88 protein-coding genes, 4 tRNA genes, 1 pseudogene and 1 riboswitch are annotated in these 97,818 nt (G+C 61.2%); of the genes and pseudogenes, 58 read left to right on the forward strand and 35 right to left on the reverse strand.

The window, feature by feature from the left end; all coding sequences use genetic code 11:
• Positions 1-67: 67 nt before the first annotated feature.
• Together AD665_RS13545 and AD665_RS13550 are read right to left on the reverse strand one after the other, a co-directional pair.
• Positions 68-793, reverse strand: a complete 726-nt coding sequence (locus AD665_RS13545) for a 4'-phosphopantetheinyl transferase family protein (RefSeq protein ID WP_053192417.1) — start codon at positions 791-793, stop codon at positions 68-70.
• A gap of 124 nt (positions 794-917) precedes the next feature.
• The gene (locus AD665_RS13550; protein WP_024779762.1) at positions 918-1,709 is read right to left on the reverse strand and encodes a dienelactone hydrolase family protein; all 792 of its coding nucleotides are present in this window, start codon (positions 1,707-1,709) and stop codon (positions 918-920) included.
• Between the two features lie 155 nt (positions 1,710-1,864).
• On the opposite strand from AD665_RS13550, the gene AD665_RS13555 reads away from it, so the two are divergent.
• The 3 genes from AD665_RS13555 to AD665_RS13565 all read left to right on the forward strand — a co-directional run bounded on the left by AD665_RS13555 (position 1,865) and on the right by AD665_RS13565 (position 4,590).
• Positions 1,865-2,464, forward strand: coding sequence for an outer membrane beta-barrel protein (locus tag AD665_RS13555; protein WP_024779761.1), 600 nt, complete (start codon positions 1,865-1,867; stop codon positions 2,462-2,464).
• Between the two features lie 105 nt (positions 2,465-2,569).
• On the forward strand, positions 2,570-3,247 hold the full coding sequence (locus tag AD665_RS13560; protein ID WP_053192420.1) for a response regulator: 678 nt from the start codon (positions 2,570-2,572) through the stop codon (positions 3,245-3,247).
• Positions 3,244-4,590, forward strand: coding sequence for an ATP-binding protein (locus AD665_RS13565; RefSeq protein ID WP_053192422.1), 1,347 nt, complete (start codon positions 3,244-3,246; stop codon positions 4,588-4,590). The genes AD665_RS13560 and AD665_RS13565 overlap by 4 nt, the downstream gene beginning before the upstream one ends.
• A gap of 135 nt (positions 4,591-4,725) precedes the next feature.
• Here the strand turns inward: AD665_RS13565 and AD665_RS13570 are convergent, their stop codons facing one another.
• Positions 4,726-5,724, reverse strand: a complete 999-nt coding sequence (locus tag AD665_RS13570; RefSeq protein ID WP_053192424.1) for an AraC family transcriptional regulator — start codon at positions 5,722-5,724, stop codon at positions 4,726-4,728.
• A 335-nt stretch (positions 5,725-6,059) separates the two neighbouring features.
• Here AD665_RS13570 and AD665_RS13575 point away from each other — a divergent pair, with 335 nt between their 5' ends.
• Positions 6,060-7,412: a dicarboxylate/amino acid:cation symporter gene (locus tag AD665_RS13575; RefSeq protein WP_024779757.1), complete on the forward strand. Its 1,353-nt coding sequence runs from the start codon at positions 6,060-6,062 to the stop codon at positions 7,410-7,412.
• Between the two features lie 218 nt (positions 7,413-7,630).
• On the forward strand, positions 7,631-8,812 hold the full coding sequence (locus tag AD665_RS13580) for a CaiB/BaiF CoA transferase family protein (RefSeq protein WP_053192426.1): 1,182 nt from the start codon (positions 7,631-7,633) through the stop codon (positions 8,810-8,812).
• A 119-nt stretch (positions 8,813-8,931) separates the two neighbouring features.
• Here AD665_RS13580 and AD665_RS13585 read toward each other — a convergent pair whose 3' ends face one another.
• A complete protein-coding gene (locus tag AD665_RS13585) occupies positions 8,932-9,426 on the reverse strand; it encodes a SprT family zinc-dependent metalloprotease (protein WP_024779755.1) in 495 nt (164 codons plus the stop codon).
• 155 nt (positions 9,427-9,581) lie between these two features.
• Positions 9,582-10,184 carry a Yip1 family protein gene (locus AD665_RS13590; protein ID WP_024779754.1) on the reverse strand — a complete coding sequence of 201 codons (603 nt, stop codon included), beginning with the start codon at positions 10,182-10,184 and terminating at the stop codon, positions 9,582-9,584.
• A gap of 428 nt (positions 10,185-10,612) precedes the next feature.
• Between AD665_RS13590 and ttcA the strand changes: the two genes are divergently transcribed.
• Both ttcA and AD665_RS13600 read left to right on the forward strand, forming a co-directional pair.
• The gene (ttcA, locus tag AD665_RS13595) at positions 10,613-11,437 is read left to right on the forward strand and encodes a tRNA 2-thiocytidine(32) synthetase TtcA (RefSeq protein ID WP_024779753.1); all 825 of its coding nucleotides are present in this window, start codon (positions 10,613-10,615) and stop codon (positions 11,435-11,437) included.
• Between the two features lie 28 nt (positions 11,438-11,465).
• Entirely contained in the window at positions 11,466-12,140 is a 675-nt protein-coding gene (locus AD665_RS13600) for a DNA-3-methyladenine glycosylase I (RefSeq protein WP_024779752.1), read from the forward strand.
• 89 nt (positions 12,141-12,229) lie between these two features.
• Here AD665_RS13600 and AD665_RS13605 read toward each other — a convergent pair whose 3' ends face one another.
• The 3 genes from AD665_RS13605 to arsC are packed head-to-tail and all read right to left on the reverse strand — an operon-like array spanning position 12,230 to position 13,603.
• A complete protein-coding gene (locus AD665_RS13605; protein WP_053192428.1) occupies positions 12,230-12,655 on the reverse strand; it encodes a DUF2069 domain-containing protein in 426 nt (141 codons plus the stop codon).
• On the reverse strand, positions 12,648-13,253 hold the full coding sequence (wrbA, locus tag AD665_RS13610; protein ID WP_024779750.1) for an NAD(P)H:quinone oxidoreductase: 606 nt from the start codon (positions 13,251-13,253) through the stop codon (positions 12,648-12,650). The genes AD665_RS13605 and wrbA overlap by 8 nt, the downstream gene beginning before the upstream one ends.
• Positions 13,250-13,603, reverse strand: coding sequence for an arsenate reductase (glutaredoxin) (arsC, locus tag AD665_RS13615; protein ID WP_053192430.1), 354 nt, complete (start codon positions 13,601-13,603; stop codon positions 13,250-13,252). The genes wrbA and arsC overlap by 4 nt, the downstream gene beginning before the upstream one ends.
• A 90-nt stretch (positions 13,604-13,693) precedes the next feature.
• On the opposite strand from arsC, the gene AD665_RS13620 reads away from it, so the two are divergent.
• Positions 13,694-14,161, forward strand: coding sequence for a TlpA disulfide reductase family protein (locus AD665_RS13620; RefSeq protein WP_024779748.1), 468 nt, complete (start codon positions 13,694-13,696; stop codon positions 14,159-14,161).
• Positions 14,162-14,257: 96 nt separating this feature from the next.
• Here AD665_RS13620 and AD665_RS13625 read toward each other — a convergent pair whose 3' ends face one another.
• The 4 genes from AD665_RS13625 to AD665_RS13640 all read right to left on the reverse strand — a co-directional run bounded on the left by AD665_RS13625 (position 14,258) and on the right by AD665_RS13640 (position 19,094).
• Positions 14,258-14,662: an META domain-containing protein gene (locus AD665_RS13625; protein WP_024779747.1), complete on the reverse strand. Its 405-nt coding sequence runs from the start codon at positions 14,660-14,662 to the stop codon at positions 14,258-14,260.
• Positions 14,662-15,096, reverse strand: coding sequence for a hypothetical protein (locus tag AD665_RS13630; protein WP_024779746.1), 435 nt, complete (start codon positions 15,094-15,096; stop codon positions 14,662-14,664). Before AD665_RS13630 ends, AD665_RS13625 begins: the two co-directional genes overlap by 1 nt.
• Positions 15,097-15,286: 190 nt before the next feature.
• Positions 15,287-16,276 (reverse strand): 2-hydroxyacid dehydrogenase, encoded by a 990-nt coding sequence (locus AD665_RS13635; protein ID WP_053192432.1) that lies wholly within the window; start codon positions 16,274-16,276, stop codon positions 15,287-15,289.
• A gap of 67 nt (positions 16,277-16,343) precedes the next feature.
• Positions 16,344-19,094 (reverse strand): response regulator, encoded by a 2,751-nt coding sequence (locus tag AD665_RS13640; protein WP_024779744.1) that lies wholly within the window; start codon positions 19,092-19,094, stop codon positions 16,344-16,346.
• Between the two features lie 226 nt (positions 19,095-19,320).
• Between AD665_RS13640 and cysM the strand changes: the two genes are divergently transcribed.
• The 5 genes from cysM to AD665_RS13665 all read left to right on the forward strand — a co-directional run bounded on the left by cysM (position 19,321) and on the right by AD665_RS13665 (position 25,500).
• Entirely contained in the window at positions 19,321-20,223 is a 903-nt protein-coding gene (gene cysM, locus AD665_RS13645; RefSeq protein ID WP_024779743.1) for a cysteine synthase CysM, read from the forward strand.
• On the forward strand, positions 20,223-21,593 hold the full coding sequence (gene rlmD / locus AD665_RS13650) for a 23S rRNA (uracil(1939)-C(5))-methyltransferase RlmD (RefSeq protein ID WP_024779742.1): 1,371 nt from the start codon (positions 20,223-20,225) through the stop codon (positions 21,591-21,593). The genes cysM and rlmD overlap by 1 nt, the downstream gene beginning before the upstream one ends.
• A 101-nt stretch (positions 21,594-21,694) precedes the next feature.
• Positions 21,695-23,941 carry a GTP diphosphokinase gene (gene relA, locus AD665_RS13655; RefSeq protein ID WP_053192435.1) on the forward strand — a complete coding sequence of 749 codons (2,247 nt, stop codon included), beginning with the start codon at positions 21,695-21,697 and terminating at the stop codon, positions 23,939-23,941.
• A 159-nt stretch (positions 23,942-24,100) separates the two neighbouring features.
• On the forward strand, positions 24,101-24,934 hold the full coding sequence (mazG, locus tag AD665_RS13660; protein WP_053192437.1) for a nucleoside triphosphate pyrophosphohydrolase: 834 nt from the start codon (positions 24,101-24,103) through the stop codon (positions 24,932-24,934).
• Positions 24,935-24,960: 26 nt separating this feature from the next.
• Positions 24,961-25,500 carry a DUF2058 domain-containing protein gene (locus tag AD665_RS13665; protein WP_024779739.1) on the forward strand — a complete coding sequence of 180 codons (540 nt, stop codon included), beginning with the start codon at positions 24,961-24,963 and terminating at the stop codon, positions 25,498-25,500.
• Positions 25,501-25,641: 141 nt separating this feature from the next.
• On the opposite strand, the gene AD665_RS13670 is transcribed toward AD665_RS13665, so the two are convergent.
• From AD665_RS13670 to purM, 4 genes are all read right to left on the reverse strand, one after another.
• Complete coding sequence (locus tag AD665_RS13670) at positions 25,642-25,848, reverse strand: hypothetical protein (protein ID WP_024779738.1); 207 nt, start codon at positions 25,846-25,848, stop codon at positions 25,642-25,644.
• Between the two features lie 297 nt (positions 25,849-26,145).
• On the reverse strand, positions 26,146-26,859 hold the full coding sequence (locus tag AD665_RS13675) for a DUF3108 domain-containing protein (RefSeq protein WP_024779737.1): 714 nt from the start codon (positions 26,857-26,859) through the stop codon (positions 26,146-26,148).
• An 8-nt stretch (positions 26,860-26,867) separates the two neighbouring features.
• Positions 26,868-27,518 (reverse strand): phosphoribosylglycinamide formyltransferase, encoded by a 651-nt coding sequence (gene purN, locus AD665_RS13680; protein ID WP_053192501.1) that lies wholly within the window; start codon positions 27,516-27,518, stop codon positions 26,868-26,870.
• Positions 27,519-27,529: 11 nt separating this feature from the next.
• Positions 27,530-28,588, reverse strand: a complete 1,059-nt coding sequence (gene purM, locus AD665_RS13685) for a phosphoribosylformylglycinamidine cyclo-ligase (RefSeq protein ID WP_053192439.1) — start codon at positions 28,586-28,588, stop codon at positions 27,530-27,532.
• A 365-nt stretch (positions 28,589-28,953) separates the two neighbouring features.
• On the opposite strand from purM, the gene AD665_RS13690 reads away from it, so the two are divergent.
• From AD665_RS13690 to AD665_RS13715, 6 genes are all read left to right on the forward strand, one after another.
• Positions 28,954-30,009, forward strand: coding sequence for a DUF2066 domain-containing protein (locus AD665_RS13690; RefSeq protein WP_053192441.1), 1,056 nt, complete (start codon positions 28,954-28,956; stop codon positions 30,007-30,009).
• 32 nt (positions 30,010-30,041) lie between these two features.
• Complete coding sequence (locus AD665_RS13695) at positions 30,042-31,115, forward strand: AI-2E family transporter (protein WP_024779733.1); 1,074 nt, start codon at positions 30,042-30,044, stop codon at positions 31,113-31,115.
• A 178-nt stretch (positions 31,116-31,293) separates the two neighbouring features.
• On the forward strand, positions 31,294-31,998 hold the full coding sequence (gene hda, locus AD665_RS13700) for a DnaA regulatory inactivator Hda (RefSeq protein WP_003178999.1): 705 nt from the start codon (positions 31,294-31,296) through the stop codon (positions 31,996-31,998).
• Positions 31,999-32,286: 288 nt separating this feature from the next.
• Positions 32,287-32,913: a C40 family peptidase gene (locus tag AD665_RS13705; protein WP_024779732.1), complete on the forward strand. Its 627-nt coding sequence runs from the start codon at positions 32,287-32,289 to the stop codon at positions 32,911-32,913.
• Positions 32,914-33,078: 165 nt separating this feature from the next.
• Positions 33,079-33,612 (forward strand): C40 family peptidase, encoded by a 534-nt coding sequence (locus AD665_RS13710; RefSeq protein ID WP_024779731.1) that lies wholly within the window; start codon positions 33,079-33,081, stop codon positions 33,610-33,612.
• Between the two features lie 15 nt (positions 33,613-33,627).
• Positions 33,628-34,290, forward strand: coding sequence for a class I SAM-dependent methyltransferase (locus AD665_RS13715; protein ID WP_053192443.1), 663 nt, complete (start codon positions 33,628-33,630; stop codon positions 34,288-34,290).
• A gap of 181 nt (positions 34,291-34,471) precedes the next feature.
• Here AD665_RS13715 and AD665_RS13720 read toward each other — a convergent pair whose 3' ends face one another.
• Both AD665_RS13720 and AD665_RS13725 read right to left on the reverse strand, forming a co-directional pair.
• Complete coding sequence (locus AD665_RS13720; protein ID WP_053192445.1) at positions 34,472-35,782, reverse strand: PQQ-dependent sugar dehydrogenase; 1,311 nt, start codon at positions 35,780-35,782, stop codon at positions 34,472-34,474.
• Between the two features lie 66 nt (positions 35,783-35,848).
• Entirely contained in the window at positions 35,849-36,433 is a 585-nt protein-coding gene (locus tag AD665_RS13725; protein WP_024779728.1) for a hypothetical protein, read from the reverse strand.
• Positions 36,434-36,592: 159 nt separating this feature from the next.
• Positions 36,593-36,792, forward strand: a riboswitch (cobalamin riboswitch).
• A gap of 81 nt (positions 36,793-36,873) precedes the next feature.
• Between AD665_RS13725 and cobO the strand changes: the two genes are divergently transcribed.
• The 13 genes from cobO (at position 36,874) to AD665_RS13790 (ending at position 48,473) form a co-directional block, all read left to right on the forward strand.
• A complete protein-coding gene (cobO, locus tag AD665_RS13730; protein WP_024779727.1) occupies positions 36,874-37,500 on the forward strand; it encodes a cob(I)yrinic acid a,c-diamide adenosyltransferase in 627 nt (208 codons plus the stop codon).
• Positions 37,497-38,897, forward strand: coding sequence for a cobyrinic acid a,c-diamide synthase CobB (locus AD665_RS13735; RefSeq protein ID WP_024779726.1), 1,401 nt, complete (start codon positions 37,497-37,499; stop codon positions 38,895-38,897). Before cobO ends, AD665_RS13735 begins: the two co-directional genes overlap by 4 nt.
• On the forward strand, positions 38,894-39,544 hold the full coding sequence (gene bluB, locus AD665_RS13740; RefSeq protein ID WP_024779725.1) for a 5,6-dimethylbenzimidazole synthase: 651 nt from the start codon (positions 38,894-38,896) through the stop codon (positions 39,542-39,544). The genes AD665_RS13735 and bluB overlap by 4 nt, the downstream gene beginning before the upstream one ends.
• A complete protein-coding gene (gene cbiB / locus AD665_RS13745) occupies positions 39,541-40,449 on the forward strand; it encodes an adenosylcobinamide-phosphate synthase CbiB (RefSeq protein ID WP_024779724.1) in 909 nt (302 codons plus the stop codon). The genes bluB and cbiB overlap by 4 nt, the downstream gene beginning before the upstream one ends.
• Positions 40,442-41,434 (forward strand): threonine-phosphate decarboxylase CobD, encoded by a 993-nt coding sequence (cobD, locus tag AD665_RS13750; RefSeq protein ID WP_053192447.1) that lies wholly within the window; start codon positions 40,442-40,444, stop codon positions 41,432-41,434. The genes cbiB and cobD overlap by 8 nt, the downstream gene beginning before the upstream one ends.
• Entirely contained in the window at positions 41,431-42,882 is a 1,452-nt protein-coding gene (locus AD665_RS13755; RefSeq protein ID WP_053192449.1) for a cobyric acid synthase, read from the forward strand. Before cobD ends, AD665_RS13755 begins: the two co-directional genes overlap by 4 nt.
• Positions 42,883-43,012: 130 nt before the next feature.
• A complete protein-coding gene (gene cobU / locus AD665_RS13760) occupies positions 43,013-43,534 on the forward strand; it encodes a bifunctional adenosylcobinamide kinase/adenosylcobinamide-phosphate guanylyltransferase (RefSeq protein WP_053192451.1) in 522 nt (173 codons plus the stop codon).
• Positions 43,531-44,586 (forward strand): nicotinate-nucleotide--dimethylbenzimidazole phosphoribosyltransferase, encoded by a 1,056-nt coding sequence (gene cobT / locus AD665_RS13765; RefSeq protein ID WP_053192453.1) that lies wholly within the window; start codon positions 43,531-43,533, stop codon positions 44,584-44,586. Before cobU ends, cobT begins: the two co-directional genes overlap by 4 nt.
• Positions 44,583-45,158 (forward strand): alpha-ribazole phosphatase family protein, encoded by a 576-nt coding sequence (gene cobC, locus AD665_RS13770; RefSeq protein WP_053192455.1) that lies wholly within the window; start codon positions 44,583-44,585, stop codon positions 45,156-45,158. The genes cobT and cobC overlap by 4 nt, the downstream gene beginning before the upstream one ends.
• Positions 45,159-45,160: 2 nt before the next feature.
• A complete protein-coding gene (locus tag AD665_RS13775; protein WP_053192457.1) occupies positions 45,161-45,892 on the forward strand; it encodes an adenosylcobinamide-GDP ribazoletransferase in 732 nt (243 codons plus the stop codon).
• A 181-nt stretch (positions 45,893-46,073) separates the two neighbouring features.
• Positions 46,074-46,478 carry a MarR family winged helix-turn-helix transcriptional regulator gene (locus AD665_RS13780; RefSeq protein WP_024779717.1) on the forward strand — a complete coding sequence of 135 codons (405 nt, stop codon included), beginning with the start codon at positions 46,074-46,076 and terminating at the stop codon, positions 46,476-46,478.
• Between the two features lie 61 nt (positions 46,479-46,539).
• Positions 46,540-47,739: an MFS transporter gene (locus tag AD665_RS13785; RefSeq protein ID WP_392396964.1), complete on the forward strand. Its 1,200-nt coding sequence runs from the start codon at positions 46,540-46,542 to the stop codon at positions 47,737-47,739.
• A 182-nt stretch (positions 47,740-47,921) separates the two neighbouring features.
• A complete protein-coding gene (locus tag AD665_RS13790) occupies positions 47,922-48,473 on the forward strand; it encodes a glutathione peroxidase (protein WP_053192459.1) in 552 nt (183 codons plus the stop codon).
• 91 nt (positions 48,474-48,564) lie between these two features.
• Here AD665_RS13790 and AD665_RS13795 read toward each other — a convergent pair whose 3' ends face one another.
• The 3 genes from AD665_RS13795 to AD665_RS13805 form a co-directional block, all read right to left on the reverse strand.
• Positions 48,565-49,839 carry an OmpP1/FadL family transporter gene (locus AD665_RS13795; RefSeq protein ID WP_053192461.1) on the reverse strand — a complete coding sequence of 425 codons (1,275 nt, stop codon included), beginning with the start codon at positions 49,837-49,839 and terminating at the stop codon, positions 48,565-48,567.
• Positions 49,840-49,984: 145 nt separating this feature from the next.
• Positions 49,985-50,467 carry a hypothetical protein gene (locus tag AD665_RS13800; RefSeq protein WP_024779713.1) on the reverse strand — a complete coding sequence of 161 codons (483 nt, stop codon included), beginning with the start codon at positions 50,465-50,467 and terminating at the stop codon, positions 49,985-49,987.
• 275 nt (positions 50,468-50,742) lie between these two features.
• Positions 50,743-50,967: a hypothetical protein gene (locus AD665_RS13805; RefSeq protein ID WP_008051046.1), complete on the reverse strand. Its 225-nt coding sequence runs from the start codon at positions 50,965-50,967 to the stop codon at positions 50,743-50,745.
• Positions 50,968-51,875: 908 nt separating this feature from the next.
• Between AD665_RS13805 and AD665_RS13810 the strand changes: the two genes are divergently transcribed.
• Complete coding sequence (locus AD665_RS13810; RefSeq protein ID WP_080686261.1) at positions 51,876-52,199, forward strand: SEL1-like repeat protein; 324 nt, start codon at positions 51,876-51,878, stop codon at positions 52,197-52,199.
• 201 nt (positions 52,200-52,400) lie between these two features.
• Positions 52,401-53,789, forward strand: a complete 1,389-nt coding sequence (locus tag AD665_RS13815) for a DNA recombination protein RmuC (protein WP_162164415.1) — start codon at positions 52,401-52,403, stop codon at positions 53,787-53,789.
• Between the two features lie 195 nt (positions 53,790-53,984).
• Here AD665_RS13815 and AD665_RS13820 read toward each other — a convergent pair whose 3' ends face one another.
• Both AD665_RS13820 and AD665_RS13825 read right to left on the reverse strand, forming a co-directional pair.
• Positions 53,985-57,455, reverse strand: a complete 3,471-nt coding sequence (locus AD665_RS13820; protein ID WP_053192463.1) for a hybrid sensor histidine kinase/response regulator — start codon at positions 57,453-57,455, stop codon at positions 53,985-53,987.
• A gap of 234 nt (positions 57,456-57,689) precedes the next feature.
• Positions 57,690-58,229: a TetR/AcrR family transcriptional regulator gene (locus AD665_RS13825; RefSeq protein WP_024779709.1), complete on the reverse strand. Its 540-nt coding sequence runs from the start codon at positions 58,227-58,229 to the stop codon at positions 57,690-57,692.
• A gap of 115 nt (positions 58,230-58,344) precedes the next feature.
• Between AD665_RS13825 and AD665_RS13830 the strand changes: the two genes are divergently transcribed.
• The 4 genes from AD665_RS13830 (at position 58,345) to AD665_RS13845 (ending at position 63,146) form a co-directional block, all read left to right on the forward strand.
• Positions 58,345-59,538 carry an MFS transporter gene (locus AD665_RS13830; RefSeq protein ID WP_053192464.1) on the forward strand — a complete coding sequence of 398 codons (1,194 nt, stop codon included), beginning with the start codon at positions 58,345-58,347 and terminating at the stop codon, positions 59,536-59,538.
• Between the two features lie 68 nt (positions 59,539-59,606).
• Positions 59,607-59,918 (forward strand): cupin domain-containing protein, encoded by a 312-nt coding sequence (locus tag AD665_RS13835; RefSeq protein ID WP_024779707.1) that lies wholly within the window; start codon positions 59,607-59,609, stop codon positions 59,916-59,918.
• 104 nt (positions 59,919-60,022) lie between these two features.
• Positions 60,023-61,171, forward strand: coding sequence for a TDT family transporter (locus AD665_RS13840; RefSeq protein ID WP_024779706.1), 1,149 nt, complete (start codon positions 60,023-60,025; stop codon positions 61,169-61,171).
• Between the two features lie 100 nt (positions 61,172-61,271).
• Positions 61,272-63,146 (forward strand): MFS transporter, encoded by a 1,875-nt coding sequence (locus AD665_RS13845; RefSeq protein ID WP_053192467.1) that lies wholly within the window; start codon positions 61,272-61,274, stop codon positions 63,144-63,146.
• Between the two features lie 129 nt (positions 63,147-63,275).
• Here the strand turns inward: AD665_RS13845 and sugE are convergent, their stop codons facing one another.
• The 3 genes from sugE to rdgC form a co-directional block, all read right to left on the reverse strand.
• The gene (gene sugE / locus AD665_RS13850; RefSeq protein ID WP_024779704.1) at positions 63,276-63,590 is read right to left on the reverse strand and encodes a quaternary ammonium compound efflux SMR transporter SugE; all 315 of its coding nucleotides are present in this window, start codon (positions 63,588-63,590) and stop codon (positions 63,276-63,278) included.
• 131 nt (positions 63,591-63,721) lie between these two features.
• Positions 63,722-64,690, reverse strand: a complete 969-nt coding sequence (locus tag AD665_RS13855) for a bile acid:sodium symporter family protein (protein WP_053192469.1) — start codon at positions 64,688-64,690, stop codon at positions 63,722-63,724.
• A 149-nt stretch (positions 64,691-64,839) separates the two neighbouring features.
• Positions 64,840-65,760 carry a recombination-associated protein RdgC gene (rdgC, locus tag AD665_RS13860; RefSeq protein ID WP_024779702.1) on the reverse strand — a complete coding sequence of 307 codons (921 nt, stop codon included), beginning with the start codon at positions 65,758-65,760 and terminating at the stop codon, positions 64,840-64,842.
• A gap of 160 nt (positions 65,761-65,920) precedes the next feature.
• Here rdgC and AD665_RS13865 point away from each other — a divergent pair.
• The 4 genes from AD665_RS13865 (at position 65,921) to AD665_RS13880 (ending at position 66,436) form a co-directional block, all read left to right on the forward strand.
• Positions 65,921-65,996, forward strand: a tRNA-Val gene (locus AD665_RS13865).
• Between the two features lie 19 nt (positions 65,997-66,015).
• Positions 66,016-66,092, forward strand: a tRNA-Asp gene (locus AD665_RS13870).
• 174 nt (positions 66,093-66,266) lie between these two features.
• A tRNA-Val gene (locus tag AD665_RS13875) sits at positions 66,267-66,342 on the forward strand.
• A 17-nt stretch (positions 66,343-66,359) separates the two neighbouring features.
• Positions 66,360-66,436 (forward strand) — tRNA-Asp (locus AD665_RS13880).
• A 157-nt stretch (positions 66,437-66,593) separates the two neighbouring features.
• Here AD665_RS13880 and AD665_RS13885 read toward each other — a convergent pair.
• The gene (locus tag AD665_RS13885; RefSeq protein ID WP_053192471.1) at positions 66,594-67,730 is read right to left on the reverse strand and encodes a catalase family protein; all 1,137 of its coding nucleotides are present in this window, start codon (positions 67,728-67,730) and stop codon (positions 66,594-66,596) included.
• A gap of 31 nt (positions 67,731-67,761) precedes the next feature.
• Positions 67,762-69,570 carry a di-heme-cytochrome C peroxidase gene (locus AD665_RS13890; RefSeq protein WP_053192473.1) on the reverse strand — a complete coding sequence of 603 codons (1,809 nt, stop codon included), beginning with the start codon at positions 69,568-69,570 and terminating at the stop codon, positions 67,762-67,764.
• A gap of 377 nt (positions 69,571-69,947) precedes the next feature.
• Between AD665_RS13890 and bamJ the strand changes: the two genes are divergently transcribed.
• The 7 genes from bamJ to AD665_RS27510 all read left to right on the forward strand — a co-directional run bounded on the left by bamJ (position 69,948) and on the right by AD665_RS27510 (position 78,273).
• Positions 69,948-70,661 (forward strand): BamJ family beta-barrel-assembly machinery protein, encoded by a 714-nt coding sequence (bamJ, locus tag AD665_RS13895; RefSeq protein ID WP_024776617.1) that lies wholly within the window; start codon positions 69,948-69,950, stop codon positions 70,659-70,661.
• A gap of 293 nt (positions 70,662-70,954) precedes the next feature.
• A complete protein-coding gene (locus AD665_RS13900; RefSeq protein WP_024776616.1) occupies positions 70,955-71,410 on the forward strand; it encodes a YkvA family protein in 456 nt (151 codons plus the stop codon).
• A gap of 113 nt (positions 71,411-71,523) precedes the next feature.
• A complete protein-coding gene (locus AD665_RS13905) occupies positions 71,524-71,865 on the forward strand; it encodes a helix-turn-helix domain-containing protein (protein ID WP_053192475.1) in 342 nt (113 codons plus the stop codon).
• On the forward strand, positions 71,862-72,233 hold the full coding sequence (locus tag AD665_RS13910) for a hypothetical protein (RefSeq protein WP_003179080.1): 372 nt from the start codon (positions 71,862-71,864) through the stop codon (positions 72,231-72,233). Before AD665_RS13905 ends, AD665_RS13910 begins: the two co-directional genes overlap by 4 nt.
• Before the next feature lie 406 nt (positions 72,234-72,639).
• A complete protein-coding gene (locus AD665_RS13915) occupies positions 72,640-77,418 on the forward strand; it encodes an RHS repeat-associated core domain-containing protein (RefSeq protein ID WP_053192477.1) in 4,779 nt (1,592 codons plus the stop codon).
• The gene (locus AD665_RS13920; protein WP_053192479.1) at positions 77,418-77,768 is read left to right on the forward strand and encodes a hypothetical protein; all 351 of its coding nucleotides are present in this window, start codon (positions 77,418-77,420) and stop codon (positions 77,766-77,768) included. Before AD665_RS13915 ends, AD665_RS13920 begins: the two co-directional genes overlap by 1 nt.
• A gap of 196 nt (positions 77,769-77,964) precedes the next feature.
• Complete coding sequence (locus AD665_RS27510) at positions 77,965-78,273, forward strand: contact-dependent growth inhibition system immunity protein (RefSeq protein ID WP_080996588.1); 309 nt, start codon at positions 77,965-77,967, stop codon at positions 78,271-78,273.
• 63 nt (positions 78,274-78,336) lie between these two features.
• Here AD665_RS27510 and AD665_RS27850 read toward each other — a convergent pair.
• The 3 genes and pseudogenes from AD665_RS27850 to AD665_RS13930 all read right to left on the reverse strand — a co-directional run bounded on the left by AD665_RS27850 (position 78,337) and on the right by AD665_RS13930 (position 83,032).
• A pseudogene (locus AD665_RS27850) lies at positions 78,337-78,691 on the reverse strand (DUF6124 family protein).
• A gap of 364 nt (positions 78,692-79,055) precedes the next feature.
• Positions 79,056-80,831, reverse strand: a complete 1,776-nt coding sequence (locus AD665_RS13925) for a bifunctional diguanylate cyclase/phosphodiesterase (protein ID WP_024779617.1) — start codon at positions 80,829-80,831, stop codon at positions 79,056-79,058.
• A gap of 119 nt (positions 80,832-80,950) precedes the next feature.
• Positions 80,951-83,032, reverse strand: coding sequence for a carboxy terminal-processing peptidase (locus AD665_RS13930; protein ID WP_167355738.1), 2,082 nt, complete (start codon positions 83,030-83,032; stop codon positions 80,951-80,953).
• Between the two features lie 139 nt (positions 83,033-83,171).
• Here AD665_RS13930 and AD665_RS13935 point away from each other — a divergent pair, with 139 nt between their 5' ends.
• Positions 83,172-84,134, forward strand: a complete 963-nt coding sequence (locus AD665_RS13935; protein ID WP_024779619.1) for a zinc-binding dehydrogenase — start codon at positions 83,172-83,174, stop codon at positions 84,132-84,134.
• Between the two features lie 368 nt (positions 84,135-84,502).
• Here AD665_RS13935 and AD665_RS13940 read toward each other — a convergent pair whose 3' ends face one another.
• Together AD665_RS13940 and AD665_RS13945 are read right to left on the reverse strand one after the other, a co-directional pair.
• On the reverse strand, positions 84,503-85,531 hold the full coding sequence (locus AD665_RS13940; RefSeq protein ID WP_053191422.1) for an IS110 family RNA-guided transposase: 1,029 nt from the start codon (positions 85,529-85,531) through the stop codon (positions 84,503-84,505).
• A 100-nt stretch (positions 85,532-85,631) separates the two neighbouring features.
• Positions 85,632-85,928 carry a DUF1330 domain-containing protein gene (locus tag AD665_RS13945; RefSeq protein WP_024780835.1) on the reverse strand — a complete coding sequence of 99 codons (297 nt, stop codon included), beginning with the start codon at positions 85,926-85,928 and terminating at the stop codon, positions 85,632-85,634.
• Between the two features lie 82 nt (positions 85,929-86,010).
• Here AD665_RS13945 and ribBA point away from each other — a divergent pair, with 82 nt between their 5' ends.
• The 7 genes from ribBA to AD665_RS13985 all read left to right on the forward strand — a co-directional run bounded on the left by ribBA (position 86,011) and on the right by AD665_RS13985 (position 93,025).
• Entirely contained in the window at positions 86,011-87,120 is a 1,110-nt protein-coding gene (gene ribBA, locus AD665_RS13950; protein ID WP_053192481.1) for a bifunctional 3,4-dihydroxy-2-butanone-4-phosphate synthase/GTP cyclohydrolase II, read from the forward strand.
• 370 nt (positions 87,121-87,490) lie between these two features.
• Entirely contained in the window at positions 87,491-88,516 is a 1,026-nt protein-coding gene (locus tag AD665_RS13960) for an ABC transporter substrate-binding protein (RefSeq protein ID WP_053192485.1), read from the forward strand.
• Complete coding sequence (locus AD665_RS13965; protein WP_024780831.1) at positions 88,513-89,439, forward strand: ABC transporter permease; 927 nt, start codon at positions 88,513-88,515, stop codon at positions 89,437-89,439. The genes AD665_RS13960 and AD665_RS13965 overlap by 4 nt, the downstream gene beginning before the upstream one ends.
• 6 nt (positions 89,440-89,445) lie before the next feature.
• On the forward strand, positions 89,446-90,255 hold the full coding sequence (locus AD665_RS13970; RefSeq protein WP_024780830.1) for an ABC transporter permease: 810 nt from the start codon (positions 89,446-89,448) through the stop codon (positions 90,253-90,255).
• A 17-nt stretch (positions 90,256-90,272) separates the two neighbouring features.
• The gene (locus AD665_RS13975) at positions 90,273-91,424 is read left to right on the forward strand and encodes an ABC transporter ATP-binding protein (RefSeq protein WP_024780829.1); all 1,152 of its coding nucleotides are present in this window, start codon (positions 90,273-90,275) and stop codon (positions 91,422-91,424) included.
• Between the two features lie 41 nt (positions 91,425-91,465).
• Positions 91,466-91,951 carry a flavin reductase family protein gene (locus AD665_RS13980; protein WP_024780828.1) on the forward strand — a complete coding sequence of 162 codons (486 nt, stop codon included), beginning with the start codon at positions 91,466-91,468 and terminating at the stop codon, positions 91,949-91,951.
• 30 nt (positions 91,952-91,981) lie between these two features.
• Complete coding sequence (locus AD665_RS13985) at positions 91,982-93,025, forward strand: LLM class flavin-dependent oxidoreductase (RefSeq protein ID WP_024780827.1); 1,044 nt, start codon at positions 91,982-91,984, stop codon at positions 93,023-93,025.
• Between the two features lie 188 nt (positions 93,026-93,213).
• On the opposite strand, the gene AD665_RS13990 is transcribed toward AD665_RS13985, so the two are convergent.
• Positions 93,214-95,325 carry a TonB-dependent siderophore receptor gene (locus tag AD665_RS13990; protein WP_053192487.1) on the reverse strand — a complete coding sequence of 704 codons (2,112 nt, stop codon included), beginning with the start codon at positions 95,323-95,325 and terminating at the stop codon, positions 93,214-93,216.
• Between the two features lie 303 nt (positions 95,326-95,628).
• On the opposite strand from AD665_RS13990, the gene AD665_RS13995 reads away from it, so the two are divergent.
• Positions 95,629-97,425: a methyl-accepting chemotaxis protein gene (locus AD665_RS13995; protein ID WP_024780825.1), complete on the forward strand. Its 1,797-nt coding sequence runs from the start codon at positions 95,629-95,631 to the stop codon at positions 97,423-97,425.
• Positions 97,426-97,707: 282 nt separating this feature from the next.
• On the opposite strand, the gene AD665_RS26900 is transcribed toward AD665_RS13995, so the two are convergent.
• On the reverse strand, positions 97,708-97,818 hold a 111-nt coding region (locus tag AD665_RS26900; RefSeq protein WP_155514783.1), incomplete at its 5' end, for a CstA-like transporter-associated (seleno)protein.

The following is a 97,818-nucleotide window of genomic DNA, read 5'->3' on the forward strand; positions in this document are numbered from 1 at the left end:
GGGAACGCATTCCTTCTGTGGGAGCGAGCCTGCTCGCGATGGCGCCTTCAAAAGCGACAGGAAAGCTTCAGGCCTTGATACCCACCAGGCTCAACAACTGCCCATCCTTCACCCCGAACCGCGCCTGCAATTCACTGCCATGGCACCATTCGGCCGACAGGTCCGTCAGCAACCGCATTCGCACCTGCCCGTCGCGGGTCCATTCCAGCACCTCGGCATGTTCGAAATAGAAGCGCTGCCCGACGATCGGGTACAGGGCCTTGAACAGGCTTTCCTTCACTGAAAACGTCAACGTCACCAGCAATGCCCGGTCATCTCGCCGGGTGGTGGCCATGCGTTGCAGTTCCGCTGGGGTCAGGATTTCACTCGCCAGCCGCTCGGCGCGCTCCGGGTCGAGCAGGTTCTCCAGATCCATGCCCAGCCCCTGCCAATGGTCCTTGCTGGCGACGATGGCCGCCGCCCGGCCGGTGCTGTGGGTGATCGACCCGCTGACATGGGCCGGCCAGACGGGGGCACGGTCTTCGCCAATCGCCGGTACGCAATACTGGCCGTTCAACTGATAAAGGGCTGTCCGGGCGCAGATCCGTCCGGCAAGGAATTCGGCCTGGCGCTTGGGCACCGAACGCTGGATGCTCGCGGGCGGCTCGATAGCACTGTTCGGGAAATCTTCGCCGATCAGCAACAGCGGATCGAAGCGGGTGCTCAGCAGGATTGTATCGGGCAGGGCATCGGGCAACAGCCAATGTTCATCCAAAGGCGAGCAGCAGGCGGGCAGGGCAGGGAGTCGGTTCATGCCGGGCATTTTGCCGGGTTGGCTTGATGCTGGGTAGTGATGTGAGCGGTTGGACTGAAATTCTGCTGGGAAGAAGGGGCTTTTGTGGCGAGGGGATAAATCCCCTCGCCACAGGGGGGAGTGTTCAGCCAAAGATCTTCTTGAAGAACTTCTGCATATCCGCCCACGACTGCTCATCGGCCGCCTTGTTGTAGCCGATGTCCGGCCCGCCATGTTCGCCGTGGCTCAGGCGGTCGGCATCGGGGTTGCTGAAGCCGTGCTTGGCGCCTTTCAGGCTGACGAACTTGTAGTCGGCGCCGGCCTTGTCCATCTCGCTCTTGAACGCAGTGACATTATCCTCGGTGACCATGCTGTCCAATGCGCCGTGCTCGACCAGCATCTTCGCCTTGACGCTGCCGGGCGTAGCCGGGGTGTTGGTGACCAGGGCACCGTGGAAACTCACCACGCCGGCCAGCGGAACACCCTGGCGAGCGGCATCGAGCACCACTTTGCCGCCGAAGCAGTAGCCGATGGCGGCGAGTTTGTCAGGGTCGGTCTGGGGCTGTTTCTTCAACAGGTCGAGCCCGGCCTGGAAACGCGCGCTGGCGGCCTTGCTGTCCTTGAGTGCCGCCTGCATGAACGCCATGGCGTCCGTGGGATGCTCGGTGTTCTTGCCATCGCCGTACATGTCGATGGCCAGGGCGCTGTAGCCCAGGCCGGCGAGGTCGCGGGCGCGGCGTTTGGCGTAGTCGTTCAGCCCCCACCATTCATGCACCACCACTACGCCCGGGCGCGGCCCCTTGATCGCATCGTCGTAGGCGTAATAGCCGATCAGCTTCGTGCCGTCGGCACTGGTGTAGGGGATTTCCTGGGTCTGAATGGCGGCGTGGCCTGCGCCGCTCAAGGCCAGAAGTACAACAGCAAGCAACCTGCGCATGGGGGATCTCCTTGAAAGAATGGGTTTGCTCGAGACAGGACACTCTAGCCGATTCATTCAGCGAAGGTTCAGAGAACGTTCAAGGGGTGTTCAGGGACCGTTGGTTAACGTGACCACGACTTCACAGACCACCCACGTTTCAAAGGAACCTGAACATGACACACATGAAAAAACTGCTGCTGGCTTTCACTGTGCTGGGTGCCAGCGCCATGGCCCACGCCGATGACAACTTCGCCAGCCTGACCCTCGGCCAGACCAGTGACAAGGTCAAGAAGTCCAGTGCCCTGGACCAGGCGCTGAACAATCCGAACGCCGACGGCGTGATCGGCAAGGACACCACCTACGGCCTGCGTCTGGGCAAGCAGAACGACCAGGGCCGCTACTACGCCACCTACGACAACGTTTCTGGGACCCATAATGGCATCAAGCTGCGCCAGGAAAACCTGCTGGGCAGCTACGATCTGTTCTACCCGGTCACTGGCAGCACCAAGCTGTTCGGCGGTGCGACGGCGGGCCTGACCAAGGTGACCCAGGACTCCCCAGGCTTCAGCCGCGACAGCGACATCGGTTTCACGGCAGGTCTGCAGGGCGGCGTCCTGCAACAAATTTCGCAGAACACCTCGGTGGAACTGGGTTACCGTTACCTGCGCAGCAACGCCAGCACCGAGATGAGCCCCCACGGCGGTGGCAAGGTGGGTTCGCTGGACCTGACCAGCAGTGCCCAGACCTACCTGTCCGCCAACTACACGTTCTAAGCGGGGGAAGGTGAGCGTATTCCGCCGGATCGGCCCAAGACGATCCGGCGGCTTTCGTTGCGCTGCACAGCACCGGATTGTCTGATTTGCCTGGAGAGAGGCTCCATGAAGTTACTGGTCGTCGAAGACGAGGCGCTGTTGCGTCATCACCTGCAAACCCGTCTCACCGACAGCGGCCATGTGGTGCAGGCCGTCGCCAATGCCGAGGAGGCCCTGTACCACGTCACGGAATTCAACCATGACCTGGCGGTGATCGACCTCGGCCTGCCCGGGATCAGCGGCCTGGAACTGATCCGCCGGCTGCGTGCCCAGGACAAGACCTTCCCGATCCTGATCCTCACTGCCCGTGGCAACTGGCAGGACAAGGTCGAGGGCCTGGCCGCCGGGGCCGATGACTACGTGGTCAAGCCGTTTCAGTTCGAAGAGCTGGAGGCCCGGCTGAATGCCCTGTTACGCCGCTCCAGCGGTTTTACCCAGTCGACCATCGTCGCCGGCCCGTTGCTGTTGGACCTCAACCGCAAGCAAGCCTCCCTCGACGAGGAGCCGCTGGCGCTGACGGCCTACGAATACCGCATCCTCGAGTACCTCATGCGCCATCACCAGCAGGTGGTGGCCAAGGACCGCCTGATGGAGCAACTGTATCCCGATGACGACGAGCGCGACCCCAATGTCATTGAAGTACTGGTCGGGCGCCTGCGCCGTAAACTCGAAGCCCCCGCCGGCTTCAAACCGATCGACACCGTGCGTGGCCTGGGCTATCTGTTCAACGAGCGCTGCCAGTGATTCGTTCCCTGCGGCTGCGGTTGATGCTGGCCGCCACGACCCTTGCGGTGTTGTTCATGCTGGCGTTGCTGCCCGCCATGCAAGGTGCGTTCAGTCTGGCGCTGCAGGAATCCATCCAGCAACGCCTGGCCTCGGATGTGACCACGCTGATTTCCGCGGCCCGGGTGGAAAACAATCGTCTGAAGATGCCGGTACAGTTGCCCGACGAGCGTTTCAATCTCGCCGACGCCCGTCTGCTGGGCTACATCTATGACCGCGACGGGCGGCTGGTCTGGCGGTCGAAGGCGACCCGGGAAGAAAACATCAACTACACGCCGCGCTATGACGGCCAGGGGAACGAGTTTGCCCGCATTCGCGAGCAGAGCGGCGAGGAGTTCTTTGTCTATGACGTCGAGATCAAGTTGCTTGCTGGCCAGAACGCGGCGTTCAGTATCGTCACGTTGCAACCGGTGCGCGATTACGAAATGACCCTGCAGGGGCTGCGGGACAAACTCTACCTGGGCTTCGGAGCTGCGCTGGCGGTGTTGCTGGCACTGTTGTGGATCGGTCTGACCTGGGGGTTGCGGGCGTTGCGACGCCTGAGCCAGGAACTGGATGAAATCGAAGGCGGTACTCGGGAGAGCCTCAGTACCGAGCATCCCCGGGAACTGTTGCGCCTGACCGGCTCCCTCAACCGACTGTTGTACAGCGAGCGGGAGCAGCGCAGCCGCTATCGCGATTCCCTCGACGACCTGGCCCACAGCCTGAAGACGCCGTTGGCAGTGCTGCAGGGTGTCAGCGAAGACATGGCCCGGCGCCCAGAAGACCGTGGGCAGGCCTGGGTGCTGCAAACCCAGATCGAGCGCATGAGCCAGCAGATAGGCTACCAGTTGCAGCGGGCCAGCCTGCGCAAGAGTGGGCTGGTGCGCCATCAGGTGCGCTTGCGGCCGGTGTTGCAAAGCCTTTGCGATACCTTGGACAAGGTCTACCGCGACAAGCGGGTCAACGTCCGTTTCGACCTGCCGGAGCACTGCCAGGTGCCGATCGAGCAGGGCGCCTTGCTGGAGATGCTCGGCAACCTGTTGGAAAACGCCTATCGACTGTGCCTGGGGGAAGTGCTCGTCAGCGTGCACCAGACCCTTGGCGGTATGGAATTGTGCGTCGAAGATGACGGGCCGGGCGTGCCGCCGGACCAGCGTGCGCGGATTCTGCAGCGCGGCGAACGGCTGGACCGCCAACATCCGGGGCAAGGCATTGGCCTGGCGGTAGTCAAGGACATCATCGAGAGCTACGGCGCACGCTTGACCCTGGGGGATTCAGAGCTGGGTGGGGCGGCGTTCCGGGTGCTTTTCCCGGTGGTTTGACGGGAATGGAGGCAGACCTGTGACTCGAATGTTCATCAATCCTGTGGGAGCAAGGCTTGCCCGCGATGGCGTCCTTGAAATTGTCATCGCGGGCAAGCCTTGCTCCCACAGGGATGAAATAGACAGGGTTATTACTCAGTTCTCCTGCTCCCGATAAGCCCCCGGCGTCAGCCCCGTCCACTTCTTGAACGCCCGGTGAAACGCCGACGGCTCCGAGAACCCCAACTGTTCAGCGATCTGCTGCAACGACAGGTCCGCACGGCCCAGGTGGTAGATGGCGATATCCCGCCGCAGCTGATCCTTGAGTTCCTGGAAGCTGGTGCCTTCCTCCCGCAGATGGCGGCGCAGGGTCTGTGGACTGAGGTGCAGATGATTGGCGGCAGCCTCCAGGTCCGGCCAGCGTGCGGTATCGCGGCCGAGCAATCGACGCAGCTGGCTGCTCAGGCTGTGGCCATCGTCCGGACGCGAGAGCAGATCGGCGGGGGAGCGCTCGAGAAAACGTTTGAGGGTCCGTTCGTCCTGAAGCAACGGCATGTTCAAGTAGCGGCTGTGGAACAACAGGCTGCTGTGTTGCGCCTCGAACACCAGCGGACAGGGGAAAAGCAAATCGTACTCGGCACCATGGGCGGGCCTCGCATAGCTGAAGCTTGCCTGCTCCAGGGCGATTCGCTGGCCGATCAGCCAACTGGCCAGGCGATGCCATACCACCAGCAGGCTCTCGGCGAGGAAATGATCCGGGTCCCACAACGCCGAATCGTCCAGCACCAGGCGCACCCGTTCGCCTTCGGCCACCAGTGTCAGGTCCGGGGCGTCGGGGAACAGGCGGTAGAACAACAGGCCACGTTTAAGAGCCTTGCCCAGGGTCCGGCAATGGATCAGCGTATGGCACATCATGGCGAACGTCCCGGGTTTGCTCGGGGCGCTGCCGAATCCAAGGTATTCATCGCCCAATGCCAGCCACAGCGATTGCAACAGGCGGGCAAACTGCTCAGGCGCGATACGCGCGCGCGGCTCGTCCAACAGCTCAGGGCTGATGCCCAGCTGTTGCAGCAAGGGAAGGTAGTCGAACCCCTGCCGACGTGCGCCGCCCAAGGCTGCGCGGGCAAAGTGACTGGCGATCGTGCGTTGGCGCATGGCATCAATCCGTTTGATAAGCGGCCGATGGTAGCAGGGCGATCCATCGCGACAAGGCGGATATCCGCCAAATCCCGGAACAGAAATCAGCCTGTTGGCGGATATCCGCCATCTCGTGCGCTGTCGTTTAACCCGTGATTGATGATGGAACCTGTCTGCCATGGCGGCTGTAGGGCTTTTCCGGGAAATGGCATGGGCTTTGCGATACAGCACGTAGGTCTGCCCCTGTGCAGCCGACAAAAACAAATCCCTCCAGTACAGGAGGGTTCGCAAAGTTGAGGTGCCGTGGACGACAGATGGATGTTGTCACGCGGGACGCTTGAGGAAGGTTTGCCATGACGACTCGTCAGCCCTTGTACAAATCCCTGTATTTCCAGGTGATCGTTGCCATTGCCATCGGTATTTTGCTCGGTCACTTCTATCCGCAGACCGGTGTGGCCCTCAAGCCGTTCGGTGACGGTTTCATCAAACTGATCAAAATGGTCATTGCCCCGATCATCTTCTGTACCGTTGTCAGTGGTATCGCCGGCATGCAGAACATGAAGTCGGTCGGCAAGACCGGCGGCTACGCGCTGCTGTACTTCGAGATCGTTTCCACCATCGCCCTGTTGATCGGCCTGGTCGTGGTCAACGTCGTGCAACCGGGCAACGGCATGCACATCGACGTGACGACCCTGGACACCAGCAAGATCGCCGGTTACATCTCCGCTGGTAAAGACCAGAGCATCATCGCCTTTATCCTCAACGTGATCCCCAACACCATCGTCGGCGCGTTCGCCAACGGTGACATCCTGCAAGTGCTGATGTTCTCGGTGATCTTCGGTTTCGCCCTGCATCGCCTGGGTGCCTATGGCAAGCCGGTGCTGGACTTCATCGACCGCTTCGCCCACGTGATGTTCATCATCATCAACATGATCATGAAGCTGGCCCCCCTGGGTGCGTTCGGTGCCATGGCGTTCACCATCGGCGCCTACGGTGTCGGTTCGCTGGTGCAACTGGGTCAGTTGATGATCTGCTTCTACATCACCTGCGTCTTGTTCGTGCTGGGGGTACTGGGCGCCATCTGCCGCGCCCACGGCTTCAGCGTAGTCAAGCTGGTCCGCTACATCCGTGAAGAGCTGCTGATCGTGCTGGGTACTTCCTCGTCGGAATCGGCCCTGCCACGCATGCTGATCAAGATGGAGCGCCTGGGTGCCAAGAAGTCGGTCGTGGGCCTGGTCATTCCAACAGGCTACTCGTTCAACCTTGATGGTACTTCGATCTATCTGACCATGGCCGCGGTGTTCATCGCCCAAGCCACCGATACCCCGATGGACCTGACTCACCAGATCACCCTGCTGGCCGTGCTGTTGCTGTCCTCCAAGGGGGCTGCCGGCGTGACGGGTAGCGGTTTCATCGTACTGGCGGCCACCCTGTCGGCCGTGGGCACCCTGCCGGTCGCCGGCCTGGCACTGATCCTGGGTATCGACCGTTTCATGTCCGAAGCCCGCGCCCTGACCAACCTGGTGGGCAACGCCGTCGCCACCATCGTGGTTGCCAAGTGGGTCAAGGAGCTGGATGAAGAGCAGTTGCAGACCGAACTGGCTTCCGGCGGTCGCGGCATCTCCGACGTCCGTGAAGACGACGAGCAGATCGCGGCGGCGCAGATTGTGGCAGCTGAAACCTCTGCTCCTGGCGCTGTGAGGTAATCTTCAGGCAGCAATGAAAAACCCGCTTCGGCGGGTTTTTTCATGGCACTTTCTAGCGGTTGGGGAGGTTTTGTGGCGAGGGGATTTCGCTAAATCCCCTCGCCACAGCAGAGGCGTGCAAGTCTTGAGCGCATTGGTCATCCCGAACGACCCCTGCGGTAATTGCCTCGCCGCCAGCTGCTGCCTAGTCTTTGCGGATCCCCCTGTGGAGATTGGCCATGCAAGGCCCATTGGCATCGCTCAAGGTTCTGGATTTCTCGACCCTGCTACCCGGCCCGTTCGCCTCGCTGCTGCTGGCGGACATGGGGGCCGAGGTGCTGCGCATCGAATCACCAACCCGCCCGGACCTGTTACGCGTTCTGCCGCCCCATGATCGAGGTGTTTCCGCCAGCCATGCCTACCTCAATCGCAACAAGCGCAGCCTGGCCCTGGACCTCAAGCAACCGGAGGCGCTGGAGGTGATCAAGCGCTTGCTGGGGGGCTATGACATTCTGCTGGAACAGTTCCGTCCCGGCGTGATGGAGCGATTGGGACTCGGGTATGAGGCGTTGAAGGCAATCAATCCCCGGCTCATCTACGTGTCGATCACCGGCTACGGCCAGACCGGGCCCTACAGGGACCGCGCCGGGCACGACATCAACTACCTGGCCCTGACAGGGCTGGCCAGCCAGACCGGGCGTGCCGACAGCGGCCCGCTGCCGCTGGGCATCCAGACTGCGGACGTCGCCGGCGGCTCGCTGCATGGCGTGATCGGGTTGTTGGCGGCGGTGATTGCCCGCCAGCAGAGCGGGCAGGGCCAGTACCTGGATGTGAGCATGGCCGATTGTGTGCTTAGCCTGAACGCATTGGCGGGCGCCGGTTATCTGGCCGGCGGGGTCGAACCCGGCTGGGAAAAACACCTGCTCAATGGCGGCAGCTTCTATGACTATTACCGCACCAGGGATGGCCGCTGGATGTCGGTGGGCAGTCTGGAACCGGCCTTCATGCAAGCGTTGTGTGAGGCTTTGGGGCGGCCGGAGCTGGCAGCTCAGGGTCTGTCACCCGTGCCCGAGCAACAACACCTGCTCAAGCAAGCGCTGCAAGTCGAGTTCGAGAGGCATGACTTCGCCGAACTCTGCCGGTTGTTTGCCGGTATCGATGCTTGTGTCGAGCCGGTGCTGAGCCTGGAGGAAGCCCTCGGGCACTCGCAATTGCAGGCCAGGGAAGTGGTCACCCAGGTGCCTCGCGGAGATGGCTCGAGTCAGGCGCAGATGGCTTGCCCGTTGAAGTTCTCGGAAGGACTGCCCGAGCCTCGGCATATTGGCGCCGGGCTGGGGGCGCATACGGACCAGGTGTTGGCGGAGTTGGGGTTCAGTGCCGAGCGGATTGCTCGACTGCGGGAGGGCAGGGTGGTTGTGTAGTAGTGTTGCCGGCCTCATCGCGAGCAGGCTCGCTCCCACATTGGCTCTGTGGGCGCTGCACCCCCCCTGTGGGAGCGAGCCTGCTCGCGATGAGGCCGGCCCAGGCACCCCAAGTCCCGCTACTCCACCCGTGTTTCCCCGCTGAACACCAACGTCCCGCGACAACTGCGGCACAGATACCGCCGCCCCTGGCGCACCAGGCCATGACGCTGGGCCGAGAACGGGAAGTCGCTGCCTTCGCAGGGGCATTTGTAGATGTAGCGGGTGACGCGGCGGCGTTTGATTTCGTAGGTGTGACAGCGGTTGGGCGGCAGTTCGTACACGCCGCGCATGATCAGTTGCCACTCTTCGCCATGGGGCTGGATGCGTTCGCCAAACAACTGATGGGCGATCAGATGCGCGACTTCGTGGGCGACGGTCTGCTTGAGGAAATCCTCGGCATTTTCCTGGTACAGCTGTGGATTGAAGCGCAGCAGGTTTTCATGCAAATGCGCGACACCGGCTTTCTGGCCACGCAGTTTGAAGCTGACCACCGGGCGTTTGAAAGGACGTTTGAAAAAGGATTCGGCTTGTTGGTAACACTCTTCGACGCGGGTATTGAGTTGCTCGAGCATGCTTTACGGGTCTCCAGAAACCCGAGTATGCCGCAAGCGTCTGCCGTTGCGAATCGCTCAGGTGCCCAGCGGTCGTCTCACCGTCAGACATAGGAAGGCCGCCTTGCGGCGGCCTGTGTTGGCAGATCCTGTTTTTATAGGAGAGCCTTGGTTGTTCAGTTGGTATAGACCGGGCCGACGCCCAACCCCCAGACAATCACCGTGAACGCCATGATGGCCACCAGTACCACCAGGCCGACGGCGAGTACCGAACTGGAAAACAGGAAGCCTTCGTCCTGTGGAATATTCATGAACGTCGGCAAGCCCACATACAGCAGGTAGACCGTATAGCAGATCGCCGCCGTGCCAACGATCATCCCCAGCCACATGTGGGGATAGAGCGCCGCCAGGCCACCGATGAACAAGGGAGTGGCGGTGTAGGTGGCGAACGCCACGCAACGGGCGAGACTCGGGTTGGCGTCATAGGTGCGGGCCATCCAGTGGATAAACGCGCCCATTACCGCGACACCGCCCAGCATGGCCAGGTAGGACATGATGGTCATCCACAGCGCGCTTTCCTGGGTGAGCATCACGGGAGCACGATTGCCGATGACCCATCCCACCTGGGTGGTGCCGATAAATGCCGATACAGCGGGAATCGCCGCCAGGATCAGCGTGTGGGTGAGGTACATGTGGCTGATGCTTTCCTCCTGATCGCCACGGATGTCTTTCCATTCTTGATCAGGGTGGGTGAAGAGCCCCACGACATGATGGATCATAATCAGTCACTCCTTTGTTATTGCCATCGCCCCCCAACGGAGCGCCTACGGGCCAAATGGCCAAGTAAGTAAAGGTCTGAATATGTGTGCGACCTTATGACGCAGTATAGAAAGGACTCATCCCGAGGGGGATGGGGGGCTTAGAGCAAATCGCGCTGTAGGTTGGCGGGTTAATCGCCGATAGGTCTGTGTACACCGTCTTGAAACGGGTGAATAACCCTGTGGCGAGGGGATTTATCCCCGCTGGGGTGCGAAGCAGCCCCCTACGTTCGGCCTGACCCACCGTTGGTTGCATTGAGATATTGGGGCCGCTACGCGCCCCAGCGGGGATAAATCCCCTCGCCACAACAGGGTTGCCAGCCTCTTCGCCGCAGGCCTGTTTTTGCGTAAAATGCCGGCCCTTCGTCACACCTCACGGATTTCGCGTCATGGGCACTCTTACGGTCAACCAGAACAAACTGCAAAAGCGCCTGCGCCGCCTGGCGGGTGAGGCGGTTGCCGATTTCAACATGATTGAAGACGGCGACAAGGTCATGGTCTGCCTGTCCGGTGGCAAGGACAGCTACACCATGCTCGATGTGCTGATGCACCTGCAGAAGGTTGCGCCGATCAAGTTCGACATCGTCGCGGTGAACATGGACCAGAAGCAGCCGGGGTTCCCCGAGGATGTGCTGCCGGCGTACCTCGAATCGCTGGGCGTGGAGTACCACATCGTCGAGAAAGACACCTACTCGGTGGTCAAGGAACTGATTCCGGAAGGCAAGACTACCTGTTCGCTGTGCTCACGCCTGCGTCGCGGCACGCTCTACACCTTCGCCGACGAGATCGGCGCAACCAAGATGGCCCTGGGGCATCACCGCGACGACATCGTCGAGACGTTCTTCCTGAACATGTTCTTCAACGGCTCGCTCAAGGCCATGCCGCCCAAGCTGCGCGCCGATGATGGGCGCAACGTGGTGATCCGCCCGCTGGCCTATTGCAGCGAGAAGGACATCCAGGCCTATTCGGATCTCAAGCAATTCCCGATCATCCCCTGCAACCTTTGCGGTTCCCAGGAGAACCTGCAGCGCCAGGTGGTCAAGGAGATGCTCCAGGAGTGGGAACGCAAGACGCCAGGCCGTACCGAGAGCATCTTCCGCGGTTTGCAGAACGTCGTCCCGTCCCAGTTGGCGGATCGCAACCTGTTCGATTTCACCAACCTGCGTATCGATGAAAGCGCGGCATCGCGTTTCGTCAATGTGGTGAATATCTAGTTGTTTACACTGGACCCCAGGAGAGGGAATGCGCGATTACAAGTGGCTGCATGAGTACTGTCTGAACCGCTTCGGTTCGACGGCTGAACTGGAAGCCCACCTGCCTGTTCCCAAGACTCCGGCGCAGTTGCGCAAGATTGGTGACGATCGCTACCTCTCGACCATGGCATTGCGGGTCTTTCGCGCCGGTCTCAAGCACAGTCTGGTCGATGCCAAGTGGCCGGCGTTCGAAGAGGTGTTCTACAAATTCGATCCGGAAAAAGTCGTGCTGATGAGTGCCGAGCACCTGGAGCGGTTGATGCAGGATGCGCGGATCATCCGGCATCTGGGCAAGCTCAAGAGCGTGCCCCGCAACGCGCAGTTGATATTGGACGTGGCCCATGAAAAAGGCAGCTTCGGCGCGTTGATCGCCGACTGGCCGGTGACCGACATCGTTGGCTTGTGGACCTACCTGAAAAAGCATGGCCATCAACTGGGCGGCCTGTCGGCTCCGCGTTTTTTACGGATGACGGGCAAGGACACCTTCGTGCCCAGCTATGACGTGGTGGCGGCGCTCAATGCCCAGGACATCATCGACAAAGTCCCCACCAGCCTGCGGGACCTGGCGACGGTGCAGAATGCTTTCAATCAGTGGCATGAAGAGAGTGGCGGGCGGCCGATGTCGCAGCTTTCGATGATGCTGGCTTACACAGTGAATCATTGAGACCGGGTCGCATCCACCGCCAGCAGGCTCGCTCCCACATTCGCAATGCATTTCCCTGTGGGAGCGAGCCTGCTCGCGATAGCGGTCTATCAGGCGACGGAGATGTCACCCTCGTCAGCCAACCGCCGGTTCAACTGAAACCGCCAGCGCACATACAGCAACGCCGAGCAGAACACCGTCACGCTCGCGAGCATTTCCATCACGCCGAACAGTTGCCGGTTCGGGTCATAGGCCGCCAGTGCGCCCTTGATGAAATACAGGTTCACCACGAAGCACATCCAGGAATGGCCGCGAGCGCTGCCGGTGAGCATGCCGGGGGCCAGTATCAATAACGGGACCAACTCGATCAGCAGGATCACCCAGGGACGCGCGCCGTGCAGATCGGCGATCAGCAGGTAATACACACTGAGTACCCCCACCAGGCCGAAAAAGCACAGCAGGCTGAGGACGCGGGCGATGCGCACGCGCGGCTCCAGCCACTGGATCGAGGGGAGGATCTTCGGCTTCTTAGCCACGGCCGCTCTCCAGCAATTGTGCGGTTTTCGCCAGGCGCGAACCCAAGGCACGGCAAAGGACGACTTCATGTTCGTTCAAGCCGCTTTTACCGTCACTCCCGGCATGATGGCTCGGCCCGTAAGGCGTACCGCCGCCCTCGGTATCGATCAGAGCCGATTCGCTGTAGGGCAGGCCAGTGATCAGCATGCCGTGGTGCAGCAGCGGCAGCATCATCGACAGCAGGGTGGTTTCCTGGCCGCCGTGCAGGCTCGCGGTGGAGGTGAACACCCCTGCCGGCTTGCCCACCAGGGCACCGGTCAGCCAAAGGTTGCTGGTACCGTCGAGAAAGTATTTGAGCGGCGCCGCCATATTGCCGAAACGGGTCGGGCTGCCCAGGGCCAGGCCGGCACAGTTCTTCAAATCATCGAGGGTGGCATACAGCGGGCCTTGCTCGGGTATCTCCGGGGCCACCGCTTCGCACTCGGTTGAAATTGCCGGCACCGTGCGCAGCCGTGCTTCCATCCCGGCCTGTTCGATACCGCGAGCGATCTGCCGGGCCATTTCGTTGGTGGAGCCACTACGGCTGTAATACAACACCAGGATGTAAGGTGTGCTCACGGCAGGATCTCCAGGATCTTCTCCGGCGGACGGCCGATCACGGCTTTGTCGGCGGTTTCAAGAATCGGCCGTTCCATGAGTTTCGGGTGGGCGGCAATGGCTGCGATCAATTGCGCCTGGCTCAGGCTTTCGTCGGCCAGGTTCAGACTTGTGTATTCGTCCTCGCCGGTGCGCAGCAGTTGCCGGGCCGTGATGCCGAGCTTGCCCAGCAGCCGTTCGAGCTGTGCCGCATCGGGTGGGGTTTCCAGGTGGCGGACCACGGTGGGCGTCAGGCCCCGGGCCTCCAACAGTTCCAGCGCACCGCGGGATTTAGAGCAGCGCGGGTTGTGATAAAGCGTCAGATCGGTCATGAGCGGGTCGCATCTTGCGTAAGGTGGCGGCTATTCTACTGTGCCACGATGGGTCGTGGCAGCGTTCACATTCAGACAAGGATTGGGCACATGGCAAGGCGATTGACGGCGGCATTGGCATTGATGGGCATCCTGTTGCTCGCTGGTTGCGGAAACGACTACGGAGTCGACCAGAACGGCCAGGCGATTGCCTCGCAACGGCTGGACAAACAGTGGGTAGTCATCAACTACTGGGCCGAATGGTGTGCACCGTGCCGCACCGAGATCCCGGAATTCAACGCCCTGGCCGAACAGCTCAAGGGACGCAACGTTGGTGTGTTCGGAGTCAATTTCGATCAGGTGCAGGGCGAAGAGCTCAAAAGCGCCAGCGACAAGATGGGCATCCGGTTCACTGTGCTGGCCCGGGACCCGGCCGAGATCTTCGACCTGCCTCGCAGCGAAGGATTGCCAGTGACCTACATCATCGACAACCAGGGCAAGGTGCGCGAGCAATTGCTGGGTGAGCAGACGGCGGCGGGGGTGATGGCGAAGCTTGAGGGGTTGCAGGCGTTTAAATAGTACTTCGTGGCGGGGAGGTTGTGAGGGCTGTTGTGGCGAGGGGATTTATCCCCTCGCCACAGGGCCCAGCCAGGCTCAAGAGCTCAGCTTGGAGGCTCAACCCTCTTCCAGCCACCACCGCAACGGCTTGCCTTGGGCCGGCCAGAAGCGTACCTGCTCGATGGGCGAGATGTCCCAGCGTTCGACCTTCTCCAGCGTCTGCAGAAAACGCGACTCCTGCTCCATCACGGCCGGGCCGCAGAGCTTGCGGGTGCTGCCGATTTTGCCGAAGCTCAAGCGGTGGCCTTCCAGGGTATAGGGGGCGAACCAGTGATTGCAGCCGGCATTGCCATAGGCTCGGCCATCCTCCCCCAGAGTGATGGTCAGGTGGCTGTAGTCCATCAATGGCCGTTCACCGATCCATTCCAGGATGTAGCTGCGGTTCTGTTGCAACTGTACAGGTTCGGCGGCACAGCCCATCAGACTCATGCCGATCAACATGGACAGGGCCAGAGGTTTCATCAGGCGGCTTCCCGGCAGGTCGGGCACAGGTGCTTTTCACCCACGCTGGTCCAGCCCAGCTCGGCGATGCGTGCGCTGGCGGCTGGTTTCTGGGCCTTGACGCCGAGCTTGGCGTCGACGGCAAATTCGAAGCTCAGCTCCTTGGCGCAACTGTCGCAGTTGACCTGCCAGGTGTGGATCGCCAACTCGCCGAACACCGGGCCGGTGGTCATGGCGGTCCATTGGCCCATGGGCTTGAGCAGGTGGCGAACGGTGTCCACGGTCAGGCGCATGGACAGGTCCTTGCTGCCCTTGAGGGTGACCAGCAGTACATCGTTGGCCTGGATCGAACCGCCGTTGCCGGTGACCTGATAGCGGCCCGGCGCCAGTGCGCGGACTTCGGTCAGGGTGTGCTGCGGGTTCATCAGGGTGTAGCGGAAATCGTGCTCGGCCATGGGTCCTCCAAAATAGGCGCCACATGCTAGCACGGGGCATGGGTGGGATGGCCCGGATGCGACGAACTCCTCCTTCCCCTATGGGAGCGAGCCTGCTCGCGATGACGACAGATCAGTCGGCATTGATGTCAGCTGACAGACCGCAATCGCGAGCAGGCTCGTTCCCACAGGGATTGGCGTCGGGTTGGCTTTAGTCGTTCACCAGGTTTTGCGGGGTGCCGCTCGCCCAGGCTGCGATGTTGTCCAGGGTGGTCGCGGCGATTGCGTCCAGCGCTTCATGGGTCAGGAACGCCTGGTGCGCGGTGACCACCACGTTGGGGAAAGTCAGAAGCCGGGCCAGCACGTCGTCCTGCAAAGGTTGGTCGGAGCGGTCCTTGAAAAACAACTGGGCCTCTTCTTCATAGACATCCAGCCCCAGGTAGCCCAACTGACCGCTTTTCAGCGCTTCGATCAGGGCCGGTGTATCCACCAGACCGCCGCGTCCGGTATTGATCAGCATGGCGCCTGGTTGCATCGTCGCCAGCGAGTCGGCGTTGATCAGGTGTCGGCTCTGTTCGTTCAGCGGGCAATGCAGGCTGATGATCTGTGCTTGCGCCAGCAGATCGGCCAGGGGCAAATAGCGAGCGCCCAGGGCTTCGACTTGAGGGTTGGGGTAGGGGTCGTAAGCCAGCAACCGGCAGCCGAAGCCGGCCATGATCCGTGCAAACGTTGCGCCGATCTGTCCGGTGCCGACCACCCCCACAGTCTTGCCCACCAGGTCGAATCCGGTCAGGCCATGGAGGCTGAAGTTGCCATCGCGGGTACGGTTATAGGCGCGATGCAGGCAGCGATTAAGTGCCATGATCAACGCTACTGCATGTTCGGCCACGGCATGGGGCGAGTAGGCCGGCACCCGGACGATACTCAACCCCAGGCGCCTGGCTGCGGGCAGGTCGACATGGTTGTAGCCAGCTGAGCGCAGGGCGATCAACCGGGTCCCGCCGTGCGCCAGCCGTTCCAGCACAGGGGCGCTCAGGTCATCGTTGATGAATGCACACACCACCTCGTGCCGCTCGGCCAAGGCCACGGTGTCCAGGTTCAAGCGGGCTGGCTGGAATTGCAGTTCAAGGCCGGCGGGCAGCGGGGCTTTGGTGAAACTGTCTCGGTCGTAGGTCTGGCTGCTGAATAGAATCACGCGCATGGCGGCCTCCTGGCACTTTGAAGGGTGTCAGTTTAGCCGCCATCGCACCTGTGCTTATTGCCCTGGATCAGGCGCTGATGCGTGCCTCGCTGGCCAGCCTGTCAATGGCCCGATCCAGGTCTTCCAGGGCGACCGCGGCCTTGGGATCCTGTTGCTTGAGCAGGGTTTCGCTGCGCTGGCAGGCGGCACGCAATTGCGGGACGCCGCAGTAGCGTGTGGCGCCATGCAGGCGATGGACCCGCTCGATCAGGGCGTTTTGATCGTTGGCCTCGCTGGCCTGGCGAATCGCTTCGCGGTCGGCTTCCAGGGATGCCAGCAGCATCGCCAGCATGTCTGCCGCCAGATCGGCCTTGCCGGCGGCCAGGCGCAGGCCTTCTTCATGATCAAGCACCAGCAGTTCACTGCCGCCCTGGGCATCGAAGCCTCGCTCCGGGGATTGATTACGCAGGGCCAGGCCGGTCCATTTGAGCACCACCTGGGCCAGTTGCCGCTCGCTGATGGGTTTGGTCAGGTAGTCGTCCATGCCGCTTTGCAGCAGGGCGCGCTTTTCGTTGGCCATGGCGTGGGCGGTGAGGGCGACGATCGGCAGCGGCGTGCAATGTCGCTCGCTCTCCCACTGGCGGATGGCCTCGGTACTCTGGCGGCCATCCATGCCGGGCATCTGCACGTCCATCAGGACCAGGTCGAAGGTTTCCTTTTGCACGGCCTGGACCGCGGCATAGCCGCTTTCCACCGCCAGCACCTTGGCGCCCATGTCTTCGAGCAGGGTTTGCACGAGCAACAGGTTGGCCGGGTTGTCGTCCACGCACAGCACCTTGGGCGCGCGGCTGGACACCGGTTCGTTGGGTTCGTTGCGCGGCGGGCGCGGGTTGACCAGGTCGGACAGCGAGCGGCGCAACTTGCGGGTACAGGCCGGCTTGGCCTGCAACTGACTGTGTGGGTTGGGCACCGAGAGGTGGTACAGGGTCTGTTCGGTGGTCGGACACAGCACCAGAACCTTGCAGCCCAGGTGCTCAAGGTCCCAGATATGCTGGTTGAGACGCTCCGGTGGCATATCGTTGCTGGTGATGCCCAGCACGGCCAGGTCGATGGCCTGGTCGGTCTGGTGGGCGATGGTCACGCCGTTGGTCAGGCTTTCCAGGGTATTGAATGGCGTTACCTGCAAACCGCAGTCTTCGAGTTGATGCTGCAAGGCCTGGCGGGCCAGTTCATGGTTTTCCAGCAGGGCCACGTGGCGACCCAGCAACGGCGGGCCGGGCAAGTCCTCGGCGTCGTCACGGGTCTTGGGCAGGCGCAGGCTGATCCAGAACTCCGAACCTTCGCCCGGTGTGCTGTCGACCCCGATCTCGCCGCCCATCTGTTCTACCAGGCGCTTGGAAATCACCAGGCCCAGCCCGGTGCCACCCGGTTGCCGCGACAGCGAGTTGTCGGCCTGGCTGAACGCCTGGAACAGTGCCCGCACATCCTGGTTCGACAGGCCGATACCGGTGTCCTGGATGCTGATGCGCAGTTGCACGCTGTCTTCATGTTCGTCTTCGAGCATGGCCCGGGCAACGATGGTGCCTTCGCGGGTGAACTTGATGGCGTTGCTCACCAGGTTGGTGAGGATCTGCTTGAGTCGCAGCGGATCGCCCACCAGCGACAACGGGGTATCGCGGTAGACCAGGCTCACCAGCTCCAGCTGTTTGGCGTGGGCGGCGGGAGCGAGGATGGTCAGGGTGTCCTGCAACAGATCCCGAAGGTTGAACGGAATGCTGTCGAGCACCAGTTTGCCGGCCTCGATCTTCGAAAAATCAAGAATCTCATTGATGATGCCCAACAGACTGTCGGCGGATTTTTCGATGGTGCCCAGGTAATCGAGCTGGCGCGGGGTCAGTTCGCTCTTCTGCAGCAGGTGCGTGAAGCCGAGGATGCCATTGAGGGGCGTACGGATTTCATGGCTCATGTTCGCCAGGAACTCGGACTTGATCCGGCTTGCTTCCAGGGCCTCCTTGCGGGCCAGGTCCAGCTCGATGTTCTGGATCTCGATGGTTTCCAAGTTCTGGCGCACGTCTTCGGTGGCCTGGTCGATGCTGTGCTGCAATTCCTCCTGGGCGTTCTGCAAGGTACTGGCCATTCGGTTGATGCCCGACGCGAGCTCATCCAGCTCCTGGCTGCCCAACGGGGGCAGGCGGGTTTCCAGGTGACCATCCTTGAGTTGCGCCACGGCCAGCTTGATCTGGCTCAGCGGCCGATTGATCGTGCGGCCCATGCGCAAGGCCAGCAATGCGGTCAGTCCCAGACCGGCGGTTATCAGCAACAGGCTGGCAAACAGGCTGCGGTAACCGCGCAGCAGCATGCTGCTGTGGGACAACTCCAGCTCGACCCAGCCCAGCAGGCGGTCGGCTTCTTCGGGGATCAGTTCGCCGGCGAGGTTGCGATGCTTGCCGAATACCGGCAGCAGGTAGCGCGTGGCATCGTTGCCGGTGCGTTGCAGCAGTTGGGTGCTGTTGCCTTCCGGCGCGCGGTTGAGCATGGTCGGGCCGGCATGGGCCAGTGGCGTTCGGTCGGGGGCGAGGAACGTCACGGCGCGCACGTCCGTCTGCTCGAGGGACTGGGTGGCGATGCGCTCCAGCAGATCGCTGTCCTGGCGACTCATGGCCGGGGCGACCAGCGGGGCAAGCTGTTCGGCGATCATCTCGCCACGCTGCAGCAACTGGGCATGCAGGTCCGATTGCTGCATCCAGGTAAAATAGCCGCCCAGGACCAGCGCCATCAGGCTGGTCGGCAACAAGGTCAGCAACAGCACGCGGCCTTTGATTCCCAGTTTCTTGAGCACACTTGTCTCCTGCATCCAGCGGTCTGATCGACTTTGCGCGCATCCGGCACGCAACACCTTGGCAGTGTAGCGATTTGCAGGCGGGCTATCTCCGTAAAATTCATGTCGCTGTGCATCCATGCGGGCCTTATTCCCATAAGCCATAACCACCGCACTTTGCGTGATATGGCCGGGCAGGGTTTGCCGGTATGATAGGCGCCCCCGCAGCCCGGATTGCGAATACGCCATGACTGTGCAATACCCCACCATCGCCGATTGCGTCGGCAACACCCCGCTGGTCCGTTTGCAGCGCCTGCCCGGCGCGACCAGCAATACGCTTCTGCTCAAGCTCGAAGGGAACAACCCGGCGGGTTCGGTCAAGGACCGGCCGGCGCTGTCGATGATTACCCGTGGCGAGTTGCGCGGGCAGATCCAGCCCGGTGACACGTTGATCGAGGCGACCTCCGGCAACACCGGGATTGCCCTGGCGATGGCGGCGGCGATCAAGGGCTACAAGATGATCCTGATCATGCCCGACAACTCCAGCGCCGAGCGCAAGGCCGCGATGACCGCCTACGGCGCCGAGTTGATCCTTGTCACCAAGGACGAAGGCATGGAAGGCGCCCGGGACCTGGCCGAGCGGATGCAGGCCGAGGGTCGCGGCAAGGTGCTCGACCAGTTCGCCAACGGCGACAATCCCGAGGCCCACTACACCAGTACCGGCCCGGAGATCTGGCGCCAGACCGAAGGCACCATCACCCATTTCGTCAGCTCGATGGGCACCACCGGCACCATCATGGGCACCTCGCGCTATTTGAAGGAACAGAACCCGAACGTGCAGATCATCGGCCTGCAACCGATGGAAGGCGCGTCCATCCCCGGCATTCGTCGCTGGCCCGAGGAGTATCTGCCGAAGATCTACCAGGCCGACCGTGTGGACCGCATCATCGACATGGCCCAGAGCGAAGCCGAGGACGTGACCCGTCGCCTGGCCCGCGAAGAAGGCATTTTCTGCGGCGTATCGTCCGGCGGAGCCGTGGCGGGCATGCTGCGTTTGTCGAAGGAAGTTGAAAACGCAGTGATCGTCGCGATCATCTGCGACCGCGGCGACCGCTACCTGTCCACCGGCATTTTCGACGCGTCCAACTGATGGCCAAGCATGAAAGAGGCTTGCGCTTCCAGCCCAGCGGCGGAAGCCGGGCCCCACAAGTGCCGACCGGCAAGAAACAGCGTCTGACCATCGAGCGCCTGGCCAATGATGGCCGGGGCATCGCTTTTGTCGACGGGCGCACCTGGTTCGTCATCGGTGCCCTGGCCGGCGAAGAGGTCGAGGCGCGGGTGCTGGGTGCCCATGGCAAGGTGGTCGAGGCACGCACCGAACGGGTGTTCCAGGCCAGTGAACTGCGCCGCGCTGCGCCGTGCATCCATGCCGGTCGATGTGGCGGTTGCAGCGTTCAACACCTGCCCCACGACGAACAGCTCGCCCTGAAACAGCGCATGCTCGCCGAGCAATTGTCGCGGGTCGCCGGTGTGGCGCCGGACGAATGGGCTGCGCCGCTGAGCGGGCCGGAATTCGCTTACCGGCGCCGCGCCCGCGTGGCGGTACGCTGGGACCAGAAAGCGAAGAAACTTGAGGTCGGATTCCGTGCCGTCGGCAGCCAGGACATTGTCGCCATCGGCGATTGCCCGGTGCTGGTACAGCCTTTGCAGCCGATCATGAGCCGCTTGCCGGACATGCTCCGCCGCTTGAGCAAACCCCAGGCGCTGGGACATGTGGAGTTGTTTGCCGGCTCGTCCCTGGCGGTATTGCTGCGGCACATGGCGCCGCTGTCGGATGCCGACTTGACGATCCTCAAGGATTTTTGCGCGTTCCATGAAGCCCAGCTGTGGCTGCATGGCGAAGGCGAGCCACAACCGGCCGAATCGGGACTGACACTGGGCTATCGCCTGGACACCTGGGACCTGAACCTGGCTTATCGGCCGGGGGATTTCATCCAGGTGAACGCCGGGGTCAACGAGGCGATGATTGCCCAGGCCCTGCAGTGGCTGGCGCCGCGATCCGAGGAGCGGGTGCTGGATCTGTTCTGCGGCCTGGGCAACTTTGCCTTGCCGTTGGCCCGGTGCGTGCGTGAGGTGGTGGCCGTGGAAGGCGTGCAGACCATGGTGGACCGGGCGGCGGCCAATGCCGTCAGCAATAATTTGCATAACACAGCTTTTTTTCAGGCCGATTTATCCCAGCCACTGGCGGGTGCCGAATGGATCGGCGAAGGCTTTTCTGCGGTACTCTTGGACCCACCCCGTGACGGTGCTTTCGAGGTGGTGCGCAAGCTGGCGTCCCTGGGCGCCAAGCGGTTGGTTTATGTATCGTGCAACCCGGCAACTTTGGCCCGGGATACGGTCGAATTGATCAAGCAGGGCTACCGGTTAAAACGTGCCGGGATTCTCGATATGTTTCCTCAAACGGCGCATGTCGAGGCCATGGCGTTATTTGAAGCGAGCCAGGATGGCTTGTCCGACTGACCCGTTCGTGTCACCCCGCCACAGCCCTGGGCGGAAACATGGGCAACGAAGGTCAGCGATGTTGACGCATTGAATCTGCGTCGTAGGGAAGGTAAGTAAAGATGGTACAGGTGAGAGCACACCAGCCGATCAACACCGACGGCAGTATCAATCTCGAGGCTTGGCTCGATCACGCGGTCAGTATCGACATGGCACTGGATCGCAAAGCCTTGAAGGAAGCCTGCGAGTTCGCTCGTGAGGCGGAGCAGCAGCACAACGCAGCGAAGAACCTCTGGGCCGAAGGTACGTCGAGTTTTCAGACGGGCCTGGAGATCGCCGAGATCCTCGCCGACCTCAAGCTCGACCAGGATTCGCTGGTAGCCGCCGTGCTGTACCGTGGCGTGCGCGAAGGCCAGATCCAGCTGTCGGTGGTCAGCCAGCGCTTCGGCGCGGTGGTGGCCAAGCTGATCGATGGCGTGCTGCGCATGGCGGCCATCAGCGCCAGCCTCAGTCCGCGTCATTCCATGGTCCTGGGTACCCAGGGCCAGGTGGAAAACCTGCGCAAGATGCTCGTGGCCATGGTCGACGACGTGCGCGTTGCGCTGATCAAGCTGGCCGAGCGCACTTGCGCGATCCGCGCGGTGAAAGCCGCCGACGACGAAAAACGCAATCGTGTCGCCCGGGAGGTGTTCGACATCTATGCCCCCCTGGCTCACCGTTTGGGCATCGGTCATATCAAGTGGGAGCTGGAGGATTTGTCCTTCCGCTACCTGGAACCGGATCAGTACAAACAAATCGCCAAGCTGCTGCATGAGCGGCGCCTGGACCGCGAGCGCTTCATCACCGACGTGATGACCCAACTGCGGGAAGAACTGCAGGCCACGGGCGTGGAGGCCGACATCAGCGGCCGGGCCAAGCACATCTATTCGATCTGGCGCAAAATGCAGCGCAAGGGTCTGGAGTTCAGCCAGATCTATGACGTGCGCGCCGTTCGCGTGCTGGTCCCGGAAATGCGCGACTGCTACACCGCGCTGGGGATCGTCCATACCTTGTGGCGGCACATTCCGAAGGAGTTCGACGACTACATCGCCAACCCCAAGGAAAATGGCTATCGCTCGCTACACACCGCGGTGATCGGTCCCGAGGGCAAGGTGCTGGAAGTGCAGATCCGCACCCACGCCATGCACGAGGAAGCCGAGCTGGGTGTCTGCGCCCACTGGAAATACAAGGGCACCGACGTCAAGTCCGGGTCCAACCACTACGAAGAGAAAATCTCCTGGCTGCGCCAGGTGCTCGAATGGCACGAGGAACTGGGCGACATCGGTGGCCTGGCGGAACAGCTGCGGGTGGATATCGAGCCGGACCGGGTCTACATCTTCACCCCTGACGGCCACGCCATCGACCTGCCCAAGGGCGCGACGCCGCTGGACTTCGCCTACCGGGTCCACACCGAGATCGGCCACAACTGCCGTGGTGCCAAGATCAACGGGCGGATCGTGCCGCTCAACTACAGTCTGCAGACCGGTGAGCAGGTCGAGATCATCACCAGCAAGCACGGTACGCCGAGCCGCGACTGGCTGAACCCGAACCTGGGCTACATCACCACCTCCCGGGCGCGGGCGAAAATCGTCCACTGGTTCAAGTTGCAGGCCCGCGACCAGAACGTCGCCGCCGGCAAGACCCTGATCGAGCGCGAACTCAGTCGCCTGGGCCTGCCGCAGGTGGATTTCGACAAGCTGGCCGAAAAGGCCAACATGAAAACCGCCGAGGACATGTTCGCCGCCCTTGGGGCCGGCGACCTGCGCCTGGCGCAACTGGTCAACCTGGCCCAGCAACTGGTGGAGCCGGAGCGGGGCAACGAACAACTGGAGCTGATCCCACGCAAGGCCACCGGCTACAAACCGGGCAAGCGCGGCGATATACAGATCCAGGGCGTGGGCAACCTGATGACCCAGATGGCCGGTTGCTGCCAGCCGTTGCCGGGGGATGCGATCGTCGGCTACATCACCCAGGGGCGTGGCGTGAGCATTCACCGCCAGGACTGTGCCTCGGTGCTGCAACTGGCCGGTCGCGAACCCGAGCGGATCATCCAGGTCAGTTGGGGGCCGGTGCCGGTGCTCACCTATCCGGTGGACATCGTCATCCGCGCCTACGACCGCTCCGGGCTGCTGCGGGACGTGTCCCAGGTGCTGCTGAACGAGCGCATCAACGTGCTGGCGGTCAACACCCGCTCGAACAAGGAAGACAACACCGCGCTGATGTCCCTGACCATCGAGATTCCGGGGCTGGATGCGCTGGGACGGTTGTTGGGGCGGATCTCCCAGTTGCCGAACATCATCGAGACCCGGCGTAACCGGACGCCGGGTTAAGCGCAGTCAAAAAATGTGGAAGCAAGCGGGTGGGAGCAAAGCTTGCTCGCGATAACGGGGTTTCAGTCAGCATTCATGTTGTTGGCCAGACCGCCATCGCGAGCGAGCTTTGCTCCCACAGGCTCGCTCCCACAGGGTTTTGTGTGACGAGATGGATTTATGTATAGCCTTGAAGACCTGCTCCACCTGATGAGCCGCCTGCGGGATCCGCAGTACGGTTGCCCGTGGGACATCAAGCAGACCTGGGAGACGATTGTCCCCCATACCCTGGAGGAAGCCTACGAAGTGGCCGATGCGATCGAGCGCGGTGACTTCGATCATGTGCAGGGTGAGTTGGGCGATCTGCTGTTCCAGGTGGTGTATTACAGCCAGTTGGCCCGGGAAGAAAACCGCTTTGAATTTGCCGGCGTGGTCGACAGCATCACCCGCAAGCTGATCCGTCGTCATCCCCATGTGTTTCCTACCGGCGACCTGTACGCGCCGCTGGATGTGCCGCGCCTGAGCGAAGAGCAGGTCAAGCAGCGCTGGGAGGAAATCAAGGCCGAGGAGCGGGCCGAGAAGTCCGCCGCGCCGCTGCAGTTGTCGCTGCTCGACGATGTGCCTGGCGCATTGCCGGCGCTGTCCCGTTCGGCCAAATTGCAGAAGCGTGCCGGACAGGTCGGTTTCGATTGGCCGGACGCCTTGCCGGTGCTCGACAAGGTTCGGGAAGAGCTGGATGAAGTGCTCGAAGCCATGGCGGAAAACGATCAGGCGGCAGTCACCGACGAGATCGGTGATCTGCTGTTTTCGGTCGTCAACCTGGCCCGGCACCTCAAGGTCGATCCGGAAGGCGCACTGCGTGGCGCCAATGCCAAGTTCGAGCGACGTTTCCGATTTATCGAACAGGCATTGCGCGACACCCACCTTCCCATGGAAGATTGCACCCTCGAAGAGTTGGACGCCTTGTGGGGCGAAGCCAAACGTCAGGAAAAGAATTTGCCCAGCTGCGGCTGAGGCCGTTGCCTAAGTGAGTAAGCACCATGAGCCTTTCCCTTCGCGACCAGTTGCTCAAAGCAGGGCTGGTCAACCAAAAGCAGGTCAAGCAGGTCGGCAAGGACAAGCAGAAGCAGCAGCGCCTGGCCCATAAAGGCCAGATCGAACTGGATGACTCCCAGCAGCGCGCCGCCCAGGAAGCCATGGCCGAGAAGGCCCGGCGCGACCAGGAACTCAACCGTCAGCAACAGGAGAAGGCCGAGCAGAAGGCCCGTGCCGCGCAGATCAAGCAATTGATCGAAGTGTCGCGCCTGCCAAAGTTGACCACTGAGGATTACTACAACTTCGTCGACGACAAGAAGGTCAAGCGTATCTCGGTAAACACTCTGATGCGCAACAAGCTGAGCAGCGGCTCGCTGGCGATCGTCCACCATGCCGGCGGCTACGAAGTGATCCCGCGTGAGGCCGCCTTGAAGATCCAGGAGCGAGACCCCAAGCGCATCGTCCAGCTCAATACCCAGACCGAAGAAGTGGATGCCGACGATCCGTATGCGGCGTATCAGATTCCTGATGATTTGATGTGGTAAACCTGGCGCAATGCCGGTGAGCTAAACCCAAAATCCTGTGGGAGCCGAGCTTGCTCGCGATGGCGGCGTATCAGTCAGCAAACGTATCGACTGACATACCGCCATCGCGAGCAAGCTCGGCTCCCACAGGGGGCTACAGGGTCAGCGTTGTTCTTGGGATTCTGTTGTCTCATGGGTACGCTGGCTTTCCTCGCGCTCCAACTCGGCCTTGTAGCGGTAGGCCTCCGTCTCGGAGTGGAACATCCCTACCAGTAGATCCTGTTGACGCACATCCCAGATCTGAATGCCGGCGGCAATGGCTTCGTGAGACATGTGGGCATCATCGCGTTCATTTACTTTCACAGTCATCTTGCAAACTCCAATCTCTGTCATCTGCAGCAAGGCGTGTGCAGGACTTTGTTATAGGTTTGGATAGTCTGCTAAGTAAATGCCCTGGTCGATTAAGAAGTTTTCATGAAAATCGCAACCATCCCCCAGGCCGGGTAGGGCGCGGCGTTTGGTCGCAGGGAGGGGTTCATGAAAAAGGTTTCATGTGGAAGAAACCACTCTTGAGTAATGCAGCCTTGCTCCCACAGAGCTCCCACAGAGTCGAAATCCAGGCAAAAAGAAGCCCCGCACTGGCGGGGCTTCTTTTGTTCGCATCGATCAGCTGCCTTTCACGGCCTTGCCGTTGACCGTGCCGTCCAGGAGCATGATGTTGTACTCCTTGCCGTCAGTCTCGACCTGTTGCAGGCGGACCAGCAGGTAGTCCCAGTCCTTGGCGAACCAGAGTACGGTGGTGCGTTTGCTCTGTGTCGGATCGCGGACCCGCTCGACCTTGATCGCGTCGATCCGGCCGGCCTTGGTGTCGACCTTTTCCGAGCCCAGCACGCGGAAGTCATAGGTGTCGACTTCTCCGTCATCGACGACCTGATAGCTCATGCTTTTCTTGCCTGCCGCGACGTCGTGCTGCAGGGCCAGCTGATAAGTGGATTTATCGACCATGCCACGGTTCAGCGGCAATTTCACCGCGTCACCGCGGTCGGTGCCGGTGACCATCTTCGTGCTCCAGTCGAAGTCCAGGTCGGCCTTCTTGGCCTTGCCCAGGCCACCGCGTTCGAAGTGGTAGGACTGCGGCAGCAGCGTGTCCTTGTCCAGGGTCAGGGTGCTTTCTTCCGTCAGGCTGGCAATAATCATCGACGCCTTGAAGCTCAGCTTCCAGGTGCCGTTGGCCTCCTTGGTCAGGCTGCGCTCGGCGGTGCCGCTCATGGGCAGCTGTTTCCAGTCGGCGGTGTAGCTTGCGGAGAACGGTTGAAGGTCTGAAGCCTGTGCCAGGGGCAAGGCAAGCAGAGCGCAGGCGAAGAGCAGGGCGCGACGCATAATATCTCCTAGTGTCGAATCAAATGGCCGCTGGCGGCGAGCAACTGGCCGTCCAGCAAGGCACCACGATCGTCGAGGGTCAGCCGTCCTTCGGCAAACCAACGTACGGCCATCGGGTAGATCTGGTGTTCCCTGGCGTGAACCCGTTGCGCCAGGCTTTGCGGCGTGTCGTGCAACTCTACCGGTATTACTGCCTGTACGACCAGTGGTCCGCCATCGAGTTCCTCGGTGACAAAGTGTACCGAGCAGCCATGCTCGGTGTCTCCGGCCTCCAGCGCGCGCTGGTGAGTATGTAACCCTTTGTATTTGGGCAGCAGCGATGGGTGGATATTGAACAGGCGGCCCTGATAGTGGCGCACGAAGCCGGCGCTGAGGATGCGCATGAAGCCGGCCAGGACCACCAGTTGGGGATTGAAGGCGTCGATCTGTTCGATCAGCGCGGCGTCGAAGGCTTCGCGGTCATCGAACGCCTTGTGGTCCAGGACGCGGGTTTCGATGCCCGCGTCCGTGGCGCGTTGCAAGCCGTAGGCATCGGCGCGGTTGGAAATCACTGCGCGGATACGGACCGGGCTGTCGCCGGTCCGCGTGCTGTCGATCAGCGCCTGCAAGTTACTGCCGGTGCCGGACAGTAGCACCACGACGTCACAGGTTGCAGGCATGTTTTCCTGCATCAGTGAGCCTTGAGGTTTTTCAGTTCGACCTGGGCAGCGCCTTCGGCCGCGGTTGCGATCTGGCCGATGACCCAAGGCTGTTCGCCCGCTTCACGCAGCACGTTCAATGCGGTCTCGACGTGCTCCTGAGCCACGCAGATCACCATGCCCACGCCGCAGTTCAATACGCGGTGCATTTCGGTTTCGTCGACGTTGCCTTGCTCTTGCAGCCAGTCGAACACCGCCGGGCGGGTCCAGCTTGCCACGTCGACCACCGCCTGGGCGCCTTTTGGCAGGACGCGCGGGATGTTGTCCAGCAGGCCGCCGCCGGTGATGTGGGCCATGGCCTTGACGGCGCCGGTGTCCTTGATCAGCTTGAGCAGCGGCTTGACGTAGATGCGGGTCGGGGCCATCAGCAGGTCGGTGAGGGGCTTGCCGTCGAGCTGGATGTTTTCGATGTCGGCGCCGGACACTTCGATGATCTTGCGGATCAGCGAGTAGCCGTTGGAGTGCGGGCCGGAGGACGGCAGGGCGAGCAGGGCATCGCCGGTGGCGACTTTCGAGCCATCGATGATCTCGGCCTTTTCCACGACGCCGACGCAGAAGCCGGCCAGGTCGTAGTCTTCGCCTTCGTACATGCCTGGCATCTCAGCGGTTTCGCCGCCGACCAGGGAGCAGCCGGACAGTTCGCAGCCGGCACCGATGCCGGTCACGACCTGGGCGGCGGTGTCGACGTTCAGCTTGCCGGTGGCGTAGTAGTCGAGGAAGAACAACGGCTCGGCACCGCAGACCACCAGGTCGTTCACGCACATGGCCACCAGGTCGATGCCGATGCTGTCGTGTTTGTTCAGGTTCAGCGCCAGGCGCAGCTTGGTGCCTACGCCGTCGGTGCCCGAGACCAGCACCGGTTGCTTGTAGCCGGCCGGGATCTCGCAGAGGGCGCCGAAACCGCCCAGGCCGCCCATGACTTCCGGGCGCGCAGTGCGCTTGGCGACGCTCTTGATGCGTTCGACCAATGCTTCACCGGCGTCGATGTCTACACCGGCGTCCTTGTAGCTCAGGGAGGGTTGCTTGCTCATGATCCAGGCCTTTAGGGGGGATTTCTGGGTAACGACCGATCGCCGGGGCCATTGAATAACCGTTGTACGAATTATTCCGGGTGCCCGGCCATTGCCGGTCTGCGAAGGCGCGCGATTTTATCAGGCTTGTGGGGCAGCGGCCATCCTCGCGCCGACGGGCAGGGACATATCCGAGGAAAAAAACCGATATTTCTTCTGTTGGTGCTGCGCGGTGCGCCTGTATAAGGTGTAGCGGTAACCGGCTATGGTTATGCGGTGCGAAACTTCCATCGGGTGTGTGAATGTTTTGCCAGGTGCTGTGGTCACAGCCATGCCCAGTTTTCTTCACACGGCTTGTTCCAGCCGTTTATGTCCGGGAATCTTCCATGCGTCTGTTCAAATTCTTATCCATAGGCTGCTTGTCGCTGATCAGCCTGGCGAGTCATGCCGAAACCCTGAATGGCCTCTATCAAGTGCTCGAACCGGTGAGCAACCAGACGCCGGAAGAGCGTAACCAGGCGACACTGCGCGCATTGGATACACTGGTGCTGCGTCTGACCGGCGACGCCAAGGCCGCACAGAACCCGGGGCTGGCGGCGATCCGCAAGGACCCGCAGCAGATCATTCTTCAATATGGCTACGACGCCGGTCCTCCGGAAAGCCTCAAGGTCGACTTCGATCCGGCAAGCACCGACCGGGCCTTGCGTTCGGCGGGGCTGTCGCTGTGGGGCGTGAATCGGCCGTCGATCCTGGGCTGGTGGCTCAACGACTCGGCCGAAGGCTCCAGCCTGGTGGGCGATGGTCAGTCCAGCGCCACGCCGCTGCGCCGTGCCGCCCAGCACCGGGGCCTGGCGCTGCACTTGCCGCTGGCGGACTTGAGCGAACAGATCGTTGCCACCGCGCCGAACCTGGAAGGCAGTGATCCGGCGCCGTTGCACGATGCCTCGGAGCGATACGCGGCGGATGCCTTGCTGGCGGTCCACGCCAAGGAAGAGGGCAGCCAGTGGCGCGGGACCTGGCGTCTGTGGCTGGGCGACCAGCGCGAGCAGGGCACGGCTCAGGGTGCCGATCAGGCTGCGCTGGCTGATGCGGTGATGCTGGCGGTAAGTCAGCGCCTGGCGCCGCGCTTCGTGGCCAAGCCGGGCGTGGCTACCGAGCAGTTGCTGGAAGTGCAAGGTATGAATCTCGAGCGTTATGCCGCCCTTGGGCGCTTGCTCGAGCCGTTCGGTGGGCAGGTGCAGCGGGTCGAAGGTGACCGGATCGTCTATCGGGTCAACGGCAGCGCGGAGCAACTGAAGGCGCAACTGGCCCTGGAGAAACTGCAGGAAATTCCCGCCGGTGAAGCGGTCGCTCCGGTGCCTGCGATGCCGCCGGCCGTCGATGGAGTGGCCCCGGCAGCACCGGCGCCTGCGCCGACGGCCAGTCTGCGGTTCCGCTGGTAGTTTTTCTTTCTTTATATAGCTGGGAGTGGTTCATGGGCGATACGCGGCGTTGGTTCTGGTTGGGCGGGGTTGCCCTGCTGTTCGCGTTTATCTATCTGCTGCATCCGATTCTGACGCCGTTCCTGGTTGCGCTGCTGCTGGCTTATCTGTTTGACCCGGTGGTGGATCGCCTTGAAAAGCTCGGCCTGTCGAGAACCTGGGGCGTGGTGGCGGTATTTACCCTGTTCACTTTGATTGTCAGCGCCCTGTTGCTGGTGTTGATACCGATGCTCGCCAAACAGTTGCTGCGTCTCTACGAGTTGGCACCGCAGATGCTCGACTGGTTGCAGCACACGGCGGTGCCGTGGGTGCAATCGAAACTGGGCTTGGCTGACGGTTTCTGGAAGTTCGACAAGGTCAAGGCGGCCATCAGCGCGCACATGGGTCAGACCACCGACATTGTCGGCATCGTGCTGAGCCGGGCCACCGCCTCGGGCCTGGCGTTGATCGGTTGGCTGGCCAACCTGGTGCTGATTCCGGTCGTGAGTTTCTACCTGCTGCGGGACTGGGATTTGATGATGGCCAAGATCCGCAGCCTGCTGCCCCGTCACCGGGAAGATCGCATCGTGACCCTGGCCGGTGAGTGCCACGAAGTGCTCGGTGCCTTTGTGCGCGGGCAGTTGCTGGTGATGGTGGCGCTGGGCTTCATCTATGCGGCGGGGTTGATGCTGGTAGGGCTGGAGCTGGGGCTCTTGATCGGCATGATCGCCGGGTTGGCCGCCATCGTTCCGTACATGGGGTTCGTGATCGGGATAGGCGCGGCGTTGATCGCAGGGCTGTTTCAGTTTGGCGGTGATCTCTACCCCATGGTCGGCATCGTGGCGGTATTCATGGTCGGCCAGGCCCTGGAGGGCATGGTGCTGACGCCGTTACTGGTGGGGGATCGCATCGGCCTGCATCCGGTTGCGGTGATCTTCGCGATCCTGGCGGGCGGCGAGTTGTTCGGCTTCACCGGGATCCTGGTGGCGCTGCCGGTCGCGGCGGTGATCATGGTGCTGGTGCGTCATGTACATGATCTGTACAAGGATTCGGATATCTACAGCGGCGTCGAAGACCCCGAGCTGTAGGAGGCAGCAGCGTGATGCGTGCCCTGGCGCCAGGGAAATGGTCGTTCCGCCGTCCTGACACTGCAAACCTTTGATTTTGCTCGTGGTCCGGCGCATTGTGCGGTCCGCGTCACGGGTATAGACTTTGCAAACTTTACACAGAGGCCACTCACGGTTCCTTTGGAGCTGTCCAGCCAGCATGAAACCGATTCAGCTGCCCTTAGGTGTGCGTCTGCGTGACGACGCCACCTTCATCAACTACTACCCAGGCGCCAACGCCGCTGCACTCGGCTATGTCGAGCGGCTTTGCGAAGCCGACGCCGGCTGGACCGAAAGCCTGATCTATCTCTGGGGCAAGGACGGGGTAGGGCGCACGCATCTGTTGCAGGCGGCTTGCCTGCGGTTCGAGCAACTGGGCGAGCCGGCGGTGTACCTGCCACTGGCTGAGTTGCTGGATCGCGGGGTCGAGATCCTCGACAACCTCGAGCAGTACGAGCTGGTCTGTCTGGACGACCTCCAGGCCGTGGCCGGCAAGGCCGATTGGGAAGAGGCGCTGTTCCATCTGTTCAATCGGCTGCGCGACAGCGGTCGGCGTTTGCTGATCGCCGCGTCGACGTCACCACGGGAACTGCCGGTGAAGCTGGCGGATCTCAAGTCCCGCCTTACCCTGGCGCTGATCTTCCAGATGCGTCCGCTCTCCGACGAGGACAAGCTCCGTGCCTTGCAGCTGCGTGCTTCCCGCCGTGGCCTGCACCTGACCGACGAAGTCGGGCATTTCATCCTCACCCGTGGCACCCGCAGCATGAGTGCGCTGTTCGAATTGCTCGAACGCCTCGACCAGGCTTCCCTTCAGGCCCAGCGCAAGCTGACTATTCCTTTTTTGAAAGAAACCTTGGGCTGGTAAGCGGCGCGGTGAACTCGGTGGCAAGGGCATTTATCTGTGGTGAGGGGATAAATCCCCTCGCCACAAGGGTGTGTGCAGCTTTGTAACCGGCAGCCTCTAAGGCTACTCCAGGCATGGCAAAACCTGCGGTCCTGCTGGGCGGCAGGCCACATGACTTTCAAAATGGGCTTAAGCGCTTAGATGTAAACGTGAAACCGAGAAGTCACATTTGCATCGATTGAATTTGCAAATGAAGTCGATAGAAGGCATAGTCTCGCCATCTTTACTACTTCAGCCACGGTCGTGCCCATGCTCAATCGCTTCGCACCCCTCGTGCCTCTCGCACTCGTTACCCTACTGTTCGGTTGCGCCGCCCACTCTCCAGTGTCGCAGCAAGCGCAACAACCACAGGTCAAGAGCTCCGTTACCGCCCAGTCTTCTTCCATGGCGTTCCAGGAAGAAATGGCAGACGACAAAGAACTGGCAGCCTTCGCTGGCAGCAAGCCCTATCAGCTTCCGGTGCTGGCCGACAGCATCCTGGAACGTGGCATGTCCCTGATCGGTACCCGCTACCGTTTCGGCGGTACTTCAGAAGCCGGCTTCGATTGCAGCGGTTTCATCGGTTATCTGTTCCGTGAGGAGGCCGGCATGAACCTGCCGCGTTCCACACGTGAAATGATCAACGTGAATGCGCCTCTGGTAGCTCGCAACCAGCTGGAGCCCGGTGACCTGCTGTTCTTCAACACCAGCGGACGTCGTGGTCGCGTCAGTCATGCCGGTATCTACCTGGGCGACAACCAGTTCATTCATTCCAGCAGCCGCCGCAGCGGTGGCGTGCGGATCGACAGCCTGGGTGACACCTACTGGAACAAGACCTTCATCGAAGCCAAGCGCGCCCTTGCCATGGCACCGACCGTGGTCACCGCTCGCAAGTAAGCGCACAGTTTGTAAGGCAAACTTAAAGTCTTACTTGAAGTTTGCCTCATAGCCGCTAGAATCCTTGATCATTGATTGATGGCAATCCGCCTGCGTACTTCGCGGGCGGATCTGTTTTCATGTCCACGGCAGAAAAGCCGCATCCAGATCAGGATTGTTCTGCATATGTCGACGTCGGCCCGCCTCGCTCTCATCTGCCTTGCCGCACTGCTCAGCGCGTGCGCAAGTCAAACTCCACACCCCGCGCCCGTTCGGGCTCCAGTGGTCTTCGCACCTGCGCAACCCTTGCCTCCGGCCGCCGAAGATGTGCTTTTCCGTGCGCTTGGCCTGGTCGGGACGCCCTACCGCTGGGGCGGCAATACGCCGGATTCGGGCTTCGATTGCAGTGGCCTGATTGGTTACGTATACCGCGATGCCGCCGGTATTTCCCTGCCACGCTCGACCCGCGAAATGATCGGCATGCGCGCCCCGGATGTCGGCAAGGATGCGTTGCAAAGCGGTGACCTGCTGTTCTTCGCCACCAACGGTGGCTCCCAGGTCAGCCATGCCGGGATCTACGTTGGTGAGGGTCGCTTCGTTCACGCGCCGGCCACCGGCGGTACGGTCAAGCTCGATAGCCTGTCCAAGGCCTATTGGCAGAAAGCCTATCTGAGTGCCAAGCGGGTGCTGCAACCGGAACACCTGGCGCGTTATCCCTGATTCGCGGAGGTTGTCATGACCGCTCGCACCCTCAACCTCGATGATGCCCTTTACCAGTATCTGCTGGACGTTTCCCTGCGGGAGACGCCCTTGCAGCGACGCCTTCGGGATGAGACCCAGGCGCTGCCCATGGCGCGCTGGCAGATAGCACCCGAGCAGGGGCAATTCCTGGCATTGCTGGTGAAGCTCACTGGCGCCCGACGCTTGTTGGAAGTCGGTACGTTCACCGGCTACAGCGCGCTGTGCATGGCCTCGGTCCTGCCGCAGGATGGTTCGTTGATCTGTTGCGATATTCCCGGTGACTACAACGCCGTGGCGCTGCGCTATTGGCGCGAAGCCGGGCTGGCCGAGCGGATCGAGCTGCGCCTGGCGCCGGCACTGGAAACCCTCGACGACCTTGAGCGCCAAGGGCAGGGCGGCACGTTCGACCTGATCTTCATCGATGCTGACAAGGCCAACTACCCGGCTTACCTGGAACGCGCGCTACGGTTGCTGCGCGCAGGTGGGCTGGTGATGTTCGATAACACGCTGTGGAGCGGTCGGGTGCTGGAAGCCCAGCCCCAGAGCGAAGACACCCGCGCCATCCAGGCCCTGAACCGCGCCTTGAAGGATGACCGGCGGGTAGATTTGTCGCTGTTGCCGTTGGGAGATGGGTTGACCTTGTGTCGTAAGCTTTAATTATGATTTCTGGTCGGATGATGTTGTGGCGAGGGGATTTATCCCCGCTGGGGGGCGAAGCAGCCCTATATCCTGAGACCTCGGTGTGTCAGACAGATTGAGTTGACTGGTTTGGGGCTGCTGCGCAGCCCAGCGGGGATAAATCCCCTCGCCACAGAGTTGTCCGCAGGTCATCGGTGGTTCATTTACCCGACACCCGCCATACCTTGTTCCCCACATCATCGGCCACCAGCAACCCGCCCTGCTTGTCGATCACCACGCCTACCGGTCGGCCCTGGGCTTTTTCATCTGCGTTCAGGAAACCGGTCAGCACATCCACGGGTTTTCCTGCCGGTTTGCCGCTGTTGAAGGGTACGAAAATCACTTTGTAGCCACTGTGGGGCTTACGGTTCCAGGAACCATGCTGGCCAATGAATGCGCCTTCGGTGAAGGGCGCAGGCAGGGCACTGCCTTCGGCGAAAGTCAGGCCCAGTGAGGCTGTGTGTGGGCCGACCGCGTAGTCTGGGGCGATGGCTTTCGCCACCAGTGCCGGGTTCTGTGGCTCGACCCGCACGTCAACATGCTGACCATAATAGCTGTAGGGCCACCCATAAAAGGCGCCGTCCTTGACCGAGGTGATGTAGTCCGGCACCAGGTCGCTGCCGATCTCATCCCGCTCGTTCACTGCGGTCCACAAGGCACCGCTGCGCGGTTCCCAGGCCAGGCCGTTAGGGTTGCGCAGGCCGGAAGCGAAAATGCGGTGATTGCCGGTGGCGCGGTCCACTTCCCAGATCGCCGCGCGGCCTTCCTCCGCCTCCATGCCATTTTCCGCGACGTTGCTGTTCGAGCCGGTGGTGACGTAAAGCTTGCTGCCGTCACGGCTGGCGATCACGTTCTTGGTCCAGTGGTGATTGATGGTGCCACCTGGCAGATCGATGACCTTGGTCGGCTGCGCTTTGATTTGCGTGTCGCCGTCCTTGTAGGGGAAACGGATCAACTGGTCGGTGTCGGCCACATACAGGTCATTGCCAACCAATGTCATGCCGAATGGCGAATTGAGGTTTTCCAGGAATACCGTGCGGGTTTCGGCGATGCCATCGTGATCGGCATCACGCAACAACGTAATGCGATTGGGGCTGGGGACGCCGGCGCCGGCGCGCCCCATGACTTTTTTCATCACCCAGCCACGGATGCCCTTGGCATCGTCCGGTTTGGGCGGGGCATTGGTTTCCGCCACCAGCACGTCGCCATTGGGCAGCACGTAGAGCCAGCGTGGGTGGTCCAGGCCTTCGGCGAACGCCACCACTTTCAGGCCTTCGGCCGCGGTTGGTTTGGCGCCCTGGGGCCACCCGACGGCTTCGGCGATATTGACGGTAGGGACCAGGGTCTTGTTCGGTTCGGGCAGTTTTGGCGATGGGCCGGTGCCGTCGGAGACTTGCAGTGTGGAAGACTCGCCACAAGCGACAAGCCCTGCGGCGAGGGCGATGATCAGAAGGTGCGGTGGCTTGAGCATGCTGGCTTCCCTATGAATGCATGTGGTTATTCATAGAGAAGCATATACCGGCGATGGTTCAACCGGTCAGCCGTGAGCCTGCTTGAACAGCACGGCGATGCCCGGATGGTAGTGACCGGCCTCGTTGCGCAACTTGCGATAGTTGTAAGGGAAGTACCAGGCCACGGCGCAGGTGTTCTCCTTTTGCAAGTCATCGATCATATCCTGCAGTTCTTCAGGTGTAGCGCTTTGCTGGGCTTTTTGCGGGGCGACGAACAGGCAGCCCAGCTTCAGGTCAGTGGCGTAGCTGATGCGCTTGGCATCGCTGGTGACATCCTGCAGGGGTTGGGTCAGGTTGAGGCTCTTGACCTTCGGCCAGCGTTGGGTGGCCTGGATGAACGCTCGATCCTCGGCGCCGGCAATGAACAGGTCGGCAGTGACATTGCGTTCACCTTCTTCATTCTGCTTACGGGTCGCGGTGTTCTGCAGCGTGATCATCTCGGCCATCCAGGCGGCGGCCGAGAGCAGCCCGAGGTTGGCCTTTTCATCGAACCAGTAAGGCGTATCGTTATCGCCGCGCACGGCGTTGTAACGGTCGATACAGTCAAACCAGCGTTCCAGCACCGGGCGCAGGAATTCCAGCCTTGGATTGCTGATGATCATGCCTTGCATGTTTTTGCCCTCTTGTTTTTGTGATATCGGGTCGTAATGCCTATTTGATATCACTTGCCGCAGCGTGACACAAGATTGGCGTCACTTTATTGATCCAGGCCCATAATCAATGCTGGGCCCACGGCGGCTTTAATTGACGCTCCACCCCCAACCCTCTAACCTTCGCGACTTGTTTCAGGTGCTCTGTGACCCTGGTCGACAGAGTGAAACAGGGAAGCCGGTGATAACCCGGCGCTGCCCCCGCAACGGTAAATGAGTCAAAGCTGCCAGCAAGCCACTGTGTCTCGACATGGGAAGGCGCGCAGCCCGGCATCACGCCGCTCATGAGCCCGGAGACCGGCCTGATTCATCCAGCGGCATCACGGTGGGCGATGCCAGGCTTGTTGCCGTCTTTTCCTGTGCCCGCCTGCCGTTATCCAGTTCCCAACGGAGGCTTCCCCATGACCGGCTCCCCCAATACAGATGCGTCCGACCGCGACGAGCGTCACCTGGCGCGCATGCTGCGCAAGAAAGCCGTGATCGACGAGCGCATTGCCAATTCCCCGAACGAATGCGGCTTGTTGCTGGTGCTGACCGGCAATGGCAAGGGCAAGAGCAGTTCGGCATTCGGCATGCTGGCCCGAGCCATGGGACATGGGATGCAATGTGGCGTGGTGCAGTTCATCAAGGGCCGCAACAGCACTGGTGAGGAGTTGTTCTTCCGGCGCTTCCCGGAGCAGGTGCGCTTTCATGTCATGGGCGAAGGGTTTACCTGGGAAACCCAGGATCGACAGCGCGACATCGCAGCCGCCGAAGCGGCTTGGGCGGTGTCGCGCCAGTTGCTGAGCGACCCGTCCATTGGCCTGGTGGTGCTCGACGAACTGAACATTGCCCTCAAGCACGGTTACCTCGATCTCGATCAGGTCCTGAGCGATCTGCAGGCGCGTCCCCCCATGCAGCATGTCGTGGTGACCGGTCGCGGCGCCAAGCCGGAAATGATCGAGCTGGCGGACACCGTCACCGAAATGGGCATGATCAAGCACGCCTTCCAGGCCGGCATCAAGGCACAGAAAGGCGTCGAACTGTGAGTGACGCTTCGTTTCCGGACCGCCAATGCCCGGCGGTGCTGATTGCCGCCCCGGCGTCGGGGCAAGGCAAGACTACGGTCACCGCCGCCCTGGCCCGGTTGCATCGCAACCAGGGACGCAAGGTGCGCGTATTCAAATGCGGCCCTGATTTCCTCGACCCGATGATTCTGGAGCGTGCCAGCGGCGCACCGGTCTATCAATTGGACATGTGGATGGTCGGCGAGCAGGAAAGCCGACGGCTGTTGTGGGAAGCCGCCGCCGAAGCGGACCTGATCCTGATCGAAGGGGTGATGGGGCTGTTCGACGGCACGCCGTCCAGTGCCGACCTGGCGCGGCATTTCGGCGTTCCGGTGCTGGCGGTGATCGACGGCACGGCCATGGCCCAGACCTTTGGTGCCCTGGCCCTCGGGCTGGCGCGCTATCAGCCGGACCTGCCCTTCGCCGGCGTGCTGGCCAACCGTGTCGGCACCGTGCGCCATGCGCAATTGCTCGAAGGCAGCCTCACAGAAGGCTTGCGCTGGTACGGCGCGCTGTCCCGGGAAACCGGAATCGAACTGCCGAGTCGTCACCTCGGGCTGGTCCAGGCCAGCGAGCTGAATGACCTGGACCTGCGCCTCGACGCCGCAGCCGAAGCCTTGGCCAGCAGTTGCGAAGTGACGCTCCCGCCGGCGGTTACGTTCGCCGCCCCCGAGGTGATTGCCGCGCAGCCGTGGCTCGACGGGGTCCGCATTGCTGTGGCCCGGGACGAAGCGTTTGCCTTCACCTATGGCGCGAGCCTCGATCTGCTACGAGCTATGGGCGCGCAGTTGCGCTTTTTTTCACCCATCCACGATCGCGAGCTGCCCGAGGCGGACAGCCTGTACCTGCCTGGCGGTTATCCTGAGCTGCATCACCTTGCCCTGGCGCAGAACGCGCCGATGCTGACGGCGATCCGTGCTCACCACAACGCCGGCAAACCGTTGTTGGCGGAGTGCGGCGGCATGCTGTATCTGCTGGACTCACTGACCGACGTCGAGGGCAATCGCGCCGAGCTGCTCGGCTTGCTCGCCGGTGACGCGCAGATGCAGAAGCGCCTGGCCGCCCTGGCGTTGCAATCGGTGGAATTGCCGGAAGGTAATCTGCGCGGACATACCTACCACCATTCGCTGACCAGCACTGAGCTGGAGCCGATCGCCCGTGGTCATAGCCCTAACGGTGGGCGTGGCGCGGAGGCGGTGTTCCGGCAGGGGCGGATGACGGCCTCCTATGTGCATTTCTATTTTCCGTCGAATCCGAGGGCCATCGCCGCGCTGTTGGCGCCGGACCCTGAAGCCGCTTTCGCAAGCAAGCCCGCTCCCAGGTTGGATGGGTGTTCACAATTCCCTGTGGGAGCGGGCTTGCTCGCGAAGAGGCCATGACTGACAACGCATTTCCTAAGGCCGAACGCGACGCCATCTACCGCGCCATCGCCGAACGCCGCGACATGCGGCATTTCACCGGTGGCACCGTGGAACCGCAGTTGCTGCGCCGTCTGCTGGAAGCCGCTCATCAGGCGCCGAGCGTGGGCCTGATGCAACCTTGGCGGTTCATCCGCATCAGTGATCGCGCCCTGCGGGCCGATATCCGGGCATTGGTGGAGCAGGAGCGCATTCGCACCGCCGAGGCCCTGGGCGAACGCAGCGATGAGTTCATGAAACTCAAGGTCGAAGGCATCAATGACTGCGCCGAAGTGCTGGTGGCGGCGTTGATGGATGACCGCGAGCGACACATCTTCGGCCGTCGGACCTTGCCGGAGATGGACCTCGCCTCGCTGTCCTGCGCGATCCAGAATCTGTGGCTGGCTTCCCGCGCCGAAGGGCTGGGGATGGGCTGGGTTTCGCTGTTCGAGCCCCAGGCCCTGGCCGATCTGCTGGGCCTGCCTGCGGGTGCCAAGCCCCTGGCGGTACTCTGCCTCGGCCCGGTGGAGGGGTTTTATCCGGCACCGATGCTCGCCCTGGAAGGCTGGGCACAACCGCGTTCACTCAATGAACTGCTCTATGAAAACCGTTGGGGAGTGAACCCATGAGTGTCGCGCTGCTCAGTGCCGCCGCCGTAGCGCTGGATGCATTGCTGGGTGAACCTCGGCGTTGGCATCCGCTGGTGGCGTTCGGCCGCTTTGCTGATCGCATCGAGCAACGCTTCAACTCCGGTGGGCGCGGCTGGCGCAGCCACGGGGTCACGGCGTGGGTCATTGCGGTGGTGCCGCTGACCCTGCTCGCCACGGCCCTGTCCTGGGCGCCGCTGGTGGGTTGGCTGGTGGATATCCTGGCGTTGTACTGCGCCCTCGGCCTGCGCAGCCTCGGCGAGCATGTCGAGCCGGTGGCCCGGGCGTTGCGCAGCGGCGATCTGGACGAAGCACGCAAGCGCGTCGGCTATCTGGTCAGCCGCGAAACCCGTGGGCTGGACGAAACCGCCGTCGCCCGCGCGGCCACCGAGTCAGTACTGGAGAACGGCAGCGACGCGGTATTCGCCGCGCTGTTCTGGTTCGCCGTGGCGGGTGCGCCCGGCGTGGTGTTGTATCGCCTGAGCAATACCCTCGACGCCATGTGGGGCTATCGCAACGAACGCTTCGAGCGCTTTGGCTGGGCCGCGGCAAAGATCGACGACGTGCTCAACTACATTCCGGCGCGGCTGGTGGCGTTGACCTACGCGCTGCTGGGAAAAACCCGCCTGGCGCTCCGGTGTTGGCGCAGCCAGGGCCCTACCTGGGACAGCCCCAATGCGGGTCCTGTCATGGCCGCCGGTGCCGGCGCGCTGGGCGTCGAGCTGGGGGGCGCGGCGGTGTATCACGGTGAACTGCACCAGCGCCCGCCACTGGGGGAGGGCGTACCGGCGAGCGCCGATTCCATTGATCGCGGCTGGCAACTGGTGCAGCGCGGCGTATGGTTGTGGTTGCTGATTCTCTGCCTGGGAGCTGAGTTCTATGCTTGAGCACGGCGGGCGCCTGCGCAAGGCCGCCCGGCAATATGGTATTGCCGAGGTGGATTGGCTCGACCTGTCCAGCGGTCTGGCGCCGTGGCCGTTCGACGTCCCGACGATTCCATTGCGGGCCTGGGCGCGCCTGCCTGAAACCGATGACGGGTTGGAACAGGCCGCCTGCATTTATTACGGGGCTGCTCATGTACTGCCGGTGGCCGGTTCGCAGATGGCGATCCAGCTGTTGCCGCGCCTGCGTCGCAGCGGCAAGGTCGGCGTATTGTCGCCCTGTTACGCCGAGCACGCCGAAGCCTGGCGCCGCAGCGGCTACATCGTGCGTGAGGTGCTGGAGTCGGAAGTGGATTTCTTCCTCGACAGTCTCGACGTGCTGGTGGTGGTCAACCCGAACAATCCCACGGGCCTGAGCCTGAGCCCTGAGCGTTTGCTGGATTGGCACGCTCGATTGGCCCAGCGCGGCGGCTGGCTGGTGGTGGACGAAGCCTTCATGGATGTCACTCCGCAACTGAGCCTGGCAGCCCATGCCCATCAGGTGGGGCTCATCGTGTTGCGTTCGTTCGGCAAATTCTTTGGCCTGGCCGGCGTTCGCCTGGGGTTTGTCCTGGCCGAGCAACATTTGCTCAGGTTGCTCGCCGAACAGGTCGGGCCGTGGGCGGTCAGCGGGCCGACCCGGGTCCTGGGCCAAGCTTGTTTACTCGATACCGCCGCTCAGAGCCGTCAGCGACAGCGCTGCGAAGATGCCAGTCAACGCCTGGCGCTGCTGCTGACCCGTCACGGCTTCAAGCCCCAGGGTGGTTGCGCATTGTTCCAGTGGTTGGTCACTGAGTATGCCCAGAGGCTTCACGACTTCATGGCCCATCGGGGCATTCTCCTGCGCTTGTTCACGAACAACAGCAGCCTGCGCTTCGGGTTGCCGGCCGACGATGCCGAATTCCTGCGCCTGGAACAGGCTTTCGAGGCCTACGCCGAGGATTTCCAATGACCACAGTGATGGTGCAAGGCACCACGTCCGATGCCGGTAAAAGTACTCTGGTCACGGCGCTGTGCCGCTGGATCAGGCGTCAGGGCGTGAGTGTGGTGCCGTTCAAACCGCAGAACATGGCCCTCAACAGCGCAGTGACCACCGACGGTGGTGAAATCGGCCGCGCCCAGGCCGTGCAGGCCCAGGCGGCCGGCCTCGAGCCGCATACCGACATGAACCCGGTGCTGCTCAAGCCCAACAGCGACACGGGGGCCCAGGTCATCATCCATGGTCGTGCGGTCACCACTATGAATGCCGTGGCCTATCACGATTACAAGGCCATCGCGATGCAGGCGGTGCTGGCTTCCCATGAGCGGCTGAGCGCAGCGTATCCGGTGGTGATGGTGGAGGGCGCGGGGTCGCCGGCCGAGATCAATCTGCGGGCCGGAGACATCGCCAACATGGGGTTTGCCGAAGCGGTGGACTGCCCCGTGCTGCTGATCGCCGATATCAATCGCGGTGGGGTATTCGCCCATCTGGTGGGCACCCTGGAACTGCTCTCGCCCAGCGAGCAGGCGCGGGTCAAGGGCTTCATCATCAACCGTTTTCGCGGCGACATCGCTTTGCTGCAACCGGGGCTGGACTGGCTGGAAGCCCGCACCGGCAAACCGGTGGTGGGGGTATTGCCCTACGTGATGGACCTGCATCTGGAAGCCGAGGACGGGCTGGACCAGCGCCAAACCGACAAGGCCGAGCAGGTGCTCAAGGTGGTGGTGCCGGTTCTGCCTCGCCTCAGCAATCACACCGATTTCGATCCGTTGCGCCTGCACCCGCAGGTTGACTTGCAATTCATCGGCCCCGGCGAGGCCATTACGCCAGCCGACCTGATCATCCTGCCGGGTTCGAAGAGCGTGCGCAGCGACCTGGCTCATCTGCGGGCCCATGGCTGGGAAGCGGCCATCCAGCGGCATCTGCGCTACGGCGGCAAGCTGCTGGGGATCTGCGGCGGCTTGCAGATGCTCGGCCAACAGGTTCACGATCCGCTGGGACTGGAAGGCGCGCCGGGCTCCAGCGACGGACTGGGGCTCCTGGCGTTCGAAACGACTCTGGAGCACGAGAAGCAGCTGCGCAATGTCCGAGGACGATTGACCCTTGAGAATGCCGAGGTCAGTGGCTACGAGATCCATGCTGGCGTGACCGTCGGCCCGGCGCTGGAACAGCCCTTGGTGCAATTGGATGACGGCCGCTGCGACGGGGCCCGGAGCCTCGACGGACAGATTCTCGGCACCTACCTGCACGGCCTGTTCGAGTCGCCCGAGTCCAGCAGCGCCTTGTTGCGTTGGGCCGGGTTGGCCGATGTGCAAGCGGTGGATTACCACGGCTTGCGCGAGCGGGATATCGAGCGGCTGGCGGATCTGGTGGAGAAGCATCTGGATACAGGGTTGTTGCGTGAACTTTGTGGGATCTAGGGTGGCTGGACTGGCCCTATCGCGAGCAGGCTCGCTCCCACAGGGGATTGCGGACACCGGGCCAATGTGGGGGCGAGCCCGCTCGCGATGGGGCTGGCAGCAACACCGCCTATTTGAAAGGTAATACACCATGCTCCAACTGATCCTCGGCGGCGCCCGCTCCGGCAAGAGTCGCCTGGCTGAAAAACTCGCAGTGGACACTCGCTTGCCGGTGACCTACATCGCCACCAGCCAACCCCTGGATGGCGAGATGAATGAGCGAGTCGCCCTGCATCGCGCGCGTCGGCCGGCCGAATGGGCGTTGGTGGAAGAGCCGCTGGCCCTGGCCCGGGTGTTGCGGGACAACGCCGCGCCGGGACACTGCCTGCTGGTGGATTGCCTGACCCTGTGGCTGACCAATCTGCTGATGCTCGACGACGCCCGGCAACTGGGTATGGAGCGCGATGCCTTGCTGGACTGTGTAGCCGCGCTGCCCGGTGAAATCATTTTTGTCAGCAACGAGACCGGAATGGGTGTCGTGCCGCTGGGCGAGCTGACTCGCCGTTATGTCGATGAAGCCGGTTGGCTGCATCAAGCCTTGGCCGAACGTTGTCAGCGTGTTGTGCTGACCGTAGCCGGCCTGCCCCTGACCCTTAAAGGTACTGCGTTATGAATCACCGCTGGTGGCTGGACCCGTGCAAGCCCCTCGATACCCTGGCCCTGGAACGGGCTGCGGCCCGCCAGCAACAACTGACCAAGCCGGCCGGTTCCCTGGGGCGGCTCGAATCGGTGGCGGTGCAACTGGCGGGCCTGCAAGGGCAGGTCAAGCCAAGCCTGGAGCAACTGTGGATCACGATTTTTGCCGGCGACCATGGGGTGGTGGCCGAGGGCGTTTCAGCCTATCCACAGGAAGTCACCGGGCAGATGCTGCTCAACTTCGTCAGTGGCGGCGCGGCCATCAGCGTCCTGGCGCGGCAATTGGGTGCCGGGTTGGAGGTCGTGGACCTGGGAACCGTGACGCCGTCGCTGGATCTGCCCGGTGTACGGCATCTGCATGTCGGGCCAGGCACGGCGAATTTCGTCCAGGGCCCGGCGATGACCGTGGACCAGGGCGAGCAGGCGCTGCAAGCCGGGCGCGACAGCGTTGCCCGTGCGATTGCCAGCGGCACGCAGTTGTTCATCGGTGGCGAGATGGGGATCGGCAACACCACGGCGGCCAGTGCCCTGGCGTGCGCCTTGCTCGATTGCCCGGTGGCTCATCTGGTCGGGCCGGGCACGGGGCTGGACGCGGCGGGTGTCAGTCACAAAGCCCAAGTGATTGAACGTGCTTTGACGCTGCATCGAGCTCAGAGCAACGACCCGCTGCAGACGCTGTTCAACCTGGGTGGATTTGAAGTCGCCGCGTTGGCCGGCGCGTACCTGGCTTGTGCGCAGCAAGGCATCGCGGTGCTGGTGGACGGCTTTATCTGCAGTGTCGCGGCCTTGGTGGCGGTGCGTCTCAATCCCGGATGCCGGCCATGGTTGCTGTTCGGCCATCGCGGTGCCGAACCGGGGCATCGCCACGTCCTGGAAACCCTGGACGCCGAACCGCTGCTCGACCTGGGGCTGCGCCTGGGCGAGGGCAGTGGCGCTGCGCTGGCGGTACCGCTGTTGCGCCTGGCCTGTGAGCTTCACGGACAAATGGCGACGTTTGCCGAAGCGGCCGTGGCGGATCGCCCGGCATGACCTTGCACCTGGACCTGCTGCGTCATGGTGAAACCGAGCTGGGCGGCGGCTTGCGCGGCAGCCTCGATGATGCATTGACGGCCAGGGGCTGGGAACAGATGCACGCGGCCGTAGCAACGGGCGGCCCCTGGGATCGACTGGTGAGTTCTCCGTTGCAACGGTGTGCGCGTTTTGCCGAGCAGCTCGGCCGCCGACTCAACGTACCGGTGCACTTGGATGCGGATCTGCAGGAACTGCATTTCGGTGCCTGGGAGGGGCGTAGCGCAGCGGCGCTGATGGACACTGACGCCGAAGCCCTGGGCCGATTCTGGGCCGATCCCTATGAGTTCACGCCCCCCGACGGTGAGCCGGTGCAGGCGTTTTCGATGCGGGTCCTGGCGGCGGTGGAGCGCCTGCATGCAGCTTACGCGGGGCAGCGGGTGCTGCTGGTCAGCCATGGCGGCGTCATGAAATTGTTGCTGGCCCAGGCCCGAGGCCTGCCCCGGGAGCAACTGCTCAACGTTGAAGTAGCCCACGGTGCGCGGTTCTCCCTTCGGGTGTCGTCCGGTCCGGTCTTTACGGAGATAAGCTGAAGATGCTGCCGTTCTGGATCGCCCTGCAATTTCTCAGCAGCTTGCCGGTTCGCCTGCCGGGCATGCCGGAGCCTGGGGAGCTTGGCCGTTCGCTGTTGTTCTACCCGCTGGTGGGGCTGTTGTTCGGTGCATTGCTCTGGGGCTTCAACACCTTGCTGCTCGGTACGCCGTTGCTGCTGCATGGCGCGCTTTTGCTGACGGCATGGGTGCTGCTCAGTGGCGGTCTGCACCTGGATGGCCTGGCCGACAGTGCTGACGCCTGGCTCGGAGGTTTTGGCGACCGCGAACGCACGCTGCTGATCATGAAAGACCCGCGCAGCGGACCGATTGCCGTGATCACTTTGGTATTGGTGCTGCTGCTCAAGTTCGCGGCGTTGCTGGCGCTGCTCGAACAAGGGCAGGCCCTGGTGTTGCTCATCGTGCCGGTATTGGGGCGTGCGGCGCTGCTGGGTCTGTTCCTGACCACGCCTTATGTGCGTGCCGGCGGGTTGGGCCAGGCACTCGCCGACCACCTGCCGCGACCCGCGGGGTGGCAGGTCTTGTCGGCCTGTGCGCTGGGGTGCGGGCTGGTGGCGGGCTGGGTCGGGGTGTTGGCGCTGATCCTCGCCGCGGTGGTGTTCATCGCCTTGCGGCAGATGATGCTGCGCCGGCTGGGTGGGTGCACGGGCGACACCGCCGGGGCCTTGTTGGAGCTTCTTGAGATGGCGGTGTTGGTGGGGGTGGCATTGGTCTGACGCCATGCGGAGGTCCGTGGGAGCAAGGCTTGCCCGCGATGAAGACACCTCGATATCAAGCCTCACCGCGTTGACTTCATCGCGGGCAAGCCTTGCTCCCACAAGTTGCTCCCAGAGGTTTCCTCGTCAAGCGATACATTTAAATTTGCATTCATCCAGTTAACGGGTATATACACGCATCATGCTTCCTTCCCAATGTCTGTGCATCAACCTGCGTCGCGCCGCCCGTGGCGTCAGCAGGTATTACGACGGCGCCCTCGACGGCTTCGGGATCAACGTTGCCCAGTATTCTTTGCTGAGCAACCTGGCGCGCCTGGATCAGCCGAGCATTTCGTCCCTGGCCGAGGCCATGGGCCTGGACCGCAGCACCCTGGGGCGCAATCTTCGGGTGCTGGAAGGCGAGGGGCTGGTGGCGCTTGCCGAGGGTGAAGACATGCGTAACCGCATCGTCGTGCTGACGCCCGCCGGACGCGACCGACTGGCGGCGGCATTGCCCGCCTGGGAAGCGGCACAACAACGATTGATCGATAAACTGGGCGCCGAGAAGCGCACGGCATTGCTGGCCTTGCTGGATGAACTGGCGTGAAGCCGGTTCGTTCGATGATAAGCGGGTATATACCCGCGAGCGGAGAATAAAAATGACATCGATGTGGCGTACCTGTGGTTGGGTCCTGGTGGGCAGCGCGCTGATCCTGGCGTTGTCCCTGGGGGTGCGGCATGGTTTCGGGCTGTTCCTGGCCCCCATGAGCACTGAGTTCGGCTGGGGCCGTGAGGTGTTCGCCTTCGCCATCGCCCTGCAGAACCTTATCTGGGGTCTGGCGCAGCCCTTTACCGGGGCACTGGCCGACCGCTTCGGTGCGGCGAAAGTGGTGATGGTCGGCGGTGTTCTCTATACCTTGGGCCTGGTGTTCATGGGGCTGTCGGATTCCGCCTGGTCGCTGTCATTGAGTGCCGGCTTGCTGATTGGTCTTGGCCTGTCCGGCACATCGTTCTCGGTGATTCTCGGGGTGGTCGGTCGCGCTGTTCCGCCGGAAAAACGCAGCCTGGGGATGGGCATCGCCAGCGCCGCCGGCTCCTTCGGCCAGTTCGCCATGTTGCCGGGCACCTTGGGCTTGATCGGTTGGCTCGGCTGGTCCGCCGCACTGCTGGCTCTGGGCTTGCTGGTGGCGCTGATCGTACCGCTGGTGAGCATGCTCAAGGACACGCCGATGCCCTTGGCCGGCCATGAACAGACCTTGTCCGAAGCGTTGCGCGAAGCGTGCAGCCATTCCGGGTTCTGGTTGCTGGCGTTCGGCTTTTTCGTCTGCGGTTTCCAGGTGGTGTTCATCGGCGTGCACCTGCCGGCCTACCTGGTGGACCAACACTTGCCGGCCAGCGTCGGCACCACCGTGCTGGCCCTGGTCGGGCTGTTCAATATCTTCGGCACCTACACCGCCGGCTGGCTCGGCGGACGTATGTCCAAGCCACGGCTGCTAACAGGGTTGTACCTGGCGCGGGCGGTGGTGATTGGTGTGTTCCTCTGGCTGCCGGTCACCACCACCACCGCCTATGCGTTCGGCATGGCGATGGGGTTCTTGTGGCTCTCCACCGTGCCCTTGACCAACGGCACCGTGGCCACCCTGTTCGGTGTGCGAAATCTCTCGATGCTGGGTGGGATCGTGTTCCTGTTCCACCAGTTGGGATCGTTCCTGGGTGGCTGGCTGGGTGGGGTCGTGTATGACCGCACCGGCAGCTACGACCTGATCTGGCAGGCCGCCGTCCTGCTCAGCCTGCTGGCGGCGGCGTTGAACTGGCCGGTGCGTGAGCGCCCGGTGGCACGTCTGCAAGTCCTGGCGGGTGCGGCATGAGTCGCGTCGGCCCCTGGTTGATTATTACCGGCGCGGTCCTGCTACTGGCGTTTGCCTGGTGGGGCTGGCATCAGGGCGGGTTGGCCTTGATGCAACTGGGCATGGGCAACTGCTGAGCGGTGGACGCATCAGGTCATGACGAGTAACGTCGTGGTCTGACATGTCTTCAAGGAAGTGCCTACATGCTGATGCGCTGGCTAGCTATCCCCACCCTGCTGCTGGTTGTGACCGGACAAGCCTGGGCAGCCGACTGCCCACCATTGCTGGAGGGTTCGTTGCCCAAGCTGCGGGCCAAGGAAACCATCGATCTGTGCCAGCGCTTCGCCGGCAAGCCGCTGGTGGTGGTCAATACCGCCAGTTTCTGCGGCTTCGCTCCCCAGTTCAAAGGCCTCGAAGCCCTGAACCAGCGCTATAAGGACCAAGGCCTGCAAGTGCTGGGCGTGCCGTCCAACGACTTCAAGCAGGAATCCAAGGATAACGCCGAGACGGCCAAGGTCTGTTACGTCAACTATGGCGTGACCTTCACCATGACCGAACCGCAACCGGTGCGCGGAGCCGACGCCATACCGTTGTTCAAGCACCTGGCCGAGCAGTCCGGGGCGCCGAAATGGAATTTCTACAAGTATGTCGTGGATCGCCAGGGTAAGGTTGTTGCCAGTTTTTCCAGCCGGATCAAGCCTGATGACCCTGAATTCATCAAGGCGGTGGAAGCGGCGATTGCTTCCAGGCCCTGACCTTCAGGCATGAAAAAGCCCCGGCTCTTTGCAGAGCACGGGGCTTTTCTTTTGCTTCGGATAACGAGGGGTTCAGGCTCGCCGTGAATCATCAGAAGCGGTAGGTTGCGCCAACACCGAAGCCGTTTGCGCTGTTTTCGTATTCAGCATTGTAAGCCTGGCCCAATGCGTTGGTACGGTTGACGTTGACCTTCTCTTCCTTGAGGTAGGAATAGGCTACGTCGATGGTCAGGTCGTCGGTCGGGCTCCAGCCAGCGCCCAGGCTGAAGATGGTCCGGTCGCCGGTCGGGATGCGTGGCGAGCGGTCGGTGTTGTTGGCAGGCGACTGGTCGAAGGACAGGCCGGTACGCAGTATCCACTGTTTGTTCAACTGGTAGGAGGTGCCGATGGCGTAGGCCCAGGTATCGTGCCAGTTTTGTTCTTCGGTGATGGTGCCAAAAAGGGTTGGGTTCAGCGCGCCGCCACCCGTTACGTCGTTGTTCACTGTGATGTCTTTCAGGCGGCTCCAGCGAGTCCAGGTGCTGCCGGCGTAGACTGTCCAGGCATCATTGATCTGCTGGGTGACCGAAAAGTCCACCGTTTCAGGTGTCGTGATGTCCAGCGAGGCGTCATAGCGTCCGCTGCTCAGGAAGCCGGCAGGTGTACCTGCTCCCGGAGTTACTTCAGTATGGCCGTCGAGTTTGTACTTGACCTTGGAGTGGTAGGTCAGGCCGACACGAGTGGTATCGGTCGCCTGGACCAGCAAGCCGATGTTGTAGCCGTAGCCGATATCGTCGCCTTTGATCTTCACATTGCCGTCGTTAGGCGAGAACGGGGTGGTCAGCGCCGACTCCAACTGACCGGAAATACGGTTGATCGTCGGGCCGAAACCAATCGAAACCTTGTCATTGAAGGCATAGCTGACAGTTGGCTGGAAGGTCACGACCTTCACTTCGCTCTTGCTGCCGAAGTTACGACCTTGGAAATTGCTTTCATAGTCGGTGATCAGGCCGAACGGAGCATAGACGCCCAAGCCAAAAGCCCACTGATCGTTGATAGGGTTGACGTAGTAGCCCATCGGAACACCGGTGAGTGGAACCATGTCGCCCTTGTTGGTACCGGACTGGGTGCCGCTGGCATCGTTGATGTCAGTAGAGGCGTCAATGGCGGCAAAGCCACCGGTCACTTGCTGGCGCTTGAGGCGCGACATGCCGGCAGGGTTGCCAAATACGGTACTTGCATCATCGGCAGAGGAAGAACGACCCGCGAAACCAGTGCCCATGCCACTGATACTCTGTTCGTTCAGCTGGAAGCCGCTGGCGAACAATTGAGTGGAGGCCAAAGTTACGGCGAGGCCAAGGGTGGTTTTGAGCATCATTTTTTTCATTGTTAGAACTCCATGTGGTCACCGAGGCGAAAATTACCAACATTTTCGTTCAAGCGCTATAGCCTGTGTTGCGTGAGTTAGAGCGGTTTTGTAGGACAATCCGACCAAATTCGCGAACGTTGTAGGAAGTTTCCAAACATCCTCTTCAGCAGGCGACTTGATTCAGCGATGAAACACAGTGTTGCCAGGCGCAGGTGAAGTCCCGCAGGCGCCCTTGGGGGTGAAATGTCTGGCGCCAGATCCGGGCCATGCCCAGCAGATCGTTGGCGTCGGGAAGCGGCGTGTTCTGTTCTTCTACCAGCAGCCAGGCGATGGCAGTGGCGTAACGCAGGTTGACGGTCAATTCCAGGTGCGGACCGCTGAGAAAGGCATGTTGGCTGGCCAGGCCGCGCACGAGGCTGGCGCGTTCCGGATCCAGCGCCAGGTAATGGTCCCAGAGTGCTTGGTGACGGCATTCGGTAATGCGATACAGGCCATGGCCACGACGGTCGTGCAAGGCTGAACCCAGGCTGGACTGGCTGGCGGCAATGCCCAGCAACAAGGATTCCGCCGTTGCGCTGTGGCGCTCCAGGTACAGGAGCGTCGGACGGATCACATATCGACACAGTTCGCTGGCAGCGATACCCATAACACCCTCGAAGCGTAAGAGGGGCGGAGCCTGGAGAGTGGGGCTTGGCAGCGGTGGATCGGTCCAGGCTCCGCCGACAGCGGATCATGCCGCTTGACTTGAAGTGTAGTGTGATATTTCCGTTGTAAAGGCCTGTTTTTAAAACATCTTCCGCGAGCGGTTATAACTGTTATATCCGTTGGTGCTTAAGCCGTTTCGCTTTATCGAGAAACTTCAGGCAATAAAAAGCCCCGCTTTTCGGGCGGGGCCTTTGGGTTTTCAGCGCTTCTGGCGTCTCAGGCAACCAGTGCCTGACGGGTACGCTCGATCACGGCCTGCAGCGGTTCTGCGCTGGAGTATTGATCGGGGTACAGGCGTTCGCTGTGACGAGCGATGCCGTGTTCGTTGACCAGCGTGAAGCTGAAGCAGCCTTTGCGAGCGGCCATGATCAGGCAGTTCATTGGAGCAAAAGCGTTGGTTAGGGTGCGGATGGCATCCTGTGTCTGGATTTGAGTCGACATGTTATGGGTGTTCCTACAAATGACACGGTTATGAACCGTGCAACGTTAAAACGTTCCAGTAACGTCGACCACCATTGGTCGAACGAAGAACCCGACTGGAACAAAGCAGCCAGTTTGAGCGCTATATGAAAGTGCGCGCTTGGGCTGGCAGGTAGGTACTTAGGAGGGCAGGCGACACAGCAAGGGCAAAGGTTCTGGGCCCGGGGTGAAGATCCTGATCAATTTTGCAGGTTGGTTCGGTCAGAGTAATGAGCGTGGCAACACCCTTTGTATTCAGTCAAAGGCTGTGTTGGCGCAAGGTTACCTGGAAACCATCGAGGGGGTCGGTCCCTTTTATCGGTGAGGCGTCCCTTGGGATGGCTGACCGTGGAGATGTGTTCGACCCGGAATTGACTTTCAGCTTGGTACTAACGGCGCGGATGTTAACGGATCGAGCCGCACAAGGGAAGCGGGTTGTTCAAAAAATATCCAGATCCGATGCATTTGGTCGGATAGGCGGGGCGGGGGCATTGTGGCCTCTGAGTGGGGTTATCCCCAGGCTTACCGCCAAATGCATCAAGAAAGCGCACCGATATAACCAGTCTGGGTGTTACTTGTGCACACTCCCCGAGGGGGTTGTCACCGAACTGTCATGTCGCAACAATCCGGGGTGGGTGCCTGTATCCAAAATTTAAGTCAATGAAAAACATCGCTTTTTTTTACTGGTGAAAAAATCGTCAGTTTGAGCGCAGGCCCCGTCCCACAGGGGTTTCGACCCCTTCAGGGGGGGTTGTCCACTGAGTTATCCACAGCTTCTGTGGATTGTCCCAAGCACTTGCTCTAGCACGGGCGTGCCGGTTTTTTTCAGCTTTACCCACACGAAAAAAGGAGTAGAGTGGCGCGCCTTTCGATCTGCCCCATAGTGCGTTATGAAGTTTCGCTCAGTATCAAATCCTGTTACTTCCACACCCCCTGGTGTTACCTCGCCCAAGCGCATGTCGATGCGTGTCGCCGAGTGGCTGCTCGACAACCCGCGGCTCGGAGAGAGCCCCAGCGTCAAGCACCTGGCCGGGCGCCTGCTCAAGCAACCAGCCCGCGAAGGTGTCGTGGCTGCGCAAAGTCGTTTGGGGCAGTTGATGTGCCGTGAATGCGGTAACGCCCGGGACCGGCGCATCGGCCAGGATCTGTTGCGCCAGGCTGCTCGGGCCGGGGATCATCGGGCCCGGCAGGCCCTTCTTGAAATAGAAGACTGAAATAGAAGGGTTGGAATCCAGGCTGAGCTGGGCAACCTCCAGCGGCTTGGTTAACCTTCGGGCTTTATCTGATCGGCAGGATTTGTCATGGCTATGGATTTGACCAGCCTGTTGTTGGGCCTGGCAGGCGCTGCGGTGCCGTTGCTCGCGTTGGCCTGGCACCTGCAGCGCCAGGCCAGTGCCGCGCAGACCGAAGTGGCGCTGCTGGAAGAGCGTCTGACCACCGCGCACATGGCCCATGATGGCCTGAACGCCCAACTCGATGCCCTCCGCGACGAAATCAGCGACCTGAGCCAGGCCAACGGAGCCAAGCAAGCCGAACTCGCAGCAGCCTGCCGGGAAGTCGAACTGTTGCAGATCGAGCGTGACAACGCCCGGGATGCGGCCCATGCCTGGAATCTGGAACGTGCCGGCAAAGAGGCGGAGCTGCGGCGGCTCGATGCCCAGGCGGCGTCGCTCCATGCCGAACTGCGCGAGCAACAGGAAAACCATCAGCAACGCCTGGATGACCTGCAAGGCTCGCGAGACGCGTTGCGGGCACAGTTCGCCGAGCTTGCCGGAAAAATCTTTGATGAGCGTGAGCAACGCTTCGCCGAAACCAGCCAGCAGCGCCTGGGGCAGTTGCTCGATCCGTTGAAAGAGCGCATCCAGTCTTTCGAAAAACGCGTTGAAGAAAGTTATCAGGCCGAAGCCCGGGAGCGTTTTTCCCTGGGCAAGGAGCTGGAGCGCTTGCAACAGCTGAACCTGCGCCTGAGCGATGAAGCCACCAACCTCACTCGTGCGCTCAAGGGCCAGAAGACCCAGGGGAACTGGGGCGAATTGATTCTCGAGCGGGTGCTTGAGCACGCCGGCCTGGAGAAGGGCCGTGAATATCAGACCCAGGTCAGCCTCAAGGGACCGGATGGCGAGCGGTTCCAGCCTGACGTGTTGATTTACCTGCCCGGCGACAAGCAGGTGGTAGTCGACTCGAAGGTCAGTCTTACCGCCTATCAGCAATATGTGGCCGCTGAAGATGATGCCATTGGCCAGCTTGCCCTCAAGCAACACATCGTGTCGCTGCGGGCCCATGTCAAAGGACTGGCCGGCAAGGACTACAAACGCCTGGACGGTTTGCACAGCCTGGATTTCGTATTGCTGTTCGTACCGATCGAAGCAGCGTTCTCCGCTGCCCTCCAAGCCGAGCCGAATCTGTTTCAGGATGCCTTTGACCGCAACATCGTGATCGTCAGCCCGACCACGTTGCTGGCGACGCTGCGGGTGATCGACAGTTTGTGGAAGCAGGAGCGCCAGAGCCAGAACGCCCGGGAGATCGCCGAGCGGGCCGGTTGGCTGTACGACAAGTTCGTGCTGTTCATCCAGGACCTGGATGAAATCGGCAGTCGCCTGCAACAGCTGGACAAAGCCTACAGTGCCGCACGCAACAAGCTGACGGAAGGGCGCGGCAACCTGGTCAGTCGCACCGAACAACTCAAGCTGCTCGGCGCCCGGGCGAGCAAGCGGTTGCCGGGTGAACTGCTTGAGCGGGCAATGACCGATGAGGATGGGCTGCCCGAGTTGCCGGAAGAAGCCGATGCCAAACCCAACGCTTGATCAGGCACTAATGCACGCCCCGTGATTGATGCGGATCCTATGGCTGATGCAAACCTTGTGGTTGATGCAAACCCTGTGGCGAGGGGATTTATCCCCGCTTGAGTGCGCAGCACTCACAATGGAGGCTGTCGCGCAGCCTGACGGGGATAAATTCCCTCGCCACAGGATCGATGCCTGGCCGGAGCGGCGTTGCTCCTACAACGGCAAATGCCGACTCAACAACGCCCTCAACGCCGCCGGTTTCACCGGTTTTGCCAGGTAATCCAGCCCGGCGGCGTGTACCTGGGCCACCGTCTCGGGACGGCCGTCGGCGCTGATCACCACCCCTGGCACCGGTTCACCCATGCGGGTGCGTAGCCAGGCCATCAGCTCGGTGCCGGTTTCGCCATCATCCAGATGAAAGTCCACCAGGGCCAGTTGCGGGCGTCCACCCTCGGCGAGCCAGCGCTCGCACTCTTCACGGTTGCGCGCTGTCCGGACCTGGCAGCCCCAGCGGGTCAGCAGGCTGTTCATGCCGATCAGGATGCTGTCTTCATTATCGACACACAGAACCTGCGCACCACTGGGTAAATGCCCGTTGGCTTCGGCCTCGATGCTGGGCGCAGCTATCTGCGTCCGAGCCAGCGGTACGCTGACGCTGAACACACTGCCGCGTCCTGGCCAGGAGCGCACGCGCAACGTATGACCGAGTACGCGACACAGCCCGTCGGCAATGGCCAGCCCCAGGCCCAGGCCTTTTTCGGCACGGGTCTGATGGCTATCCAGGCGTTTGAATTCTTCGAAAATCACCTGTTGCTTGTCTTCGGCAATGCCTGGGCCGCGATCCCAGACCTCCAGGCATAGCTCACCGTTGCGCCGACGCACGCCCAGCAGAACCGGCCCCTTGGCATAGCGAAAGGCATTGGTGAGGAAATTCTGCAGGATGCGCCGCAGCAACTTGATGTCGCTGTCGACCCGCAGTCGCGAGCCTCGAACGCGGAATTTCAGGCCTTGTTCCCGAGCCAGCACCGTGAACTCGGCACCGAGGGTATCGAACAGTTCATTGAGGGCGAAGGGTTTGCGGTCGGGGTTGATCTTGCCGTTTTCCAGGCGGGAAATGTCCAGCAGGTCGGTGATCAGGTCTTCGGCAGAGCGCAGTGAACTGTCCAGGTGCTGTACCAACTGCCGGGCTTCGCCTGGCAAACCCTCATGCAGGTGGGACAGCGCGGCGGAGAACAGCCGAGCGGCATTGAGGGGCTGCATCAGGTCATGGCTGACGGCGGCCAGGAAGCGGGTCTTGGATTGATAGGCCGCTTCGGCGGTGCTTTTGGCTTCGGTCAGGGCTTCGTTCAGTTGCGACAACTCTCGGGTGCGTTCAGCCACCCGTTGCTCCAGTCCTTCGTTGGCTTCGGTCAGGGCCTGCGCGGCTTCGCGGAAGGCGGTGATGTCGGTGAAGCTCATGACGAAACCGCCGCCCGGCATCGGGTTGCCGATCAGCTCGATCACCCGGCCGTTCGGGAACAACCGCTCGGACGTATGGGCGCGGCCCTGGCGCATCCAGTGCAGGCGCCGGGCGACGTGGACTTCGGCTTCGCCCGGACCGCAGAGGCCGCGTTCGGCGTTGTAGCGGATGATGTCGGCAATGGGCCGGCCGACGCTGATCAAGCCGTCCGGATAATTGAACAGTTCCAGGTAGCGACGGTTCCACGCCACCAACCGGAGGGACTGGTCGACCACACTGATGCCCTGGGTTATGTTCTCGATGGCGCCCTGCAGCAAGGCCCGGTTGAACTGCAACACTTCCGAGGTTTCGTCGGCGATTCGGACGACATCCTCCAGTTGCATCTCCCGACCTTCAATCGCAGCTTTTACCACGGCCCGCGTCGACGATGCCCCGAGCACACCGGCCAGCAGGCGTTCGGTGTGGGCGATCCATTCGCTGTCGGCGTTCTGGTTCGGGTTGAAGCCCTTGCCCTGGCGGTAGGCAAAGCGGATGAAACTCTGGCGTGCCCGCTCCTCGCCGACGAAGCGTGCCGCCAGTTGCAGCAGGTCTTCGATGTGCACCGCCAGCATCGATCGTGCGCTGGGGCGGGCGCTGATCTCCTGGCCGATGAAGCGTCCGGCCTGCCAGTGCTCCGACACACGGGTGCGCGACAGCACCGAGATCCAGGCAAACAGCGTGAAGTTACCGGCCAGGGACAGAACGACGCCCTGGGTCAGCGGCCCGATCGGCAGGTTCAATGGATTCCCGTGCAGCCAGGCCAGGCCCGGGAACGCGCTCAGGGACCAGCCCAGGCTGTGGGCGGCGATCGGCAGCACCAGGGTGTAGAACCAGAGGAAAATCCCCGCGGCGAGGCCGGCGAATACACCGCGGCGGTTCGCCTGTTTCCAGTACAGCGCGCCGAGCATGGCGGGCGCCAACTGCGTGACGGCGGCGAAGGCGATCTGGCCGATGGTCGCCAGGCTCGCGGTGGAGCCCAGCAATCGATAGCTCACATAGGCCAGCAACAGGATCACCACGATGCTCACCCGACGCACAGAGAGCATCCACTGACGGAATACTTCGAACGGCCGTTCGGCGTTGTTGCGACGCAACAGCCAGGGCAGCAACATGTCATTGGAAACCATGGTGGAAAGGGCCACGCTCGCGACAATCACCATGCCGGTGGCGGCCGAGGCGCCGCCAATGAACGCCAATAACGCCAGCGCCGGATGGGCCTGCGCCAGCGGCAGGCTGATGACGAACGAGTCCGGCAGCACCGAGTTGGGCAACAGCATTTGCCCGGCGAGGGCGATGGGCACCACGAACAGCGCGGCGAGGGCCAGGTAGGCGGGGAACACCCACTTGGCCAGGCGCAGGTCCTGGGGCTCGATGTTCTCTACCACCGTCACATGAAACTGGCGCGGCAGGCAGATGATTGCCATCATCGCCACTCCCGTCTGCACCACCATGGACGGCCAGTTGATGGTTTCCTTCCAGTATTGCTCCAGGCGCGGTGCGAGCATCGCCTGGTCGAACAGGTCGTCGAAGCCGTCGTAGAGGCCGAACGTCACGAAGGCGCCGACTGCGAGGAAGGCGAACAGCTTGACCAGGGACTCGAAGGCAATGGCCAACACCATGCCACGGTGGTGCTCGGTGGCGTCGAGGTTGCGAGTGCCGAACACGATGGTGAACAAAGCCAGGATCAGCGAGACGATCAGTGCGGTGTCCTGGGCGCGGGTGCCCATGGCATCAGCGCCGGCGCCGATCAACAGGTTTACCCCGAGCACGATGCCCTTGAGCTGCAAGGCAATGTACGGCAGCACGCCCACCAGGCAGATCAGCGCGACCACCACCGCCAGCGACTGGGACTTGCCATAGCGGGCGGCGATGAAGTCGGCGATGGAGGTGATGTTCTCCTGTTTACTGATCATCACCATTTTTTGCAGGACCCACGGCATCAGCACCAGCAGCAGGATCGGCCCCAGGTAGATCGGCAGGAATGACCAGAGCTGTTCGGCCGCCTGGCCCACCGCGCCGAAGAAGGTCCAACTGGTGCAATACACCGCCAGTGACAGGCTGTAGACCCAGGCCCGTACCCGTGGAGGCAACGGCGTGCTGCGCCGGTCACCGTAGAAGGCGATGGCGAACATGATGGCCATATAGGCCAGGGCAACAACAGCGATCAGCCCGCTGGACAACGACATGGAAACTCCCGAACGAAGAACACCGGGCTTGGGCCCGGCAAGACAGTCTCGCATGCCTGCTCGGGTTCGTCAGTGTCGACCAAGGTCGAGGCGTGGTGGGGTGTCGCACTCGGGTCATGCAGTGGATTTGCGGGCCTCATCGCGAACAGGCTGGCTCCCACAGGATGTGCGACGGACACAAACTTTTCATCCACCTCAGAAAATGTGGGAGCGAGCCTGCTCGCGATGGCGGCCTTACTGCCCCAGCGCGATATCGATCAACCGATGCAACTCCTCAACCTCCAGCGGGGCACTGGCAAAGAGAATACGGAACACCGTCGGCGCCACCATGACATTGATCAACCGCTCGATGCCGGGATTCGGCGTATCGGGATAGCGCTCCAGAATGATCTGCAACTGAGCGCTGATGATGCCCACGCAGTACCCTGGCGTGGCGCAGGCCTGGATGTCGCGCATCATGTTGCGACCGGGTTCGGAACTCATTTCGTCCAGGTACTGCTCGGCCCAGGCACGCAGGTCGCCGCGCAGGCTGCCGGTGTTGGCCGGTTCGCTGTCGAGGCGCATGCGGGCAACGGCGACATCGGCCAGTAGCGCCGGCAGGTCACCCCAGCGCCGATAGATGGTGGAGGGCGTCACGCCCGCGCGCGCGGCAATCTGCGGCACGGTCAGTGTGGCGCGGTCCTGTTCCTGGAGCAGGGCGCGGACGGCCGAATGAATCGACTCTTGTACCCGGGCGCTTCTGCCGCCGGGGCGTAAACCTTCTTTAATAGCCATGGATCGGACCTTAACACAAAGAATTTGCTTTAAGCGCACGTCGGTAGCACACTCGGCAAAAGCAAAAAATTAGCTTTTGCCGATGTGTTGTGAACAGCTTCTGCGGAGTGTGCCCATGTCCCGTCCAGCTTCGACCCGTGCCAGCCTGATATTCCTGGCAATTACCTTGCTCGGTTTCCTTGCCGCCTCCAGCGCGCCGACGCCGTTGTATCACCTCTATCAGGAACACATGCAGTTTTCCCCGGCGATCCTCACGCTGATCTTCGGCGTATACGCCTTCAGTCTGTTGGCGGCCTTGCTGACCGTGGGGTCGTTGTCGGATTACCTGGGGCGCAAACCGGTGATCTTCGTGGCGCTGTTGCTCAACATGCTGGCGATGCTGCTGTTTATCAATGCCGACAGCATCGCGTGGCTGATCGGGGCCCGGTTGATCCAGGGCTTCGCCACGGGCATGGCCACCAGTGTACTGGGGGCCGCGCTGCTGGACTTCGATCGCCAGCAAGGCCCGCTGATCACCAGTGTCGCGCCCTTGCTGGGGATGGCGTGCGGGGCGCTGGGGTGTGGCTTGCTGGCGGAGTTCGCGCCGTTGCCCCTGCAACTGACCTATTGGCTGTTGCTGGGCCTGTTCCTGGCCCAGGCGATCTATCTCTGGCGCCTGAAAGAAAGTGTCAGCCCGCAACCCGGTGCCTGGCAGTCCCTGCGTCCAACCTTGCATGTGCCGCCGCAGGCGCGGCGAGCCCTGTGGCTGGTGCTGCCGCTGAACCTGGCGGCCTGGGCGGTGGGGGGTTTCTATCTGTCGTTGGCGCCGTCCCTGGTGCGGGCTGCGACCGGATCGACCTCCAACCTGATCGGCGGCGCGTTGGTGGCAGCCCTGACGCTCACCGGGGCGTTGTCGATTTACACGCTGCGTAATCAGGGCGCAGAGAAGATGCTGCGGCTTGCCGCCAGCTTATTGATGACCGGCCTCGCCCTGGTATTGATCGCCGCGCACACAGGCAGCCTGCCGTTGTTCTTCATCGGTACTCTGGTGACCGGCAGCGGTTTCGGCGCGGGTTTCCTGGGCGCGCTGCGCAGTATCATGCCGCTGGCCTTGCCCCATGAACGGGCCGGTTTGATGTCGGCATTCTATGTGCTCAGTTACCTGGCTTTCAGCTTGCCGTCGCTGCTGGCAGGGAACCTTACGCGGGTGTTCGGGTTGATCCCGACAACCGATGGCTATGGCCTGGTGCTGATCCTGTTGGCGAGCGCTGCGTTGCTGGGGCTGTTGCGTCAGGCCGCCAAGCCGGCAGGCAGTGGCGTTCGACCTTGATGCATTGAATGCAGACGGTTGAATTGAGCTAGCCTCGGCGTCTTGCCATTTATCTCTGGTGATTTCCCTTGAAGATTATTCGCAGCAAGTCCTTCACTGGCGACCGTGCCTGGGCCGCGTTGGACATCGCTAACATGAACGGCATCACCACGCGCCTGCACTGGACCGATCAGCCATACAAATGGCATGTCAATGATGGTCAGGAAGTCTTCGTGGTGCTCGATGGGCTCGTGCAGATGTGCTACCGGGAGGAGGGGGTCGAAAAAGATACCTTGCTGGGGGTTGGGGATATTTTCTACGCATCGGTCGGGACCGAGCATGTGGCCAGGCCACAGGGACCGGCGAGAATCCTGGTGATCGAAAGCGAAGGCAGTGTCTGACGTGTTATCTGTAAAATAGATAACATATAGAGAAATTACCCGTTATATCGATATTCGATCCGGCTCTAAGATGACTCCACCTCAACCGGGGACTGGAGTTCGTCATGACATGCTGCCCTGCAACAAACCGCTTGCGCCCACTGAGCCACTTGCCCAGGCCGTTGGAGGCCATTCGCCAATTCACGCCCAACTGGTTCGCCGTGACCATGGGCACCGGCGTACTTGCCCTGGCCTTGGCCCAGTGGCCGGGCGATGTGCCTGGCCTGCGTGATGTAGGTGAAGGGTTGTGGTTGTTCAATATCCTGCTGTTTGTATTATTCAGCGGTTTGTACGCTGCCCGTTGGGTGTTGTTCTTCGATGAAGCGCGGCGGATTTTCGGCCATTCAACGGTTTCGATGTTCTTCGGCACCATACCCATGGGCCTGGCGACCATCATCAACGGTTTCCTGGTGTTCGGCCTGCCGCGCTGGGGAGACGCCGTGGTGTCGCTGGCTGAAGCGTTGTGGTGGATCGATGTGGCGATGTCCCTGGCCTGTGGCGTGTTGATCCCATTCCTGATGTTTACCCGGCAGGAACACCGGATCGACCAGATGACCGCGGTGTGGTTGTTGCCGGTGGTAGCCGCCGAAGTCGCAGCCGCCAGTGGCGGGCTCTTGGCGCCGCATCTGGCAGGCGCCCATTCGCAACTGGTCATGCTGGTCACCAGCTACGTGCTTTGGGCATTTTCCCTACCGATAGCGTTCAGCATTCTGACGATTCTGCTGCTGCGCATGGCCTTGCATAAACTGCCCCACGAAAACATGGCGGCCTCGAGCTGGCTGGCCCTGGGACCAATCGGCACCGGAGCACTGGGCATGCTGGTGCTAGGCAGCGATGCTCCGATGATTTTTGCCGCCAACGGCTTGCCTGGTGTCGGTGAAATCGCCGCCGGCCTGGGGCTGGTGGCCGGTGTCACGCTATGGGGGTTCGGGTTCTGGTGGATGTTGATGGCGCTGCTGATCACGGCGCGCTACTTGCGCGAAGGCATCCCGTTCAACCTCGGCTGGTGGGGCTTTACCTTCCCGTTGGGCGTGTACGCATTGACGACGCTGAAACTGGCGAGCCTGTTGGGCCTGGGGTTCTTCAGCCTGTTCGGTTGCCTGTTGGTGGCGATGCTGGTGGTGCTGTGGCTGATCGTCGGCTGGCGCACGGTGTCAGGTGCCTGGCACGGTGAGTTGTTCGTTTCTCCGTGCATTGCCGGGCTGGCGAAATAATTGCCCGGCGGCTCCCAAGCGACGTGCCGTAGGTTAATGTGTGGCCTGGATAAAAAAACGTTATTCCAATAAGCGTCCACGCCACTCAGGAACATGGAAGATGAGTCACCCTTCGCAGTTCACCTTGCTTCGCCGGCGGCGTTTCCTGCCGTTTTTCATCACGCAATCCCTAGGGGCATTCAACGACAATGTGTTCAAGCAGTCGCTGATCCTCGCCATTCTCTATCGGCTGGCCATCGAGGGCGACCGCTCGATCTGGGTCAACCTGTGTGCACTGCTGTTCATCCTGCCGTTCTTTCTGTTCTCGGCGCTGGCGGGGCAGTTCGGGGAAAAATTCGCCAAGGATGCATTGATACGTCTGATCAAACTCGGCGAAATCGTCATCATGACAGTCGGCGCCGTGGGCTTTCTGTTCGATCATCTGTCGCTGATGCTGGTGGCGCTGTTCGCCATGGGTACCCACTCGGCGTTGTTCGGTCCGGTCAAGTATTCGATCCTGCCGCAAGCGCTGCACGAAGACGAACTGGTCGGCGGCAATGGCCTTGTGGAAATGGGCACCTTCCTGGCGATCCTCGCCGGTACCATCAGTGCCGGAGTCATGATGTCCTCGGCCCACTACGCACCGGTGGTGTCGACCGCGATCATCGGCATCGCCGTGCTCGGTTACCTGGCCAGCCGCAGCATTCCCCGGGCGGCAGCCGCTTCGCCGCAGATGCGCCTGAACTGGAACATCTTCAGCCAGTCCTGGGCCACCCTGAAACTGGGCCTGGGGCAGACCCCTGCGGTGTCCCGCTCCATCGTCGGCAACTCCTGGTTCTGGTTTGTCGGAGCGATTTACCTGACGCAGATCCCGGCGTACGCCAAAGACTGGATGCACGGCGACGAAACCGTGGTGACCTTGATCCTGACGGTGTTTTCGGTGGGAATCGCCCTGGGCTCGCTGCTCTGCGAAAAGTTGTCCGGGCGCAAAGTCGAGATCGGCCTGGTGCCGTTCGGTTCGTTCGGCCTGACGGTGTTCGGGCTATTGTTGTGGTGGCATTCCGGTGGAATTCCCGACAGTGTCGACGGCCATGGCTGGCTCGAACTGCTCGGCTTCGGCCATGCCTGGCTGGTGCTGGTCGACATCCTTGGCCTCGGCGTGTTTGGCGGTTTCTATATCGTGCCGCTGTACGCGCTGATCCAGGCGCGCACCGCCGAAAACGAGCGGGCACGGGTGATTGCTGCCAACAATATTCTCAACGCCTTGTTCATGGTGGTCTCGGCCATTGTCTCCATCGTGTTGCTGAGCCTGGCCAAGCTGTCGATCCCGCAACTGTTCCTGGTGGTGTCGCTGCTGAACATCGGCGTCAACGCCTACATCTTCAAGATCGTCCCCGAGTTCACCATGCGCTTCATGATCTGGCTGCTGAGCCATTCCATGTACCGCGTTGAGCATCGCAACCTGGATGCCATTCCCGATGACGGTGCAGCGCTATTGGTCTGCAATCACGTTTCCTTCGTTGATGCGTTGCTGATTGGCGGCGCGGTGCGTCGGCCGATTCGCTTCGTGATGTACTACAAGATCTACAACCTGCCGGTACTGAACTTCATCTTCCGCACTGCCGGGACCATTCCGATCGCGGGGCGCCAGGAAGATATCCACATCTACGAAAAGGCCTTCAAACGCATCGCTCAGTACCTCGCGGACGGTGAGCTGGTTTGCATCTTTCCTGAAGGCAAGTTGACCGCTGATGGTGAGATCAATGAGTTCAAGAGCGGCTTGACGCGCATCCTGCAGGAAACACCGGTGCCGGTGATTCCCCTGGCGCTGCAGGGCTTATGGGGCAGTTTCTTCAGTCGCGATCCGGCCAAGGGCATGTTTCGCCGGTTTTGGTCGCGGGTGACCCTGGTGGCTGGGCCGGCGGTGGCGGTGGAGATGGCTGAGCCGGCCAGGCTGCAAGTGTTGGTCGGCGAGTTGCGTGGGAGTGTCAGGTAAACACTCGGACCTTGTGGGTCCCCAATCTGTGGGAGCAAGGCTTGCCCGCGATGGCGGTCTTGAGATCGCTATCGCGGGCAAGCCTTGCTCCCACAGACCCTGTTTCCACAGGCTCTATTTGCAAAGGGTCTAGGCGCTGACCTTAAGCCCGATCAACCCCGCAACGATCAACGCCACGCTGACCAACCGAACCAGCGCCATCGACTCACCAAATAGAATAATCCCGGCGATTACCGTGCCCACGGCGCCGACTCCGGTCCAGATCGCATAGGCGGTGCCCAGTGGCAATTCCTTCATGGCAAGGCCGAGCAGGCCGAGGCTGATCGCCATGGCCGCAACCGTCAATGCAGTGGGGAGAGGGCGGCTGAAGCCGTCGGTGTATTTCAGGCCGACAGCCCAGCCGACTTCGAACAGGCCGGCAAAAAACAGAATGATCCAGGACATCGAGCACCTCCATCAGTGGATGGGGTCGTCCCCGGACTGACACTTGATCGGCGGGTGGGATCAAGTGGCGGGGTCGTCCCCGCGCTGAAAGGGTAGAGTGCCCATTCCTGGACACTCGATCAAGCCTGCTGTCAGTCGGCCGCTTGCGCGGCGGCGAGCGCTTCGCGGTCCTGCTTTTCGCTCATGCGGCGGAAGTAGGTTGAGAGCAGCGCCCCGGAGATGTTGTGCCAGACGCTGAACAACGCACTGGGTACCGCCGCCAATGGCGAAAAGTGCGCGCTCGCCAGGGCCGCACCCAGACCGGAGTTCTGCATACCGACTTCCAGTGCCAGAGTCTTGCGTTGGGCCAATGGAAAGCCGAACAGGCGCCCGGTGAAATACCCCAGCAGGTAACCGAAGCTGTTGTGCAATATCACAATGGCCATGATCAGCAGGCCGGATTCGGCGATCTTCGCCTGACTGGCCGCCACCACCGCAGTCACGATGATCACGATGCTCACCACAGATATCAGTGGCAGTACTTCTACGGCATGACGAACCCGGGCGCCCAGCAGGCGTTGGGCGATGATGCCCAGTGCAATCGGCAACAGCACGATTTGCAGGATCGACCAGAACAGCGCCGAGAACGACACCGGCAACCAGGCCGAGGCCAGCAACCAGATCAGCGCCGGGGTCAGCAGGGGAGCCAACAGGGTTGTGATCGCTGAGATCGCCACGGCCAGGGCCAGGTCGCCGCGGGCCAGCCAGGTCATGACATTGGATGACGTGCCGCTTGGGCAACAGCCCACCAGAATTACACCGACGGCGATCTCTGGTGGCAGGCCGAACACTTGGCAAAGCAACCACGCGGAACCGGGCATGATGACGAATTGGGCGATGACCCCCAAGGCCACGCGCCCTGGACGACGGGCCACCTCAGAGAAATCTTCCAGCTTGAGCGCCAGGCCCATGCCAAACATCACCAGCCCCAGCAAGGGCACGATGGCGACTTTCAGTCCCACGAACCACTGTGGTAGCAGGAATGCCACGATGGCGAAAATCAGTACCCAGTAAGCGAAGGTATTGCCGACAAAGCGGCTCAGTGCAGCCAATGCGCGCATGACCAGATCCTTGTTATTAGTAATTGAAACCACACAAAACCAATGTGGGAGCGAGCCTGCTCGCGAAAGCGGTGTGACAGTCAGTAAAATGTCGACTGGCATACCGCTTTCGCGAGCAGGCTCGCTCCCACAGGGGTAACGCTATGTCGTCAGATCCCCTGAGGTGTCTCTTCCCCGCCCAACGCTTCAACCAGCGCCGGCAAGAATTCGCCGAAGGTCAACATCATCAGCGTGAAGCTGGCGTCCAGTTGGCCGAGGGCTTCATCGCCGCCGTCCTGTTCCGCCTGGTCCTGCAACAGATCTTCAAACTTCAGGCGCTTGACCACCATTTTGTCATCGAGGACAAACGACAGCTTGTCCTGCCAGGCCAGCGACAGTTGCGTCACCACCTTGCCGGTGTTGAGGTGCAGCTGGATTTCGTCGCTGGTCAGGTCCTGGCGCTTGCAGCGCACGATGCCACCGTCTTCATGGGTGTCGCGCAGCTCGCATTCGTCCAGCACGAAGAAGTCATCCGCGGCTTTCTGGGTCTTGACCCAGTCGGTCATGATAGCGGTCGGAGCGGTCTTGACGGTCAGAGGACGCACCGGCAGCGAGCCGATGACTTCGCGCAGGGTGGAGAGCAGGTCTTCGGCGCGCTTCGGGCTGGCGGAGTTGACCAGGATCAGCCCCTGTTTTGGCGCGATGGCGGCGAAGGTCGAGGAGCGACGAATGAATGCACGTGGCAGGAATGCCTGGATGATTTCATCCTTGATCTGGTCCCGTTCCTTTTTATAGACCTTGCGCATTTGCTCGGCTTCGATCTCTTCGACCTTTTCCTTCACCGCATCGCGTACGACGCTGCCAGGCAGGATGCGTTCTTCCTTGCGTGCGGCGATCAACAGGAAATCCTGGCTGACATGCACCAGCGGAGCGTCTTCGCCCTTGCCGAACGGCGCTACGAAACCGTAAGTGGTCAACTCCTGGCTTGCACATGGACGCGCCAGTTTGCTGGCCAGTGCAGTTTCCAACGCCTCGGCATCAAAAGGCAGATCTTGGGTCAGGCGATAGATAAGCAGGTTTTTGAACCACATGGGGTGAGTCTCTCCTTTATACAAAGGAGCGCATTATTCTCTTCGCGACGCCATAGGCCAACCCTTCGCTAAGCCTTTGGAAGACCTGAGGAAATTAATTTAAAAAGTGCTTGCCAGCTTGGAAGACGCTCCGTAGAATGCGCGCCACACCGAAAGCGAAGGGTGATTAGCTCAGCCGGGAGAGCGTCTGCCTTACAAGCAGAATGTCGGCGGTTCGATCCCGTCATCACCCACCATTCGTTTCAAGTGTTACGCGCAGCGGTAGTTCAGTCGGTTAGAATACCGGCCTGTCACGCCGGGGGTCGCGGGTTCGAGTCCCGTCCGCTGCGCCATATTCGGTTATCTGGAATACTGAACGCCAGATGACCACCAGGAAGCCCGCTTACGCGGGCTTTTTGCTGTTTGCGATTCCTGCGGTGCGTATCGATTACTTTTTTCTGATTTTGCTAATTAAATCAGCACATTACGAAAAATTGTGAGAGAATGCGCCCCGCATCGAGAGTGAAGGGTGATTAGCTCAGCCGGGAGAGCGTCTGCCTTACAAGCAGAATGTCGGCGGTTCGATCCCGTCATCACCCACCAAACTTTCAGTGTTACGCGCAGCGGTAGTTCAGTCGGTTAGAATACCGGCCTGTCACGCCGGGGGTCGCGGGTTCGAGTCCCGTCCGCTGCGCCATATTCGATGACCTGGAATACTGAACGCCAGGTCACCAACAAAAAGCCCGCTCAATGAGCGGGCTTTTTGTTGCCTGCCGTGTGAGTGGGCACGCCTTGGCGGGCCTTGGTTGCGTTCCCACGCGGAGCGTGGGAATGATCATTCCCGAGGCATTTATCTACTGCTCGGCATTCCGGCTGTGACGGTAATCGCTGACCGCTTCGTACACCGCTTTGCGCAAGCGGTTGATGCCGCCGATAGGGCGGTGCGCCTCAATGCCGAACCATGGATTGAACGACTGGTTGTCGCAGGCCAGGTTCAGCTTGGGGGTGTCGAAATCCTGGGGCGGCACCTTGATTCGCGCCACCGTCTCGAACGGTGCGTCGCTTTCTCGCCATTCAATGCTGGTGTCCTCGATCGGCATATACTTGTCGGGGTCCTGGCGTTGGATCTGCAGGACAAAACACGCCGGCACCCGGTCTGTGGATAACTGCTGACGCAATGCACTGCGCAGGAAGTTCGGCAGTGCCTGGTTTTGTGCCGGCAGGGTATAGCTTGGGCAACTGTCCGGGTCTGGCGCTACGCGAAACTTGGCGTTGGCCTCGCCGAACTTGTAGGGCGATACCGAAAAATATGTAGTCTGGGTCGGACTGGCGGGAGGCGGTGACAGCGTCGCCAGGGCGATGAACAGATGGCGGATCTGCCAGCTGCGCGGATCCAGTCCTGGGAAGAACGCCATGACCTTTTTTCCGTCGGCTTGGGCGGCCAGGTTCTGACGGTACTCGGCGACATCACTTACGAAAAAATTCGGGTGATTGAACATCACGAAATCCTGTTCGCCCTGTGACTGTCGGTCCGCCAACAGTGGCTTGCCCGGAACATTCAGCAGTTTGATGGCCATCCCTCGCGCATCCCGCAGGCTATCGAATTGCGGGTACGCGTTGCCGTTGGACAGCCGCATCGTCGCTTGCCAGACCTTTCCCGGCTCGGCAAACACGCCCTGACGCAGGGGAGCCGGGAGGTCGCTCGATACCTGGACTTCGGCCATCACGCAGCCATGTGCCTTGGCATGGGCGTCTCGCAGATAACGCGTACCTTCGCGATGCTGATCGACGATGCGGATGGCAGTCTGGATGATCTCCTGGGTCATGGCAGCTTCGCCGGGTGGCGTCTGTTCCTGGTCCGACACCGGTCCGCTGTATTGCCAGGCGAACCACGCGGTGGCGAGCGCCCAGCCGAGCACGCCGATGCCCAGCAGCCACAGGAGTGTCTTGCCCAGAAAGGCGCCGAGGCGCAGCCAGAGCGTGATCAACATGGGTCAGTCCTTTTGCCTGAGAGGTTCATCATTACAGTTGCGACTCCAGCGGCCCGCCCAGCACCTTGAGGTACTCCAGCAATGCCCAGCGCTCCTGCGGTTGCAGCAGGCGACCGATTACCCCGTTACCCCGCTCGCCGGCGCGGAATTCATGACCGCTGTTGTGGTTCCCGGTGATCCGGGTGTCGAAGAGAAAACCATTGGTAAAGGCTTCGGTGCGATAACCCAGGTGCCGGGGGTCGTACTCGAAGCTGCCTTTATAGAAGGTGGTCGCTCGTTCGTCCTGAGGGGACAGCAATTGATAGATCGTCGGCACTGAGCCGTTATGCAGGAACGGTGGCGTGGCCCAGACGCCGGCCAGTGGCCGGGCCTTGTAGGCGCGCAGTTCGCGTACACCGATGGGCAGGCCGAAGCCATCCATGGCCGGTCGCTCGACCGGGGTGACGCCGGCGTCGCGGTAGGCGCGGTTCTCGACGAACGCCGTGACGTAGGCCAGGCCCTTGGCGACCGAAACCTGGCTCAGGTCCAGCGGTTGCGTGGGCGCCGGGTGCAGTTGCACGTCCAGTTTCGCCAGTTCGGCCGGGTCCCATTGCAGGCTGGTCAGGTCGAAACGGTGATCGGCAATGTTATTGGCCGTGCCCGGGTCGGTGCCGATCACCTTCACTGGCAGCATGTGCAGTTGCTGGACCGGTCTGTCGGGGCCCTGGACCACCTTGGGCACATGGCAGCCGGCGCAGTTTTCCGCGAACAACGCCCGGCCTTTGGCGGCGAGGGGTTTATCGATCGAACCCAGGAGCGCTTCCGGCCACACCGGGGGTTTGAGCAGTTGCAGGGTTTCTTCAATCGTATGCAGGTCGCGCACACGTACGCTGGAGGGGTAGCGCGCATCGCCCTGCAACGGCTTGCCCTGGGCGTCGAAGAAATTCAGGGTGGCGCCCACTCCCAGTGCTTCACCGACGTTGCGGGCCATCGGTTGTTGAGCCGAGCCGTTCCATTGCACCCAGTCGAAGGTCCAGATGTCCCACAGCTGCGGGTAATCCACCGGGGCATCGGCGACCCGGTAATTCGACGCCGAAATGGCATCGCCGAAACTGGCATTGGCAATGCGGCCAAACGCGTCGGTACGACCAGGTCCTTCTTCGGTGGGGTAGAGGCCACGGTGCGTGTCATTCCAGGCGACCCGCAAGAATGTGTCCAGGGAGTCCTTGAATGCCTTGCGCAATGCGTCATGGCGGGCATCGTCGTAATCCTGGCCCAGAACCTGGCGAGCGAAGCGTTCGAATTTCCACGGGTTGTAGTAGGTCGAGGCGAGGCTGGCGACCAGTGCCTGCCCGAAGCTGCCACCGCGCAAAGTCGGCACGCTGGAGGGCAGCACGTGTTGCGCCGAGCCGCCGTCGATCCGTATTGCCTGGCCCTTGAAGCGCAATTCACCGGTGTGGCAGGCGGCGCAGGTGATATCCAGGAATTGCTCGGTGCTGCCCGGGTTCTGGTGTCGCGCAAAACCCACCGGCAAGTTGCCGGGATTGTCTTGGGAGGCTTTTTGCGCCGGATCGACCAGAAAGCCGAAGCGTGCCAGGTATTCGGGCGATGCGAAGCGCTGCTGCGAGAACGGCAGTTCGAGGGCCGTAAACCACTCGTAGCGCAGACCTTTGACCTGCGTCCCCTGGGGCGTGAAGTAATACGTCTGGCGCTCGGCGGCACTCCATTGATCCAGGTAGTGCACCTGTTCGACAGGGGTGTAGAGCGGCAGGCGGGGATTGGCGACGTAATAAAGCACTACGGCCACGGCGATCAGCACCAGCACGAGGAGCAGCAGGAAAATGCGAGAGAGGAGGCGCACGGTCACGTCCTTGTTTTTTTGATACGCCCTTATGCCTCAGTGCTGCGCGGCCGGCAAGTGGCCATTATTTTCTGCCTGCATGAACTGAACCACTGTGGGAGCGAGCCTGCTCGCGAAGGCGGTCTGTCAGTCACATTCGTTTCGACTGGAACACCGCTTCGCGAGCAGGCTCGCTCCCACAGTGCTTTTGGTGCGGTCGCTATGTCCATGTACGTAACAAATGACAGAAGCTTCATCCTGCAACCATGAAAAGCATTTGTGGTACCTGAACTTATCCCCGGTTTTCCGCTCACATGCCGGTAGCCATTGGTCGTGGCGGCCTGATAAGCTCGCGGCTTTACTCGATTGCCCTTTAGGCGCATGAACAAGGAAATAGCATGAAACAGCATCGGTTGGCGGCGGCGGTTGCCCTGGTTGGCCTGGTACTCGCAGGTTGCGACTCGCAGACCAGCGTGGAGCTGAAAACCCCGGCGCAGAAAGCTTCCTACGGTATCGGCCTGAACATGGGCAAAAGCCTGGCTCAGGAAGGTATGGACGACCTGGACTCCAAAGCGGTCGCCCAGGGCATCGAAGATGCCGTCGGCAAGAAAGAACAGAAGCTGAAAGATGAAGAACTGGTCGAGGCCTTTGCTGCGCTGCAAAAGCGTGCCGAAGAGCGCATGGCCAAGATGAGTGAAGAGTCGGCGGCCGCCGGCAAGAAATTCCTCGAGGAAAACGGCAAGAAGCCTGGCGTGACCACCACCGCTTCCGGCTTGCAGTACGAAGTCGTCAAGAAAGCTGACGGCCCACAGCCCAAGCCTACCGATGTCGTGACTGTCCACTACACCGGCAAGCTGACCAATGGCACCGTGTTCGACAGCTCCGTGGAGCGCGGCAGCCCGATCGATCTGCCGGTCAGCGGCGTGATCCCGGGTTGGGTTGAGGGTCTGCAATTGATGCATGTCGGCGAGAAGTACAAACTGTACATCCCGAGCGACCTGGCCTACGGTGCCCAGAGCCCGAGCCCTGCGATCCCTGCCAACTCGGTTCTGGTGTTCGACCTGGAACTGCTGGGTATCAAGGATCAGGCAAAAGAAGACGCAGCCAAGTAATCGCGTCTGCTATAACGACAACGCCTCGCTTATGCGGGGCGTTGTTGCATCCGGGTTGCGGAAAATCCGAAAAAACCGAACCCACATCGTACGCCGCAGTCATAGGCAATACAGGCGCTGTGCTAGACCCAGTCAGCCTGTCAAGTCAATGAAATATTGGGTTTTTTTATGTGAGTAAAAAACGCCCGATCTAAGCCCGGGCCTTATGAAACGGGGGCTTCAGCGGTGAAATGCAGCTCTGTTCACAAGGTTATCCACAATTTGTGTGGATAACATTTCAGTAGGAAGAAAAAATGAAGGCACCGTGGAGTTTTGCACGATTCCTGCCTTTGGCGGGACGGCTGCTGGCTCGTGGCCGATTGCCTACGCTGTTGTTTGCCGTCGCCCGCAAGGGAGCCCGGGAAGGCGGTCGGTTAGGGAAACTCAAGGACGATCTGCGTTTGTTGCAGGCGTTGTGCCTGGCTTACTGGCGGGGCGAATACCGGGCGGTCAGCGCCAAGTCGCTGCTGTCGGTGGTAGCGGGGCTCATGTATTTCCTCAGCCCCATGGATGCGATTCCGGATCTGCTGCCGATGTTTGGCATGATCGACGATATTGCCGTGCTCGCGTGGATCATGAAAACCCTCGATGATGAGCTCAGTGCCTTCCGCGCCTGGCGTGATAGCCAGTCTCCCGAGAAGCTTGCACGGGTCGAAAGACTCCCTGATACCCCTCGACAACTCCAACTCCAGGAACAGAAGAAGCTCTGATCCTGTTCGTTTCCCTTCGGATAATCATCACCCCGCGACCTTGGCCGTCATTTAGGATTACACTTCCAAGGAAAAGGCTGACTCGCTAAGTGTCATCGTCCTACGGGGTAGAGATGGATATTCAGATAATCACACGCGACGGAGAGCCCGAGTACGCGGTTTTGCCGTGGGAACAATACCAGTCGTTGTTGAAAGCCGCAGGCATCCATCAAGCACCGCCGCAAGAGGCTGCGGCCCAATACGCGGCGGCACCGGACCAGATTCTTCCTGGCCTGGATCAATTACGCAGTTTGCGCGAAGGGAAGGGTATCGCCATCGAGGCGCTGGCCCGCACGGTAGGTATCAGCCCGTCTTATCTGGCCATGATCGAAAGCGGCGAGCGTCAGCCCGATGCTGCGATTCGGCGTAGTCTGGCCTGGGAATTGACGGTGCCGGGGTGGAGGGAAGGATCGTGAGTGTACGCATCAGTCGGCAGCATTGGGATGGGTTGTTGGGTGAGTTGGACCAGGCGCGCCGCCAGCGCCATTTGTTGACGTATCGTGCCTTGCTGGAGCGTTTGCAACTGCCCAGCCCGGCCATGCAGACCCTGACCGCCGCCCTTGAACATCTGGCGGCACTGGACGCCCGGGCCGAGCAGCCGTTGCGCAGCTCCCTGGTCATCAGCCAGGGCGCCAGCCGGTTGCCACGCACCGGTTTCTTCGAATGCGTGGAACGCCTGGGGCGCTTTTCCGGCCCCTCTGACGGCGTGGCCGCCGCGTCCTGGCATGCTTCGGAAGTGGTCCGGGTGTTCGAGTATGAGTATCCGGAGTCGGCGGAGGCCTGATTGTTCTGACGGATCCTGGCGCAGACCGGTTAAAGAAAAATCGGAAAAACCGGGCATTTTTGAGATTTTCCTGGGCCGCTCAAGAAAAATCGGGCAGCCAAGTCGAAAATGAATATGTTTGCCTGGGGCTCAGTTGGGTATGCGGCTTTAAATCGCGGGCGCTTCAGCAACTGACGCATGCGCTGAGCAATCGCCGACGACGATCTTTTTGGCGGGTTAAAGACCCATCGACTCCAAGGGGGCGATGGGTTTTTGCATTTAGCGAATCGCCCTACGTCTACTGCATCTTTCCCTGACTTATTTCCTTTGCGATCCCCGGCAAAGTCTCGCGCTTCCTGAGTGCTGCGAGACGTTTGCCCATGTTCGACCGGTTTTTCCTGCTGGCCCTTGATCGCGTCATGCCTTGATGGATCAGGTGCACCGTATCGAGCAGGAGCTCGACAGTTTCAAAGACACCCTTTCCCTCTATCGCGAGCAACTGGAGCGCTGGTACGTCCGTGCGGCAGACCGGGCCAGCCAGGCGGCCGACCTGCCTTCGCTGATGGGCATGGAGCGGTTGATTCGCTTCGGTGACAACACCACCGTCGTCAGCACCGGCGACGATGACTTCCTCTCCACCGTCGTCCAGTGCCCCCAAGGCGGGGTGATGACGATCGAGAGCAAACTCGAATCGGTGTACGACATTCCGCTGGGCGACATCGTGGTGGATGTGGTGGCGGTGGACAGCGGCGAGGTCACGCCGGTCATCCTGGATGCCCAGGGGCTGGGAGTCTTCAGGGGGGATGCGGGGAAGTTCTATCGGGTCCATGTCCAGGGCGAGGTATCGCCCGCGCAGATCGGTCAGTTGTTTTCCTCCTACGATGGCCTGACCACGCAACTGACAGACTGGCTGCGCGGCGAATGGCAGGGGTTCAAGCCGCAGTGGGCGCAGCAATCCCTGGCCACCTCGGCAACTGCGGTGGGAAACGGCTTGCTTGCCGGCAGTTGGGCGGCAATCGAAGGGGTATGGGACAGCCTCAACCTGCTCTCGGACATCCTCAAGGACCCCGGGCAGTTTGTTGACCGCCTGGGCAGCAGTGCCAGTCAGTTGATGAAGCTGGCGCAGGACGCGCCGCAAGTGATGGCGAAGCTGCAGTTGCTGACCAGTGACGAAGCGGCGCTGTGCCTGCTGGTTCGCACCGCCAGTCTCTGGCTGGAGATGCTGCCACCCAGCGAGCTCGCCGGCGAAACGAGCGAAGCACTCTCGACGGTGGTGGTGCAGTTGCTGCTTGACCTGCTGATCGGCGTGGTGCTGACCTTCGCCGGGGCGGGGGCCGGCATCGCTTATCTGGCGATGCGTCTGGCCAGGCACAGCGCAAGCCTGATGAATGCCGTACAGCGTTTTGTCAGCGCGATCTTTGCCGTTGTCAACGGTTTCATGGGCTACGTCGACCGCTACAAGGCCGTGGCGGCGCGGGGTATCGCGGCCGGAATAAAGAAAGGTCGGATGCAGCTGCGCTGGGATGCGCAACGCAACACCACGCTGAAAAAAGACGAACCCCACGACGACGCCCCGGCCCAATCGAAAAACCCCAACGGCGACAGCGCCGACAGCGCGGCCCTGACCCGCACCGACGGCTGTCCGGTGTCGATGGTCACCGGCGAAGAACTGCTGACCCTGGACGACGGCACGCTCGATGGCCGCTTGCCGTTTGTCTTCACCCGCCTGTACCGCAGCAGCGCGGCGGATCTGGACGTGGGCCTAGGGCGCGGCTGGAGCCATGCCCTGGCGCACCGCCTGCTGCTTGAGGGCGAGCAGGTCATCTGGATCGACCAGGAAAACCGCCGCACGACCTTTCCGCTGCCCAACGCCCAGCGCTCGGCGATCCACAACAGCCTGGCCCGTGCGGTCATCTACCTGGGCAGCGAGCCGGACGAACTGATCGTCGCCCAGCCCGGCGAAAACGCACCTTTCCTACACTTTCGCGACGGTCATCTGACCGCCCTCAGCGACCGCTACGACAACCGCCTGACGATCCAGCGCAACATCCATGGCGACATCAGCCGTCTGGACAACGGCGCCGGACGCGCCCTGCAACTGCGCTACGAACAGCGTCACCTCATCGCCCTCGACTACCAGAGCTTTCACCCGGCCCTCACCCTGGACGAAGCCTGGCGTACCGAGCAGACCCTGGCGACCTATCGCTACGACGCGCGCTCACGGCTGATCGAAGCGACCAACGCCGCCGGGGAAAGCGAGCGCTACGACTACGACGATGCTCACGTCATCCTCCAGCGGCAACTGGCTGGCGGTGCGAGTTTCTTCTGGGAATGGCAGGGCGTCGGGCAGGCGGCCCGCTGCGTGCGGCACTGGGCCTCGTTCGCGCAGATGGACACGCGCTACAGCTGGAGCGAGGACGGCAGCGTCACGGTCCGCCACCTTGATGGCAGCGAGGAAATCTATGTCCACGACGACCGCGCACGGCTGGTGCGCAAGGTCGAGCCCGACGGCGGCGAACACCTCAAGGCCTACGACGAACAAGGCCGGCTGATCGCCGAACAGGACCCGTTGGGCGCCGTCACCGAATATCACTACGACGAAGTCGGACGGCTAGTGGCGCTGATTCCCCCCGAAGACGCGCCCACGTCCTACGAATACCGCAACGGTTTCCTGCACGCCCGGGCCCGCGGCAAGGCCGTATGGACCTATCAGCGCAATGACCGGGGCGAGGTGATCGAAGCCATCGACCCGGATCAACAGCGCACCCGGTATGCCTACGACGCCCACGGGCAGTTGCTGTCGATCCACTACCCGGACACCAGTGAACACCGCTTCACCTGGAACCGGCTCGGCCAACTGACAGAAGAAACCCTGCCTGACGCCAGCCAGCGGTTTTTTACCTACGACGTCTTGGGGCGCTTGCTGACCCGCCAGGACGAACACGGCGCGGTGACGCACTACCAATGGGACGCCGTGGGCCGGCTGCTGCAGACCACCTTGCCCACCGGCGCCACCCGCGCCTGGAGCTACAACGCCTACGGCAAGGTCACCGCCGAGCGCGACGAACAGGGCCGCGTCACCCGCTACGAATACGCCGATGACCTGCACCTGGTCAGCCGCCGCGTCAATCCCGACGGCAGCACGCTGCACTACCGCTACGACTCGGCGCGGCTGCTGCTGACCGAAATCGAGAACGAATCCGGGGAAAAATATCAGCTGGACTACACCCCCGGCGGCTTGATCCGACAGCAAGTCGGCTTCGACGGCCAACGCACCGCCTATGCCTACGACCTCAATGGACAGCTGCTGGAGAAAACCGAGTTCGGTGCCGACGGCAGTCAACGGGTCACCGGCTACCAACGCGATGCGGCCGGACGCCTGCTGATCAAGACCCTGCCCGACGGCCAGGCGATCCAGTACCGCTACGACGGGCTGGGCCGGTTGGTTGATGTCGATGACGGCAGCGACCATCCGCTGGCCTTCGAGTACGACGCCCAGGACCGGCTGATCACCGAGCACCAGGGCTGGGGCACCCTGCGCTATGGCTACGATGCCTGCGGACGGCTCAATCACCTGCGCCTGCCGGACAACAGCAAGGTCGACTACCACCACGCCCCGGGTGGCGCGCTGACCGCCATCGACCTGAACGGCGCACGCCTCACCGAACACCAGTTGCGTGGCGGCCGCGAACACCAGCGCCAACAAGGCCTGCTGCTCAGCCAGTACGAACATGACGAACAGGGCCGGCTCAAGGCCCACACCGTGCTGCAGAACCAGCAGACCTTGTTCTGGCGCGATTATGCCTACAGCCCCAAGGGCAACCTCGCCGCCCTTTCCGACAGCCGTCGAGGGCGGCGCGAGTACCAGTACGATCCGCTGGACCGCCTGACCCGGATCGAACACTCCCACACCGATCCCGCGGAACACTTCGCCCACGACCCGGCCGGCAACCTGCTGATGCAGGACCGCCCCGGCCCGACCCACCTCAAGGGCAATCGCCTGCTGATGGAGGGCGACCGCCACTACGACTACGACGCCTTCGGCAACCTGATCCGCGAACGCCGCGGCAAGGCTCAGGCCCTCGTCACCGAATACCGCTACGACAGCCAGCACCGCCTGATCGGCGTCACCACGGCGGACGGTCGCGAAACGTCCTACCGCTACGACGCCTTCGGCCGACGCATCAGCAAGACCGTGGCCGGCCTGACCACCGAGTTCTTCTGGCAGGGCGACCAACTCGTCGCTGAAAGCAGCCGCCAGCACCACCGAAGCTACCTCTACGAACCCGGCACCTTCCGCCCGCTGGCACTGCTCGACGGCAAAGGCCTCAACGCCTGCCCGTTCTACTACCACCTTAACCACCTGGGCACGCCCCAGGAACTGACCAACTACGGCGGCCAGGTCGTCTGGTCGGCGCGCTATAACGGCTACGGCAAAGCCCATGGCATAGAACATGGCGGCGGCGAACAACTGGAACAACCGCTGCGCTTCCAGGGCCAATACTTCGACCCGGAAAGCGGCCTGCACTACAACCGGCACCGCTACTACAATCCGGAAACGGGTCGCTACCTGACCCCTGATCCGAGCAAACTGGCGGGTGGGCTCAATGGCTACCGGTACACCCTGAACCCGACGGGGTGGGTGGATCCGTTGGGGTTGGTGGATTGTCCGGGGAAGGGTGGGTGCAGGCCGGCGGTTGGGGAGCAGGATCCGGCTGCCAAGGTTGGGGTAGATGAGGGAGAGCCGCGACTGCCGATGACGGCGGAGCAGCGGCGGGCTCGGATTGATGAGTTAGCGGAGGCGAATGCTTACCGGCGCTTGGATGAGATGGAAAAGTCGATTGAAGGTGCGCACTTTCTGGAGAAGCATGGAGCACAAACTACCTTGGATTCTCAATTAAAGCGCGTAGAAACGGGCCGGAATCCTGGTACTGGTGAAATTGATTTTTATCAGAATGGGCAACCCGCTATTCCGTCTGCTGCAACTCGCTTTTTTAGTCATCGCGATCAGCTTAATGCTATACATCGAGCACAGCTGATTTTTAGACGAGCAGGACTTATCGCATCCAAAAAACCAATCGAAATGGGGCGTGTAGTTGGCGAGGGTTTCAAACGAGAGGGGCTAGAGTACAGTCAGCAAACGAAGGCAATAGTAATCCTTAACGGAAATGGTCTTCCTAAAACAGCTTATACGGGATTTAATTGATGGGAAAAGTATATGACTTGCATGATATTTGGGGGTTGTTGTTTGTTTTTAGTATTGAAAATACTCGTAGCGAGGCTCGCGAGAAAATCATAGCTTCAAAAGACGTAAATGATAACGAAGAGTTGGCTCAGTTGTTCGATATGTTGGTTCGGTCAGAGTTTTTTCTCTATGCTCCCCAAGAGCGCAATTTGCTAATTGATACTCTGAGTCATTTTTTGGCAATTGGAGATAGCTTTGATTATGTGTTCCGGAATATGGATACATATTTCGATAGTGATGTAAAGGATCGGCGCCAATTCATGCAGGTGCTATTGGATTCGCTAAATAAGTATCAGGCTGAGCGTCAATAGTGTATGTGAGGTTAACAGTTTCTGGGGTTGCTGGTGTGTTGTGCGCCATAGGTGGATTGATGAAGTTTGCGTAAATAATTTTTCCGGTAGCGAAGTTGGTCGGGAGTCCTAATATTAACTATTCAAAGTAAATTGTTCCTGTTGAGATAGTTTTTACTATGTGGGGTTCGAAATATGAAAAGTCTTGCAGCGATGAATGACGTGCTTTCACGGGCTACATGATTTTTTCGGCGCTTATTTCCATCAAGATTGGCCCGCCGAACATGAAACCGCTGAGCAAGTCCTTGATACCTTTCTGGCTGAATCTGACGCGAAGGTTCTGAGAGCTGTTTGGCAAGAGCTCAGTGTTCTCCTCGAGCGAGAGCAAGGTGAAATTGAACTGAGGAATTATCTATTGAGAGAATTGAGTTGTTACTACAGCTATTGGACCGTGTGGGAGACAGGCGAGGCGTGGCTGCGCCATATTGCTCGGAAGTTGAGTTATCAAATTGATCGTTCTACCTGAGCTCGCTCTCGAGCATTAAAAAGGTCTTGCATGGCAAGACCTTTTTATCCCTGAAATACCTTCCTACCTTACCTCAATAATATCCAAAGCCCGATTCGCCAACAGTTCACTCAACTCAATCACCTGCTGAACTCCAAGCGCAACATGTCGTCGAGAACCCTCAAGATCGAACGCCAAATCACTGATCATGGCATTCGCTGACGCCAGGTTTTCACTGAGGTTGGCAAGCAAACATTCAGAGTCCACATCAGGCGCGATGATGAAGAGGGTGTGTGTCGGACGTTTCTTTCTCAGGCGTGGGTTTCAGATAGAAATCCAGAGCTCGCGTAGCAGCGTCATCGAGTTTTTTGTTACGGGCCGACTGGACGCGTGATGCGGGTTCGTCTGTGGCTGGAGGGTTCGGTGTAATTTTGGCCATCTACTTAGGTTCCTGTAAGTAATGCTGGCACCACCTCGCGACTAAACGAGAGGGCGGCAGCTGTACGCAGGTCAGTCGACCGGTGAACCTAAGAATCCCGGCGCGCCCGAGGGCGCCCTGCGTACAGCCACCATCAATACAGGAACAGCAAAGCCTGTCCAACAGGGACCTGATACGCCTTAGGTTGAGGCGGGCGACTAAACCCGATCACTGATGAGCAGTGACAGGGCTCAAGCTACCGACGTGGCCCAAAGCGCACAAGCCGGCGGATTCTGGCGTAGTTGTAGGCAATGGCGCAAGGCGATGTCGGCAAGGGGTTAGAACCGCAAGCTGTCAGGAAAATCCCATCCGCTAGGGATGCAGCTCAAACCACTGCACCCACATACTCGGTAGGCTCAGCCTCAACCAAATACAAACTCCCCCCAGGCACTTCCTTCGCATGATGCTTAGCCTGCGAAGCCAGTTCCGCCAACTGGCTCGCATCCAGCTCCCCGCAAACCTCCGAGCGCAGATGCACCACGCCAATCGATAGCGACAACAACGCAAATTCCTGTCGAATCCCCTGCCGGTTCAACGCCGTAAAGCACCCAGCCTCCAGATGCTCAGGACGATAGAACCGGCGGCAATGGGTCTGGAAGTCGCTCAGCAGCTGGTTCAGGCGCTTGCGCCAGTCTTCCGGGCCGAGGACCAGCAGGAAGTCGTCGCCGCCGATGTGGCCGACGAAGTCGCGGCTGGGGTCGATGCGTTCGTTCAGGCATTGGGCCAGGCACAGCAGGACTTCGTCGCCGCGACCGTAGCCATAGATGTCGTTGAAGGGTTTGAAGCTGTCGATGTCGACGTAGCAGATCACCGCTTCCTGTCGCTGTTGCAGCAGGCGGGTGAGGCATTGCTGGATCGGTACGTTGCCCGGCAGCAGGGTCAGCGGGTTGGCGTAGCGGGCCTGTTGGATCTTCAGTTCGGTGATGAGCTTGAGCACGTCGATCACCCGGCCCAGCCCCAGGTAGTGACCGTTGAGGGTGATGATGAAGTCTTCTTCGATGCGCTGGCGGGCGCGGCTGGTGATCAGGCGGCTGACTTGCTGCAGCGACTGGCTCAGTTCCACGGCCAGGAAATCATCGCTCATCAGGCGGCTGATGGGTTTGCGGGCGAACAGGTCGGTGGCGAAGGGTTTGAGCAAGGCGTCCGAGAGTGAATGGCGGTGGACGATGCCGCAGGGGCGGTTCTGATTGTCCAGCACGGCCAGGGAGTTGAGATTGGCCTGGCGCCGAAAGGCTTCCAGTACCCGTGCGGTAGGAGTGTCATGGGACATGGCCGGTTGTTCGTTGAGCAGGGCGCTGAGGTCGTTGACTTCATCGCTCAGCGGCACTGCACCGCTGTCCTGTCTGGGCATCAACGCCTTGGCATCCCGTGATGGCTGTTCCTGGGGGCGTGCGAGCAGGTACCCCTGAACCAGATCGACGCCCATTTCCATCAGCACCGCCAGTTCTTCCGGCAGTTCGATGCCCTCGGCAATCACTTGGGAGCGGGACGTCCTGGCGATCTTCAGAATCGAGCCGACGAACTCGCGCTTGAGGGCATCCTGATGAATACCGTCGATGAAGTGCCGGTCGATCTTCACATAATCGGGGCGCAATTCGGACCACAGCCGCAGGCTCGAATAACCGGCGCCAAGGTCATCCAGGGCGATGGAGAAACCCATGGCCCGGTAATGATGCAGCGCGTTCTGCAGGAGCTGGAAATCATCGATCGGAGTCTGTTCGGTCAGTTCGATCACCACCTGACTGGGCGGGATGCCGAAGTCCTGCAGCAGTTGCAAGGTGCGTCCGGTCTGGTGCGCCGATTCCAGCAGCGACTCGGGCGAGACATTGAGAAACAGCTTGCCCGGCAGTTTCTGCTCGTTGAAGCGTTGGCAGGCGCTACGTCGGCAGGCCAGTTCCAGTTCACTGAGGCGTCCGGCCTGGCGGGCCACGGAGAGCAAGGCAATGGGCGAGTGCAGGGGGCTGTTGGATGGACCGCGGGTCAAGGCTTCGTAACCCAGGATGCGCCTTTCGGACAGGCACACGATCGGTTGGAACAGACTGTGCAAACCGCTTTGAGTCAGGATTGAACTCAAGGCACTCAGCTGTTCGGTCGTGGTCATGGCGATCTCTGGCGATAAAAAAAGGACCGGGCACCTTGGTGGGGCGCCCAGTCCTGTATTTCACGACAGACTGATGTCAGTTTGATGACACTCCGACGAGGGTCACCATTAAATGGCCATCATCCTTGCTTGGCGACCGCCGTATTGAGTTTCAGGTAATCCAGCAGGATGCGTCCGGTCTCGCTCAGGTACGCATCGTCTTCCGGCTTGGTCTTTTCCGGCTCGGTGATCAGGTCTTCGTCTTCTTTCTTCAGCTCTTTGAGCGGCTCTTCGCCCTTGGCCTTGCGACGCAGGTTTTCCATCGCCAGTTGCTTGGCCTCAATGTCGGCATGCTGAGCGCGACGGTCGGCTTCGTTGAGGGTGACGGTTTTTTCCAGCATCAATTTCTGCGCCAGGGCCAGCTTGTCGCGGATGAACACGAACTCGGCATCCTGCGATGTACGGGCGTCGTGATCGGACTTGAGCTGGGCCAGGAACGGTTTGAACGGGTCCACAGCCGGTTTGATCGCAGGCCGGATGGTGTCCCACGGCATGGCTTCGGGCAGGGCGCTTTCGCCGATTTCCTTGGTGTCGATGATCGACGGGTAATCGATGTCAGGCAGCACGCCCTGATGCTGGGTGCTCTGGCCGGATACCCGGTAGAACTTGGCCAGGGTCAGCTTCAGCTCGCCATGGTTCAGCGGCTGGATGGTCTGCACGGTGCCCTTGCCGAAGGTCTGGCCGCCGATGATCAGTGCCCGGTGGTAGTCCTGCATGGCGCCGGCAAAAATTTCCGAGGCCGACGCCGACAGGCGGTTGACCAGCAAGGCCATCGGCCCTTTGTAGAACGCGCCCGGATTCTCGTCTTCGAGTACATCCACCCGGCCGTCGGCGTTACGCACCAGCACGGTAGGGCCCTTGTCGATGAACAGGCTGGTCAGTTCGGTGGCTTCCTGCAACGAGCCGCCGCCGTTGTTGCGCAAGTCGATGACGACGCCGTCGACCTTGTCCTTCTGCAGCTCGGTCAGCAGTTTCTTGACGTCGCGGGTGGTGCTCTTGTAGTCCGGATCCCCGGCGCGGAACGCCTTGAAGTCCAGGTAGAAGGCCGGGATCTCGATGACGCCGAGCTTGTAATCCTTGCCATCCTGCTTCAGGTTGAGGATCGATTTCTTCGCCGCCTGTTCTTCCAGTTTCACCGCTTCGCGGGTGATGGACACGACCTTGCTGGTCTGGTCGTTCGGCGCATTGCTGGCCGGAATGACTTCCAGGCGTACCACCGAGCCTTTCGGGCCTCGGATCAGCTTGACCACTTCGTCCAAGCGCCAGCCGACCACGTCGACCATTTCCTTGTTGCCCTGGGCGACACCGATGATCTTGTCCGCCGGTCCGACCTGCTTGGTCTTGTCGGCAGGGCCAGCCGGTACCAGGCGCACGATCTTCACTTGGTCGTTGTCGCTCTGCAGGACCGCGCCGATGCCTTCCAGGGACAGGCTCATGTTGATGTCGAAGTTTTCCGCGTTATCCGGCGACAGATAATTGGTGTGCGGGTCGTAGGACATGGCAAAGGTGTTGATGTACGCCTGGAAGATGTCTTCGGCGCGAGTCTGCTCCAGGCGAGCCAATTGGTTCTTGTAGCGCTTGGTCAGGGTTTCCTGGATCTGCTTGGGGTCCTTGCCGGCAATTTTCATGCGCAGCACTTCGTCCTTGACGCGTTTGCGCCACAGGTCATCGAGTTCGGCTGTGTTTTTGAGCCAAGGGGCGTCCTTGCGGTCGACCGGCAGGGTTTCCTTGGTACTGAAATCGATCTTGTCGACGCCTTTGTTCAGCTCGGCAATGGCGTAATCCAGACGCGCTTTCACGCGATCCAGGTAACGCTTGTAGATGACGAACCCTGCGTTCAGATCGCCGCTCTTGAGGAAATCGTCGAACTGGGTTTTCCACTTGTCGAATTCAGCGATGTCGCTGGCCATGAAATAGCTGCGCGACGGATCAAGCAGCTTCAGGTAGCTGTCATAGATGATGATCGAGCGCGCGTCATCGAGCGGTGGTTTGCTGTAATGATGACGCTTGAGCAACTCAACGACGTTAAGGCTGGCAATCACCTCGTCGCGATCAGGTTGAAGCTTGTCCCAGCTGTTGGCTGCGAACGTATTGCTCGACAGGGGCAACAGACCGAGGCCAATGACAAGCGCGAGGGCGGTGCTGGGGAACAGATGCTTCATGCTGATTCGACGCAGGGACAATTGATAACGCATATTAGGCCGTCTTTGAAGTCGCCGGTTCCATGTGGCCCGGGCGCATAATGCAAGAAAGCCCGGCGTTACAGCAGCGGGCCCAGTCGAGACTCACTATGGAGGCACCGTGAAAGCATTGCAAGGCGTTGAAGGCCAAGTGGTATGGGCTGATGAGCCAAGTCCGACATGCGACGTAGGGCAAGTTCGCATTCGTGTGGCGGCTGCCGGCCTGAATCGGGCCGATTTGTTGCAAAAAGCCGGACTTTATCCGCCGCCTCCCGGGGCCAGTCACGTGCTGGGCTTGGAGTGTTCCGGGATCATCAGCGAGGTTGGGCCGGGCTCGGCCTGGCAGGTGGGCGACCGCGTGTGTGCCTTGCTCGCCGGCGGTGGCATGGCCGAGGAGGTGGTGGTCGATGCCCGGCATGTGCTGCCGGTGCCCGAGGGCCTGTCCTTGGCTGAAGCCGCCGCGCTGCCTGAGGTCTACAGCACTGCGTGGCTGAATCTGTTCCAGTTGGCAGGCCTCAAGCCGGGGGAAAAAGTGCTGCTGCACGCCGGAGCCAGTGGCGTCGGTTCCGCTGCAATCCAACTGTGCAAGGCGTTTGGCAACCCATGCTGGGTCAGTGTCGGTTCTGCTGATCGGCTGGCCTATTGCGAGGCATTGGGAGCCCAGGGTGGCGTGGTGCGGGCTGACGACATCGAGCGCTTGAACGACTTCGCGCCCTTCGACGTGATCCTCGATCCGGTGGGCGCCAGCTACGCCAGACTCAACGTGAAACTTTTGTCAGTTGACGGGCGTTGGGTGTTGATCGGGCTGATGGGCGGACGGGAAAGCCACCTGGACCTGGCGAAGATCCTCGCCAAGCGTATCCAGTTGCTGGGTTCGACCCTGCGCAGTCGCGATGATCAATTCAAGGCCGATCTGCTGCGGGAGCTGGGTGAACATGTCTGGCCGTTGTTCACCGAGAAGCGCCTGAGCCCACAGTTGGCCGCGACATTCCCGATCCAGGAAGCCGAGGCGGCGTTCGCCGAGTTGGCGACTAACCAGGTATCAGGGAAGTTGGTGCTGGTGATTGATGAAAGCCTGAACTGAGTGGGCCCGTGGGGCGACAGTGGGGCCTGTGGGAGCCGAGCTTGCTCGCGATTGCGTCGGATCAGTTTGCAGCGTAGTTGACTGACCCACCGCCATCGCGAGCAGGCTCGCTCCCACATCTATGGTTACCCCCTTTTCTGCAATACTGTCTTTGATGCGTGTTTGGCTTGCTTTCATCTATCCGGCGTCTGAGTGGGGAGTTGTGTCCCTGCGCCTCGATGAGAATTCGATGCCCGACGATCCTGATTAGTGTGACGGCCTTGCAGCCGTGTGGGAGCCCAGGGTTTTCGTCAGGCCGGTTAGCCGTTCATGTCATCTGTTATTCAGCATCGCAAAACCAGGTGGGTGGTGCTCGGGTAGCAGCAGGGTCAAGCGTTCATCGCGCTTGGCCCTGCATCGAATACCGTGTGGTTTGCCGCAATCGACCAGGCGATCCTCGCGAACTTGTTGGCCAGTGCGCAGACCACAAGATTGCGGTGACGGTGGCTGGCCAGGAGCTTGCGAGCCCAATCAGCCAGCTTCCCTTCCTGTCGATCCAGCCTGTTCACATACGTCTGGGCACACTGGACGAACAGGCGTCTCTGATTTCGATCGCCTCGTTTGCTGATGCCCAAAAGTACCGTCCGCCCGCCCGTTGAGTGTTGTTTGGGGACCAGCCCAATCGAGGCTGAGTAGTCTCGACCACATTTGAATTGCTTACCGTCGCCCACTTCGGCGGCCAGGACGCTGGAGGTGATCGGCCCCACGCATGGCATTGTCATCAGGCGGGAGGCCAGATCATCTCCAGCGGCCTGGCAATCGACCTCCTTGTCCAACACCTTGATACGCAGATTGAGGTAGAGGTAATGCTCGTACAAGTCCGCCACAAGTTTGCGGATGAGTCCGTGAAAGGAACTTGCTTCCAACAGGGCCGGTATGTCCTTGAGCGACTTATAGCCCGGGGTCAGGCTGATGCCGACTTCCAGAAACGCGGCATGAATCCGATTGACGGTCGCCGTGCGATCCTTGATGAGCGAGTCGCGGACCGAGTTGAGCATTGCCAGCGCCTGCTGAGTCTGGTTTTTAACGGGGACAAAACGCATCGTTGGACGACTGGCTGCTTCGCAGATCGCCTCGGCATCGGCAAAATCGTTTTTGTTGCTTTTCACATAGGGACGTACGAGATGAGGTGCTATCAGTTTGGGCGAATGGCCTAACTTGGCGACTTCTTGCGCCATGAAATGGGCCCCGCCACAAGCTTCCATCACGACGATGCACGGTTCGAGATTTGCTAGGTGCTGGAGGAGTTCCACTCGCTTAAATTTTTTGCGCAGAAGCGGATGCCCGTGATCATCTTGCTCATGTACGTGAAAGGTGAGCTTTCCAAGGTCGATGGCGACAATAGCTACTTTGTTCATGACGGCGGTCTCCGATAGATCCCCCTGTGAAAGCTTAGCGGGCGTTCACAGGGGGCGGCGGGGGTAGCCATCTCATTAGTGAGTGACCCAACACCTGCGCTTACGGGGTCGGTACACCCTCGACGATGATCACTTCGGCCCGGGCCACATCCTTGCGGTGGTGCTTGGCCTCCTGGTATTGCGGCGAGTGATAACAGGCCAGCGCCTGCTCGTAGGAATCGAATTCAATCACCACGCTACGCTGTGGCGTGGCCCTGCCCTCCATCGCCTCGCTACGCCCGCCCCGGGCCAGCATCCGTCCTCCGTATAGGGCAAAGGCCGCCGGAGCCCGCTGGGTGTATTGGCTATATTGATCAGGGTCGCTGACATCCACATGAGCAATCCAGTACGCCTTCATAGTGACCTCTCGCGCTAATTTGTATTATGGTATACCACAAGCCGTTTCCATCATGCATCCCTCCGAACAAAGAGAGCCCTACATGGCCTTTAACAGTATTCAAGAGATCATCGAAGACTATCGCCAGGGCAAGATGGTGCTGCTGGTGGACGACGAAGACCGGGAAAACGAAGGCGACCTGCTGCTGGCCGCAGATTGCTGCAACGCCCAGGCCATCAGCTTCATGGCCCGGGAAGCCCGCGGGCTGATCTGCCTGACCCTGACCGACGAACACTGCCAGCGCCTGGGACTCGAACAGATGGTGCCCAGCAATGGCAGCGTGTTCAGCACAGCGTTCACCGTCTCCATCGAAGCCGCTACCGGCGTGACCACCGGCATCTCTGCCGCCGACCGGGCGCGCACCGTTGCTGCAGCTGTGGCCGCCGATGCCGGTCCCAGTGATATCGTGCAGCCGGGGCACATCTTTCCGTTGCGTGCCAGGGAAGGTGGCGTCCTTACGCGTGCCGGGCATACCGAAGCCGGCTGCGACCTGGCGCGCCTGGCCGGTTTCACACCGGCGTCGGTGATCGTCGAAGTGATGAACGACGACGGCACCATGGCCCGCCGCCCGGACCTGGAGGTGTTCGCCCGTAAACACGGGATCAGGATCGGCACCATCGCCGACCTGATCCACTATCGCCTGAGCACCGAACACACCGTGATACGCATCGGTGAACGGGAACTGCCCACCGTGCACGGCACCTTCCGGCTGTTCACCTTTGAAGACCGCATCGAGGGCGGCGTGCACATGGCGATGGTCATGGGCAATATCCGCCGGGAAGAGCCGACCCTGGTGCGGGTCCACGTCATCGACCCGCTGCGGGACCTGGTGGGCGCCGAGTACAACGGTCCGTCCAACTGGACACTTTGGGCGGCACTGCAACGGGTCGCCGAAGAGGGTTGCGGCGTGGTGGTCGTGCTGGCCAACCACGAATCCTCCCAGGCGCTGCTTGAGCGCGTGCCGCAACTCACCCAGCCGCCACGGCAGTTCAGCCGCTCCCAATCGCGTATCTATTCGGAGGTCGGGACCGGGGCGCAGATCCTCCAGGACCTGGGCGTCGGCAAACTGCGCCACCTGGGACCGCCGCTCAAGTATGCCGGTTTGACGGGGTACGACCTGGAGGTGGTGGAGAGCATTCCGTTTACCGGATAGCTCCGAGATCACACCGAAACCCTGTGGGAGCGAGCCTGCTCGCGATAGATGCCAGACATTCGGCTTTGCAGTGACTGAACGACCGCTATCGCGAGCAGGCTCGCTCCCATAGGGTCGGTGGCTGCTTCGAAAAAAATCAAAAGAAAAATCTGCCTTGGACAGATGGCCGGTACGGCAAAATGCTTGCAGAAAGTTTGGAATACCATAATATGATATTCCATAGACCGAACGTTTCAGCCAAGTGCGCCCGGCAGGGAAAGCACAGCCATCCAGCCCTTGGCACGGTCCTGCAAAGCCAGATGGACCTATAGCTCCCGATAAGCGGGCACACACAAGCCCGCTCAATAAACACAACAATGAGGGCGTGAAAATGGTGTTGAAGAAAAGTGCAGTTGCCATTCTTTTTGCTGGCTTGATAGGTGTCACCAGCCAGGCGACGATGGCGGCCGAGAGCGTCAACTTCGTCAGTTGGGGTGGTACTACCCAGGATGCACAGAAACAGGCCTGGGCCGACCCGTTCAGCAAGAGCACCGGAATCACTGTGGTTCAGGATGGCCCGACCGACTACGGCAAGCTCAAGGCCATGGTCGAGAGCGGCAATGTGCAGTGGGACGTGGTTGACGTCGAGGCTGACTTTGCCTTGCGCGCCGCCGCCGAGGGCCTGCTCGAACCCCTGGACTTCTCAGTCATCCAGCGCGACAAGATCGACCCTCGCTTCGTTTCCGACCACGGCGTAGGTTCCTTCTACTTCTCCTTTGTCCTCGGCTACAACGAAGGCAAGCTCGGTGCCGGCAAGCCGCAGGACTGGTCCGCGCTGTTCGACACCAAGACCTATCCCGGCAAGCGCGCTCTGTACAAATGGCCGAGCCCTGGCGTGCTTGAACTGGCCCTGCTGGCCGACGGCGTTCCCCAGGACAAGCTCTATCCCCTGGACCTGGATCGTGCCTTCAAGAAACTCGACACCATCAAGAAAGACATCGTCTGGTGGGGCGGCGGCGCCCAGTCCCAGCAACTGCTCGCATCCGGTGAAGCCAGCCTCGGTCAGTTCTGGAACGGCCGGATTTATGCCCTGCAACAGGACGGCGCGCCGGTGGGCGTGAGTTGGAAACAGAACCTGGTCATGGCTGACATCCTGGTCGTGCCGAAGGGCTCTAAAAACAAAGCCGCCGCCATGAAGTTCCTGGCCAACTCCAGCAGTGCCAAGGGCCAGGCCGACTTCTCCAACCTGACCGCTTATGCGCCGGTCAACGTCGATAGCGTCGCGCGCCTGGATTCGGTGCTCGCTCCCAACCTGCCGACCGCCTACGCCAAGGATCAGATCACGCTCGATTTCGCGTACTGGGCCAAGAACGGTCAGGACATCGCGACACGGTGGAACGAATGGCTGGTCAAATGAAAATGTCGGCAACGACAACCCAACACACCGGGAGCGCCCCTGGCGCTGCCGATGTGGCAACTGTCAAGGCAGCGGCGACTCCGTCGCTGGCCCAACGCTGGCGCGGGGTCGGTAACTTGGCTCCCGCCCTGCTGTTCCTTGGCCTGTTTTTCCTGGCGCCGCTGATCGGCCTGTTGTTGCGTGGCGTGCTGGAACCGGTGCCCGGGTTGGGCAACTACGAACAACTGTTCGCCAACTCGGCCTATACCCGAGTGCTGCTCAATACCTTTTCGGTGGCCGGCCTGGTGACGCTGTTCAGCCTGCTGCTGGGCTTTCCACTGGCCTGGGCCATCACCCTGGTGCCCCGTGGCTGGGGACGCTGGATCTTGAACATCGTGCTGCTATCGATGTGGACCAGCCTGCTGGCCCGGACCTACTCCTGGCTGGTGCTGTTGCAGGCGTCCGGCGTGATCAACAAGGCGTTGATGGCCCTGGGGATCATCGACCAGCCCCTGGAGATGGTGCACAACCTCACCGGCGTGGTGATCGGCATGAGCTACATCATGATCCCGTTCATTGTCTTGCCGTTGCAGGCAACCATGCAGGCCATCGACCCGATGATCCTGCAAGCCGGCTCTATCTGCGGTGCCAGTCCCTGGACCAATTTCTTCCGGGTGTTCTTGCCTCTGTGCCGGCCGGGGCTGTTTTCCGGTGGTCTGATGGTATTCGTGATGTCCCTGGGTTACTACGTCACCCCGGCGCTGCTCGGCGGTGCGCAGAACATGATGCTGCCGGAATTCATCATCCAGCAGGTGCAATCGTTCCTCAACTGGGGCCTGGCGAGCGCCGGTGCCGCGTTGCTGATCGTCATCACGCTGGTGCTGTTCTACTTCTACCTGAAGCTTCAGCCGGAATCCCCGGTTGGCGCCAGTAACGCGAGGTAAATCGTCATGCTCCTGACTCCCAATGCCATGAGCCGGCGCATGCGCTTCGGTCTGTACTTCACGACCGGGTTGATCGGGTTGTTCCTGCTGCTGCCGATCGTGTTCATCGTGCTGCTGTCGTTCGGCTCATCCCAGTGGCTGGTCTTCCCGCCACCGGGCTGGACGCTCAAATGGTACGGCCAGTTCTTTTCCAATCCCGACTGGATGAACGCCGCGCTGGCGAGCCTCAAGGTCGCGGTACTGACCACCCTCTGCGCCGTAGCTCTGGGCCTGCCCACCGCATTTGCCCTGGTGCGTGGTCGGTTTCCGGGGCGGGAAATGCTCTACGGCCTGTTCACCCTGCCGATGATCGTGCCGCTGGTCATCATCGCCGTGGCGGTGTATGCGCTGTTCCTCAAGCTTGGCTACACCGGCACGATGTTCGCGTTCGTGGTCAGTCACGTCATTGTCGCGTTGCCATTCACCATCATCTCGATCATCAACTCGTTGAAGCTGTTCGACCAGTCCATCGAAGACGCCGCCGTGATCTGCGGCGCCTCGCGACTGCAAGCGGTGTTCAAGGTCACCTTCCCGGCCATCCGCCCGGGCATGATCGCCGGCGCCCTGTTCGCGTTCCTGGTGTCGTGGGACGAAGTGGTGCTGAGCGTGATGATGGCCAGCCCGACCCTGCAAACCCTGCCCGTAAAGATGTGGACCACCCTGCGCCAGGACCTGACGCCTGTGATCGCCGTCGCTTCGACGCTGCTGATCGGCCTCTCGGTCCTGGTGATGGTGATCGCCGCCGCCCTGCGCCGGCGCAATGAAATCAGCGCCTGAGCGCCTAGGAGAACACAATGAGTGCCGTCAAAGACCCCGCACAACAGAACAACAAGACCCTGGTCAGCCTGCGCAACCTGAACAAGCACTACGGCGACTTTGCCGCCGTCGACGATATTGCCCTCGAGATCCAGGACGGCGAGTTCCTGACCTTCCTCGGCTCCAGCGGCTCGGGCAAGAGCACCACATTGTCGATGCTGGCCGGCTTTGAAACCCCCAGCAGCGGCGAGATCCTGGTGGACGGCAAATCCCTGGTCAACGTACCACCGCACAAGCGCGACATCGGCATGGTGTTCCAGCGCTACTCGCTGTTCCCGCATCTGTCGGTGCGCGACAACATCGCCTTCCCGCTGGCGATCCGCAAACTGGCGCCTGCCGAGCGAGACCGTCGGGTCGATGCGATGCTCAAGCTGGTGCAGCTGGAGCAGTTTGCCCATCGCCGGCCTTCGCAACTCTCCGGCGGCCAGCAGCAACGGGTCGCCATTGCCCGGGCGCTGGTTTATGAACCACGCATCCTGCTGATGGACGAACCCCTCGGAGCCCTGGACAAAAAACTCCGGGAAGATCTGCAGGATGAACTGCGCCAGTTGCATCGACGTCTGGGCATCACCATCGTCTACGTGACCCACGACCAGGAAGAAGCCATGCGCCTGTCCCAGCGCATCGCCATTTTCAGCCACGGCAAGATCGTTGGCCTGGGCACCGGTTATGACCTCTACCAGAACCCGCCGAATGCCTTTGTCGCGTCGTTCCTGGGCAACTCCAACTTCCTCAAGCTCAAGGCCCAGGGCAACGCGGTGGCGACCTTCGAAGGCCAGTCGCTGTCGATCCGCCTGACCGCGGGCCTGCAAACCGACCAGGACGTGCTGCTGATGGTACGCCCGGAAAAAGCCGTGGCCCTGAGCACCGAACAGGCTGCTCAAGCGCCATTGGCAGCCGGCTGGAATGAAGTCTCGGCCAAGGTCGTCGAAGTGCTGTTCCTCGGCGAAAGCCAGACCTGCAGCGTGGTGACGTCCGGCGGCACCGCCATGACCGTCAAGGCCCTCTCCGCCGCCGGCATGCCACTCAAGGCCGGCGACCCGGTGCGTGTGCGCTGGGCCACTGCCGATGCGTGTGTCTACACCCAATGGGCCGAGAGCGACCTGAACAAAGCCGCCGGTGCTCATTGATGAACACGAAGTCATTACCGCCTGCGTACGAGGACTGTTAAATGATTGATGCCAACGTTTACAAACAAGTCATGGGTTCGTTCCCGTCCGGCGTGACGGTCATCACCACCCTTGATGACGACGGGCAGATCGTCGGCCTCACCGCCAGCGCCTTCAGCTCGTTGTCGATGGACCCGGCCCTGGTGCTCTTCTGTCCCAACTACAGCTCCGATTCCTACCCGGTGCTGATCCGCAACAAGCGCTTCGCCATCCATTTGCTCTCCGGCGGGCAACAGAACGAAGCCTATGCCTTCGCCCGCAAAGGCAAGGACAAGGCCCAGGGCATCGAATGGACCCTGAGTGAGCTGGGCAACCCCTTGCTGAGCAACGCCACCGCCATCATCGAATGCGAACTGTGGCGTGAATACGAAGGCGGCGACCACGCCATCATGGTCGGCGCCGTGAAGAACCTGATCGTGCCGCAACACACCCAAGGCCCGCTGGTTTATTGCCACGGAAAAATGGGCGCCCTGCCCGTCCTCGCCTGAACTGATCGTTAATCATCAAGAGATAGCGCCATGAAATTTTCCCTGTTCGTACATATGGAACGTTGGGACGAAAGCATCAGCCATCGCCAGCTGTTCGAAGACTTGACCGAACTGACTCTCATAGCCGAGGCCGGTGGTTTCAGCACCGTCTGGATCGGTGAACACCACGCGATGGAATACACCATCTCGCCCAGCCCGATGCCGCTGCTGGCCTATCTGGCAGCCAAGACCAACACCATTCATCTGGGCGCCGGCACCATCATTGCGCCGTTCTGGCATCCGTTGCGGGCAGCCGGTGAATGCGCATTGCTGGACGTGATCAGCAACGGACGCATGGAAGTCGGCCTGGCGCGCGGTGCTTATCAAGTGGAGTTCGACCGCATGGCGGGCGGCATGCCGGCAGCCTCCGGCGGCCAGGCATTGCGGGAAATGGTTCCGGCGATACGGGCACTGTGGCAAGGCGACTACGCCCATGACGGCGACATCTGGAAATTCCCGACATCCACCAGCGTGCCCAAGCCGATCCAGAAGCCGAACCCACCCATGTGGATCGCGGCCCGCGACCCGGACTCGCACAACTTCGCAGTCGCCAACGGTTGCAACGTCATGGTGACGCCATTGATGAAGGGCGACGAGGAAGTCCTCGACCTGAAGAACAAGTTCCAGAACGCGCTGGACAACAACCCCGGCGTACCGCGCCCGCAACTGATGGTGCTGCGTCACACCCATGTGCACTCGACCGACAATCCCGAAGGCTGGAAAGTCGGCGCCAAGGCCATTGCGAAGTTCTACCGCACCTTCGACGCCTGGTTCGGTAACAAGGAAACCCCGGTCAACGGCTTCCTGGCGCCAAGCCCGGAAGAAAAGTTCGCCGGTCGTCCGGAGTTCGAACTCGAGAGTCTGCACAAGACCGCCATGATCGGTACTCCGGAAGAAATCATTCCACGCATCAAGTACTACCAGGAACTGGGCGTCGACGAGTTCAGCTTCTGGTGCGACAACAGCCTGCCCCATGCGGAGAAGAAGAAATCCCTGGAATTGTTCATCAAGCACGTGGTGCCGGCGTTTCGGTGATCGCGCAGTGCAGTCAGGACGCTATCGCGAGCAGGCTCGCTCCCACAGGGGATTAATGGAGCACCCAGAGCAAGTGCATATCATGCAAACCAATGTGGGAGCGAGCCTGCTCGCGATGGCGGCCTGAAGGAAAAGATGCTCCATGAAATGCCCGGACTTGAAGGCCCGGGCATTTTTTGTTTCAAGGATCAGAAGGTCACGCTGGCACTCAGGCGCGCGGTACGCGGTTCCCCGACGGCGACCTGCAGTTGGCTACCGGTGGAGGACGGGTAGTACTGCTTGTCGAACAGGTTGTCCACGTTCAGTTGCAGCGAGGTCTTGTGCCCGAATACCGGCGACTCCCAGCGCAGGAAGGCATCGGCCACGGTGTAGCTGCCCAACCAGAATTCGTTGTCGTTGTTGGCAGCACGCTCGCCGACGTAGCGAGCGCCGGCACCAGCGTGCCAGGCGCCGAATTCGGCGGGTACACTCAAGTGATGCGACAGGTACAGGCTGGCGGTGTGCTTGGGCGCGTCCGCCAGGCGATGGCCTTCGTCGTCCGGGTCGTCGAGGATTTCCGTGTGGGTGTAGGCGTAGGTGCCGATCAGGTCCCAGCGTTCGGCGAGACGTCCGGTGACGTCCAACTCCAGGCCTTGGGAGCCGACTTTGCCGGCGGCTTCCGCGACATTATCCACCACCGTCACTACATTCGTTTTAACGATGTCGAACAGGGCGAGATTGATATTCAGCCCAGGCAGAGGATCATATTTGGCACCGATTTCATAACTGCGCCCTTCCTCCGGCTTGAAAGTGCTGAGGTTGTCATCGACGGTATCGTTGGGTTTGAACGAACGGCTGTAATTCCCGTACAGGGACAAGGTTTCGTCGGCTTTATAGACCAATCCCAGAAACGGAACAAAGGCATCGCCGTTATCGTCGCGAACAGGCACTCGCTTGATCATTCCCGTTTCACTGAACTGGTCGTAATGCTGGTAGCGTCCGCCAAACACCAAAATCCAGCGGTCATCCAGGTGCCAGTTGTCCTTCAGATAAACGGAGCTGGAGGTCAGTTTGTTACTCAAGTTGCTTTGCGCAGCATTTATCTTGCTTGGCTCTGCCAGACCACCATAAACCGGCGCGGTGATATCGAACCCTCCTTGTGCAGTGCCACGGTACGTCTTGCCTCGGTATTGATCGGACACCTGATTATCGACACCGATCAGCAGATCATGGCGCTGGCCGAACAGCTCCTGCTTGCCCATGAAATCCCAACTGACGTAGCGGGTTTCGTCGTCGTAATGAGCGCCGTTGGCCTTTCGGCTCAATAGATTTCCCGTCAGAACGTCGGGCTGCGCAATCGAAAGACTGTACCGATCATTGTTCCAGCCATAAGTCACGCGAGTCTTCCACGCCTCGCTCAGCTCATACTCGAAACGTGCCGTCGCCGTCTCGCGAATCCCCACGCTCTTGGCCCAGCGCTCGTCGAGGCGCTTGTCATAATCGATATCCGCCGGATGCCCATCGGTGAACACCGTCCCACGGTCGAACGGGTTGGAATATTCGTTGTACTCATAGCTCAGGTTTAACGAAGCCCGCTCACCGGTCCAGGCCAGGGACGGCGCGACCAGCGTGCTTTCATTCACGCCGTAGTTGCGCCAGTAATCTTCATGACCACGCTCAGCAATCAGCCGATACGCCAGCCCGGTATCGCCCACCGGCCCGGTGGTGTCCACGGCCATGGTGCCGCCGCCTTCGCTATAGGCCGAGCCGCTTAGCGTGGTGCTTTGGGTGTATTCGGGCTTTTTGCTGATGATGTTGACCAAACCGCCAGGCTCCAGCGCACCATACAACATCGAGGCGGGGCCCTTGAGCACTTCGACCCGCTCGGTGGTAGCGCTGAAGTTGTGCCCCAGGTTCGAACGCACGCCGTCGCGCAGGATCGAGCCGTCGTCGTTGGTGCCAAAACCACGCTTGATCAGCGAGTCCCGCGAACCACCCAGGGTATTGCCCTGGCTGACACCGCTGACGAACTTCATCGCGTCGCTCAGCGAGCGAACCTGATAATCGTCCAGCGTCTGCTGGGTCACCACATTGATCGATTGTGCCTCTTCCTTGATCGGTACGTCGCTTTTGCTCGCGGTGCTGGCTTGCGATGCCGTGTAGCCCTCATCTTGTGTGATGCGGCTGCCCTGGATGTCCGTGGTGGGCAGTTCGAGTACGTCCTGTGCCCACAAAGGATTTGCGATGAAGCAGCAGGACAAGGTTGGTAATACACACTTGATGAAGACGTTGCGATTCGCGGGAGGGGTGGAACGATTCAAGACGCAGCACTCGTAGGGAACGTTAATGCGAGCGAATATACTTTGAGAATGATTCCCAGTAAATACTTTCTATGGTCCTTATAACCACGCCCAACCCCTGTAGGAGCGAGCCTGCTCGCGATAACGGTGCATCAGTCACAGCCTGTCTGGATGGAAGTCCCTCATCGCGTGCAGGCTTGCTCCCACAAGTCCTCCGTACACCAAACAAACGAAGTGATATCAAAACGCCCTGCCGCACTAAAGCTTTGGCCTTTGCGGTCGAATGTATTCCATTGAGAGGTTTCTTTGCCCAGGAGCTATGGCATGCAGACGTTGAAGGCTTTGTACGAGTCCATCGAAATGCAATTCTTCGATACGCTCACCAGGAAACTCTCAAGCCTTTTCCTGCTGGTCGCCGTCAGCGGGTTGCTGTACTGGGTGGCCCTTAGCGCCCGCACCGAGATTGTGTTGCAGTTGCGCAGCGCGCAGCTCGACGCAGCCCTGCTGGGGCTGATCGAAAGCCGGCTCGACAGCCTGACCCAGGCCCTGCTGTTCGGTGCGCTCCTGACGCTGGGCATGATCAGCTTCATGGTCTGGTACTTCCGCCATCTCATCGTGCGCCCCGTCACCGCCATGACCCGGGCGCTGGAGGAGATCGCCAACGGTGAAGGCGATCTTTCCAGGGACCTGCCATTGGTGACCCACGACGAAATTCGCGTGCTGGCCAGCACCTGCAACCGCTTCCTGGCCAAGCAGCGGGAAATCATCAGCAACGTCCAGGCCCTCACCGTGCACATCGCCGTCGAATCGGCGCGCTCGCTCAAGAACATCAGCGATTCCAGCGACAGTGCCACCCACCAGGCACGCTTCGCCAAAGAAGTGATGGAGCAGAGCAACTCCGCCGTGGACCGCATCGAAGAAGTCTCGCGCCAGACCCAGGGCATCTCCAGCACCACCGCCCAGAACCTGAACATGGCCCGTGACTCCTATGCCGAGCTGCTGGAAGTGACCGGCAACATCGGCGAGATCGCTGGCAGCCTCAATGAGTTCGCCACACTGGTGAGCGCCTTGAACCAGCGTTCCTCGAGTATCAAGTCCATCGTCGGGTTGATCCAGCAGATCTCTGCCCAGACCAACCTGCTGGCCCTCAATGCCGCCATCGAAGCCGCCCGTGCCGGCGAGAGTGGCCGGGGTTTCGCCGTGGTGGCCGATGAGGTGCGAACCCTCGCGCAGAACGTCAGCCGGGCCACGGACGACATCTCGCGCAACATAGACGCCATGCTCGAAGAAGTCGGTTCCACCCATGAACAGACCACTCAGATCAGCCACAGCGCCAGGGAAACCCAAAAAGTCGTGGAACGTGCCTCCGGCCATTTCGAGAGCATGATCGTCGACTTCGAATCCACCAACGGCAAGCTGGCCGATATTGCCGGGCACATCCAGCAGTTCGCCGATGCCAACACGGGTATCAACGACCGGGTCACTCAGATCCATGCCGACAGCCAGTCGATCGACCAGCGCATGCAGCACTCGGCAACCGCCACCCGGGACCTGTCCGGTGTCGCCGAACGGGTGCAAGCACTGCTGGGCCGGTTCGTGCTCGGCCACGGCAAGCTGGATGCGGCCATCACCCGAGCCAGCCAATGCCGCGACATCCTCCAGGTACGCCTGGAGGCGCTGCAACTCGAGGGTCTCAACCTATTCGATCAGAATTACCAGTTGGTCTCCGGTACCGATCCCAAGCAGTACATGACCGGCTACACCGAACGCTTTGCCCAGGTCTGCCAGGAAGCCTGCGACGCCCTCACCCGCAGCACACCGGGCGGCAAGGTCTCGTTCATCGTCGACACCAAGGGCTACTGCCCGGTGAACAACAGCTGGGTCTCGAAGCCACCCACCGGCGACCGCGCCGTCGACCTGCCGGTGTGTCGCAACAAACGGATCTTCAACGACCCGATCGGCCTGCGCGCAGCGGGCAACGTCCAGCGCTTCCTGCTCCAGACCTACCTGCGCGATACCGGGGAAATCATGACCGAGATCGATGTCCCGTTCTTCTTCGGCGGCCGCCACTGGGGCAATCTGCGGGTGGGGTTCGATGCGGCGGTGTTGCTGGCGGAGTGAGCGTTAGCCAGCAAGAAACATTGTGGGAGCGAGTTTGCTCACGATAGTGGTGGATCAGTCACTATCAATATCGACTGACCCGACGCCATCGCGAGCAGGCTCGCTCCCACAAGGAATCGGTGACAGACACAAAAACCTGAGCCCGCCCAGAAACAACTGTGGGAGCAAGGCTTGCCCGCGATGCTGGCGCCTCGGTCTACAGTGATACCGAGGCGATGCCGTCGCGGGCAAGCCTTGCTCCCACAGGCTTCCACACAGGGGGATTACCTCAGGGCCGCCAGGTCAGCAGCACTTCGGTCCACCCTTGCCACCGTAACGGGCCTCCTGGCGTTCGCGGAAGAACGCCTCGTAGTCCATCAGCGGTTTGTCCGGGTGCTTGGTTTGCATGTGCTC

Origin of the sequence: Pseudomonas corrugata, assembly GCF_001269905.1 — a bacterium.
GTDB lineage: Bacteria > Pseudomonadota > Gammaproteobacteria > Pseudomonadales > Pseudomonadaceae > Aquipseudomonas > Aquipseudomonas corrugata.

What these genes read in the sequence shown, in the direction of transcription:
- AD665_RS13545 (WP_053192417.1), bottom strand. Translation starts at nt 793, where the DNA reads ATGAACCGACTCCCTGCCCTGCCCGCCTGCTGCTCGCCTTTGGATGAA.
- AD665_RS13550 (WP_024779762.1), bottom strand. Translation starts at nt 1,709, where the DNA reads ATGCGCAGGTTGCTTGCTGTTGTACTTCTGGCCTTGAGCGGCGCAGGC.
- AD665_RS13555 (WP_024779761.1), top strand. Translation starts at nt 1,865, where the DNA reads ATGACACACATGAAAAAACTGCTGCTGGCTTTCACTGTGCTGGGTGCC.
- AD665_RS13560 (WP_053192420.1), top strand. Translation starts at nt 2,570, where the DNA reads ATGAAGTTACTGGTCGTCGAAGACGAGGCGCTGTTGCGTCATCACCTG.
- AD665_RS13570 (WP_053192424.1), bottom strand. Translation starts at nt 5,724, where the DNA reads ATGCGCCAACGCACGATCGCCAGTCACTTTGCCCGCGCAGCCTTGGGC.
- AD665_RS13575 (WP_024779757.1), top strand. Translation starts at nt 6,060, where the DNA reads ATGACGACTCGTCAGCCCTTGTACAAATCCCTGTATTTCCAGGTGATC.
- AD665_RS13580 (WP_053192426.1), top strand. Translation starts at nt 7,631, where the DNA reads ATGCAAGGCCCATTGGCATCGCTCAAGGTTCTGGATTTCTCGACCCTG.
- AD665_RS13585 (WP_024779755.1), bottom strand. Translation starts at nt 9,426, where the DNA reads ATGCTCGAGCAACTCAATACCCGCGTCGAAGAGTGTTACCAACAAGCC.
- AD665_RS13590 (WP_024779754.1), bottom strand. Translation starts at nt 10,184, where the DNA reads ATGATCCATCATGTCGTGGGGCTCTTCACCCACCCTGATCAAGAATGG.
- ttcA (WP_024779753.1), top strand. Translation starts at nt 10,613, where the DNA reads ATGGGCACTCTTACGGTCAACCAGAACAAACTGCAAAAGCGCCTGCGC.
- AD665_RS13600 (WP_024779752.1), top strand. Translation starts at nt 11,466, where the DNA reads ATGCGCGATTACAAGTGGCTGCATGAGTACTGTCTGAACCGCTTCGGT.
- arsC (WP_053192430.1), bottom strand. Translation starts at nt 13,603, where the DNA reads ATGACCGATCTGACGCTTTATCACAACCCGCGCTGCTCTAAATCCCGC.
- AD665_RS13620 (WP_024779748.1), top strand. Translation starts at nt 13,694, where the DNA reads ATGGCAAGGCGATTGACGGCGGCATTGGCATTGATGGGCATCCTGTTG.
- AD665_RS13625 (WP_024779747.1), bottom strand. Translation starts at nt 14,662, where the DNA reads ATGAAACCTCTGGCCCTGTCCATGTTGATCGGCATGAGTCTGATGGGC.
- AD665_RS13630 (WP_024779746.1), bottom strand. Translation starts at nt 15,096, where the DNA reads ATGGCCGAGCACGATTTCCGCTACACCCTGATGAACCCGCAGCACACC.
- AD665_RS13635 (WP_053192432.1), bottom strand. Translation starts at nt 16,276, where the DNA reads ATGCGCGTGATTCTATTCAGCAGCCAGACCTACGACCGAGACAGTTTC.
- cysM (WP_024779743.1), top strand. Translation starts at nt 19,321, where the DNA reads ATGACTGTGCAATACCCCACCATCGCCGATTGCGTCGGCAACACCCCG.
- rlmD (WP_024779742.1), top strand. Translation starts at nt 20,223, where the DNA reads ATGGCCAAGCATGAAAGAGGCTTGCGCTTCCAGCCCAGCGGCGGAAGC.
- relA (WP_053192435.1), top strand. Translation starts at nt 21,695, where the DNA reads ATGGTACAGGTGAGAGCACACCAGCCGATCAACACCGACGGCAGTATC.
- mazG (WP_053192437.1), top strand. Translation starts at nt 24,101, where the DNA reads ATGTATAGCCTTGAAGACCTGCTCCACCTGATGAGCCGCCTGCGGGAT.
- AD665_RS13665 (WP_024779739.1), top strand. Translation starts at nt 24,961, where the DNA reads ATGAGCCTTTCCCTTCGCGACCAGTTGCTCAAAGCAGGGCTGGTCAAC.
- AD665_RS13670 (WP_024779738.1), bottom strand. Translation starts at nt 25,848, where the DNA reads ATGACTGTGAAAGTAAATGAACGCGATGATGCCCACATGTCTCACGAA.
- AD665_RS13675 (WP_024779737.1), bottom strand. Translation starts at nt 26,859, where the DNA reads ATGCGTCGCGCCCTGCTCTTCGCCTGCGCTCTGCTTGCCTTGCCCCTG.
- purN (WP_053192501.1), bottom strand. Translation starts at nt 27,518, where the DNA reads ATGCCTGCAACCTGTGACGTCGTGGTGCTACTGTCCGGCACCGGCAGT.
- purM (WP_053192439.1), bottom strand. Translation starts at nt 28,588, where the DNA reads ATGAGCAAGCAACCCTCCCTGAGCTACAAGGACGCCGGTGTAGACATC.
- AD665_RS13690 (WP_053192441.1), top strand. Translation starts at nt 28,954, where the DNA reads ATGCGTCTGTTCAAATTCTTATCCATAGGCTGCTTGTCGCTGATCAGC.
- AD665_RS13695 (WP_024779733.1), top strand. Translation starts at nt 30,042, where the DNA reads ATGGGCGATACGCGGCGTTGGTTCTGGTTGGGCGGGGTTGCCCTGCTG.
- hda (WP_003178999.1), top strand. Translation starts at nt 31,294, where the DNA reads ATGAAACCGATTCAGCTGCCCTTAGGTGTGCGTCTGCGTGACGACGCC.
- AD665_RS13705 (WP_024779732.1), top strand. Translation starts at nt 32,287, where the DNA reads ATGCTCAATCGCTTCGCACCCCTCGTGCCTCTCGCACTCGTTACCCTA.
- AD665_RS13710 (WP_024779731.1), top strand. Translation starts at nt 33,079, where the DNA reads ATGTCGACGTCGGCCCGCCTCGCTCTCATCTGCCTTGCCGCACTGCTC.
- AD665_RS13715 (WP_053192443.1), top strand. Translation starts at nt 33,628, where the DNA reads ATGACCGCTCGCACCCTCAACCTCGATGATGCCCTTTACCAGTATCTG.
- AD665_RS13720 (WP_053192445.1), bottom strand. Translation starts at nt 35,782, where the DNA reads ATGCTCAAGCCACCGCACCTTCTGATCATCGCCCTCGCCGCAGGGCTT.
- AD665_RS13725 (WP_024779728.1), bottom strand. Translation starts at nt 36,433, where the DNA reads ATGCAAGGCATGATCATCAGCAATCCAAGGCTGGAATTCCTGCGCCCG.
- cobO (WP_024779727.1), top strand. Translation starts at nt 36,874, where the DNA reads ATGACCGGCTCCCCCAATACAGATGCGTCCGACCGCGACGAGCGTCAC.
- bluB (WP_024779725.1), top strand. Translation starts at nt 38,894, where the DNA reads ATGACTGACAACGCATTTCCTAAGGCCGAACGCGACGCCATCTACCGC.
- cbiB (WP_024779724.1), top strand. Translation starts at nt 39,541, where the DNA reads ATGAGTGTCGCGCTGCTCAGTGCCGCCGCCGTAGCGCTGGATGCATTG.
- cobD (WP_053192447.1), top strand. Translation starts at nt 40,442, where the DNA reads ATGCTTGAGCACGGCGGGCGCCTGCGCAAGGCCGCCCGGCAATATGGT.
- AD665_RS13755 (WP_053192449.1), top strand. Translation starts at nt 41,431, where the DNA reads ATGACCACAGTGATGGTGCAAGGCACCACGTCCGATGCCGGTAAAAGT.
- cobU (WP_053192451.1), top strand. Translation starts at nt 43,013, where the DNA reads ATGCTCCAACTGATCCTCGGCGGCGCCCGCTCCGGCAAGAGTCGCCTG.
- cobT (WP_053192453.1), top strand. Translation starts at nt 43,531, where the DNA reads ATGAATCACCGCTGGTGGCTGGACCCGTGCAAGCCCCTCGATACCCTG.
- cobC (WP_053192455.1), top strand. Translation starts at nt 44,583, where the DNA reads ATGACCTTGCACCTGGACCTGCTGCGTCATGGTGAAACCGAGCTGGGC.
- AD665_RS13775 (WP_053192457.1), top strand. Translation starts at nt 45,161, where the DNA reads ATGCTGCCGTTCTGGATCGCCCTGCAATTTCTCAGCAGCTTGCCGGTT.
- AD665_RS13780 (WP_024779717.1), top strand. Translation starts at nt 46,074, where the DNA reads ATGCTTCCTTCCCAATGTCTGTGCATCAACCTGCGTCGCGCCGCCCGT.
- AD665_RS13785 (WP_392396964.1), top strand. Translation starts at nt 46,540, where the DNA reads ATGTGGCGTACCTGTGGTTGGGTCCTGGTGGGCAGCGCGCTGATCCTG.
- AD665_RS13790 (WP_053192459.1), top strand. Translation starts at nt 47,922, where the DNA reads ATGCTGATGCGCTGGCTAGCTATCCCCACCCTGCTGCTGGTTGTGACC.
- AD665_RS13795 (WP_053192461.1), bottom strand. Translation starts at nt 49,839, where the DNA reads ATGAAAAAAATGATGCTCAAAACCACCCTTGGCCTCGCCGTAACTTTG.
- AD665_RS13800 (WP_024779713.1), bottom strand. Translation starts at nt 50,467, where the DNA reads ATGGGTATCGCTGCCAGCGAACTGTGTCGATATGTGATCCGTCCGACG.
- AD665_RS13805 (WP_008051046.1), bottom strand. Translation starts at nt 50,967, where the DNA reads ATGTCGACTCAAATCCAGACACAGGATGCCATCCGCACCCTAACCAAC.
- AD665_RS13810 (WP_080686261.1), top strand. Translation starts at nt 51,876, where the DNA reads ATGAAGTTTCGCTCAGTATCAAATCCTGTTACTTCCACACCCCCTGGT.
- AD665_RS13820 (WP_053192463.1), bottom strand. Translation starts at nt 57,455, where the DNA reads ATGTCGTTGTCCAGCGGGCTGATCGCTGTTGTTGCCCTGGCCTATATG.
- AD665_RS13825 (WP_024779709.1), bottom strand. Translation starts at nt 58,229, where the DNA reads ATGGCTATTAAAGAAGGTTTACGCCCCGGCGGCAGAAGCGCCCGGGTA.
- AD665_RS13830 (WP_053192464.1), top strand. Translation starts at nt 58,345, where the DNA reads ATGTCCCGTCCAGCTTCGACCCGTGCCAGCCTGATATTCCTGGCAATT.
- AD665_RS13840 (WP_024779706.1), top strand. Translation starts at nt 60,023, where the DNA reads ATGACATGCTGCCCTGCAACAAACCGCTTGCGCCCACTGAGCCACTTG.
- AD665_RS13845 (WP_053192467.1), top strand. Translation starts at nt 61,272, where the DNA reads ATGAGTCACCCTTCGCAGTTCACCTTGCTTCGCCGGCGGCGTTTCCTG.
- sugE (WP_024779704.1), bottom strand. Translation starts at nt 63,590, where the DNA reads ATGTCCTGGATCATTCTGTTTTTTGCCGGCCTGTTCGAAGTCGGCTGG.
- AD665_RS13855 (WP_053192469.1), bottom strand. Translation starts at nt 64,690, where the DNA reads ATGCGCGCATTGGCTGCACTGAGCCGCTTTGTCGGCAATACCTTCGCT.
- rdgC (WP_024779702.1), bottom strand. Translation starts at nt 65,760, where the DNA reads ATGTGGTTCAAAAACCTGCTTATCTATCGCCTGACCCAAGATCTGCCT.
- AD665_RS13885 (WP_053192471.1), bottom strand. Translation starts at nt 67,730, where the DNA reads ATGTTGATCACGCTCTGGCTGCGCCTCGGCGCCTTTCTGGGCAAGACA.
- bamJ (WP_024776617.1), top strand. Translation starts at nt 69,948, where the DNA reads ATGAAACAGCATCGGTTGGCGGCGGCGGTTGCCCTGGTTGGCCTGGTA.
- AD665_RS13900 (WP_024776616.1), top strand. Translation starts at nt 70,955, where the DNA reads ATGAAGGCACCGTGGAGTTTTGCACGATTCCTGCCTTTGGCGGGACGG.
- AD665_RS13905 (WP_053192475.1), top strand. Translation starts at nt 71,524, where the DNA reads ATGGATATTCAGATAATCACACGCGACGGAGAGCCCGAGTACGCGGTT.
- AD665_RS13915 (WP_053192477.1), top strand. Translation starts at nt 72,640, where the DNA reads ATGGATCAGGTGCACCGTATCGAGCAGGAGCTCGACAGTTTCAAAGAC.
- AD665_RS13920 (WP_053192479.1), top strand. Translation starts at nt 77,418, where the DNA reads ATGGGAAAAGTATATGACTTGCATGATATTTGGGGGTTGTTGTTTGTT.
- AD665_RS27510 (WP_080996588.1), top strand. Translation starts at nt 77,965, where the DNA reads ATGACGTGCTTTCACGGGCTACATGATTTTTTCGGCGCTTATTTCCAT.
- AD665_RS13925 (WP_024779617.1), bottom strand. Translation starts at nt 80,831, where the DNA reads ATGACCACGACCGAACAGCTGAGTGCCTTGAGTTCAATCCTGACTCAA.
- AD665_RS13930 (WP_167355738.1), bottom strand. Translation starts at nt 83,032, where the DNA reads ATGAAGCATCTGTTCCCCAGCACCGCCCTCGCGCTTGTCATTGGCCTC.
- AD665_RS13940 (WP_053191422.1), bottom strand. Translation starts at nt 85,531, where the DNA reads ATGAACAAAGTAGCTATTGTCGCCATCGACCTTGGAAAGCTCACCTTT.
- AD665_RS13945 (WP_024780835.1), bottom strand. Translation starts at nt 85,928, where the DNA reads ATGAAGGCGTACTGGATTGCTCATGTGGATGTCAGCGACCCTGATCAA.
- ribBA (WP_053192481.1), top strand. Translation starts at nt 86,011, where the DNA reads ATGGCCTTTAACAGTATTCAAGAGATCATCGAAGACTATCGCCAGGGC.
- AD665_RS13960 (WP_053192485.1), top strand. Translation starts at nt 87,491, where the DNA reads ATGGTGTTGAAGAAAAGTGCAGTTGCCATTCTTTTTGCTGGCTTGATA.
- AD665_RS13965 (WP_024780831.1), top strand. Translation starts at nt 88,513, where the DNA reads ATGAAAATGTCGGCAACGACAACCCAACACACCGGGAGCGCCCCTGGC.
- AD665_RS13970 (WP_024780830.1), top strand. Translation starts at nt 89,446, where the DNA reads ATGCTCCTGACTCCCAATGCCATGAGCCGGCGCATGCGCTTCGGTCTG.
- AD665_RS13975 (WP_024780829.1), top strand. Translation starts at nt 90,273, where the DNA reads ATGAGTGCCGTCAAAGACCCCGCACAACAGAACAACAAGACCCTGGTC.
- AD665_RS13980 (WP_024780828.1), top strand. Translation starts at nt 91,466, where the DNA reads ATGATTGATGCCAACGTTTACAAACAAGTCATGGGTTCGTTCCCGTCC.
- AD665_RS13985 (WP_024780827.1), top strand. Translation starts at nt 91,982, where the DNA reads ATGAAATTTTCCCTGTTCGTACATATGGAACGTTGGGACGAAAGCATC.
- AD665_RS13995 (WP_024780825.1), top strand. Translation starts at nt 95,629, where the DNA reads ATGCAGACGTTGAAGGCTTTGTACGAGTCCATCGAAATGCAATTCTTC.